118 protein-coding genes and 4 tRNA genes (2 of these 122 cut by a window edge) are annotated in these 115,343 nt (G+C 44.6%); 8 read left to right on the top strand and 114 right to left on the bottom strand.

Features of this window, described 5'->3' with window-relative positions; translation table 11 throughout:
• The 4 genes in view from dnaJ to hrcA are tightly spaced (at most 44 nt apart) and all read right to left on the bottom strand, a layout consistent with a single transcriptional unit that may run on beyond the window.
• On the bottom strand, positions 1–493 hold the beginning of the coding sequence (gene dnaJ, locus K360_RS0103585) for a molecular chaperone DnaJ (protein WP_024821821.1). 650 nt of this gene lie to the left of the window's left edge; only the first 493 of its 1,143 coding nucleotides appear in the window; it begins with the start codon at positions 491–493; its stop codon lies beyond the left edge, outside the window.
• A gap of 13 nt (positions 494–506) precedes the next feature.
• Positions 507–2,336: a molecular chaperone DnaK gene (gene dnaK / locus K360_RS0103580; protein WP_024821820.1), complete on the bottom strand. Its 1,830-nt coding sequence runs from the start codon at positions 2,334–2,336 to the stop codon at positions 507–509.
• Positions 2,337–2,380: 44 nt separating this feature from the next.
• On the bottom strand, positions 2,381–3,031 hold the full coding sequence (locus tag K360_RS10450; protein WP_024821819.1) for a nucleotide exchange factor GrpE: 651 nt from the start codon (positions 3,029–3,031) through the stop codon (positions 2,381–2,383).
• A 19-nt stretch (positions 3,032–3,050) separates the two neighbouring features.
• Positions 3,051–4,067 (bottom strand): heat-inducible transcriptional repressor HrcA, encoded by a 1,017-nt coding sequence (hrcA, locus tag K360_RS0103570; RefSeq protein WP_024821818.1) that lies wholly within the window; start codon positions 4,065–4,067, stop codon positions 3,051–3,053.
• A 190-nt stretch (positions 4,068–4,257) separates the two neighbouring features.
• Here hrcA and K360_RS0103565 point away from each other — a divergent pair, with 190 nt between their 5' ends.
• The 4 genes from K360_RS0103565 (at position 4,258) to K360_RS0103550 (ending at position 7,484) form a co-directional block, all read left to right on the top strand.
• Positions 4,258–4,908 carry a histidine phosphatase family protein gene (locus K360_RS0103565; RefSeq protein WP_024821817.1) on the top strand — a complete coding sequence of 217 codons (651 nt, stop codon included), beginning with the start codon at positions 4,258–4,260 and terminating at the stop codon, positions 4,906–4,908.
• Between the two features lie 88 nt (positions 4,909–4,996).
• On the top strand, positions 4,997–6,214 hold the full coding sequence (gene folP / locus K360_RS0103560; RefSeq protein ID WP_024821816.1) for a dihydropteroate synthase: 1,218 nt from the start codon (positions 4,997–4,999) through the stop codon (positions 6,212–6,214).
• The gene (folK, locus tag K360_RS0103555) at positions 6,214–6,705 is read left to right on the top strand and encodes a 2-amino-4-hydroxy-6-hydroxymethyldihydropteridine diphosphokinase (RefSeq protein WP_034326244.1); all 492 of its coding nucleotides are present in this window, start codon (positions 6,214–6,216) and stop codon (positions 6,703–6,705) included. The genes folP and folK overlap by 1 nt, the downstream gene beginning before the upstream one ends.
• 23 nt (positions 6,706–6,728) lie before the next feature.
• Complete coding sequence (locus K360_RS0103550) at positions 6,729–7,484, top strand: hypothetical protein (protein WP_024821814.1); 756 nt, start codon at positions 6,729–6,731, stop codon at positions 7,482–7,484.
• Positions 7,485–7,516: 32 nt separating this feature from the next.
• Here the strand turns inward: K360_RS0103550 and K360_RS10445 are convergent, their stop codons facing one another.
• From K360_RS10445 to K360_RS0103535, 3 genes are read right to left on the bottom strand one after another with little or no spacing between them, the layout of a single operon-like run.
• The gene (locus tag K360_RS10445) at positions 7,517–8,095 is read right to left on the bottom strand and encodes a redoxin domain-containing protein (protein ID WP_051461097.1); all 579 of its coding nucleotides are present in this window, start codon (positions 8,093–8,095) and stop codon (positions 7,517–7,519) included.
• 30 nt (positions 8,096–8,125) lie between these two features.
• Entirely contained in the window at positions 8,126–8,986 is an 861-nt protein-coding gene (locus K360_RS0103540; protein WP_024821812.1) for a thiamine pyrophosphate-dependent enzyme, read from the bottom strand.
• The gene (locus tag K360_RS0103535; RefSeq protein WP_024821811.1) at positions 8,986–10,725 is read right to left on the bottom strand and encodes a 2-oxoacid:acceptor oxidoreductase subunit alpha; all 1,740 of its coding nucleotides are present in this window, start codon (positions 10,723–10,725) and stop codon (positions 8,986–8,988) included. The genes K360_RS0103540 and K360_RS0103535 overlap by 1 nt, the downstream gene beginning before the upstream one ends.
• A gap of 136 nt (positions 10,726–10,861) precedes the next feature.
• On the opposite strand from K360_RS0103535, the gene K360_RS0103530 reads away from it, so the two are divergent.
• Positions 10,862–11,035: a TFIIB-type zinc ribbon-containing protein gene (locus tag K360_RS0103530; RefSeq protein WP_024821810.1), complete on the top strand. Its 174-nt coding sequence runs from the start codon at positions 10,862–10,864 to the stop codon at positions 11,033–11,035.
• A 65-nt stretch (positions 11,036–11,100) separates the two neighbouring features.
• On the opposite strand, the gene K360_RS0103525 is transcribed toward K360_RS0103530, so the two are convergent.
• Both K360_RS0103525 and K360_RS0103520 read right to left on the bottom strand, forming a co-directional pair.
• Complete coding sequence (locus K360_RS0103525) at positions 11,101–12,726, bottom strand: carbon starvation CstA family protein (RefSeq protein WP_024821809.1); 1,626 nt, start codon at positions 12,724–12,726, stop codon at positions 11,101–11,103.
• 71 nt (positions 12,727–12,797) lie between these two features.
• On the bottom strand, positions 12,798–13,241 hold the full coding sequence (locus tag K360_RS0103520; protein WP_024821808.1) for a hypothetical protein: 444 nt from the start codon (positions 13,239–13,241) through the stop codon (positions 12,798–12,800).
• 108 nt (positions 13,242–13,349) lie between these two features.
• On the opposite strand from K360_RS0103520, the gene K360_RS0103515 reads away from it, so the two are divergent.
• Positions 13,350–13,424: transfer RNA gene (locus K360_RS0103515), tRNA-Val, on the top strand.
• A gap of 217 nt (positions 13,425–13,641) precedes the next feature.
• Here the strand turns inward: K360_RS0103515 and K360_RS0103505 are convergent.
• From K360_RS0103505 to K360_RS0103435, 15 genes are all read right to left on the bottom strand, one after another.
• Entirely contained in the window at positions 13,642–14,091 is a 450-nt protein-coding gene (locus K360_RS0103505; protein WP_024821807.1) for a GNAT family N-acetyltransferase, read from the bottom strand.
• A gap of 18 nt (positions 14,092–14,109) precedes the next feature.
• On the bottom strand, positions 14,110–15,396 hold the full coding sequence (locus K360_RS0103500) for an adenylosuccinate synthase (protein ID WP_024821806.1): 1,287 nt from the start codon (positions 15,394–15,396) through the stop codon (positions 14,110–14,112).
• Between the two features lie 13 nt (positions 15,397–15,409).
• Positions 15,410–16,309, bottom strand: a complete 900-nt coding sequence (locus K360_RS10440) for a divergent polysaccharide deacetylase family protein (protein ID WP_024821805.1) — start codon at positions 16,307–16,309, stop codon at positions 15,410–15,412.
• A 13-nt stretch (positions 16,310–16,322) separates the two neighbouring features.
• The gene (locus K360_RS0103490) at positions 16,323–17,531 is read right to left on the bottom strand and encodes a S41 family peptidase (RefSeq protein ID WP_024821804.1); all 1,209 of its coding nucleotides are present in this window, start codon (positions 17,529–17,531) and stop codon (positions 16,323–16,325) included.
• A 39-nt stretch (positions 17,532–17,570) separates the two neighbouring features.
• Positions 17,571–18,797: a murein hydrolase activator EnvC family protein gene (locus K360_RS0103485; RefSeq protein WP_024821803.1), complete on the bottom strand. Its 1,227-nt coding sequence runs from the start codon at positions 18,795–18,797 to the stop codon at positions 17,571–17,573.
• Positions 18,798–18,896: 99 nt separating this feature from the next.
• Complete coding sequence (locus tag K360_RS0103480) at positions 18,897–19,781, bottom strand: cell division protein FtsX (RefSeq protein ID WP_024821802.1); 885 nt, start codon at positions 19,779–19,781, stop codon at positions 18,897–18,899.
• Positions 19,768–20,463, bottom strand: coding sequence for a cell division ATP-binding protein FtsE (locus K360_RS0103475; protein ID WP_024821801.1), 696 nt, complete (start codon positions 20,461–20,463; stop codon positions 19,768–19,770). Before K360_RS0103475 ends, K360_RS0103480 begins: the two co-directional genes overlap by 14 nt.
• 2 nt (positions 20,464–20,465) lie before the next feature.
• Positions 20,466–21,419, bottom strand: coding sequence for a transketolase family protein (locus tag K360_RS0103470; protein ID WP_034326235.1), 954 nt, complete (start codon positions 21,417–21,419; stop codon positions 20,466–20,468).
• Positions 21,416–22,258, bottom strand: a complete 843-nt coding sequence (locus K360_RS0103465; protein ID WP_024821799.1) for a transketolase — start codon at positions 22,256–22,258, stop codon at positions 21,416–21,418. Before K360_RS0103465 ends, K360_RS0103470 begins: the two co-directional genes overlap by 4 nt.
• The gene (gene csaB, locus K360_RS0103460; protein ID WP_024821798.1) at positions 22,242–23,261 is read right to left on the bottom strand and encodes a polysaccharide pyruvyl transferase CsaB; all 1,020 of its coding nucleotides are present in this window, start codon (positions 23,259–23,261) and stop codon (positions 22,242–22,244) included. The genes K360_RS0103465 and csaB overlap by 17 nt, the downstream gene beginning before the upstream one ends.
• Positions 23,258–25,177 carry a DUF5693 family protein gene (locus tag K360_RS11315; RefSeq protein WP_024821797.1) on the bottom strand — a complete coding sequence of 640 codons (1,920 nt, stop codon included), beginning with the start codon at positions 25,175–25,177 and terminating at the stop codon, positions 23,258–23,260. Before K360_RS11315 ends, csaB begins: the two co-directional genes overlap by 4 nt.
• Positions 25,174–25,779 carry a Maf family protein gene (locus K360_RS0103450; protein ID WP_024821796.1) on the bottom strand — a complete coding sequence of 202 codons (606 nt, stop codon included), beginning with the start codon at positions 25,777–25,779 and terminating at the stop codon, positions 25,174–25,176. The genes K360_RS11315 and K360_RS0103450 overlap by 4 nt, the downstream gene beginning before the upstream one ends.
• On the bottom strand, positions 25,764–26,012 hold the full coding sequence (locus K360_RS0103445; RefSeq protein ID WP_024821795.1) for a hypothetical protein: 249 nt from the start codon (positions 26,010–26,012) through the stop codon (positions 25,764–25,766). Before K360_RS0103445 ends, K360_RS0103450 begins: the two co-directional genes overlap by 16 nt.
• A gap of 6 nt (positions 26,013–26,018) precedes the next feature.
• Complete coding sequence (locus K360_RS0103440) at positions 26,019–26,822, bottom strand: undecaprenyl-diphosphate phosphatase (protein WP_024821794.1); 804 nt, start codon at positions 26,820–26,822, stop codon at positions 26,019–26,021.
• Positions 26,812–28,551, bottom strand: coding sequence for a ribonuclease J (locus K360_RS0103435; protein ID WP_024821793.1), 1,740 nt, complete (start codon positions 28,549–28,551; stop codon positions 26,812–26,814). The genes K360_RS0103440 and K360_RS0103435 overlap by 11 nt, the downstream gene beginning before the upstream one ends.
• 180 nt (positions 28,552–28,731) lie before the next feature.
• Here K360_RS0103435 and greA point away from each other — a divergent pair, with 180 nt between their 5' ends.
• The gene (greA, locus tag K360_RS0103430) at positions 28,732–29,193 is read left to right on the top strand and encodes a transcription elongation factor GreA (protein ID WP_051461124.1); all 462 of its coding nucleotides are present in this window, start codon (positions 28,732–28,734) and stop codon (positions 29,191–29,193) included.
• A 26-nt stretch (positions 29,194–29,219) separates the two neighbouring features.
• Here greA and K360_RS0103425 read toward each other — a convergent pair whose 3' ends face one another.
• From K360_RS0103425 to K360_RS10950, 11 genes are all read right to left on the bottom strand, one after another.
• Positions 29,220–30,176, bottom strand: a complete 957-nt coding sequence (locus K360_RS0103425) for a D-alanine--D-alanine ligase family protein (protein ID WP_051461095.1) — start codon at positions 30,174–30,176, stop codon at positions 29,220–29,222.
• Between the two features lie 51 nt (positions 30,177–30,227).
• A complete protein-coding gene (locus K360_RS0103420; protein WP_024821790.1) occupies positions 30,228–31,904 on the bottom strand; it encodes an LPS-assembly protein LptD in 1,677 nt (558 codons plus the stop codon).
• Positions 31,892–32,449, bottom strand: coding sequence for a hypothetical protein (locus K360_RS0103415; protein ID WP_024821789.1), 558 nt, complete (start codon positions 32,447–32,449; stop codon positions 31,892–31,894). Before K360_RS0103415 ends, K360_RS0103420 begins: the two co-directional genes overlap by 13 nt.
• Positions 32,427–33,599, bottom strand: a complete 1,173-nt coding sequence (locus K360_RS0103410) for a hypothetical protein (RefSeq protein WP_024821788.1) — start codon at positions 33,597–33,599, stop codon at positions 32,427–32,429. The genes K360_RS0103415 and K360_RS0103410 overlap by 23 nt, the downstream gene beginning before the upstream one ends.
• A 25-nt stretch (positions 33,600–33,624) precedes the next feature.
• On the bottom strand, positions 33,625–34,059 hold the full coding sequence (locus K360_RS0103405) for a hypothetical protein (RefSeq protein WP_024821787.1): 435 nt from the start codon (positions 34,057–34,059) through the stop codon (positions 33,625–33,627).
• 58 nt (positions 34,060–34,117) lie between these two features.
• Complete coding sequence (locus tag K360_RS0103400; RefSeq protein ID WP_051461094.1) at positions 34,118–35,233, bottom strand: hypothetical protein; 1,116 nt, start codon at positions 35,231–35,233, stop codon at positions 34,118–34,120.
• 33 nt (positions 35,234–35,266) lie between these two features.
• Entirely contained in the window at positions 35,267–36,868 is a 1,602-nt protein-coding gene (locus K360_RS0103395) for a CTP synthase (protein WP_024821785.1), read from the bottom strand.
• Positions 36,869–36,980: 112 nt separating this feature from the next.
• Positions 36,981–38,414 carry a LysM peptidoglycan-binding domain-containing M23 family metallopeptidase gene (locus K360_RS0103390; RefSeq protein ID WP_084043857.1) on the bottom strand — a complete coding sequence of 478 codons (1,434 nt, stop codon included), beginning with the start codon at positions 38,412–38,414 and terminating at the stop codon, positions 36,981–36,983.
• A 31-nt stretch (positions 38,415–38,445) separates the two neighbouring features.
• On the bottom strand, positions 38,446–39,735 hold the full coding sequence (gene rho, locus K360_RS0103385; RefSeq protein WP_156923368.1) for a transcription termination factor Rho: 1,290 nt from the start codon (positions 39,733–39,735) through the stop codon (positions 38,446–38,448).
• An 85-nt stretch (positions 39,736–39,820) separates the two neighbouring features.
• Entirely contained in the window at positions 39,821–40,480 is a 660-nt protein-coding gene (gene fsa, locus K360_RS0103380; RefSeq protein ID WP_024821782.1) for a fructose-6-phosphate aldolase, read from the bottom strand.
• Between the two features lie 32 nt (positions 40,481–40,512).
• A complete protein-coding gene (locus tag K360_RS10950; protein WP_024821781.1) occupies positions 40,513–40,968 on the bottom strand; it encodes a hypothetical protein in 456 nt (151 codons plus the stop codon).
• A 157-nt stretch (positions 40,969–41,125) separates the two neighbouring features.
• Between K360_RS10950 and K360_RS0103370 the strand changes: the two genes are divergently transcribed.
• Entirely contained in the window at positions 41,126–41,617 is a 492-nt protein-coding gene (locus K360_RS0103370; protein WP_024821780.1) for an ECF transporter S component, read from the top strand.
• On the opposite strand, the gene K360_RS0103365 is transcribed toward K360_RS0103370, so the two are convergent.
• The 79 genes from K360_RS0103365 to hslU all read right to left on the bottom strand — a co-directional run.
• The gene (locus K360_RS0103365; RefSeq protein WP_024821779.1) at positions 41,577–42,458 is read right to left on the bottom strand and encodes a DUF4392 domain-containing protein; all 882 of its coding nucleotides are present in this window, start codon (positions 42,456–42,458) and stop codon (positions 41,577–41,579) included. The genes K360_RS0103370 and K360_RS0103365 overlap by 41 nt on opposite strands.
• Entirely contained in the window at positions 42,455–43,414 is a 960-nt protein-coding gene (pfkA, locus tag K360_RS0103360; RefSeq protein WP_024821778.1) for a 6-phosphofructokinase, read from the bottom strand. The genes K360_RS0103365 and pfkA overlap by 4 nt, the downstream gene beginning before the upstream one ends.
• Before the next feature lie 67 nt (positions 43,415–43,481).
• Entirely contained in the window at positions 43,482–44,228 is a 747-nt protein-coding gene (locus tag K360_RS0103355) for a coiled-coil domain-containing protein (protein ID WP_024821777.1), read from the bottom strand.
• A 120-nt stretch (positions 44,229–44,348) separates the two neighbouring features.
• The gene (locus tag K360_RS0103350) at positions 44,349–45,797 is read right to left on the bottom strand and encodes an S-layer homology domain-containing protein (protein WP_024821776.1); all 1,449 of its coding nucleotides are present in this window, start codon (positions 45,795–45,797) and stop codon (positions 44,349–44,351) included.
• 301 nt (positions 45,798–46,098) lie between these two features.
• Entirely contained in the window at positions 46,099–47,310 is a 1,212-nt protein-coding gene (locus tag K360_RS0103345) for an O-antigen ligase family protein (protein WP_024821775.1), read from the bottom strand.
• Positions 47,311–47,389: 79 nt separating this feature from the next.
• Entirely contained in the window at positions 47,390–48,355 is a 966-nt protein-coding gene (locus K360_RS0103340) for a glycosyltransferase family 9 protein (protein ID WP_024821774.1), read from the bottom strand.
• Positions 48,345–49,349, bottom strand: coding sequence for a glycosyltransferase family 9 protein (locus K360_RS0103335; RefSeq protein ID WP_024821773.1), 1,005 nt, complete (start codon positions 49,347–49,349; stop codon positions 48,345–48,347). The genes K360_RS0103340 and K360_RS0103335 overlap by 11 nt, the downstream gene beginning before the upstream one ends.
• Before the next feature lie 168 nt (positions 49,350–49,517).
• Positions 49,518–50,594 (bottom strand): glycosyltransferase, encoded by a 1,077-nt coding sequence (locus K360_RS0103330; RefSeq protein ID WP_024821772.1) that lies wholly within the window; start codon positions 50,592–50,594, stop codon positions 49,518–49,520.
• A gap of 14 nt (positions 50,595–50,608) precedes the next feature.
• Positions 50,609–51,640 (bottom strand): glycosyltransferase, encoded by a 1,032-nt coding sequence (locus tag K360_RS0103325; RefSeq protein ID WP_024821771.1) that lies wholly within the window; start codon positions 51,638–51,640, stop codon positions 50,609–50,611.
• Positions 51,637–52,764, bottom strand: coding sequence for a mitochondrial fission ELM1 family protein (locus K360_RS0103320; protein WP_024821770.1), 1,128 nt, complete (start codon positions 52,762–52,764; stop codon positions 51,637–51,639). The genes K360_RS0103325 and K360_RS0103320 overlap by 4 nt, the downstream gene beginning before the upstream one ends.
• 12 nt (positions 52,765–52,776) lie before the next feature.
• Positions 52,777–53,514, bottom strand: coding sequence for a 3-deoxy-manno-octulosonate cytidylyltransferase (gene kdsB, locus K360_RS0103315; RefSeq protein ID WP_024821769.1), 738 nt, complete (start codon positions 53,512–53,514; stop codon positions 52,777–52,779).
• Positions 53,515–53,516: 2 nt separating this feature from the next.
• Entirely contained in the window at positions 53,517–54,722 is a 1,206-nt protein-coding gene (locus K360_RS0103310; protein ID WP_024821768.1) for a hypothetical protein, read from the bottom strand.
• Complete coding sequence (locus tag K360_RS0103305; protein ID WP_024821767.1) at positions 54,719–55,957, bottom strand: 3-deoxy-D-manno-octulosonic acid transferase; 1,239 nt, start codon at positions 55,955–55,957, stop codon at positions 54,719–54,721. Before K360_RS0103305 ends, K360_RS0103310 begins: the two co-directional genes overlap by 4 nt.
• 13 nt (positions 55,958–55,970) lie before the next feature.
• The gene (locus tag K360_RS0103300) at positions 55,971–56,978 is read right to left on the bottom strand and encodes a KpsF/GutQ family sugar-phosphate isomerase (RefSeq protein ID WP_024821766.1); all 1,008 of its coding nucleotides are present in this window, start codon (positions 56,976–56,978) and stop codon (positions 55,971–55,973) included.
• 2 nt (positions 56,979–56,980) lie between these two features.
• Positions 56,981–57,838 carry a 3-deoxy-8-phosphooctulonate synthase gene (gene kdsA / locus K360_RS0103295; RefSeq protein ID WP_024821765.1) on the bottom strand — a complete coding sequence of 286 codons (858 nt, stop codon included), beginning with the start codon at positions 57,836–57,838 and terminating at the stop codon, positions 56,981–56,983.
• A 17-nt stretch (positions 57,839–57,855) separates the two neighbouring features.
• Positions 57,856–60,120 (bottom strand): lipid-A-disaccharide synthase-related protein, encoded by a 2,265-nt coding sequence (locus tag K360_RS0103290; RefSeq protein WP_024821764.1) that lies wholly within the window; start codon positions 60,118–60,120, stop codon positions 57,856–57,858.
• Entirely contained in the window at positions 60,104–61,864 is a 1,761-nt protein-coding gene (locus tag K360_RS0103285) for an ABC transporter ATP-binding protein (RefSeq protein WP_024821763.1), read from the bottom strand. Before K360_RS0103285 ends, K360_RS0103290 begins: the two co-directional genes overlap by 17 nt.
• Complete coding sequence (locus K360_RS0103280; protein WP_024821762.1) at positions 61,861–62,967, bottom strand: glycosyltransferase family protein; 1,107 nt, start codon at positions 62,965–62,967, stop codon at positions 61,861–61,863. Before K360_RS0103280 ends, K360_RS0103285 begins: the two co-directional genes overlap by 4 nt.
• Complete coding sequence (gene lpxB / locus K360_RS0103275) at positions 62,964–64,061, bottom strand: lipid-A-disaccharide synthase (protein ID WP_024821761.1); 1,098 nt, start codon at positions 64,059–64,061, stop codon at positions 62,964–62,966. The genes K360_RS0103280 and lpxB overlap by 4 nt, the downstream gene beginning before the upstream one ends.
• The gene (locus K360_RS0103270) at positions 64,046–64,861 is read right to left on the bottom strand and encodes an LpxI family protein (protein WP_024821760.1); all 816 of its coding nucleotides are present in this window, start codon (positions 64,859–64,861) and stop codon (positions 64,046–64,048) included. The genes lpxB and K360_RS0103270 overlap by 16 nt, the downstream gene beginning before the upstream one ends.
• 1 nt (position 64,862) lies before the next feature.
• The gene (locus K360_RS0103265) at positions 64,863–65,975 is read right to left on the bottom strand and encodes an LptF/LptG family permease (protein WP_024821759.1); all 1,113 of its coding nucleotides are present in this window, start codon (positions 65,973–65,975) and stop codon (positions 64,863–64,865) included.
• Positions 65,959–66,456, bottom strand: a complete 498-nt coding sequence (locus K360_RS0103260) for a KdsC family phosphatase (protein WP_024821758.1) — start codon at positions 66,454–66,456, stop codon at positions 65,959–65,961. The genes K360_RS0103265 and K360_RS0103260 overlap by 17 nt, the downstream gene beginning before the upstream one ends.
• The gene (gene lpxA / locus K360_RS0103255; protein ID WP_024821757.1) at positions 66,446–67,252 is read right to left on the bottom strand and encodes an acyl-ACP--UDP-N-acetylglucosamine O-acyltransferase; all 807 of its coding nucleotides are present in this window, start codon (positions 67,250–67,252) and stop codon (positions 66,446–66,448) included. Before lpxA ends, K360_RS0103260 begins: the two co-directional genes overlap by 11 nt.
• A gap of 7 nt (positions 67,253–67,259) precedes the next feature.
• Positions 67,260–67,709, bottom strand: coding sequence for a 3-hydroxyacyl-ACP dehydratase FabZ (gene fabZ, locus K360_RS0103250; RefSeq protein WP_024821756.1), 450 nt, complete (start codon positions 67,707–67,709; stop codon positions 67,260–67,262).
• An 18-nt stretch (positions 67,710–67,727) separates the two neighbouring features.
• Complete coding sequence (gene lpxC / locus K360_RS0103245; RefSeq protein WP_024821755.1) at positions 67,728–68,564, bottom strand: UDP-3-O-acyl-N-acetylglucosamine deacetylase; 837 nt, start codon at positions 68,562–68,564, stop codon at positions 67,728–67,730.
• Positions 68,561–69,610: a UDP-3-O-(3-hydroxymyristoyl)glucosamine N-acyltransferase gene (gene lpxD / locus K360_RS0103240; protein WP_024821754.1), complete on the bottom strand. Its 1,050-nt coding sequence runs from the start codon at positions 69,608–69,610 to the stop codon at positions 68,561–68,563. Before lpxD ends, lpxC begins: the two co-directional genes overlap by 4 nt.
• A gap of 14 nt (positions 69,611–69,624) precedes the next feature.
• A complete protein-coding gene (locus tag K360_RS0103235) occupies positions 69,625–70,869 on the bottom strand; it encodes a hypothetical protein (RefSeq protein ID WP_024821753.1) in 1,245 nt (414 codons plus the stop codon).
• An 18-nt stretch (positions 70,870–70,887) separates the two neighbouring features.
• The gene (locus K360_RS0103230) at positions 70,888–72,624 is read right to left on the bottom strand and encodes a BamA/OMP85 family outer membrane protein (protein WP_024821752.1); all 1,737 of its coding nucleotides are present in this window, start codon (positions 72,622–72,624) and stop codon (positions 70,888–70,890) included.
• Positions 72,625–72,659: 35 nt separating this feature from the next.
• Positions 72,660–73,289 (bottom strand): hypothetical protein, encoded by a 630-nt coding sequence (locus K360_RS0103225; protein ID WP_024821751.1) that lies wholly within the window; start codon positions 73,287–73,289, stop codon positions 72,660–72,662.
• Between the two features lie 49 nt (positions 73,290–73,338).
• Positions 73,339–73,929 (bottom strand): sigma-70 family RNA polymerase sigma factor, encoded by a 591-nt coding sequence (locus K360_RS0103220; protein WP_024821750.1) that lies wholly within the window; start codon positions 73,927–73,929, stop codon positions 73,339–73,341.
• A gap of 82 nt (positions 73,930–74,011) precedes the next feature.
• Positions 74,012–74,662: an alpha-ribazole phosphatase gene (gene cobC, locus K360_RS0103215; protein ID WP_024821749.1), complete on the bottom strand. Its 651-nt coding sequence runs from the start codon at positions 74,660–74,662 to the stop codon at positions 74,012–74,014.
• Positions 74,663–74,697: 35 nt separating this feature from the next.
• On the bottom strand, positions 74,698–75,705 hold the full coding sequence (locus tag K360_RS0103210; protein WP_024821748.1) for a phosphotransferase: 1,008 nt from the start codon (positions 75,703–75,705) through the stop codon (positions 74,698–74,700).
• A 205-nt stretch (positions 75,706–75,910) separates the two neighbouring features.
• Positions 75,911–75,986, bottom strand: a tRNA-Thr gene (locus K360_RS0103205).
• Positions 75,987–76,002: 16 nt separating this feature from the next.
• Positions 76,003–76,078: transfer RNA gene (locus tag K360_RS0103200), tRNA-Glu, on the bottom strand.
• A gap of 4 nt (positions 76,079–76,082) precedes the next feature.
• A tRNA-Lys gene (locus K360_RS0103195) sits at positions 76,083–76,158 on the bottom strand.
• 84 nt (positions 76,159–76,242) lie between these two features.
• Complete coding sequence (gene argH, locus K360_RS0103190) at positions 76,243–77,640, bottom strand: argininosuccinate lyase (protein ID WP_024821747.1); 1,398 nt, start codon at positions 77,638–77,640, stop codon at positions 76,243–76,245.
• A gap of 17 nt (positions 77,641–77,657) precedes the next feature.
• Positions 77,658–78,164, bottom strand: coding sequence for a DUF501 domain-containing protein (locus tag K360_RS0103185; protein WP_169728658.1), 507 nt, complete (start codon positions 78,162–78,164; stop codon positions 77,658–77,660).
• An 86-nt stretch (positions 78,165–78,250) separates the two neighbouring features.
• Complete coding sequence (locus tag K360_RS0103180) at positions 78,251–78,667, bottom strand: S1 RNA-binding domain-containing protein (protein ID WP_024821745.1); 417 nt, start codon at positions 78,665–78,667, stop codon at positions 78,251–78,253.
• A gap of 105 nt (positions 78,668–78,772) precedes the next feature.
• On the bottom strand, positions 78,773–79,057 hold the full coding sequence (locus K360_RS11310) for a gluconate 2-dehydrogenase subunit 3 family protein (RefSeq protein ID WP_156923330.1): 285 nt from the start codon (positions 79,055–79,057) through the stop codon (positions 78,773–78,775).
• Between the two features lie 319 nt (positions 79,058–79,376).
• Positions 79,377–79,937: a hypothetical protein gene (locus K360_RS0103170; protein ID WP_024821743.1), complete on the bottom strand. Its 561-nt coding sequence runs from the start codon at positions 79,935–79,937 to the stop codon at positions 79,377–79,379.
• A gap of 35 nt (positions 79,938–79,972) precedes the next feature.
• Positions 79,973–80,281, bottom strand: a complete 309-nt coding sequence (locus K360_RS0103165) for a hypothetical protein (RefSeq protein WP_024821742.1) — start codon at positions 80,279–80,281, stop codon at positions 79,973–79,975.
• Positions 80,282–80,328: 47 nt separating this feature from the next.
• A complete protein-coding gene (locus K360_RS0103160) occupies positions 80,329–81,924 on the bottom strand; it encodes a DUF342 domain-containing protein (protein ID WP_024821741.1) in 1,596 nt (531 codons plus the stop codon).
• A gap of 13 nt (positions 81,925–81,937) precedes the next feature.
• On the bottom strand, positions 81,938–82,681 hold the full coding sequence (locus K360_RS0103155; RefSeq protein WP_024821740.1) for a sigma-70 family RNA polymerase sigma factor: 744 nt from the start codon (positions 82,679–82,681) through the stop codon (positions 81,938–81,940).
• A gap of 19 nt (positions 82,682–82,700) precedes the next feature.
• A complete protein-coding gene (locus K360_RS0103150) occupies positions 82,701–83,822 on the bottom strand; it encodes a hypothetical protein (RefSeq protein WP_024821739.1) in 1,122 nt (373 codons plus the stop codon).
• 15 nt (positions 83,823–83,837) lie between these two features.
• On the bottom strand, positions 83,838–84,332 hold the full coding sequence (locus K360_RS0103145; protein ID WP_024821738.1) for a chemotaxis protein CheD: 495 nt from the start codon (positions 84,330–84,332) through the stop codon (positions 83,838–83,840).
• 3 nt (positions 84,333–84,335) lie between these two features.
• Positions 84,336–84,965: a chemotaxis protein CheC gene (locus K360_RS0103140; RefSeq protein WP_024821737.1), complete on the bottom strand. Its 630-nt coding sequence runs from the start codon at positions 84,963–84,965 to the stop codon at positions 84,336–84,338.
• A gap of 20 nt (positions 84,966–84,985) precedes the next feature.
• Positions 84,986–87,010: a chemotaxis protein CheA gene (locus tag K360_RS0103135; protein ID WP_034326222.1), complete on the bottom strand. Its 2,025-nt coding sequence runs from the start codon at positions 87,008–87,010 to the stop codon at positions 84,986–84,988.
• A gap of 57 nt (positions 87,011–87,067) precedes the next feature.
• A complete protein-coding gene (locus tag K360_RS0103130) occupies positions 87,068–88,135 on the bottom strand; it encodes a protein-glutamate methylesterase/protein-glutamine glutaminase (RefSeq protein WP_034326220.1) in 1,068 nt (355 codons plus the stop codon).
• Positions 88,136–88,147: 12 nt separating this feature from the next.
• Complete coding sequence (locus K360_RS0103125; protein WP_024821734.1) at positions 88,148–88,816, bottom strand: flagellar brake protein; 669 nt, start codon at positions 88,814–88,816, stop codon at positions 88,148–88,150.
• 3 nt (positions 88,817–88,819) lie between these two features.
• On the bottom strand, positions 88,820–89,740 hold the full coding sequence (locus tag K360_RS0103120) for a MinD/ParA family protein (RefSeq protein WP_024821733.1): 921 nt from the start codon (positions 89,738–89,740) through the stop codon (positions 88,820–88,822).
• Positions 89,733–91,004 (bottom strand): flagellar biosynthesis GTPase FlhF, encoded by a 1,272-nt coding sequence (gene flhF / locus K360_RS0103115; RefSeq protein ID WP_024821732.1) that lies wholly within the window; start codon positions 91,002–91,004, stop codon positions 89,733–89,735. Before flhF ends, K360_RS0103120 begins: the two co-directional genes overlap by 8 nt.
• 3 nt (positions 91,005–91,007) lie before the next feature.
• Positions 91,008–93,062, bottom strand: a complete 2,055-nt coding sequence (gene flhA / locus K360_RS0103110) for a flagellar biosynthesis protein FlhA (RefSeq protein WP_420804785.1) — start codon at positions 93,060–93,062, stop codon at positions 91,008–91,010.
• Positions 93,063–93,160: 98 nt separating this feature from the next.
• A complete protein-coding gene (gene flhB, locus K360_RS0103105; RefSeq protein WP_024821730.1) occupies positions 93,161–94,267 on the bottom strand; it encodes a flagellar biosynthesis protein FlhB in 1,107 nt (368 codons plus the stop codon).
• Positions 94,246–95,040, bottom strand: a complete 795-nt coding sequence (locus K360_RS0103100; protein WP_024821729.1) for a flagellar biosynthetic protein FliR — start codon at positions 95,038–95,040, stop codon at positions 94,246–94,248. The genes flhB and K360_RS0103100 overlap by 22 nt, the downstream gene beginning before the upstream one ends.
• On the bottom strand, positions 95,037–95,306 hold the full coding sequence (gene fliQ, locus K360_RS0103095; RefSeq protein WP_024821728.1) for a flagellar biosynthesis protein FliQ: 270 nt from the start codon (positions 95,304–95,306) through the stop codon (positions 95,037–95,039). Before fliQ ends, K360_RS0103100 begins: the two co-directional genes overlap by 4 nt.
• A 19-nt stretch (positions 95,307–95,325) precedes the next feature.
• The gene (gene fliP / locus K360_RS0103090; RefSeq protein WP_024821727.1) at positions 95,326–96,105 is read right to left on the bottom strand and encodes a flagellar type III secretion system pore protein FliP; all 780 of its coding nucleotides are present in this window, start codon (positions 96,103–96,105) and stop codon (positions 95,326–95,328) included.
• On the bottom strand, positions 96,086–96,475 hold the full coding sequence (locus tag K360_RS0103085) for a hypothetical protein (RefSeq protein WP_024821726.1): 390 nt from the start codon (positions 96,473–96,475) through the stop codon (positions 96,086–96,088). The genes fliP and K360_RS0103085 overlap by 20 nt, the downstream gene beginning before the upstream one ends.
• 37 nt (positions 96,476–96,512) lie before the next feature.
• Entirely contained in the window at positions 96,513–96,875 is a 363-nt protein-coding gene (locus K360_RS0103080) for a response regulator (protein WP_024821725.1), read from the bottom strand.
• A gap of 35 nt (positions 96,876–96,910) precedes the next feature.
• A complete protein-coding gene (gene fliY, locus K360_RS10430; protein ID WP_034326217.1) occupies positions 96,911–98,044 on the bottom strand; it encodes a flagellar motor switch phosphatase FliY in 1,134 nt (377 codons plus the stop codon).
• A complete protein-coding gene (gene fliM, locus K360_RS0103070) occupies positions 98,034–99,059 on the bottom strand; it encodes a flagellar motor switch protein FliM (RefSeq protein WP_024821724.1) in 1,026 nt (341 codons plus the stop codon). The genes fliY and fliM overlap by 11 nt, the downstream gene beginning before the upstream one ends.
• Before the next feature lie 38 nt (positions 99,060–99,097).
• The gene (locus K360_RS0103065; RefSeq protein ID WP_024821723.1) at positions 99,098–99,553 is read right to left on the bottom strand and encodes a flagellar basal body-associated FliL family protein; all 456 of its coding nucleotides are present in this window, start codon (positions 99,551–99,553) and stop codon (positions 99,098–99,100) included.
• Positions 99,554–99,584: 31 nt separating this feature from the next.
• Positions 99,585–100,301, bottom strand: coding sequence for an OmpA/MotB family protein (locus tag K360_RS0103060; protein ID WP_024821722.1), 717 nt, complete (start codon positions 100,299–100,301; stop codon positions 99,585–99,587).
• A 2-nt stretch (positions 100,302–100,303) separates the two neighbouring features.
• Positions 100,304–101,098 carry a motility protein A gene (locus K360_RS0103055; RefSeq protein WP_024821721.1) on the bottom strand — a complete coding sequence of 265 codons (795 nt, stop codon included), beginning with the start codon at positions 101,096–101,098 and terminating at the stop codon, positions 100,304–100,306.
• A 42-nt stretch (positions 101,099–101,140) separates the two neighbouring features.
• Positions 101,141–101,368: a flagellar FlbD family protein gene (locus tag K360_RS0103050; RefSeq protein ID WP_024821720.1), complete on the bottom strand. Its 228-nt coding sequence runs from the start codon at positions 101,366–101,368 to the stop codon at positions 101,141–101,143.
• 15 nt (positions 101,369–101,383) lie between these two features.
• A complete protein-coding gene (locus tag K360_RS0103045) occupies positions 101,384–103,303 on the bottom strand; it encodes a flagellar hook protein FlgE (RefSeq protein ID WP_024821719.1) in 1,920 nt (639 codons plus the stop codon).
• 132 nt (positions 103,304–103,435) lie between these two features.
• The gene (locus K360_RS0103040) at positions 103,436–103,915 is read right to left on the bottom strand and encodes a flagellar hook capping FlgD N-terminal domain-containing protein (protein WP_024821718.1); all 480 of its coding nucleotides are present in this window, start codon (positions 103,913–103,915) and stop codon (positions 103,436–103,438) included.
• A gap of 13 nt (positions 103,916–103,928) precedes the next feature.
• Positions 103,929–105,317 carry a flagellar hook-length control protein FliK gene (locus K360_RS0103035; RefSeq protein WP_024821717.1) on the bottom strand — a complete coding sequence of 463 codons (1,389 nt, stop codon included), beginning with the start codon at positions 105,315–105,317 and terminating at the stop codon, positions 103,929–103,931.
• A gap of 7 nt (positions 105,318–105,324) precedes the next feature.
• Entirely contained in the window at positions 105,325–106,002 is a 678-nt protein-coding gene (locus tag K360_RS0103030) for a MotE family protein (protein ID WP_024821716.1), read from the bottom strand.
• A 3-nt stretch (positions 106,003–106,005) separates the two neighbouring features.
• Complete coding sequence (locus K360_RS0103025) at positions 106,006–106,593, bottom strand: lytic transglycosylase domain-containing protein (RefSeq protein ID WP_024821715.1); 588 nt, start codon at positions 106,591–106,593, stop codon at positions 106,006–106,008.
• 4 nt (positions 106,594–106,597) lie between these two features.
• A complete protein-coding gene (locus K360_RS0103020; protein WP_024821714.1) occupies positions 106,598–107,047 on the bottom strand; it encodes a flagellar export protein FliJ in 450 nt (149 codons plus the stop codon).
• Positions 107,048–107,082: 35 nt separating this feature from the next.
• Positions 107,083–108,426, bottom strand: coding sequence for a flagellar protein export ATPase FliI (gene fliI, locus K360_RS0103015; RefSeq protein WP_024821713.1), 1,344 nt, complete (start codon positions 108,424–108,426; stop codon positions 107,083–107,085).
• Positions 108,407–109,297, bottom strand: a complete 891-nt coding sequence (locus K360_RS0103010; RefSeq protein ID WP_024821712.1) for a FliH/SctL family protein — start codon at positions 109,295–109,297, stop codon at positions 108,407–108,409. The genes fliI and K360_RS0103010 overlap by 20 nt, the downstream gene beginning before the upstream one ends.
• Entirely contained in the window at positions 109,290–110,309 is a 1,020-nt protein-coding gene (fliG, locus tag K360_RS0103005) for a flagellar motor switch protein FliG (protein ID WP_034326214.1), read from the bottom strand. The genes K360_RS0103010 and fliG overlap by 8 nt, the downstream gene beginning before the upstream one ends.
• A gap of 23 nt (positions 110,310–110,332) precedes the next feature.
• Positions 110,333–111,916: a flagellar basal-body MS-ring/collar protein FliF gene (gene fliF / locus K360_RS0103000; RefSeq protein ID WP_024821710.1), complete on the bottom strand. Its 1,584-nt coding sequence runs from the start codon at positions 111,914–111,916 to the stop codon at positions 110,333–110,335.
• 31 nt (positions 111,917–111,947) lie between these two features.
• Positions 111,948–112,259: a flagellar hook-basal body complex protein FliE gene (fliE, locus tag K360_RS0102995; RefSeq protein ID WP_024821709.1), complete on the bottom strand. Its 312-nt coding sequence runs from the start codon at positions 112,257–112,259 to the stop codon at positions 111,948–111,950.
• 162 nt (positions 112,260–112,421) lie between these two features.
• Positions 112,422–112,838, bottom strand: coding sequence for a flagellar basal body rod protein FlgC (flgC, locus tag K360_RS0102990; protein WP_024821708.1), 417 nt, complete (start codon positions 112,836–112,838; stop codon positions 112,422–112,424).
• Positions 112,838–113,239: a flagellar basal body rod protein FlgB gene (flgB, locus tag K360_RS0102985; RefSeq protein WP_156923326.1), complete on the bottom strand. Its 402-nt coding sequence runs from the start codon at positions 113,237–113,239 to the stop codon at positions 112,838–112,840. The genes flgC and flgB overlap by 1 nt, the downstream gene beginning before the upstream one ends.
• A 48-nt stretch (positions 113,240–113,287) precedes the next feature.
• Entirely contained in the window at positions 113,288–114,130 is an 843-nt protein-coding gene (gene codY / locus K360_RS0102980) for a GTP-sensing pleiotropic transcriptional regulator CodY (protein ID WP_034326212.1), read from the bottom strand.
• 21 nt (positions 114,131–114,151) lie between these two features.
• A protein-coding gene (gene hslU, locus K360_RS0102975; RefSeq protein WP_024821705.1) for an ATP-dependent protease ATPase subunit HslU crosses the window boundary here: on the bottom strand, positions 114,152–115,343 show its 3' portion. The gene runs 224 nt beyond the window's last position; only the last 1,192 of its 1,416 coding nucleotides appear in the window; its start codon lies beyond the right edge, outside the window; its stop codon occupies positions 114,152–114,154.

Below are 115,343 nucleotides of genomic sequence, written 5' to 3'. Positions count from 1 at the left end.
GAGTTGTTCCAGGTTCTGCTCCAGAGCCGCCACAACGGCTACAATTCTCCCATCGAGGTATTTCCACTTCCGGCTCGATGCCGCGAGCTGCATCTTCCAAAGAAATGGAAAGAGCCATTTCAAGATCTGCACCACGGCGAGGGGCTCGAGGGTCAGCCCTTCGCCGCCCCATTCCCCCACCAAAGATATTCTCAAAAATATCCCCAAACATATCGCCCATCCCGCCGAAGCCCTCAAAGGGACCCCCGCCTGGAGGCATGTCTCCTACTGTTCCAAACTGATCGTACTGTGCCCGCTTTTGCGAGTCACTCAACACTTCATAGGCCGCATTAATTTTCTTGAACTTTTCTTCGGCCTCCATATTCCCAGGGTTCGCATCGGGATGGTACTTACGAACAAGCCGCCGATAGGCCTTTTTTATATCAGCTGCAGAGGCATCCCGGGGAACGCCAAGTATCTCGTAAAAATCTTCCTGCGCGCCGGGAGATGGCACCTCAGATCACTCCTTACGCCTGACCATGATCGCTGAATTCAGCGTCAACTGTTTCCCCTGTTTCTTGGCTATGAGAATTTTCACTCTGCTGCCCACTCGTTGAATCAGCAGATTCGGCCTGGCTATAAAGTCGTGCCGAAAATTCCTGAACTTCTTTGAGGAGAGCATCTTTGGCGGCTTTCATTTTCTCTGTATCGTCACCTTCAATAGCTTTCTTTAAATTATCAACGGCAGAGTTGATTGTTCCCTTTTCCTCAGCTGACATTTTATCTCCATGGTCTTTCATCAGCTTTTCAGCCTGATAGACAACACCATCGGATTCGTTCTTCACTTCAGCCGCATCTCTACGCTGAAGATCGTCTTTCTCGTGCTCTTCAGCCTGTTTTTTCATTTTTTCAATCTCATCATCAGAGAGCCTGGACGACTGAATCGTAACCTTCTGCTCTTTCCCTGTACCCTTATCTTTAGCGGAAACATTTAAAATTCCATTAACGTCTATATTAAACGTAACTTCAATCTGGGGAATACCGCGAGGTGCTGGCGGAATTCCATCAAGCGTAAAGCTGCCTAACTTCACGTTATCTGCGGCCATAGGCCGCTCTCCCTGTAAAACTACTATTTCCACCTGGTTCTGATTATCAGAGGCAGTAGAGAAAACCTGGCTTCGAGAAACAGGAATAGCCGTATTTCTCTCTATTATTTTTGTAAAGACACCACCTAAAGTCTCAATTCCAAGAGATAGGGGAGTTACATCCACTAGAACAATATCTTTATGATCTCCAGAAAGAATTGCTCCCTGCAGAGCTGCTCCAGCAGCTACACATTCATCAGGATTGATCCCCTTAGAAGGCTCTTTCCCCAGAAGCTCCTGAATTTTTTTCTGAACCATAGGCATACGGGATGAGCCACCGACCAACAACACCTTGTTAATTTCGTTCGTAGAAAGCCCCGAATCACTTAATGCGCGTTTTACAGGCCCTTCTACGCGAGTCATTAGATCTCTTGTCAGCTCTTCAAACTTAGCCCGTGACAAGGACATTTCCAAATGTTTAGGTCCAGTTTCATTAGCTGTGATGAATGGAAGAGAGATAGTGGTTTCCGGCATAGATGTCAATTCAATCTTCGCCTTCTCTGCCGCTTCACGTAAACGCTGCAAAGCCATCCGATCATTATTGAGATCAATACCTTCAGTCTTTTTAAACTCTGCTACCATCCATTCCACTATGCGATTATCCCAATCATCACCGCCAAGGCGGTTATCACCAGAAGTAGCGAGAACTTCGTATACTCCTTCGCCTACGTCAAGAATGGAAACATCAAAAGTTCCCCCGCCAAGGTCAAAAACAAGAATTTTACTCTCTCCCTGTTTATTATCACCATAGGCTAAACACGCTGCAGTAGGCTCATTAATAATACGAAGAACTTCAAGACCAGCAATAGTTCCTGCATCTTTCGTAGCTTGACGCTGAGCATCGGTAAAGTAGGCGGGCACGGTAATAACTGCTTTTGTTACTGGCTCGCCTAAATAATCTTCTGCGTCTCTTTTAAGTTTCTGTAGAACCATGGCCGATATTTCTTGGGGTGTATATGCTTTACCGTCAATTTTTACTGTTTCCTCAGACCCCATATCTCTTTTGATAGACATAATCGTATGGTCAGCATTAACTATGGCTTGTCGTTTCGCAAGCTGTCCTACAAGACGCTCTCCATCTTTTGTAAAAGCCACGACAGAAGGAGTCGTCCGAGCTCCCTCCGCATTGGGAATAATAGTTACGTTATCTCCCTCTTTAACAGCTATACAGCTATTTGTTGTTCCGAGGTCTATACCAACTACCTTTGACATTCCTATCACCTCTATAAAATAAAAAGAATCAATTTAAGATATTTCTATGCCTTAGACTGATCGTCTTCGTTTACAATATCTTTTTCACACTCTTGAGCTTTTTGGGGTTCTACGTATTTTCCAACCTTTACTCGAGATGGGCGAATAACCTTATCTGCCATTTTATAGCCCCGTTGTAGTTCAAAAACCACGATGCCATCTTTTTCCGGTTCTTCCACTGGCTCTATACCTACTGCTTCATGAAAACTTGGAGAAAAAGGCTCTCCTTCAGCCAGTATTTCTGAGACTCCCACTTTCTCTAACACCGACAAAAACTGCCGCCGGACCATAGATACTCCTTCTCGAATATTCTGTTCTTCTGTATTGTCAGGTTGTGCCAAAGCTCTGTCGAGATTATCTAGAACTGGTAGCAGCTGCATTACCAAATCTTCTTCCGCGAGGCGGATATACCTTTCACGTTCTCGTTCCACTCTATTTTTATAGTTATAAAAATCTGCACGAGCAGATGCAGCAGCGGTACGAAGGATCTCGTTTTCTTTTTTTACTTCTTCTATAACCTTTTCCAATTCCTTTTTTTCCTGAATCAGCACCTCAAGAACCTCCTGCCCTGCTTCCTCCATTTTTCCCTCAGGTGGAGCTTCCTGTCCCTGCTGACAGTTCGTTTCACGACACATTTCCTGTTCTTCTCGGGCCATGGAATCGAACCTCCTTATATTAATCGACGTTTTCTTCTTCCAGATCTGCCATCATGGCTTCGAGAATGGAAATCGTTTTTTCATAATCCATTCTCATCGGTCCAATTACACCTAAAACTGTTCTTCGACCGCGCTTTCTTGAAGGAACCATCAATATGGAACACTCTTGCATTTCCTCTTCCGGGTTTTCATCTCCAATGGAAATATTAACGCCGCGTTCAAGAGAACAACGATCTACAACCTCTGCCAGAGAAGATTCCTCTTCCAGCAGAGAGAGAACAGCCTGAAGTTTACTTATATCTTGAAAATCAGGGAGGTTGAGGATATGCTGCGCCCCCCCTGTAAATAGCCTATAGTTATACTTCTGCAACATCCCGTCTATTTGTATAATGGCTTCTGAACACGCATCAGAAAATCTTTCAAGGCCCTCTATAACATAAGAATAGAGGACTTCCCGCACTTCTGACCACGGATGTCCAACACATATCATATTGATACGACGAGCCAACTCCTCAAGGGAATCCTGAGATAAATCACATGGCAAAGCCACTATATTATGGTGAACAAGGCCACCTTTAAGTACCATAATTACAAGAACCGTATTTCCGCCAAGACGAACAAAATCCACATGTTGAATTTCCACTTCATGAAGGGAGGATATAGCAGCAACACCCACATAGTTTGTTACCCGCCCCAGAAGTTGGGAGACATAGGATAAAAGAGATTCGATGCCTTGCTTCTGTTCTCGAATGCCATCTTTCCAATACTCAAATCCAACCGGAGGGACTCTTCTTCGATGTAGAATAGAATCGACATAAAGTCGGTAAGCCCTTGATGTGGGAAGGCGTCCTGCCGATGTGTGAGGTTGATAGAAATAGCCCATCAGCTCAAGATCGTACATTTCATTACGTATCGTAGCCGCACTGCAACCTTTTAAATACTTACGGGCAATAGTACGAGATCCTGCCGGTTCCCCAGTCTGAATATATTCATACACAACGGCTAAAACGATCTCTAGTTGCCGTTCGGTAAGCACGAACCTCCCCTCCTTTTTTCAATGTATTAGCACTCTCTCTTGTTGAGTGCTAATCTATCCATTTACAGAAGGTAGATTATCAATCCTTAGAATTATTGTCAAGACTGGTCAATCTTTTTATTTCATTATTTCTCTGATATATAATGATAACATTCATTAATATGATACAAGAGAAAGAAGAGTGAGAATCATGGCTACTGATCGAGAACACACGACTATAATTTTAGCTAGACACGGTGAATGTCAAGGTAATCGAGAAGAGAGATTTCGCGGCCGTGTGGACTATCCTCTCAACGAAAGGGGGCTGGAACAGGCAGAAGATTTAGGCAAAGCCATCGCCCCCATGGTTCCCGACTTTATTTATACAAGCCCTCTGCTACGAGCCAAACAAACGGCTACAGCCATCGCCAGAGCATGTAGCCATAAACATCTTTTTGAATGCGAAGGCCTAAACAATATTAATTTCAGTTTTTGGGAAGGGCGCCTTAAAAAAGAAATCGCTCTAGAGTACCCGAGTGACTGGGAAACATGGCTCACCTATCCAGAAAAGTTGCGCCTTTTCGGAGCAGAAACCTTACAAGAAGTGCAAGGCAGGGCATTACGTGCTCTTAAAGAACTGGTTGAAAAACATTACGGAGACACTATAGTCGTTGTCTCTCATCGTACTGTGCTGAAACCCCTTATAGCCGGCTGTCTCAATATTCCTGAACCCTACTTCTGGAAAACCCATATGGACACCGCATCCTATAGCATCTTGACATATGACTATCAAAGAGGATACGGCCTCTTCTCTCTGAACCAAACTGCTCACTTGAAAAAAGTCTCCACTGAATGGATTTAGTCTCTTTCTTGACCTCCTCACAGAGAGGTCTTATTATCTTTGTGCTCTTATATCATTTCATTAGGTATCTAAGAAAGGGATAATACAAGTGACTATATATTCTGTGCACGTTCATTCCAATAGCGAGCTCATATCTCTCATACATAAAATTGGAGCAGATCCCCGCTCGGCTGCATATTTTTTGCCAAAGCGAGAAATTTTGCCCATTTGGGTTTCCCAAGTAGATTTTCGGGCAGCAGCCTATGTAAAGCAGGAACTCTTGGCTCGTGGCGGTGATGCTATCGTCCATAAAAATGTTATTGACGGGCGAACCGAAAAAAGCGATGTGCTTCTTCTGGGGACAGAGGGCCAATATAAAGCGCTGCTTCTGAAACTGAAAGCCCTCTCTTGCTGGGGCCTTGACCAATTACGTGAAGAACTCAGCAACACATTCAAAGCTATGGCACAACGCTCTTGGAATCTCTCCTTGCCTCGTCATCGAACCCTGTCTCTTGGCGGTGGTGAAACAAAAGTAATGGGGATTCTCAACATCACCCCCGATTCTTTTTATAGCGAAAGTCGACTTTCTACAGCAGATGAAGCTGTAAAACGAGCCCGTCAAATGCTAGAGGCAGGAGCTGATATTCTCGACATAGGAGCGGAATCCACCCGCCCCGGCTCAGATCCCATTTCTGCCACGGAAGAGCAAGATCGTCTTATACCCGCCCTCTCCGCCGTTAGGAAGGAGTTTCAAGACGCTGTTATTTCTGTCGATACATATAGAGGGGAGACAGCCCGAATAGCGTCGGATTGTGGCGCTGATATAATAAATGATGTGTCTGGTTTTACACTTGACCAAGATATGTTCTCAGCAACTGTTCAAACCGATCTTGTCTATGTGCTCTCCCATATACAAGGAATACCTAAAACCATGCAAAACAACCCTGTATACTGCGATGTAATTGGAGAGTCTATCGACTATTTTCACCAGCGCCTTCATATGCTAGCAGAAGCAGGAGTCGCTCCTGACAGAATTATTATTGATCCAGGGATCGGTTTTGGAAAAAGGCTCGAAGATAATATGCGGGTATTAAAGTTTATCCAATCATATAGGAGTCTTGGGCGTCCTATTTTGGTCGGTCATTCCAGAAAAGGCTTTATACGAACTCTACTTGAAACAGAAGACACGACGTCCCGTCTCTATGGAACTTTAGCCGTTTCTGCTTATTGCGCCAAAGAAGCAGTGGAACTTGTACGAGTTCACGACGTAAAAGCAACTCACGATGTGATTACCATCATTAAGGCTATAAGGGAGGCAGGGATGTGATGCGTGTTGCACTGGCTCTTGGTAGTAATGTGGGGGACCGCATGAATAATCTGCGGAAAGCCGTGCAAATTTTAGATAGTAAAGGTGTCCACGTCGTTGCGAAAAGTGACATTTTTGAAACAGCTCCTTTAGGGGAGGTTGAACAAACTCGTTTCCTTAATGCCTGCATTCTCGTAGAAACTTCTATGGACGCTTTTGCTCTTCTCAACCTCGTTAAACAGATAGAAAAAGACATGGGAAGGATTGAAAGGTGGCGATGGGGGCCTCGGGAAATCGACATCGATTTGTTGTTGCTGGAAAATGGTGAGTGCATTGATGATAAAAGACTTCGTATTCCTCATCCTGAAATGCACCGCAGATCTTTCGTTTTAGTTCCACTGAACCAAATAGCTGCAAATTGGGTTCACCCACAGCTTAGGGTAACTATAAGCTCTTTAGTAGAAACTCTAAAAGATAAGGATAAAACGTTAATAAAAATATCCAGCTTGTAAAATCATAGGAGGTGATGGACCTTATGACGCTGAAGAAGATCCGCAGTTTCATAATAGTTTTCGTCGCAATTGCAGCAATACTTCCTGCCCCCTTGCAGGGAGCCATAGGCTCTCTTCAGGTTTATGCCGTGCCAGGACATCCACTTACCTTGACTACTCAGAGCAATGATGGAGTTATAAAAGAAGCTTGGCTGCGTTCTCCAGCCGGTCTTCACCCGCTAAAAGTATTAGAGGGGAAGCGTATTACAGAAAATACGTGGCATTTACCATTTGCCGATAAAGATTTAAGGCCAGATCTCATATGGCGACTTTCTTTTAATGATCCAGAAACCACAAAAAAGTATTATCTCTGGGTTACAGCGCTCACAGAAACTCCTCGTGCCTGGCTAGCCGTAACGCCGGCTGGACCATCTCAATGGGATACTCTGCCTCTAAATATATCACCCCCCCCTGATGTTTTCCTGTATGTGTCTCCAAATCTCCCTGCCTATATAGATATAAGCAGCACCAAAAGAGAACCAGAGTCCCTTCTTTCCTTTATTTATACGGTGGGACTCACTATGGATGGTCCTAACTTTGTCCTTATACCTGAGGTATATCGCCAGTTACAACCTGTTGCGGAATTAGTTCAAAAGGCAGAAGAAGACGAGACTATAAAGAACGCCTATGGAAAACTTCAGGAAGATTTCGATAAAATGGGGAAGGGACAAGCTCCCTCTCGAGAAGCCATTATCAATTTCTGTTGGAAGAAAATTTTAAATATCAACTGGCAAGACTAATCCCCAAAATAACTTACGGGGGATTAGCCTTTTTAATTAGTGGCGTTTATACCTTTCGCCCGACTGTCTTCCATGCAAACAGTACGCCCTGCCGCATCTTTGAGACAACGTTGTATTTCTATCTCCAAGTTGGGGATTTCTGATTTTGTATAGTCTCTTAGGATAAAAATAACTTCTCGAAGTTCTGGAATCTGGTCGAGCTCATATTCTTTAGCGAAAATAACTTCCAATTTTTCATTTAAAAGAATATTTGCTCGGGATGCAAAACCATCTTTTTCGCGAAAAACCCCATACTGACGAGCAATAGAACCATGAGGCCAAAAGTCGGAAAGAAGCTGGAGCTTTTTAATTCCAATAGCTTCGCCCCATGCTCTCTTCGTTGCGGCAGAATCTACGCTAATAGCAAGAGGAATTGTATTAAGTCGCTCAAAAAGATCTAGATGAGCGTCAATGGTGTTAACCTGTGCCTGACAAATATGAGTCCACGCCAGCGGATGGAAAGAAAGCAATACATTATGCCCCTTTAACGTGGAGAGTGTAACGGAATTTCCCTTTTGATCCTTCAAACAGAAATCAGGCCCTTCATACCCTAATTGAATAAGCCCTCCCATCACATCCCCCCCCCATAACAAGATAACCTATTATGTCATAGATACAATACAAGTTTCAATATCTTGAATTTTTCGTTTTCTTTTATAAAGGGGGGTTTTATCGTAGCGATAGGCTCCTAGTGTTTCCTCGAAAGTAGGTCGACTCTCTGTTTTATAGAGCACTCCCAAAGGGAATCTTTCTGTTTTCAAAGCTAGGGCAATAGCAGCTGTTCGATCTTCTGGATTATAGTTTTCATCGAGATAATACGTATTTTCTTTATACCATTTATACGTGTTAACACGATTGAAAGACACACACGGCTGAAAAATATCTACAAGGGCATACCCTTTATGAAGGATTGCCTGTTTTATGAGATTCGCAGTTTTTTCAACATCCCCGGAAAAAGCTCTAGCTACAAAAGTAGCTCCAAAAACAATAGCAGCCGCCAGTGGCGGGAAAGGCTCAGACATCACCCCGTCAACGTGAACTGAAGTTCTAAACCCCCTAAAGCTCGTAGGTGACGCTTGCCCTTTGGTAAGACCATACACCATATTGTTATAGACCAAATTAGTAATATCTGGATTACGCCTGATCGTATGGATAAAATGGTTTCCACCTTCTCCATACATATCTCCATCTCCCCCTATCGCTACTACATTGAGAGAAGGATTTGCGGCTTTTATGCCTGTGGCATTGGAAAGAGCTCGACCATGAAGTCCATTAAAAAAATGACACTTCATAAAATGAGGAGTTTTAGCTGCCTGCCCTATACCAGACACCACGACTACATCTAGAGGGGTCCATCCTAGTTCCTCCAAAGCTCTCTTCAATGCTTCAAGAATTTGAAAATCGCCACAACCGGGACACCAAGCCAAATCAGCGTTTGCTAGATCAAATATTCCAGAATTCATCAATATACCCCCTCATTAAGGCAAGCAACTAATTCTCTCACTATCTGCTCTACTGAAAATTGAAGGCCATTGTAATTAGTAATAATAGAGTCCACTTTCCTGCCTGTTTCTTGCCTGAGTAAATGAGCAAACTGTCCGGTTTTATTCCCTTCCACTACTATAATATTCTGTGCCTGTTCTAAGCGCTCACTCAAAGAGGCGGGCAAGGGATACAGTTGTTGGAAATGCATTAATGCTACTTGGGAATGCCCTATAAATTCCAACGCTTCCTCAAGTATGTGGAATGTAGAACCCCAGCCAATAATAAGGATCCTATAGTCTTGCGCCCCGACAAATAAAGGTTCTTCAGCTTCACATCTCATTAACGCAAGTTTTCTGAAACGTTTATCAACCATACATTTACGAAGGTCAAAGTCTTCATACACATGACCTTCTTCGTCATGTTCATGACTGTCGGCCCCTATAAGCCCTTTCCCATTGCCAGGAACACTGCGAGGAGAGATTCCGTTGGAAGAAAATTTATATCGACAATAATCTTTTTCTGATTTAACAATCATGGAAGGGAAAGAGAGAGACTCTAGATCAGGAATAGCCATGTCATAATAAGAGTTAAGGAAGTATTGATCTGTCAAGATAATAACTGGAATGTGGTATTTTTCCGCAATATAAAAAGATTTTGCTCCAATGCGAACGGCTTCTTCCAGCGTAGCCGGAGCGAAAACAGCGCGAGGAAATTCCCCATGACCTCCATATAGAGCCACATGTAAATCTCCCTGCTCTGTACGTGTGGCCATTCCAGTAGCTGGACCAGGTCGCTGCCCCACGTGGATTACTACAGGAACTTCCATAATACCAGCAAGACTTACCCCTTCTGTCATGAGATCAAAACCACCACCAGAGGTTGTAACCATCGCACGCGCTCCAGCGTAACCAGCTCCAAGTGCCATATTAATGGCAGCAAGCTCATCTTCTGTCTGCTCTACCACTACTCCTAGCTGAGAAGCGCATTGGGCCATAAAAGATAAAACTCCTGTAGCAGGGGACATGGGGTACGCTGCAATAAACGTACATCCTCCAGCCAAAGCTCCTAAAGATAGAGCTTCTGTTCCACTCAAAACACTGCGGTGAAGGGTCCGACCTTTACTATCCCCAGATATAAAGGGCAATGTACCTTCTGTAAGAGTCTGTCCAATCTTAAATCCTCTATCTAGGGCCTCTTTATTTTTATCGACTATTATTTGCCCCTTAGGGGCAAATTTTTCGTTGCAAAAGGAATATCCTATCTCCAGTCCTCCGCCTATCATACCCAGAAGCATCCCTGCTGCAACAAAGTTAGCAAAAACAACTCCGCCTATCTCACTCGCTATATTTAAAAACTCTACGTTAAAGTAACGTCCTCCCAACTCTTCTCCTTCGGTGCGAAGGACATTTCTGTCACCGATAATAAGAGTTTGAGAAGAGATCCTCCTTCTTACATTCTCTCGAATTCCCTCGCTTAAAGGCACGAGGACATCGATACGATCAACAAAAGCTCGAACCGGCCAGGGGGAAAAACGTATCTCAGTGGAATTGTTTCCGCCACGGACTCTAGACATATATTCACGGCTTGCAAAAACGCTATAGCCAACATGACGAATAGCCTTCACAAGCAATTCTTCTACTGTTTGAACACCTTGTCCAGCTGCTCCACAAAGAACCAAGGAGACATCCTTTCCAGATACACGCAACAGGGAAGACATGCAATTCCTCCTTTCACTCTTTGCTTTTTTATTTTATTATACAAAGCGTTTTTTTAAAACAAATAGGACATAAAAATAAAAAATATATTATAATAGTAAATGCCATCATGATATATCTAGACGGAGGTGTATATGCGTGGCTACGTTTCAGTGTATTGAGTGTAAAAAGGAGTTTGAACTGGAGGTAAAAGATATTATTCTACGATGTCCTTTTTGCGGAAGTCGTTACCTCTCTAAAATTGAAGGCGAGCTTAAAAGAGGGAAATCGTGGAATAGCAAATCCTTCAGTGTCGGAGGACCTCAATCTTAAAAAGAAAGGCCGGAGAAAAAATGCTCCGGCCTTCTTGCTAAAGAGTCAACATCTACAAACATAAACTATTTATATTCCTCTTCAGTTTTTACTTTCAAGGCGTGGAAAGACTCCTTCACCATCAACAGTGCAAAGAGAAGAAGGACAATAGAGATACCAACCAACAGATAGTTAGGAACTCCCGTAAGTTTTTCTTTGATCATAAAGAGTAGGGCTGCTACTGTAGTAGCCAACATAAACCACATGGGGGCCATAAGGAATTTGTTGTTCTTCTTAAGTCCCTTCGTAACCCAAACCCCCACTGCCAAAAGGGCCAACGCCGCAACAAGCTGGTTTGCAGCACCAAACATAGGCCAAATCGCAGCCCATGCCGGAACGGGTTTGCCGTCAGGTCCAACTGTTTTTACAAGAAGCAAAGCCATAGCTGCCGCTATAGTTATAATGGTAGCAGTATACTTGTCTACCTTCATGTTCGTAATTTCCTGAATTTGGTAGCGGGTCAGACGGGTAGCTGTATCTAAGGATGTGAGAAGGAAGGTATTAATTGCCAAACCGCCAAGGGAAGCCCCAAGTTTTGGATCGATCCCGAGAAGCCCGGCAAATTGCCCAAATCCCTGAGCATATGTTACAACTGGCCCCCCAGGAAGGATTTTTCCGCTAATCATAATGGTGCCAATGGCAATAACCGCAACCACACCCTCCAGAAGCATGGAGCCATACCCAACAAGGGTACTATCTGTCTCTCGTCGAAGCTGCTTTGATGTCGTTCCGCTTCCTACAAGTGAGTGGAATCCAGAAATGGCACCACATGCCACAATAACAAAAAGCATAGGCCATAAAAACTGGTCTCCTGCAACAAACCCCTTAAAAGCCGGAAGCTGTACTTCGAACTTACCGCCGAGTATCATGCCAATAGCACCAACAATAACTGCAAAATAAAGAAAGTAGGACGCTAGATAGTCTCTCGGTTGCAGCAACAACCATACCGGCAAGACAGAAGCAAAGAGAATATAAATTGCCAAGAGCCATCGCCACGTAGGCATAGAGTATGAAAAATATTGGATGACCCAGTCTGCATAGTTCCCATACCAGCAAGCACCAATGACGATAGGAACCATAATAACTGTCATGAGCCAAAGAGGCGTGTTATATTTATAAACCAGCACTCCAAAGATAACGGCAAGAAATATATAAAGAGTACTTGAAAATGCCACTGCCGTGTCAGCTTCAAAAGTATTCGCTGATAATTGAAGGAAAACCGCTACGACTAAAATTAAAGTCAGGATGGTAAACATGAGAAAAAAAAGCTTTCCACGCCTTCCTACCCAGTGGTCTACCACCTCTCCAACAGACTTGCCATCGTGTCGCATAGATGCCACAAGAGCTCCCATATCATGTGGACCACCCAAAAAAGAAGAGCCGAGAAGACACCAAAGATACGCAGGCAACCAACCAAACATACTCGCCGCAGCAATAGGGCCTACAATGGGACCGGCTCCAGCGATGGAAGCAAAATGGTGCCCTAAGAGTACTGCTGGATGGGCAGGACAATAGTCTATTCCGTCATACATAGTTTCAGCGGGGGTCGGGTTACTATCATCAAGGGCATAAATACGAGCCATATAGCGGCCATGAACGCGATAGACTATTGCAAAAAAGACTATTGCAACAAGGAACAACATTGCCAACATTTCTTTCACCTCCTATTAAAATATGACTCTCCTATAGATCCAATAGATATATAAAAGCTGGGAAAACTATTTTATTTTTTAATATCATCACCCCCTTGGCACAAAGAACCCTCTAACTCTTGAGCTTTATTCACCAGAGGAGCGAGGTCTTTGATTTTAGAATTCCAAGGAGCAAGCGGAGTATAAGAATAAAGCTCCAAATACCCCTTAAAACCCCAAAAAAAAGTTTTGATTTTTTTATCAAAGGAGGGGAAAGGTTCTAAGAAGACAAAACGTTGTGTCATAACATCGGGGAGAGGTTCCCAATTTGCGAAGATATATTCAGCATCGGTGCAACCATTATGAATCCAAATAATAAAGTCATAAGCATAATAACGGCCTATTTCGCCAAGAATGCTATCCTTAACGAAAGCAACCCGGCGTGATACTCCTTGCATATGGTCGAAGGACCAGCTTTCAAAACCCCAATAGGTCCATAAATCTGAAGCTTTGCCTATAATAGACAGGTCAACCATACAATATCACCCCTGTGTAAAATATTATACAACACACATTACACATTAGAAAAGGAATTTCACAGGGTTGAAATAATTCTTTGGGAAAGCTATAATACCCCTTGTTATGGGTGACTAGCTCAGTGGAAGAGCGCTTCCTTCACACGGAAGAGGTCACAGGTTCGAACCCTGTGTCGCCCACCAAGTGATGGTTACTGGCTTTCAGGGCTCTTCCCTGAAAGCCTTTTTGTTATTGGGAAGGAGTCATAAAACGCTCTTTTTTCATAGCCTAAAGGCTGGCATTTGTCCTCTTGAATGTAAAAAAAGAGGGCATTTTTATGAATAACGTCACCAAGGTACCCTCCATAATTCATATTAAAATTATAACTCTAATCTTTTCTCATAAGAAAACTATAACTTTTTAAGACGAGGTGAGAAATGGCAGGCGTTTTTCCATATAGAAAGCTGTGCCCGTATCTTCGTAATAATTTTTTATTGTTCCTATAAGGGAAAAACCTAAATTTTCATAGAGTCTACGTGCTGGTCCATTATCTTCTCGAACATGAAGTCTTAAACAATTATATCCTTCATGAACACAAAACTCGCCAGATGAAAGAATAAGCTGAGAAGCTATTCCCTTTCGCCGGAAAGAGGTAGCCACATAGAGGTTGGTAAGTACAAAAAAATTCTTTTCCCGCGAGAGGACAAGAAACGCAACCATAAGACTTTTCCAGCGAGCCGCCATATATACAGACAGCCCGCTGGAAAGATCTTCATATATTATATTTTGAGGCCAAAAAGGTCCGCCTTTTTTTCTTTCAAGCTCATATATTTCATCACAATCATTAACGGAGCAAAAATGTATATCCACGAGAAGTGTGGACAGCGCTTACAACCCCCTAATTATTGTCTGATCTCTGTCAGGACCTACTCCTATAAGCTGCACTGGAACCTGAGCCTCTTTCTCTATATACTCTACGTATTTCTGGGCAGCCACAGGAAGTTCATCAAAAGACCTGCACTTAGAAATATCTTCTTTCCAGCCATCCATGAGAGTGTACACTGGTTCAGCCTTCTCGAGTAACGCGGTATTGGTCATGAAATGTTCGTATTTTTTACCTTCTATCTCATACTCTGTGCAGACTTTAATTTTGTCGAATCCTGTAAGAACATCAAGCTTCGTTAAAGCTATAGCTCCCATGCCATTGACTCTTGCTGCATATCTCAGTGCTACCATATCGAGCCAACCACATCGTCTCGGGCGTCCGGTAGTAGCACCAAACTCTCCTCCTCGCTCTCTCAGCCGAGTCCCATCATCACCTAAATCTTCCGTAGTAAAGGGGCCTTCTCCAACTCGAGTACAATAAGCTTTTACTACCCCAATAACTCGGTCCACATCTGACGGACCAACACCAAGGCCTACACATCCGCCAGCAGCAATGGGAGAGGAGCTCGTTACAAAAGGATACGTCCCATGATCCACATCCAGAAGGGTTCCCTGAGCCCCTTCCAGCAAAACACCCTTCCCCGATGTAATAGCTTCATGCAGAGCTAAAGAGACATCTGCTACATAAGGAGCTAAACTCTGCCCCCACGCTAAAGCTTTGCTATAGACTTCATCAAAAGCTACTGGTTCAGTTCCATAAACTTTCGTTAGCAAGAGGTTTTTAGCATCAAGGTTGAAAGAGAGCTTGTCTCGAAGAACATCAGCGTTTAGAAGATCTTCTATACGAATACCACATCTATTAAATTTATCTACATAACAAGGGCCGATACCCCTACCTGTGGTACCAATTTTTTTACCTTTTCCACGGAACTGTTCCTCAGCTTTATCGAGAATTTTATGATAAGGCATAACAACATGAGCAGACCCGCTAATAATAAGTCGAGCCCTGTCTTTTCCTTGCTCCTGGAGAGTGGAAAGCTCCTGTAGAAGCTGTTCTGGATCAACAACCACGCCGTTTCCTATGGCACAAAGCTTACAGGGATAAAGCATTCCGGAAGGCAAGAGATGGAAGACATATTTCTCTCCCTCAACTATAACTGTATGCCCAGCGTTGGCACCACCTTGATATCGGGCAAAAACTTCAACCCGATTCCCAAGGGCATCTACCACTCTTCCTTTCCCTTCGTCCCCCCATTGGGCTCCTATAATAATCTCTACTCGTCCTTTCACTTTCAAGGCCTCCTCATCGTGCCGTTTGAACACCAAGTAACTCTGGAACGGTCACAAATTTTACATCGTTTATTTCAGAATCGTGAAGCTCTTGTAAAAAAGGGATAGTATCAGGTCTATTATGACAAATAGCCACAACCCATCCCCTTCGTTTCGCTATAGTTACTGCTCGATTGAACTGCTCTCTCATAAACCTTATATCTTTTTCATGATCGAGAAAAACCGAGTTGTAGGCTGTTGGAACCTGAAATTTTAAAGCAGTCTTATATGCAACAGACGCCGCTGATGTTCGACTATCTATAAAGACTTTTCCTAAAGGCACTAAGGCTTCCATTACAGCTTCCATAACATGTGGGTCACTAGTAGCTTTAGATCCTCTATGGTTATTCATCCCCACAGCTTCAGGGAAAGCTTGGAAAACATCCTGCACTGCCTTTTTAACCGCAGGAGCCGACATAGACACTCCTATGAGAAAATCCCCTTTCCCCTTATCTATAATAGCTTCCATAGGCATGTGTACAAGATAAGGAACCCCTCTGGATACAGCAAGCTTCACTGTCTCCTGACTATGGGGCCGATAGGGAATTATAGCCCATGTTACAGGCAAATCAATAGCAGCTACTTTTTGAGCTAAAGAGTAAGAATAACCAAAGTCATCAATGACAATGGCTAAAAGGGGACATGACTCAACTTGGGGCTCAGGCTCAGGTTGAGTTGTATGGTGGGGAGGAGTACTTCGATCCTTTTGTTTCTCACAGACTATTTCAGGGTATGGCTCTCGAGAAACCTCCACATGTTCCTGTTGTGGAGTGCTCCTCCCCACCATCGCTAAAATAGCAACACTCAACGCTATCCCACCGAACAGGAGTAAGAAGAGCCCCTTGGGCCTCCTCTTTACTCTCTTTTTAGTCATACTGGCCTCCAAATCATTTCAAAAAAGAAGATGTTCCTTTTTCAATTTTAGCAAGCTCTTCTATAGCTCGTTTTAACTGAGGATCTTTTTTACGATCAGGGTTATACTCCCCCTCCACAGTAAGTTGCGGAGTTAATCCTACATGATCTATAGTAACACCCGATGGAGTATGATATCTAGCGATAGTCACGTAGAGACCAGACCCATCTGAGAGATTAAAGAGCGTTTGCACTGATCCCTTTCCAAAACTCTTTTTCCCTACGAGAATAGCTCTTTGCCGATCCATTAAGGCTCCAGCCACAATTTCGGAGGCACTGGCACTCCCCTCATTTATCAACACTACGAGGGGAAGGGTTGTTTGTTGCCCCGGCTTTGCATAAAGTTTGTCATTCGCACGATCTACCCGCCCTTCCATGCTGACTACGAGCCCTCCGTCCAAGAAGAGGTCACTCACATCGACAGCCGCACTTAAAAGGCCTCCGCCATTATTGCGCAAATCCACTATAAGTCCCTTTGCGCCCTTCTGCTCTAGATCAATAATGGCGTTTTTTACTTCCTCTCCAGTTTTCTGCTTGAACTGAGAGATACGGATATAGCCTGTATCTTTATCGATCATCTCAGAACGAACAGAAAAAAGCTTTATATTCTCTCTTTGAATATCGAAGCGCAAAAGTTTATCTTCTTTATCTCGGCGTACCCAAATAGTTACTGACGTTCCCGCCGGTCCTCTCAATTTTTTAACAACCTGCTGTGATTCCCAACCTATAATCACTTCATCGCCAATTTTAACGATCTCATCTCCAGGCTTAAGACCGACACGATCAGCTGGTGTTCCCTCTATAGGGCTGATAACAAGAGTTTTACCGTCTCTGTGACCTAGATAGATACCCAATCCACCATACTCGCCTTCCATTTCTATTTCTTCTTCTTTGAGTTCTTCTGGGTCAACAAAACGAGTATATGGATCTCCATACGCTTGTACAAAACCTTTCATAGCCCCATAGACGAGCTTCGTCTCTTCCACAGGTTTCTCTCCGCTATCCACCTGATAGGTTTCTATAATGGCCCTTGCCTGCTTCATGAGCCACAGGTTCTCCAATTTAAATGGGACAAAACGAACAATATCCTCTATTTCTGAGGCACCACCAGCCCCCAGAAATGCACCTGTTAAAACAACTCCTAGTATTAGCCCAAACAGAACGCCCCTTGATTTTTTCCACATGCTCAAACCTGTGCTCCTTTTCCCTTCGCCATGTCTTTTTTACCGCAAATAACGCATAGGATCCCGCGCATCTCCGTTAACTCGTACTTCAAAATGAAGATGATACCCTGTAGTAACGCCAGTATTTCCTACATGCCCTATCACCTGACCACGAGAAACCCCTTGTCCCTCTTCTACTGTCGCATTAGCAAGATGTGCATAGACAGTGCTGAGTAAGTTTCCATGATCGATAATAACAACCTGTCCATATCCCCTAAGCCACCCTACATACAAAATCTCTCCTGGCCCAGCTGCTTGGACCGGGGTCCCTCCTGGAGCTCGAATATCTATACCTGTATGCATACTCGTAGTTTTAAAAACAGGATGTACTCGTTTCCCAAAAGGTTCAGAAATCTCTCCTCGTACCGGCCATCCTAACCGCCCTCCTGAGGGCATGTACGTTATATTGCCAAAATGAGATTTATTTTTATCTCGATTTTCTCTTTCACGAGCAATAATTTCCTGTTTCTTTCTCATAAGATTTTTAATGGTGTTCCCTATCTCTTCCTGAGCTTGTTGCAATTCCCGAGCAGCTTTTTCATGAAGAGCCTTTTCTTTTCGTAATGAAGCTAACAGGTCGTTCCGTTTTTTTATTTCTGCCTTGTACTTTTCTCGCTCAGACCGGAGTTTCTTTTCCTGGGCTACTAAAAGAGCTCTCTGTTCTTCTAATTCTTTTTTCGCAGCTTCCAGTTTTTCTCTACTCTCCGAAAGAGAGTCAACCATGCGCTCATCTTCACGAGCTATTTTCCCTAGTAATAAGGACGTGGCCATTGCTTCATGCGCCGTAGAAGCAGTGAGGAGAAGGTCTAGCTCTGCCATGCCACCATATTTATAAATAGCGACAAAACGATCCCTAAGATACCCTTTTATTTCCTCTATTTGGGCATCAGTCTTTTTAATATTTCCTTGTAATTCCTTAATTCTATTCTGAGCCCTGGCTTGTTTGAGTTCCAAAAGCTTTATTTCTCGTTCAGCTTTCTGTTTTTGCTGGTCATACTGGGTAATTTGAGATAAAACCCCTTGTTCCCTTTGCCCAGTTTTTTTAATAAGCTGCTCATAGTGAGCTGTTTGACGCTCTATTATTTTTATGCGATTCTCTTCGGCCGCAATCTGCTGGTCTAACTCCGCAACATCTGGAGCCGACCATGCACACAAAGAAGGGAAGGAGAAAAAACAGGAAACCGCTAGAAGGATACCTAATAAGCACCTTTTTGTGAAGCTCCTCAATTGTACATCCTCCCTTCCGATCTCTCCATTTAAAGGGGTTTCCCTGCCAAGCAACCAGCTGTAATCGCACCCCCTGTCGAAGCTTCTAATCCCTCCAGACTAAAGAGGTTTCCCAGCCTCCCGAACGAAACGACTGACTGCAAACCAACTGCAAATCCACCCAAGAGTTGTTCCAATCCCGACGAGCAGGAGATAAAAACGCAACAAAAAATCATGGTTAGAAACCAGGTGGATAAAGGGAAGGGTTGTCAATATTGCCTCCTGAGCAGAAAAATAGGAACCAGCGACAGCAAGCACTGCCAGCAAGGCTCCCATAGAACCAAGAATCATCCCCTGTAACACAAATGGAAGAGAAATATAGGTTCTCGTGGCTCCTACTAAAAGCATCACTTGTATTTCTTCTTTTCGAGAATATAAAGATATACGAATGGTGTTATAAACCACTAAAGCACTAATAACAAGAGCCAATCCCAGAACGACAACGGAAATTTTCGAAACTAAAAAAGAAATCCGAGAAAGTTTTTCAGCCAGTTTCCCAGCATAAACAAGCTCATCCACTTCTGGCATAGACGTGATCTCCCTTACCAAAGGAGCCACATCCCCCGCTCGTTTAACCTTGATCTCTATACTCCAAGGGAGAGGGTTTTCGCCAAGCAACGTAACAGCTCGCGCCTTAGTGCCTAGTTTGGCTCGCAATCTTTCTAGCGCCTCGTCAGGAGACACAGAAACCACATGAGCTGCATAAGGGATTTTTTTTATCTGATTCACCGTTTCCTGGATTTTACTGTCCTCTTTTAAGTACGCCTGAACAACGAGTTCGCTTTCAACACGGGAAACCATGGCCCTTACATTAAGAGAGAAAAGGCTGGACATGCCGAGGAGATATATGACAGCAGAAGCGGTAATAAGAGTAAGAAGGCTCAATCCCCAATGGCGGAAAATCAACCTGAAGGTATCACGTAAGGTATATTTAAAGCTCGCCATCGATGAGATACCCTCCTTTTTCTTCGTCTCGAACTATCCTGCCCTCATGGAGCTCTATAACCCTCTGTCGATAGGCATCTACCAGATATTGATCGTGGGTAGCCATAATAACAGTGGCTCCTGCAGCATTCAGAGATAGAAGGAGGCGCATAATGTCTTCCGCCGTATGTAAATCGAGATTTCCAGTCGGCTCGTCAGCTATAAAAATAGAGGGCGAATTAGCCATGGCACGTGCAATAGCTACCCGTTGCTGTTCTCCCCCTGAAAGCTGAGGGGGGTACAGAAAACGTCGTCTCCACAACCCCACCTGATCTATAACTTCATCGGTACGACCTTTTACCATACGGGAAGGCATACCCATAGATTCGAGCACAAAAGCAACATTCTCCCATGCCGTCAAATTAGGAAGGAGTTTGAAATCTTGAAAGACTACCCCTATATTTCTCCGGAAATAAGGGAGCTGAGAGTTGCGAATTTTTCGCAAGTTCTTATCCCCTACTGTGATCTGTCCTCTACTTGGGATAAGCTCGCGGGTAATGAGACGCATTAGCGTTGTTTTCCCCGAGCCAGTAGTTCCTACAAAGTAGACAAACTCCCCTTGTGCTATGGAAAGATAAGCATCTTCCAAGGCTACAATGTCGGGATGAAAGTATTTAGAGACTCCTGCCAGGCGTATATCCATTGCTACCTCCTGCGCATCGTCCACACCTGCACGGCTGCACTGACAATCTGACTTGACGTAAGGCCATAATATTCCTGTAGCTCTTCAGACGTCCCACTCTGTCCGAATTTGTCATCTACAGCTACAAACTTTACAGGAACAGGGTAGCTGCGACACACAAGTCCAGCTATAGCCTCACCCAATCCACCATGAGCCAGATGTTCTTCCGCCACTACACAGCAACCAGTACGATGTATAGATTCTAGAATCTGTTGAGCAGGTAAGGGACTGATGCTGTAACAATCTATGACTTCTGCGCAAAGGTCCTGTTGGGCCAAAATGCGCGCGGCTTTAAGAGCTTCGTGCACCATAATACCACAAGCACAGATGGTTACTTCAGTCCCCTCTTTTAAAACCCTACCGCCACCCAACGAAAAATCCACGTCATCTTCCTTATACAGCAACGGTAACTTTGAACGCCCTAAACGAATATATATAGGGCGTTTAACCTCTGCCGCCATCTTAATGATAGCCCGAGCCGAATAAAAATCCGCAGGAGCAAGAACTCCTAAACCAGGCAATACCCTCATAAGTGCTATATCCTCAAGCATTTGATGAGTAGCCCCATCTTCTCCAACGGTAACTCCGCTATGAGTAGCAATAAGTTTTACAGGCAGTCCCGGGATAGCAATAGTCTCTCGTATCTCGTCGTAAGCTCGCCCTACCAGAAAAGAAGCAAGAGATGAGACATATACTCTAAAACCAGCCAACGCAAGACCTGCTGCCGTAAGGACCATATCCTGCTCTGCAATCCCCACATCCACATATCGTTTGGGGTTTGCTTTTTTAAAAGAAGCACTTCGTGTGGACGACCCTACATCCCCATCCACAACTACAAGATCATTATATATAGTATTGAGTTCGATTAAAGCTTCCCCATAGGCATCGCGCGTGCTTTTCATTGTTATATTATTCATAGCAAGAGAGCCCCTCCTGAATCTAATTCTCTCAGAGCTTTATCTACTAGATCTCGAGTCAGAACCATAGAGGCTTTATATCTTTGTCCTTCTAGAAAAGAAACCCCCTTACCTATAACAGTCCGTGCAATAATAGCCAAGGGTTTTTCTGCATTTTTCTTTACGAAGGCTCTTTCCAGACTTTGAAAATCATGACCGTCAGCCTCTGCTACCTGCCAACCAAAAGCAATGAACTTGTCTTTCAGAGGTTCAATAGACATTACCTGATCTACAGAGCCTTCCATCTGGGTATTATTTCGGTCTACAATAACTGTGAGCTGACTGAGTTTATAATGAGTTGAGGTCATGGCTGACTCCCATATGGCTCCTTCTTGCAATTCCCCATCGCCTGTAATGCAAAAAACTCGGCTATCCAGACCTCTCATTCTCAACCCAAGAGCTATTCCATTAGCTACTCCGAGCCCCATGCCAAGAGATCCACTGGATGCGTCAATCCCTGGCGTTCGGTTTACTAAAGGATGACCCTGCAACATAGTTCCTAACCGTCTATAATTCCATAATTCCTCGCGGTCAAAGAAACCACGATTCGCCAAAGCCGCATAAAGAGCAGGACATCCATGCCCTTTACTCAAAACCAGACGATCTCTTTCCGCCCACATAGGATCTTCTGGTTTCACATTAAGGATATGCCAGTATAACCACGCCATAATCTCAACTATAGAAAGAGAAGATGCCAGATGACCGGAACGGGCGACTCCTATCATACGCACCACATCTTTACGGATAGAAGCAGCAGCTTCTTTGAGCAACGTCTCTTCATGTTCAGATAGAACTGGCACTACGCTTCAACTCCTCCCAAGCTTTTTCTACTGATTGACAACTCTCTTTTGTCGCTGCTTCAACAGAATGACGATCCACAACAGGCCATGGAAAAGAAGGGATGTCTTCTCCATTAAAAATAGCCATTCCCCATTGAGAAGCAAAAGCTTCCACTTTAGGGTCATAAGGAACAGCTAAAGTAGAGCAACCGAAAAGAAGCGACAACATACAGAAATGGAGACGCATACCTATAGCTATATTACCAAGGCTCCAAACCTTCTGCACATCTTGCCATGAACGTACTAAATGCACTTCTTTACACGACAATATTCCTCGCGAAACAAAAGAGTTTATTACGTTCAAGTCCTCAGGCGCCAAAGCCACGCCTATCACTGGAAGATTATTCTCTGCTGCCCAGCGAGCGGCAACCTGAACTGTCTTTTCTGGTAAAAGCCCAGGCCATGGGCGGATATTGACGAGCAAAGCATCAGTTTTTTCTCTCTCAAAAGACACTGAAAGCCCCATAACAGGATCAGGAACAAGTTGAGCAGTAAGCCTCCAGTCTTGAAGAATCTCTAAGGATCTCTTATCACGAACAGTACGCATAGAACACCCGGCTATGGCATTATGAGCCAGCCATTGTCCAACTCGCGTACGGAAAGGGCCTATAGATTGGGCAAAAACTCCTGTTCGACATTTTGCTAACCGAGCTAACTTCAGAAGGCCCCAATAATAAAAACAGGAACGAAGGCTTGTGGAATCCTGGAATAGCCCTCCCCCTCCAAAAACCAAGGAATAACTTTTACGAAACACATTAAAAACATCTAAAATATCCCAACGATTTACAGACGGGACACAAAGCATAGCAGAGGTATTCTCTGGATCTGCCGATAGAACAACGATACGCTCTCTAGCAATGCCTATATTTTCGAGATGAGCAACCATAGACGCAGCTAAAAGCTCGTCTCCAAGGTTCCCAAATCCATAATATCCAGCTAATGCTACAGCGTATTGCCGACTCAATCCATAATCACTCCTCGCCAACGCTTCCAGAAGGGGATGCACACCCAATGAAAGAGCGCAAGTAAAATAGCTCCAAGGAGAATGCCAGTCCACCATCCATTAAATTGACGCCATAAAATAAAATAAAGTGGCGTATGGAAATGACAAAAACTGTTTACAAGGGAACAAAAAGCCAAGGTAGCCCCAAGCCTGAAAATCTCCCGATATCGCTCCCATAAATTACGACGTTTAAAATAATACCAGAACAAAAGGGCTGGATACCCTGCAAAGAGCTCCTTGTTTCTTGGGCGAGCTACAAGAAGGCGCTCAAGAGTGTCTCGCAATGTCACTTCCCACCCAGGAACAAATTGAGCATTTCCACTTCGCAAAAGGGTCACTGCTGCCCCTACAAGCAAAACACCTATTAAGAAGAGCTCGCCCCATAGAGGAGGCCTTGCCAGTACTTGTCCTAAAGATTCGGGATGCACTCTTCTTCTTAAATCATAGAGCAAGACAATGAGAGGCGGCAAAAAAAGAGTAGCCTTCACTCCAGAAAAGGCCCGTAACCGCAGCATAAAGACAGGGAAACTGAAAAGAGCCGCTAAAGCAAGACCTCCTATGACAGCAACGATAAATCCTCCCAATATCCCGCGAAGGGGCTTCTTCCATTCTTCCAAAGCAATAAGAGTAGCTTCCGCAGCTAAAAAGGCAGCAGTTAAGGCACCTACCAAGCGTGCAGCAAAGGATATTTTCCACATCCCTACGCCAAGAAAGGCCCCGATAACTATAAAAGCAACGATTTGCACACTACCTAAGAAAGAGAGGTTTAGCAAGAGAAAACGATCTGCTAAACGAGCGACAAGAAGAAGGAATATCAAAGCACATCCAACGGCTCCTAGAAACGACATATTCCAACCTGAAAATGTTTCCGGCCATTGGACAACTATCCCCCGCTCGGAAAGCCCCTGAGAGAGGCTTTGTACTTCTTCCTCAAAATCGCCTAATGGATCGGAAGAAGCTTCATAGAGGGTCGGCCTCATGAGAAGCAATCGAACCCCCCGCTCCTTAGCTGCCCGAACCATCCGTTCATACAGCGTGTTTCGAGAAATATTCCTGCTGATCATCTCTTCTGTTGTTACGCTATGGAGAGGTAAAAGATCCGGATACAGGAGCCAGTTTAACTGTTGGGCCCCAAGTTGCCGAGAAAACTCCACCATAGCCACAGGAATCCCTGCCTCCTTCAATACATTCGCTAAAGGACGCATATCTGGATATCCAGCAGCAAAAAGACCCGAAGGAGATACACAACGAATTACCGAAGGGAAATCATCGAGAAGAGCCTCAAGCAAAGCCATCTCGTTTTCAGTATCACTCACAGCAACCGGCGCTACGCGGTACATAACAGGAATCCCTGCGGAGAGAGCAAAGAGGAGTCCCGCAAAATCAGGCACAACACCAGTCTCCAGCAACTCGTCTATAGTATGAGGGAGAACATAAAGAATGCCATTTTCTTTCTGATATCGTCGGCTATCTGGGAAACGAGTTTGAAGGGCCGTATCGTACCACTCTATCCCCTTCATACCTTTAGCAAGCCAAATAGTTGCCGAACCATACGGCTCATCCAGTCCCTCTCCTAAAGAGTCAGGGAGATCCGCCACTGTTCCGTAATAAAGAGGAACAAGTCCTGCAGACAGATCTTTACCTGTCATTTCCGCCACTATTAAGCCAGACACTCCCGCATTAGTTAAGCGATTAAAAACTGCCTCCGGGGTCTGGCGACCTTTAGAAGCCAAAGAAAGAACATCTCGATATTCCAAAATAATGCCGCTGTTTCGATTTTCTTTCTCTACTTTCCATCGAGGCGTAAGAGCCACAATAGAGAGGATAAAAGCTACAACTAACATAAATGCTGTAAAAGTTCTTTTTGAAAAACTCATTTCTCGCTCAGCCTCCATTGCATTGTCAGAGGGAAACCAGCCTCTTCAAGAAGACAGCTTAAACGGAAAAGAGGAAGTCCCACTACATTGTAATAGCATCCGCAAATTGAACGAACGAGAAGAGCCCCTCTTCCCTGTATTGCATAAGAACCAGCTTTATCGAGCCCCTCGCCGCTCTTTGCATAGTTCTGAAGATCTTCTTCTTTCATAGATCTAAACGTAACTTCTGTACATTCCACGTCAGATAGAGTCTTTTGATCATAACAAAGAGCTACCCCAGAATAAACACGATGGGTTCGGCCGTTGAGAAGACAAAGCATTTTGAGAGATTCTTCCTGGTCGACTGGCTTTCCTAAAACACGCCCATCTATAGCTACCACCGTATCAGATCCTATAACATAACTATGAGGGAACTGGCTGGCAACTGATTGGGCTTTTAGAGTTGCAAGACGACGAGCCATAGCCTCGGGCTTTTCATCACCCAGAGGCGCTTCGTCAACATCAGATACTACAACTTTAAACGGCCAGCCTAGAGAAGCTAAAAGTTCCCGCCGTCTGGGGCTAGCTGAGGCCAGAACTAATTGTTTTACCGAGCGATCCACAGTCCTACAATACCTCCGATCAAAGTTCCAACATTGCAATGAAGATAAAACTTCAAACCAAAATCCATAATAGCAAGCCGTACATCGTGGAGATCAAAACCTATGGAGATTATATTGCGGAAATAAGGAGCTGTCAGAGTAAATTTCTGCAAATAAAACCCCAACAGAGTCCCAATTATTATGCAAATTATCAACATCCACCAGCGTACATTTCCACTTCGTCCTAAGGCCACTATTCTCTACCTCCATATACTCATCACTAAGCTTATTCCGGCGGGAACAAGACAATACAACGCAAAGATCCGCCAGCGTCCGAGGGTCACCATCTTTCTAAACCATACTAAAGCTCCATATCCCGTCACAAAAGCTGCAATAATACCGCCATACCAAAAATCAGGCAAACTATCAACAAAACCGCCTGCTCTCACGAGGTCCATCACTTGAAGCAATGTGGCTCCTAGAATAGCTGGCAAAGAGAGAAGGAAGGAGAAACGAAAAGCTTCTTCTGGGGAGAGACCTCTTTTCAGACCTGTTACAATTGTCGCCCCTGATCGGGAAATTCCAGGTATAACTGCCAATCCTTGCGCTACCCCAATAACAATTCCAGACAGTAATGAAAGTTTATTTGATCTCTGAGGCAAAGAAGAAGCATACCATAAGAGTAACGATGTTATTAAAAGGGCGCATCCAATAAGAGCAGGAGATACCATCCATCTCTCTACCACCGGCTTGAGAGGGAATCCAATAGCTCCTGTAACGATAGTCCCGCAAATAACGGCCCATCCAAGGCGCCACCCTTCTGTTTCTCGACCAGACGGGGAAAACAGCCCCTTAAACCACTCTATTGCCAAAGAGTAGATATCTCTCGAAAAGAAGACGACCGTAGCTATCATCGTACTAAAATGGAGCAGCACATCATAGGTAAGGCTATCCTCTGCGATGCCCCATAGATTCTGTAACAAAGCTAAATGTCCGGAACTACTAATTGGAAGAAACTCTGCAAGGCCTTGTACGATGCCAAGAATTAACGTTTCAGCTTTCATGAATTTCCGTCCCCTCGATCTTTGTAATAATGGGTAAAATCATAGGCTTTGCATTTGCATACCGACGCCGTATCACATCTTTTACACGGCTCTTCATACGGAGAGCCAACATCGTAACTTCCACTTCTTTTTTCTTTTGAGCAAAATGGTCGAACACTCTCTTGACTGTGGAGAGAAGCTCTTCATGTAAAGTAGACGCATCCTCCATATGAATGAATCCGCGACTTTCGATACGAGGCTCAGATACGAGATGTAAGCCTCCATCGACTACAACGGAAATAACCACAAGGCCATCCTCTGCCAGCTCATGGCGCTCTTTCATAATGCTGCCTTCCAGCTCCCCCATAGCCACACCATCTACCATAATGCGACCAGATGGGATACGCCCCTTCACCTGAGCTCTTTTGTCCGTCACTAAAAGAACGTCGCCATTTTGCATTACAAAGGTATTTTTAGTGGGAACCCCTATCTCCTGCGCCAGTTGAGCATGACGAACTAGGTGTCGATACTCACCATGGACTGGCACAAAATAACGCGGCTTTACAAGATTTAACATGAGGCGCAGCTCATCTCGTGCCGCATGCCCAGACACATGTATTTCTTTTTCACCCTCATAAATAACATCGCATCCGCAAGCAAACAATCGATTGATAGTATTGCTAACCAACTTTTCATTCCCAGGGATAGGGCTGGCAAAAATTGCCACTACATCCTTTTCCCCCAGCTGGATCTGTCGATGCTCCCCCTTGCTCATAAGAACAAGCCCAGAAAACGGTTCGCCTTGACTTCCTGTCGTCATGACTACAACCTGGTTAGGGGCGTATTTATAAACATCAGTTGCAGGAATCAACATTTTGTCATCGGCTGAAAGATAGTTTAAGTCTCGCGCCAATTCCACATTAGTAACCATGCTCCTCCCCACAAAGGCAACCTTACGGTTAAAACGTCCTGCAGCATCTACAACCTGTTGTACACGATGCAAGTTACTTGCAAAAGTTGCTATGACAATGCGTTTATTTCTATGAAGGCGGAAAATACGATCAAGGGTCCCCCCTATAAGGAATTCCGACGGGGTAAATCCCTTTCTTTCCGCATTTGTAGAATCAGAGAGCATAAGAAGCACCCCATCACGGCCAGCCTCTGCAAAAGCAGCGTAATCGGTTAACCGTCCGTCTATTGGGGTAGGATCCAGTTTGAAATCGCCTGTATGCACAATAAGTCCGAGGGGCGTAGATATCACCAGCCCCACCGCGTCGGGAATGGAATGACAAACAGCAACAAAACGAATAGAAAAAACTCCTAGTTGAACTTCATTCCCAGCCTTAATCTCTACAAAATTTCCGTTGTAATCGGGGACTGTTTCTTTTAGCTTATTTTGAACCAACCCTAAGGTTAGCCGAGTTCCATATACGGGCACATCAAGTTTAGGTAACACAAAAGGAAGAGCCCCTATATGGTCTTCGTGTCCATGAGTAAGGAGAATGCCACGAATTCGCTGGCGATTTTCCACTAAATATGAAATATCAGGAATAACAAAATCTATGCCTAACATTTCTTCGTCGGGGAACATAAGTCCGCTGTCTACTACAATAATATCTTCCCCAAATTCAAATACATACATATTTTTCCCGATTTCCCCTAGACCACCTAGGGCAAAGAACTTTAATTTTTTTACAGCATTAGATTTTCTTGGGCGACGCCTGGTTCGCTTTAAAGGTTTTTCAGGCATGTATCCACCTCCAGTAATACAAAAATGCATTATAACGCAGCTCTCTCGCCACCGCTATGTATCCCAATCCTCATTGCTTCTTCAATATTTTTTTGGTACAATTCGTTGTTACTGTAGAGAAAGCCCCTCTAAAGGAGGTAGGAATCATTGAATCATTCAAGTATTGATTTAGCACCAGTAATGACACGAAGCGGGTACGAAAAACTTACCGCTGAGTTAGTCGATCTTAGAAGCAACGGGCGAGCAGAAATATCCCGACAGCTAGAGGAAGCCAGGGCATTTGGTGACTTAAGCGAAAACGCAGAGTATGCTGCTGCAAAAGATGAGCAAGCTAAGTTGGAAGCCCGCATTTCATGGCTTGAGTTTCAGTTGAGCAAGGCCAAGGTTATTGACGCCTCAGATGTAGACACAAGCCGGGTTACTCTTGGAACAACTGTAACGATAGAAGACACAACCAACAAAAAAGTGTTCACCTATACTATCGTGGGATCAGAAGAAGCAGATCCAAAGCTAAGCCACATCTCATCCTCAAGCCCCGTCGGAAAATCTCTTCTCGGCAAATCCATAGGAGACGAAGTTCACGTTAAAGTCCCCCGAGGTATCAGGAATCTAAAAATAGTTAGTATCGCTCTTATGCCTTAATAGTAAAAAAGACATGCGCCTGCTCATTATTTGCAGGCGCTTTTCTTTTCAAAAGACAATTGAACCAGTTCTGAGAGAAAGAGAGGGAAATCGTACCCCGCAGCAGCTGCCGCCTTGGGAACAAGGCTTGTACTTGTCATCCCTGGCACAGTATTCACTTCCAGCACCCATGGGGTTCCGTCTTCCTCTACACGGAAATCAACTCTAGCGTACCCCTCACATCCTAAAACCTGAAAAGCCTGACATGCCAAATGAGCAAGATGTTCTGATACTTTCGGCTCGTAGGGGGCTGGGGTAATATATTCCGTCATTCCTGGCGTATATTTCGAGTCATAATCGTAAAAACCCTGTTTAGGACGAATCATTACCGCCGGCAGAGCTTCAGGACTTCCTTTTCTTTCCCACACTGCAACTGTTACATCAACTCCTGAAATAAACTCTTCCAAAACAGCACGATCATCATATCTCCATGCCTCTTCAAAAGCTTGCTCAAGCGAAGACGCATCCTTGACTACAGATACACCAATAGTGCTTCCTCCATTACAAGGTTTGAGAATAGCCATTTTGTGAGTAGCTATAAAATGACGGCTCTCTTCTATAGAAAAAGAAGAATTTTTCAAAACCAGCAGTCCAGCGGGGGTTGGAATGCCGTAAAGGTTCAAAAGCCCCTTAGCTGCTGCTTTGTCCATAGAAAGAGAGCACGCCAAAGGCCCCGGCCCTGTATAGGGAAAATTCATGGCTTCAAGAGCTGCTTGAACTCTCCCATCTTCTCCCCAACCTCCATGGAGGGCAACAAAAACAGAAGCAAGCCCCTGAACGTTGCGAAGCTGAAAAACATCTGCCAGGGAGTGGACCTTAAAAGGTACTACTTTATATCCACACTCCTCTAACCCCTTGCTTACAGCTTCTCCGCTTTTCAGAGAAACCTCTTTTTCTGGTCCATCTCCACCATATAAAACAGCTACTACCATCTTTTTATCCACGTCGTCATCCTCGTTTCATAGCTCGTTGTCTGCCCTTTCCCTTCTTTTACATTAAAAGGGGAAAGGACTGGAAAGTTTTTTATCTCCAAAGGCCAAAGGTTTATCGGGGAAAGCGTTAATGACAAGACGCACACTTACCCAATCGTCATCTTCTTTTAAATCATCTCTATAGATAAGCTGCCATTGTAAACAGCACCTAGGATCGTACGTTAAGATATAAGCACGTTCAAACCATTCGGTAGTTTTAACGTTGTAAGCGCTACGAACAGCCAATGAAATATCTTTTCCTACAGGGAAAGCAAATTGCTGATAAAATTCTTCTAAATCACTATATCGATCCCACACCATAGGAGAATGTCCGTCTACCCATCGCCGCCGATAGGCCGTTCTGGCATCGATAGGTCCAAGTTTATATCCAGCCCCTACAGACAGCCATAAAATCTTCTGCTCGTCATCGCCACCATCATATCGAAAATGCCAATAACTCGAAGCCCAAAAGGGGCGAATGGGAGCGGGATTTCCAATTCCGGAGAGAGTGATGCCAAGTCCCATTCTGTCAGACTCATAGGCTTTACGACCTCGTCGCTCTTCGTAGCTTCCAAAAGAACCAGCCACGCTCCATCTCGTGTTCATCCACGACATAAGAGGCCACGAAGGACTGGAAAAAGTAAATTCGGGGTCGCGATAGAGTAAGTTTTTATAACTCTCACCGCCGCCCTTCTCTATATCAAGCGCCTCACGCTGAGACCACCAAAGCCTCGCCCTCCATCCATTCCACTCACCACGGAACCCCCAAGATGGACGGAAAGCTTCCTGGTCTGTCGTTTCTTCCCAAGAATATTCTAGATTTCCAAACAGGGTTACGCCTGTCAATCCTATATTCTGAAGATTTTGAGAAGCAGAAACACTGCCTTCCAACCCCTTCTTAGACCACATCATAAAGCCCAAACGGGCCCCTCCATCGTCCCATACGATAGGCCCGCTGTATCCAGCTCCAAATCCTTTATCTGAAGTATAAAGAATCGTGGGCATCAGTTCGGAGTCAAGAAAACCTTTTTCCTTATTCAGGGCAACTACATAATCAAAGGGGTAGGTAAATAAATAAGAACCACCTATATAAACCTTGGGATTTTTGGCGACGATGCTCTTCCCTGGAATGATAGTAAGTTTCTTAGTTGTTACATTATAGTGGGGATGTTCTTGAGGACACGTAGTTAAACTCGTATTGCGCCACTTTCCTATAGTGGTCTTCTCTTTTATTCTTTTCGCCGATTTTTGGCTAATCCAACCTTTTTGAGCAGCTCTCTCTACTGGAGCAAAATCAAGCTGCTTCCCTCGCACAAAGAGGGTCCCTTGTCCTGCTGGCATTTCGCCCTTTGCACCATCGAGGACACCTTCCTCTGTCTCAAGATGGTAGACAAGACGTTGCCCGGAAAGCTTATTAGCACCATAAAAAATAGTAACACTCTTCCCTGGCAGCGCTTCGGCCAAGGCTTCCTGAGTTGCTACATCGTACTCCATATAGTCAGAATAAATACGGATAATACCGTAGTTAAGGACGGCACTCCCCTTTGCGGTGGCTACAGTGCCCCTTTCGTCATAGGCTACAACCTCTGCTTCCAAGGTCACTTCTTTCGCTTCTTCCGCCCTTAAAGGATTCTGCAAAAAAAGCAACACCATAAATACCATAAAAAAACGGAGGAAAAATTTCTCCCCTATTCTTTCCACGTTAAGGTGGCTCCCTTCTCCACGTAAAAAATCCCTTCTTCTGTAATACGGCCAAATGCCCCTGCAAGGGTCCCTTTATCATGCTCAGCATAGATTCCTTTTGGGAACGTCCATTCAGCATTTGTGCTGTTCCAAATGGCTTCTGGCGCTTTCCAATCTACAGTAAAATCCTGCCCCTTGGTAACCCCTTTTGGCTCATACAAAACACCTCCAGAAGAAGACTCTTCAAAGGTCCCTGAAGGAGCTTTCACATCCCACTGCTTCCCATCAGAGGAAACGCCTTCCATTGTAATCTGTGAAGCCTTAATCTGACCAGATTTACGTTCTGTGCGCTCTGCGTGAATAGCCCAAAGACCTCCAGAAATCTCTTTTTCTACAGAAAGGCTCTCTACTACAATCGCTGGCCCTTCCTTCACCGCTTTTTTTACTGCGTCCGGATCAAGATGAAGGTCTTGCCAAGCCGACCAAAGATAGAACGCAAATAAAAGAGCAACTCCTATAATTAAAAGAGGAATTTTAAACTTACCACTGAACATGCCAGCCATGGTCTTCCTCCACCATTTTTATGGTCACCTTACGTAACGTGCGGACAAATAACATTTTTTGCACTGCTGAAACTCGAGCTCTATTCCCTTCCCACTCTACAACATAACTTTCATTCAATGGCACCCGCATATTTGCCTTCTCTACATCCTTTTGAAAAGCTTTCTGCCCCCACAGCTTTTTCGATGACGGAGAAAGAAAGGTGTACATAGCATCATAGTCCCCACGTTTCCAATAGGACAAAAATCTTTCTAACACTTCCTCGCGACTTTCCTTGTCTGAAGGAGTAGAGGCAGTTGCCTTTTGAGATTCCTCCCTCTCGTCCCCCTTTTCTGGAACAGATATGGGTTTTAACCCTGAGAGATCCACTTTCGCTGTCGGAGGCACGGCAGGAGCTACTGGAGGAAGGGGGACAGGCATTTCGGCCTCGCTCGCTTCAACAAAAGCACTTTCATTTTCCTGCTTTTCTGCCCGCTTTGCTTTCGTTTTTTCACGCTCTAACACTTCTTTTTCTTTGGAGCTTTCTTCTATCGGAGGAAGGTCCAATACAATTTGATCTTTTTTCCTATTGCTCTGTCCTGGAACAGTAGCTACTTCCTGTTGTCTGTCATTAGAAGAAGCTCCTGCAAAATTAAACATCTTTTCATCTTCTATTCCCAGTCCTTTTATCGCTACAGAAAAAGAAGAGGCATTTTGATATGGGAAAAAGACGAGACCCTGTACTACTCCGCTAATGGGTTCATCAAATTTTCTCTCGTAAGATGTGGGCTTCACTCGGCTTCCATCACGTAACACAAGGGAAACATTCTCCGAAAAAGGGCTGAGAGATAAAGAACGAGCACCAAAAGAATAAAAAGTAATTAGGAATGGCTCCGATTCTCCTATACGAAGTTGTTCCATAAATGCTTTTTTATACGCATCTCTTTCTCCAGGAGATAAAGCAGCCCGGGTCGATTCCGCATCGACCCAAGGCTCCACTAACTCTTCAGGATAGTGAACAATCCAAACCAGACAATCTCTTCCCCAATGGAAAACTGTCCACTTTTCCAAAATATCTGTAGCTCGCGCCAAAGGTTCCAGACCCCAGGAAGGAGAGACGAGACAAAACACTCCCCAAAACACCAGGCAAAACAACGTACACCGTCGTTTCATCGCAATGCCGCGAGCCTCCTTTTCTCTAAAGCCTAAAATCAATAATAGCAGAAACGCCAACTCCCTGAACCCGCTTAAATTGTTTAATAGGGTTTTCTGAGTCGATAGGTATGAGTACTTTTACTCGAAGACGGTCTCTGAACGTAACTTCCAATTGAGCCACCGCTTTTGTTTTTTGTATAGCTTCTCCTCGGGGTCCAGCTACCTGAGCTGCCCCAATACGCGTACCTGTACCTAAAGAAACAATAGGAACGACTTTCGTATGTCCCTCTACTTTCGCTCCTTTATTGAACGTAACCTTGTTAATAAAATCATTAAGAGGCCCTGCTACTTGAGTGACCAAGAAACCGCCACCCACCACTCCTACAATATCCCCTAGATTAACAGCCCAAGCAATGCCTCCTAAAGAAAAGACGAGAGCCATCACCAAAACTGCTATTCTTTTTTTTGCTCCTTTCATGAAAAACCACTCCTTCTCTACTCGTTGCAAAAGACTATTCCAAATTTACATGATGATGTTAATTAATAGGTGTTAAAGTATCGTCCGTTGTTTCCGTCGTATCTGTATTTATCGTATCGGCAGAAGTGCTTTTAGCGCCTGTGTTTGGTGCGTTATCACTGCTGGCTTCTGCTGCATTCTCTCCACTTTGAGTTGCACCTGCCCCTCGAAGCATCCCCTGTAAACCAGCAGGAACAGCGTAGGCCGACACCCGAGCAGTCTCTGCTGTCTCTATAAAAAGCTCTGTTCCCGCAGGAATTTCTTTAGCATCTCCACGAACTAGAAAACCACCTGCCAACCCTACAGGACCAAACAGAATGGCACCAATAAAGCTCGTACCAGCAGCTGCTATCTGAGCATTTTCTGCTTTCGCAGCCTTTTTAGACTCCTCGCCTATAGCTACTGGAACGGCTTCCGGTCCCAAAGGCTTTAAAGTATCGACACCTATTTTTATCTCTGCCGGACGCCCAAAACTTCGAGGCTTTGTAACTGACTGGACATGAGCAATAACACGACTTCCTGCCGGAGCTAGAAGAAGGGCCTCTGAAACAAGATCTTCTGCTAACTCTAAATCCACGGGATCACCGGCTTTTACGCCACTCGGGGTAAGGGTTTTCGTAAACTTTACCTTCATAACCCGCGCTGCTGGTATCTCCGCATCCTGCCATTGAACCTGTTCGGAAAGAATAAGACCTAATATTCTCTCTAACCGCATGGCAACTGGTTTATCTGGGTGAGCTGTCCCTTCGAGCATAGATTCAAGCGAATCGACTCTGCGAGTTACAGGACCATACCCATCAATCCGTTGAGAAACAGCCCATTCAGCAATTCCTAATTTAAAAAGCATGGAAGGTTGACCGGAAGTTCCCTTTTCGATGAAATCCAGAATAGCTGTCTGTCGTTCGGCAATACTTCCAGGGAGCTCTCGTCCGAAAAGATCTTTTTCAATATTGCTTAGACGTTCAATCAAGCCACCAGATTTTTCTCGCCCGTAGAGGATATCTTCAACATGATTGAGCGTCTGCAAAGTAGAAGAACTTTCGTCTTCCTGAGCCCCCAAAGGCATACTCCAAGCCCCAAGAAAGAGCACTGTCAAAACTATAAGCGACGCTGATATCTTCTGCAACTTCCTCATAGTGTTCCCTCCTTTTACACCATTGTCGGTACGCTACTTTTCCACCATATTTACCGCAGCCTGTATAAAACCAACAAAAAGCGGATGTGGTTTTACCGGCCGTGACCGAAACTCTGGATGGAACTGAACTGCGATAAACCACGGATGATCTGATATTTCCACGATCTCTACTAAGTCTTTTTTCTTGTACACTCCCGCTACTTTAAGCCCTGCCTTCTCTACGAGATCGCGATATTCGTTGTTAAACTCGTAGCGATGGCGATGCCTCTCATAAACAACTTCTTCATGGTAAGCTTCAAAAGATTTCGTTCCAGGAACGAGAGCGCAAGGATACGCCCCCAACCTCATAGTTCCACCTAAATCAGCCACATCGCGCTGCTCTTCCATTAAGTGTATAATAAGGTTTTTGCCATCTTCCTGCACTTCCGCCGTATTGGCATCTGAAATGCCACATACATGCCGAGCAAAATCAATCACCGCTACCTGCATACCTAAACAAAGTCCCAAATAAGGTATTTTTTTCTCTCGAGCATAACGAGCTGCTTCTATTTTTCCCTCAAGGCCTCGAGCCCCAAATCCCCCTGGTACCAGGACACCATGGACACCCGCAAGCACTTTTTCAGCTCCCTGTTCCTCTATAGCTTCAGCTTCCACTGAGCGGATACGAATTCGTACTTTGTGATAAACTCCTGCATGGTTCAACGCCTCTACAACGCTCAAATAAGCATCTTTATGGTTTATATATTTTCCAACCATAGCTATCTCTACTTCGCCATCAGGATTGCAAAAACTCTGAACAACTTTTCGCCAGTCTTCAAGATCTGGCTCTACCTCGCTTTTTACAGATAAACGATCCATCACTAATGTATCGAAATGCTGATCGTACAAGCTTAAAGGAACTTTATAAATTGTAGGTTCATCAAGAGCTTCTATTACAGCTTCCTTCGGCACATTGCAGAAGAGGGCTATTTTCTCTTTCATCTCATCACATATAGTATAGTGGGAACGACAGACGATGATATCGGGAAGAATGCCTATTCTCCGTAATTCCTGCACACTATGTTGCGTCGGTTTTGTTTTTAGCTCTCTGGCTGCTTCCAAATAAGGCACAAGGGTTACATGACAATATAGTACATTTTCTCTCCCTACACGCGTAGCCATCTGACGAATAGCCTCAAGGAACGGCTGACCCTCTATGTCTCCTACTGTTCCACCTATCTCTGCTATGACAATATCATTATCGTCAGCAGCTTTGAGAATACGTTCCTGAATCTCATTCGTAATGTGGGGAATAACCTGAACCGTTCCGCCGAGATAACAGCCATGGCGTTCTTTCGATATGACAGTAGAATAGATTTTCCCCGTAGTCACGTTGTTATCAGCGGAAAGAGACTCGTCAATAAAACGCTCATAATGCCCCAGGTCTAAATCTGTTTCAGCTCCGTCATTTGTCACAAAAACTTCCCCATGCTGAAAGGGATTCATTGTTCCCGCATCCACATTCAGATAAGGGTCTAGCTTGATAATTGAGACTCTAAAACCTCTTTTCTTGAGAAGCACACCCAGCGACGCTGCTGTAATGCCTTTCCCAAGAGAAGAAACTACTCCGCCCGTAACAAAAATAAACTTTGTCATGGATTGATCCTCCATCCAGGAATAGAAATATCAAAAAAGATGGACCAGGGCCTCAAAAAACTCCCTGGTCCAGTTTAACGAAATAATACTCCCATGTCATGGGGCCATACGCCTATCGAAGAACCTTCAAAGGGTTTATAGGCCTATTATTCATACGTACTTCGAAGTGGAGATGCGGACCTGTAGCTCTCCCTGTAGAACCTACATAAGCTATAACCTGCCCCTGGGATATTTTTTGCCCATTACGTACAGCCAATTTAGAACAATGGGCATATAAAGTCGAATACCCGCCTCCATGGCTCAATACCACAACCCGCCCATATCCACCCATCCAGCCGGAATAAACTACATGTCCCTCTTTGGCCGCCCGAATACGGTATCCACGGGAAGCTTTAATATCGATACCAGTATGGAAACTTTTCCTTCTCGTCACTGGATGCCGACGCCAACCAAAAGGGCTATTAATGCGACCAACTACAGGCCAGCGGAAAGAGCGAGAGTATGTTGCGCCACCAGATTTAGAAGAAGATTTACTTCCTCCGTTATCAGCGTTAAGAACTGAAACTTCAGGACGGGCTTCCGGAAGGAATATTTCCTCCCCTGCCTTCAAGCTGTTTAAATCCATATTCCCATTAACTTCTAAAGTTTTCTCTTTCGATATTTGAAATTTTTTAACAATACCGCCAAGAGTATCGCCTTTTTTCACCGTATAAAAAATACCATCCTGATTAGGGATACGAAGTTCTATTCCAGGTTTTAAAACATTAGGGTCTTTCAAATCATTGCTTCCGAAAAGAGTATCAATTTCGAGACTGAAGGTGTTTGAAATAGACCAAAGGCTATCGCCATTCGCTACTTTATACTTTGTAACATCAAGAGGTTTCACTTTCTCTCGTTTGGCAGCTACTCTAGCCTTTCGAGTTCGTACTTCCTCCAAGACAACATCTACGGCTTCACTGGAAACAGGAATAAGAAGCTGCTGATTTAATGTCAATTTATTAGGATTTTTTAACTCATTAGCACGAGCTATCTCGTCAGCCGACACATTATAACGGCTGGCGATATCTCCGAGAGTTTCTCCTGATTTTACCGTATATTCTTCCCACCGGGGCTTTACTTCAGAAAGAAGAGTGGATTCCGAGTCTCCTTCTTCTCCAGACTCACTTTGATCCTGCCCAGAAGAGTCAGTTTCTGTAACATCTGCACTCTCCCCTTCGCCTGCCATAAGCACTGGCTCTTCTGAATAAGCCGACTCATCAGCAGGAAGAGGTCCAATGCCGCCCTCCTCTTCACTCGCAGCTTCTGGTTCGCTTGCTACCGCTCCTGACATATCGATAACTACAAAACCCGCCGGCACGTGGGTATCTTCTTCATTTTTATCATCGCTATCGTTCTGCTGAAGATTTCCCCAGGCTACCCCTGCGGAACGGTTACTCGCACAAACAGTGAGAAAAACAGCTGTACTGAACATGAGCAGCATAACGATCATAAAACCCATGCGGCCCGATTTAGAATGATTTCCTTTACCTGGAGAATCGTTCATCATCGTCCCCCCTTAACACTCTCAATACTTTATACTACGCCATCTTAATGGTCAACAGGAAATCTTTATTTGTCTGGCTTTTTTTCAGCTTGTCGATAATGAGAGATAAAGCCCCAGCTTCATCAACGTTTACCATCCGACGGCGCAAGAGCCATACTCGGCTCAAGTCATCTTCTGGCATCAGGAGTTCTTCTCGGCGTGTCCCAGATTTCGTAATATCCACAGCCGGGAAAATCCGCTGTTCTGCCAGCTTACGGGAGAGATGAAGTTCCATGTTTCCGGTACCCTTAAACTCTTCATAAATAACATCATCCATACGGCTTCCAGTATCTATCAGTGCCGTTCCCACTATGGTAAGACTTCCTCCTTCCTCTATATTCCGAGCCGCACCAAAAAATCGCTTCGGGAAATAGAGAGCTGCTGGATCCATACCACCAGAAAGCGTCCTCCCAGATGGGGGGACAACAAGATTTGAAGCTCGTGCCAAACGCGTAATAGAATCAAGGAGTAACACTACATCTTTTCCAGTCTCTACCAAACGTTTTGCTTTTTCTAAAGTTAAATTGGCCACTCGCAAATGTTCTTCTGCCGGCCGGTCAAATGTAGAGGCAATAATTTCTCCGTCTACAGACCGAGCCATATCTGTTACCTCTTCAGGACGTTCGTCTATAAGAAGAACCATGAGGATAATATCAGGATGATTGACAGTAACTGCATTCGCTATTTTTTTGAGTACTGTAGTTTTTCCTGCTTTAGGTGGAGAAACCAAGAGAGCCCGCTGACCTTTGCCAATAGGGGCAAAAAGATCAATAAGCCGTGTGGATATTTCATTTTGATCTGTTTCCAGCGTTAATTTGGAGTTCGGGAAGATAGGCGTTAAAGCGCCAAAATGTGGTCTTTTTCTTGCAGCTTCCGGATCGGCAAAATTCACCATTTCCACTCGTAACAACGCTTCATAATGCTCCTGATCTTTAGGGGGACGAACCATTCCCCAGATTACATCGCCATTTCTCAAGCCAAAGCGGCGGATCTGCGAAGCCGAAACATAGATATCATGATCGCTTGGCAGCAGCCCTTTCGGACGAAGAAACCCGTACCCCTCATTCAGAGTCTCAAGGGTCCCACCACCGAACCGATAGTTAAGCTGTTGAGCCTGAGTGCTTAAAATAGCGATGATGAGGTCGTCTTTACGGAGAGCGGAAAAACCTGTAACACCCATGTCTTTAGCAATTCGACGAAGCTCCGTAATTACTTGAGAAGCCAGTTTAGCGTAGGTGTAGCGAGGTTTAGGAACACTTCTTACCTCCACTTCTGTCTCGTTCATCTCGGCCTCTTCCTCTGGTTCATTTTCTGGCTCCTGGGCGCTATTTCCCGACACTGCGTCCACAACCCCATTATCTATAAACTGATTATCTGTCATGGCTTTTGCGATACCCCTCCCAATCAGAAATAAATTGCCGCAACCCCTTCTCTGTCAATGGATGCAGGAAGAGTTGCGTCAAAACTTTAAATGGTACTGTCGCTATATGGGCTCCAGCCAAAGCAACTGCCGTCACATGGGCTGGATGGCGAATACTCGCCGCAATAATTTGTGTATTGATACCCTGCACCTGGAAAATATCCGCTATATCTTGAACAAGGCCAGCCCCATCTTCACCTATATCATCAAGGCGTCCTACAAATGGGCTGACATATGAAGCCCCGGCATTTGCAGCCAAAAGAGCTTGCTGTGGAGAAAACACAAGAGTTACATTCGTAGGAATCTTTTCTTGTGAAAGGACCTTCACCGCACCCATACCTTCTGGCGTCATAGGGATCTTCACCACTATGTTGGGGGAGAGAGAGGCAAGAGACCGACCTTCTGAAATCATGCCTTCCGTATCAAGAGCTATAACCTCTGCACTAACAGGACCATCAACTATACCAGTAATAAGCTGAATAAGATGGTGGAAGTCTGAAGCCCCTTCCTTTGCCACTAGAGATGGGTTTGTTGTCACACCGGAAATCACACCCCAAGAAGCAGCCTGTTTCAGCTCATCAAGATTGGCTGTATCCAAAAAAAACCGCAAGTATATCCCCTCTTTACATTATTATTCATTATTTATAGTTTTGACTCAGTATCGGAAATTTCAAAAGCAAGGCTGGAATAGACGGTTCCATCATAACAAACTTGCACATTATACATTCCCATAGGCAAAGGGGACCCATCTTCCCGAAGAAGGCAAAAGACCTTCACTCCCCTCCCTGGAGAAAGCAAGAGAACCTCGGAGTATATAAGATGGTCACCATAATACCACTTAATGCGTATATTGCTTCTTTTGCTATCCAAAGAGTAGTCAAAAGACAGGCACAGCTGGCGAACTCCAAAAACAAACTGGGAACCAGTATGGAGAGGTCGCATTTTCTCGTCCACTTCATCGCATAAAACTACGTTTTCAAGCTGGAAGGAAGAGTCTGCCGTTCGTCGATTATGTTTTACGGCCCAAAAAGATAAGCCGAGAAGAAGTACTATACAAGAAGCAACCAATAGGAGGAATAATCTCCCATTCCTAGACATTATAACCATCGCCCCTCAATTATGACAAGCTCAGAACGGAAAAAACCTTTTCAGGTCCAGAAAAGCCAAATAGATTATACAACTGGTTCTACAACCAGCAACATGCCTCATATAAAATATAATCAAAGATTCCAGATGGGACGGAGTTGATTTCGTTATGAATAAAAGCTCTCTGGCTTCCAGTATCTCTTTCGGAGCCATTATGGCTGCGTGTGTCACTATTGCAACGTTACTAAGTATTCCAATGCCTGGATTTCGGATCTATTTTAACATGGGAGAAGGAGCTATTTATACCATTGCGCTCCTGTTTGGCCCACGATATGGAGCTCTTTGCGGGGGGATAGGGGCTTCTCTAGCTGATCTTATTTTAGGCTACCCCCTCTGGGCTCCATTTACTCTTATCATCAAAGGATTAGAAGGATATGCAACCGGTAAGCTCCGAAAGAAAAATCGTCTCCTTGCTGTTATAGGAGGAGCCATTATTATGGTTATTGGATACACAAGCATGGCTACCATACTCTATGGCATCCAAGCCGCTCCTATAGAATTTGGGACAGACCTGGCACAAACCGGAATAGGTGCTACCGCAGCTTCCATATTGACTCCTATTATAGAAAAACGCCTGAAGCCTTTTTTTCTGTCGAATTAAAAGCCTTTTTCCATAAAAGGAATAAGTCTTGAACCACATGTTGATGCATGGAAAGAGGGAACCCGTCCACAGAAAGTCCTCTTTTCTTCGTCACGCCATCTACAGCTCCCGCTTTGAAAAGAGCGTGTGCGATACACTCTTCCTCTTCAGGCGAGTGCCCAAGCCATCGCCCCTCCATAAAAGAAAGCAACGTTGCTAATCCGTATCCTCCCCAATTCGATACATCTACAGGGAGAGCCATATCCGCTTCTGTTATAGAAAGAGCATTTTTAAAATCTGGAAGTATATGACATAAAGAAGGGAAGAAATATCCCATACCTGCTTCGTTCCCACCATCGCCTACTGCCAAAACCGGAATTGATTTCTTATGGGCAAGGGCAATAGCATCATCAAGGGGGGCCGTCCATGGCGAAACATCTTCCATGCGCATATTACAATAACCGCCACTAGAATTCTTTCCCAATCGCTCTATATAAATGAGAAGATCAAAAGGAGCGAGAGATAGAAGCTCTTCTCCAGTGGACGCCCCTTTGACAGGCGCCCCTTGCAGACGTGCAGAGGCTTCACAAAGCACTGGCATACATAAAGGATCAGTAACCAAGGAAACACGCCGCCCCGCACGGGACAGAGCGCGCCCCAACACAACAGCCCCTCCTGGCCCATCCGTTTCAGGGGCTCCAGCCTCCGGCACATAAAAACCAGTTATAACAGCAACAGAAGAAGTTCGTTCCAGCATCTTCATAGCATGCTGCCACAAAGAAGGGGTACAAAGCAAAGAAGCTCCGCGTCCCCCTCTATTCGTGCTCACTAAAGCACAAATATCCTGAAAAAAAGTCATCATATGCTCAACTTCTCTACAAGTTCCAGTTTTTCTGGACTGAGTCTTTTCTTTGTCTGCCATGACTCTGCCAAAGGAGTGAGGGCCATTTGATGTGCCATGGTTCCTACCATAACACCATGTTTCCCTTCTATAAGAGATTCTACAGCGAACGCTCCCATCCGAGATGCTAAAACAGCATCGAAAGAAGTGGGGCTGCCGCCTCTCTGAATATATCCCAAAACCGTTACACGAGCATCATACCCCGCCGTATCCTGTAGTTGAGCCCGAAGGGCCGATGCAGACATGGCACCTTCAGCTACAATAATGAGTGAGTGGGTTTTGCCCCTCGCTCTTGTATCGTGAAGCTTATCACATAATTTACCTAAACTAAAGGGAAGTTCTGGAACCACTAGATATTCAGCCCCGCTAGCCACTGCCACTTCGAGGGCGATAAAACCTGCTTCTCTTCCCATGACTTCCACTATAAAAAGCCGATCGTGGCTACTCGCCGTATCACGAAGTTTCTTTACCGCTTCAAGAGCAGTGTTAACTGCTGTATCAAAGCCGATAGTTTCATCTGTACCAGCTACATCATTATCAATAGTTCCTGGAATGCCAATCACAGGGAATCCCTTCTCGTACAACTTTTGAGCTCCACGAAAAGAACCATCCCCTCCAATGATGGCAAGCCCATCAATTCCAGCATTTTTAAGTTGAAAAAAAGCGCGATTGACGCCTTCCTCTGTTTTAAAACGCTCGCTTCGGGCTGTTTTCAAAATAGTTCCGCCTCTATGGATAATACCACCTACCGATGACCGGGTTAGTGGCACAAATTCTCCATCAATAAGCCCTTCAAAGCCTTTCATCACACCTACAGCCTCAAGACGACGATAGATGGAGGTACGCACAACAGCTCGAATAGCGGCATTCATACCAGGGGCATCTCCTCCGCTCGTTAAAACAGCAACCCGTTTCACGTAGTACCGCCCTCCTTTAACAAAAGAGGACGGCACAAAACATGCCGTCCTCTTATCTTCTTCATCATTATTGACGCTGCAACTCGTCTACACGTTTCTGAATCTCTTGCAGTTCTGCATTAACCTTATCAAGTTCGCCCTCAAGATTCTTCTTCTCCTCGTTGAGTTTATCGAGGCGTTTGATCAAACGATCTAGTTCAAGACGAGCGGCAGCTTTACCTGCGTAGAGCTTTTCTGGGTGGTCATCAGCTACATCCCAGATATATTCAATAGACTTACCCATAGTTACCGGACTAATGCCTCCATTTATCGTAAGGCGTACAGACTTTACTCCCTCAAGAATAGGCTTCCCTTTTTCATCATACCGAGGGAAGTACACAAACCCTTCACGCTTACCCTGCAACTTAAAGTTAAAACGCTTGTCGTAATCAACAGGCTGTAGTTTTTTCTTTCCTACCCACAAAGTAAGTTGATCATTAAAAGGCGCCATGTGCAAAGATGGGCCACGATTATCGAAAGCGATAAAAATAGGAATGTACTCGCTCAAATTCAGTGTCTTCAAAAGTTCATACTTATACTGCTCAGACTCGTCAGCTGTCCACAAATTCTTTTGCGCCTCGCTCTGCACTAAGGCCTCTACATATTCAGAGGCATAATAAGACGCCGTCACCCACAGTTCACTGCCTATGTCGTTTTCGTAATGATTGGTCTTCGACCAACGACTCAATATTTTCTCGTCTGCCAAGCCGGGGAAAGCAGATCCCAGCAGGAATAACACGGTACAAGCTCCTATAAGGAATCGTCTCAGCTTCACGCACTGTCCCTCCTCAAGTTCAACACAAACTGGGAGTATTATACACTGCAATAGCCTATGAAAAAAGGGGAACCCAATTTGGGTTCCCCTTTTAGCTACTTAATTAACAACTCAACCAGCTTAGAATACCACGTGGGTACGAAGTCTGATTACGTTATCGTCAGCACCCTTTTCTGTCTGGCTGTTCTCAATCTTATCATAGAGCAACTCGAAAGAAAGAGCTGGGGTGTAGTAGTACTTCACACCAACAGTCCAGTTAGTGGTGTCGTCAACGTTAATACCGTCATAACGAGCGCTTCCGCTCAAATAGCGCTGGAAAGTGCTCCACTTGTCGCTCCACTTCTGGTTCAACTTCACGAACAGAACATTGTCGTAAAGCCCAAGATATTCTCCAGTGACCTTCGCTCCGTAATTATCCCAAGGACCATCGGTCCAAGCACGGAAGTTCTCATCAATGTCCATGTACTCAGCCCAAACAGAGGTAAAGCCAAGAGCTTCCTGTTTGACATCAAGGATAACCTGCCACGCTGCTGGATCATCCTTCGTAGAATTGAAGTCTACTTTTTCACCAGCCTTGTTTTTAATAGTATAAGAAAGAGCGGCAGTGCCAAGATCCATCTGATAGTAAGCCCCTCTGACAGCCCAATTCTCATTGAAGTTTACGCCAAGAGCTGCCCACCAAACAGACTCATCTTCGTTAAGGTCGATATCTTTTTTAATGTAGTTACCAGACATCCAGAACTTCTCGTTAAAGTTAAACTTCGCACGAGCACCAAACTCATAAAAGTCTTTTGCATCTTCTTTGTCATCTACTCTGCTTACATATGCCGCAAAGTTGCCCATGCTGAAAGCCTTATCAAAGTAGAAACCTTTCTGACCTCTGTCTGTAAAGCGAGCATCGTTATCGGTATACAGAGCATCGTCATCTTCCCAGTCAAATATATACTGACCGGCTGTCATAGAAATGTCCCAAGGCATAGCTACATCAATGTAGTAACGCTGCCAAGCTACATTACCATCACTATTGCCCAGACGAGCTGTGAAGGTCACTTTATCGTCAACCTTCTTGCGCATCCAGATACGGTAACGGTTCAGGTCAAAATCGGTGTCGCTACCAGTGGTATAAAGTCCACCTTTGCCTGCTTCTTCATCGGCGAACTTAGCATCGAAACGGAACTCGCCCCAGAATTTCCAGCCGCCAAGGTTCTCTTCAAGAACGGCTACTCTGCTGTCAAGTTTGTCAACCTTCACGCCAAGAGCGTCAAGCTCGTCTTTGAACTCAACAACGAGTTTCTTCAGCATCTCAACATCCTGCTTGCTGGCTTTGTTCATGTCAACAACAGCCAGTGCGCGGGCAACGAGAGAAGCCATTTCATAACGGGTCATGGGCTGGTTCCCTTTGTAGGAGCCATCAGGATAGCCGGAAACTACACCACGAGAAGCAAGCTGGCCTACTGCATCATAGGCCCAATGGTTCATAGGTACATCCATAAACGGATTGGCAGCAAATGCTGGTGCGGCAAACGCAACCAGAACTGCTACTGCAACAAGTGCAAGAATCTTTTTCATATTTGTGCAACCCCCTTGGTTGTCTTTTTTTGTATTTGCGGGATCACACATTCTTTTTGAAGACCTTAGAGAAGTATCCTCGTTTCCTTCTTTTGTCTTCGCAACAGAACTGTGTTTTCTCCGCCCTCAACATCCGCTCCCTCTTTATGGCCGGGGGTTGTCGGCACCTCCTTTCCTGCCTTCAGAGATACTTACGGATGAATGAAGCAATATAATGAACCAAGTTAAATTATCAAAGAACTCAGCAATTTCGCTGGTTATACTACCGTGAAAGTTACTTTATGAAAATAGGACTTCTGTATCATTTCACATAATCCTTCATGCTAACTATGCCTATTAAAGTCCAATATAGTATAGCACCTTTAAAACGGAATGAAAACATGTCGCCAGCCAAACTGTAAATAAGTTGACTTGTTATAGAGGCAAAAATAGCATAATAAATGTATTTACCTTTCTCGTTGCAATTCCCTTTCTGAAAAGCAAGCCAGGCTCCCCGGAGGTGTATGGCAATAACGAGAAGCAATGTAGGAATACCTCCAAAAATAGCAATGTTAAGATACATGCTATGTGCGTCATCCCGATATACGCTCAGTTTTGTTATTTCAGGATTCCACCAGGAAGCATTTACCTGAGCAAAGGCCTGAGAGAAATCACCCCATCCCCACCCTATAAGAGGTTTTTCTTTTATTAGATTCCATGCACCTTTCCAAATATAAATTCGATGAGTAGAAAAGTTATCTATGTCATTTATAGAAAGGATTTGTTGTACTTCTCGCTGAAAATAGGAAGCAAAGGCCACTCCTTTTTCTGGAAGCCATATTGTTAAGACTAAAAACGTTACGACACTACAGGCAAGAAAGGATAAAACAAGAATTTTGATCTCTTTCGAAGATATTCGACTTACCCAAAGTTGCAGAAGAAGGGCAATGCCCCCCGCTATCCATGCTGCTGAGCTAAAACTGACAATAAGAGCAAGAATACTCCCCCAAAAGAGCAGGGCATACCCCCAAGCGAGAAGTCTATTCTCGCTCTCGAAGAAAAGAGCTAAAACAAAGGGTACAATAATACATGCATAAATACCAATCGTATTGATATTAGAAAAAAGCTCTCGCGTGAGAAGAAGCAACTCTCCCCCAATGAGGTGGACAAGAGATAAGGCTATACCTAACGTCCATACATGTTTCCATCGCCTCAAAGCACCTTGCTCTTGAAAAACATAAGCGGCAAGCCATATGGCAAAAGAAAACTCTAATGCTAAAGAGATCCCTTTCCCCCATGAATAAAGATCATGTTTGAATAACGAAGTGGAAACCACAGCCCAAGAAAGGAAAAGCAAGAGAGCCCTCGATATAAAAGGGTCAAGAACGCCTCTGAAAGATTTACCCTTTCGTAAATCCATCCCCAATCCTACGAAAGCAAAAAGCCAACCTAAATAACGTAAAACAGGCCCCCAAGGAGCCATGAAAATAGCAAACAAAAAACCAAATTCAGCCCAAAATATTTGACGCTTCATCTTTATATAAAGCCCCTTTATTCGTGATATGAGAGCACCTGAATGGCAGCGTTAAAGACTATCTCTTGTCTTGTGACCATCACGCCAGCAAAGAAAGCGTTGCATTCAATACTTTTTGTGGAGTAATGGTCTCCATACATGGGAATGAGCATCTCCAGTTTTGACACCCCACATGCGTACATTCAGCTAATAAAGCTACTATATTTTTATAGCCAGCCTCATGAGGCTCAGTGGGGCCAAATAAACCAATAAGGGGAACCCCCAGCTCCTCAGCAAAATGAGAAGGCCCCGTATCACCACCGATTACAAGAGACGCTCGCGCTATCATAGCACCCATTTCCAAGAAAGATAACTGGCCTGTTGCATTGCAGACTTTGTTGTTTCGGGTTTCATGACATAACTGTTCAGATAATCTTTCTTCTGTTGTGCCATGCCCTATAATGCAGATATTCGCGTCGTACCCAGCAAGCATATCCAAGAAACGCACCCAATGGCCGATCGGCCAGCACTTTTCAGGTTTGCTCGCTCCAACAACACAAACGATAAGGGGAGCTTTATCAAATTTGAATTGCTTTCTTATGGTTTCTTTCAATTCATCGGGAATAAAGATATGCGGGCCCTTTTCTCTATGAACATCTATGTTCAGGAAACTCCATGGATCATAGGTAAAATAATTATGAAAAAAAGGGATTCGAGCGTGCCAGCCAATGCACACAGGAGCGCGAGAAAACAGTGTCATGAGTAACGAACGGTCTGTTCCCTTTAAGTCAAGAACTACATCGAAATGCCTCTTCCTTATGTTATTGAGAAGTTTTAAAAAACCTCGGTTCCCTAAAGAACGATCCCAGGAGAGAACATCGTTTACAAAAGGTTGAACTTCCACAAGTTGTTTATAAGGAGAACATGATAACCATGTAACAGAGAGGTCCGGATAACATTTTTTAAGCGCTTTAACACCGGCCATTTTTTGCACAATATCGCCAAAAGCACTATAAGCTATTACAAGGACACGTCCACGAAGAGGTGGTAACTCTTTAATAGCCATGGAATTCCTCCAGTACTCCTCTGCAGGCCTCAAAAACTTTATCTACACTAAGAGCCGCGAGACAACTTCCCACTCCCCGGGTACAATTTTTTCCTTGTAGACACGGTGCGCATGGTACCGGAGGGATGACTGCGCGGTGTACTGTTCCCCACGGCCCATTGATTTGTGGCAGGGACGGGCCATAGATACCGACAACTGGAGTAGAGAGAGCAGCAGCCATGTGTAGAGGGCCAGTATCATTCGACACAACCAAATCTGCTGCTGCAAGCCACGCAGCCAGAGTAGGAAGGGAAAGACGTCCTGAAAGATCAAGCCCTGCGTCTTTTAGTTTTGAAAGAACTCTAGCAGCAAGTTCTTGTTCATAATCGCTATATCCAATGACACCGATCAGCGCACCATATTTTTTCGCCAAGAGACATGCAAGTTCGCCATAAGATTCTACAGGCCAACGTTTGCTAGAATCTGCTCCAGGGTTCAATATAAAAAAAGGTCTCCCTTTTCGAAGAGGGCTCAACTTTTTTTCTACTTCATACTTATTCTGAGGGGATATATAAAGCCTCATATTACGATTCCATATTGGTACTCCCATGGACGATAAAAAATAAAGCCATTTTTCTACTTCATGAATCCTCTTGGGGAAGAAAATTTCTTTCACCGCTAGCAAAGGAGCGTAGAGAGCCCCGCTAACTATGGGCATTAAGGTTTCTCGTAAATCCAGTACGAGATCAAATTGACCTTCTCTCATTTTCTTTATAGCCTTTAAACGCCCAGATATCCCGGAAAAGACTTTCTTACGGTCGTAAAGATCAACATTATCCCACATAGGATCATCCACGAACATGTCGATAACACGTGGAGGAGCCCAAAGCGTGAAATGAGCATCAGGCAATAAACAGCGCAAATTTCTAAGAGCCGCCGTTGCAAAGAGCATATCTCCAATACAAGAAAGGCCTATAACAAGCACTCGAGAAACACGAGATTTTTCTATATTCATATTATTCCTCTGATGATGTTGAAAATAAAAACTTCTATATTCCATTATGTATTTGGATTTAAGCGTTGAGATTCGTCTTTAAGTAACATCTCAAACATTGAGCAACCACAACACATTAGGTAGGCATATGATACGAAGTGGGGGAAACAAGAATTTCCCAATATTTCTCTATTTCCCTAGCTCCGTTTTGTTCTGTACTAAAAATCTATATAAATCCTCGTGCTGACACGCTATGGGTTCCACCCGAAAACGGGCTGCACTTTGAGAGGCACGAAGACCAACCTCGGTGAGATCAGCTTGATCTAAAGCAAAAGAAAGGGCACGACACAAACCATCAACATCACCTGGCTTTACGAGCCAGCCATTTGAACCTTCTTCTAAAATATCAAGGGTTCCACCAATATTTGTAGCAATAGCAGGGAGTCCAGACGCCATGGCTTCCAACAACATGAGACTAAAACCTTCTGGACCACCTGAAGGCTGGACAAAAATATCCGATGCCCAAAGATGCGGGCGAATATCTGAGGCGAATCCCCAAAACGTGGTTCGGTCTTGAAGACAATATTCTTCCACAAGCCTTTCAAGATGTTTTCTTTCTGATCCGTCTCCTACAAGCCAAAGAACCCAATTTTTACTAGATTCAATTTTTGCTGCCGCTTTTATAAGAACGTCAAAAGCTTTCCACTTTACAAAACGCCCCGCACCTAGAACTACTATCTGGCCTTCTTCAATCCCTGCTTTTTCGCGAAGCTCTAACCTCTTCTCTTCATTTCTTATGTAACGCTCAAAGAGTACAGGGTTATGAATAGTAGAGACTTTTTTCTCAGGAATTCCCTGGTCTATCATGTGCTTTGAAACCGCCCGTGAACACCCAACGAGGTGTGTAACATGGGTATAATATTTTGTTTTAGGGTACTTATCGAGAGTCGCCACTACAGGAATACCCAATTTATATCCCCAATAACCGCCAAGAGCCGCTGCCGAGGAAAGGCGGGTATGAATCAGATCAGGTTTTACGCTCTTTACAGTCTTCCCCACTTCCAAGCAAAGAGCCGGAGCCCACGGGAAGGGGGCTTTACAGGTTCGTACCTCAAAATTATGCTCCCGAGCTATAGAGGCTAATGTTCCATACTCCGGACACATAACTACATTACATATTCCCTTTGTTCGCAGAGCATCAAGGAGTTGCATCCAGGGCTGGACCCATGCTAAATTTCCCTCATTTACGTAGTGAAGAACTTTCAATAAATGTCTCCCCCTCACACTGTATATGTCATCAATGCCTTCCTATAAATAGTCTCAACTGTATCAGTCATTTGGTCGAGAGTTGGAATGATGTCAGGGTCAAATTTACAAATTGTTTTTTTTGTATTGATGAAAAACTGCAAAGCATTACTCCAAGCATGAAGATTGCCTGGCGGTAACAACCCTTCATCAGATTTTGCAAGCTCCCGAACCGGCAATATATTTGATGCTATAACTGGAACTTTCATCTGGATAGCCCTGGCCAGAGTAAGGGGCATCCCCTCCCCATACGATGGGAAAAGGAGGCATGAGCAACGCTGCATCCAATAATCGGGATCGTCACGGAAACCATAAAAAGTCACGCGATCTTCCAGATCAAGATCTTTTACACGGTTTTTAAGCTCTTCCATAATAGGTCCGTCACCTAATACATCTAAAGACCAGGAACCTTGCAAACGAGGCAGTACTTCAATTATATCTTGAATTCCTTTTACCTTGGAAAGACGTCCCACGAAAAGGAAACGTGTTGTAACATCTTCGGAGTCCGGCCCCTTCCAATAAAAAGGAGGTTCGGTTAATCCATTGTGTATAACTTGAGTATTTCCAGAAAAACAAGATACCATGCCATCTTCTACAGCATGACTAACGCATATGACTTTAAACGCTTTGCGATAGGGGTAATAGATCCACGGAGATTTATTCCCGAAGAGAACATGGCCTGTCACTATGTACGGTATATTGGCTTTTTTTGAAGCCCACATGGCTATCCACGCAGGGACTCTGGAATGTGCATGGAGAATATTCCATCCCTCTAGTTTCGCTCGATCGGCTATTTTTTGAGCACAAGACCATGCGGTTAAGGGGTTCTTTTTATGGACAGGGAGAATCCATTGCTTCACTTGAGAGTGAAATAGGGAGGTCATTTTCCCTCCTGCCGAAATAATTAACACTTCGTGGCCACGCTCTACTAGCTTTTCAGTCATCCAGAGTAGATGGCGTTCCACGCCCCCTTCCTGAAGTTCTGGGACTAGTTCAATGATTTTCATTCTTTCCACCTCTCTATAATCCACAAAGCGGCACGTCGAGCTTCGTTAAAATCAGTAACAGAGCTCTGATAATCACCATCAAGCTCATCAAGACAATGTGCGGAATACTCTACTAAACACCTTTTTTCTTTCAATGCATCAAAGAGGGTATTGAAACGTGAAATACCCCACGAATAAAAAGGTTTCATACATGTTTGAAGCACCTTTTTTATTCCCTGTCGATGCTCCACTCGCATTAATATAACACGATGCCCTGCCGTTACAGCCTCTGAAACCATGGAGACAGAATCTTCCGTACAAAATACCCTATTGCAGAGCCCCATCATGCCAGGAACAGGATTCATAGGATCTTGGGACGCAAGAAGAAGCATTTTTACCTGAGGGCTTTCTCCCGCCACTTCAATAAGAGCCTGCTCCGCTTCTGCTGATGTTCGTCGTGACGTAGTAATGTAAAGATCTATATTTTTTTCTTGAGCTGCCCTGATAATAGGTGAAATATTTTTGTGCATCCATATGGAGCTTATACAATAATTAGCATCATCGCCACCAATAAGAAGAGCCCAACGACGATGAGATTCTGGAGGATATATGGAAGACAGTTCTTTCGACGCTTCACATAATTTTTCCGGAAAGATCGAGTTAGGGGCACCAAGAGTCGACAAAACGTTTGCTTCTCCTTTCGGCTTATCATGAAGAGGCACTACTGCAAAATCAAAAGGATCCGTACCTATGAAGGACGGAGTCATAAGGGCACAGCTTTTTGACCCCAAATATTTAGAAAGAGCTACGTTAAAAGCCGCTGCACCGCTTCCTGCCGAAATAAAAAGAACGCGTCTCGAATCAACTTTATTTTTTTGAAGATGGAGCTGACATTCTCCCACGAGGGAATGCCCCCCCGATTTTGCAAACCAACAATGCAGCTCTTCTTTGTTCATAGAAGGAAGGCGTCGTCCTTGCAATTTCAAAAGGTAAAATTTCATAAATCCTGAGATTTTAGGGACTTGAAATTCAACAATCTCCGCACCTGTATATTTGGCAAGCCACCCGGCAATCCCTCGGCTTTGAAAAAGATGGCCGCGAATTCCGTCACTGAGGATAATGACCATCTCAGGGGATTGAGACATATACGTTCCTCCTTACAGAGTTATTTTACCCATAATGCGACGAACAGCCTCTAGATCCTCTGGTGTGTCCACGCTCGGACCGCGATGCGTTACTTTCGTCTCTAGTACCTTCATACTGTAGCCATTCTCCAGAATTTTAAGCTGTTCAAGAGACTCTACAGTAGAGAGGGGGGTATTCTCAAGCTCTACATATTTCATGAGAAAATCTTTTCTGTAGCCATATATTCCAATATGCTCATACACAGGAAGAGATGCTTGAACTCTGAAATAAGGAATAGGTGACCGGCTAAAATACAAGGCAAAACCCCTTCTATCCCGTACAACCTTCACCACATTCGGATCAGAGAGAGCCTGCTCGTCTGTAATAGGTGCACACAGGGTGGCAGATACTACCGTTTCATCTTCCATAAGAGCTCCGGCCACCTCATCAATCATCTGAGGGTCAAGCAAGGGCTCATCTCCCTGAATGTTGATCACGAGATCTACATTCATATTTCTAGCCACTTCCGCCACTCGGCTCGTCCCGTTAGGGTGATCTGCCCCAGTAAGTACTGCATTGCCGTTAAAGGCCTGTACAGCCTCCACAATTCTCTCATCATCAGTAGCCACAATAAGAGCACCTATAAGCGATGCGCGGGAAGCCTGTTCATAAACATGCTGAATCAAAGGTTTTCCGCAAATATCAGCGAGAGGTTTCCCTGGCAAACGGGTTGAACCGTAACGTGCTGGAATCACTCCAAGAATATTCATGGTTATAGTCGATACTCCTTTGCTTTCTGGAGAAGCTTTCCCCTATTGAGGAACTTCACTTCATTCACAATCCACTCGCGCATGGCTTTCCCTTCCTCTGTCTCCTGAGAATAGCTCATGAAATCGAGGGATATATTGAGAGCCTCGGCAACTCGCCACGCCATAAGAGGCCATACTTGCCCTATATCACCGATAATGGGAATGCTCCCTTCATGTCGGGCAAAAGCAGACATTTCCATACGGAAAGGAATTCTTGATATTTTAGTTTTAGGAAGCCCCTTATTGATGGCCTCCTGAATCATGGCACTTTGTTTCTGCAGATCCTGAGCTTTTCTCAAGTTTTCGTCGAGGTCAATCCGGATCAATGTCTTATCTCGAAGGCTATAGGTTTGAAGGCCTTTCCACCACGACCAAATGCCGTGACCTGTATAACATTCAAAGGGGCCGTCATGAATTTCCTGGGTCAGGGCTACTGCCGACTCTATAATGATATCGGCATCTCCCAACATATGAGCGATACGCATGGAACGCTCGCAGATAGAAATGCTGTCTCCAATAGCCATCCCGACATGGCCACTTCCAATCATCTGAGGGATACTTACAAGTACTGGAAGTCCTTTTTCCGCTCCAATACCGATCATGGTGTGATGATCGGCCCCCCACCCAGCTACAACTTCAAAGGGGAGACCGTACGCTCGGCATATGGTTAAAATTTCTCCCGCTATCGTTTCATTTCGAAGCCCCATCGGATATGCCATATTACCAGCAGCTTTAAGAACTATATGGCCGTCAACTTTATTCCCCTGTTCAAGGAGCTGTTCATCAAGCACCATTTCTTGACGAATTTGTTGTAGCGCATCGGCCGTAAGCTGCGTGAATTCAAAAACATTGCCACGCGGCATAAAACGTTCTTCGAAGCCGAGGTCTGCTGCATTGCACATTTTGACTTTATCGAGGGCCCCTGCCATTTCATGTCCTACCACAGCAGAACTGGTAGTCACTCCATCGATAATGCCTTTATCCATAAGTTCAGCGATAAGAGTAGTTACCCCCTCGTGGATATTAGGGCCACTACCAGTAGCAACAACAATTTTGCCATTTTGCTTCTTGACCGCAATCATCTTCTCTACCGCTTCATCTAAACTCTCTTGAGAGCGCGAATCAAGATTATTGTAGAATTTTTTTAACAGATCCTTGTTCAGATTCATATGCTCATCTCCTCTCGGATCTCTTTCCACGACGCTCGGGCGGCGCCTCCCACCTGTTCAAAATAAAGGCGCGAGCCTTTTTGAACAGTTTCTCTAAGAGATGGCGAGAGGCTTCCCATCCATCGCTTCGCCATTTCATCTGCACTCCTGACAACTACAGATACATTAAGATCACCCAGCGCTTCTGCCGCTTCAGGGAAATCTTCCATATGAGGGCCATGACACACCGGCACTCGAAAGGCAGCAGCCTCCATAAGGTTCTGTCCACCTTTAGGGACGAGGCTTCCTCCTATAAATGCACTATCAACAACACCATATAATTCAAAAAGAACTCCTATTTTATCTACTATTAAGATAGACCAGCCTTCGGACAAAGAAGAAAGCCGGCAGGTACGAGCAACATTCCCAGCTAATCGCTCTACATCAGCAGCTCTTTCGGGATGACGGGGGACAATAATAAGCCGAGCCTTTGGGAAACGTTCGCGAACAATGCGAAACGCCTTGAGCACTATTTCATCCTCACCAGTGTGGGTACTCCCTGCCAAAAAAAGCGGACGTTCTGTGCCAAGAGTGCTCTGCCAAAAAGAAAGATCTACATCTTTATGGCGCAAACGAAGAGCATCTACTTTGCAATCTCCCGTTACAACTATCTTATGGGCAGATACTCCTAGAGAGAGAAGGTGGTCAGCATCTTTATCAGAACGAACCATAAGGCGGGTAAAACAAGAATAAATATCTCTCCAAAAATGAGCGCTTTTTTTAGCTCTCGCAGAGGTAGACACAGAGAATCTTCCATTAACGAGAAAAGCCGGAATACGCCTCTTCTCAAGTTCCTTCAATAGATTAGGCCATATTTCAGTTTCTATTACCGCATAGGCGCGAGGGTTCATATTATCAAGAGCCCTTTTAATAATCCAAGGGATGTCCCAAGGATAGTATATATGGGTGTTAAAGAGATGGGGAGTCAGTTGATACGCCATAGCACGACCGGTAGGCGTCGTTGTCGAAAGCACTACCGGAATGGAAACCGGATCGGTATGAACCTCTTCTAAAAGAGGCCACGCCGATTGGACCTCTCCCACTGAAACAGCATGAACCCATAAAGGTCTTTCCGAAAACACCCTTTGTTTTTCTGGAGCGTACAGAGCTTTTCTTTCAGACAGCCCTATCTGGTATCTCTTCGCCAACCAAGGGTACACTGCGAGGTAGGCAGCAGACACTAGGGCTCGGTACATACTATAGTTCAGCTTATGCCACCCCCGCCTTTAAAATTTCATGAAGGTGAACTATCCCTATAGGCTTATCATCCTTAACCACAACTATTACAGAAATTTCTTTTTCCTCCATAATACGAACAGCTTCGGCAGCTAGCCGATCAGGCCCTATAGTAATAGGATTTCGCGTCATAGCCCCAGCTACAACATCTGTAAGGCACTCTACCCCTCGCCGAGCTATGAGACGTCTGAGGTCTCCATCCGTAAATATCCCCTCTAATTTTCCATTCTCATTCACAATAATAGTGGCACCATACCCCTTGCTCGTCATTTCGAAAAGGGCGTCACTTACTTTTACGTGGTTTCTGACGACAGGTAATTTTTCTCCCGCTCCCATAACGTCCTCTATTTTTGTAAGAAGCCGGCGCCCCAAGGCTCCGCCAGGATGGAAGAGGGCGAAATCGTCTTCGCCGAGACCGCGAAGCTCCGTAACCATACCAGCCAATGCATCTCCAATGGCTAGCTGTAACGTGGTGCTGCTCGTTGGAGCCAAGTTCAAAGGGTCTGCCTCCCTCTCCACGCTTGAATCAAGAACTATATCCGAGTTTTTCGCTAAAGGAGAAGAGAGCCCCCCTGTGATGGAAACCACTGGAGCGCCAAGACGACGGAAAAAAGGAAGCAACGCCACAACTTCATGGGTACAGCCACTATTGCTGATGAAGAGCCCCACATCTTCTCTGCAAACCATGCCCAGATCGCCATGTGATCCCTCTGCTGCGTGGAGAAAGAAGGAAGGGGTTCCAAGAGAAGCAAGAGTTGCAGCTATTTTCCGCCCAATGAGACCTGACTTACCCATCCCTATAACAACGAGACGTCCTTTACAATCATGTATCAGCCTTGCTGCTTTTACGAGCTCGCTTCCCAGACGCCCAGCTGCCTTGTTTAATTCCTGGGCTTCTTGTTGCAGTACCTTACGCCCGATTTGCAAGAGACATGCATCGTCAAGATCTATACCGGCTCGCTCACGAGGAAGACACACCATGGCTACGCCTCCTCTGCCCAATCTATATCTGTTTTTCCCATTCCCTGTTCTACGGTATACCATAGTTCGCTAATCTGTTGCAAAAAATACTCCAGCTTATGGAGAGGGACCATGTTCGGACCATCACTCTTTGCTTGAGCGGGGTTAGGATGAGTTTCAATGAAAAGACCGTCTATGCCTATCGCAGCAGCAGCTCTGGCCAAAGGAAGGGCAAAACGGCGGTCACCACCACTGGAAGAACCTTTCCCCCCAGGCATTTGCACACTATGAGTCGCGTCAAAAACAACTGCGCAGCCTAGGCTGCGCATGAGTACAAGGGATCGCATATCCACTACTAATTGATTGTATCCCATGGTTGTTCCCCGCTCGCAAAGGATAATGTGAGGATTGTTCGCTTCACGACACTTCTCCACTACTTGTGCCATATCCTGGGGAGCAAGGAACTGAGCTTTTTTTATATGAAGAGGATGCCCCGTTTCAGCGGCCGCCACGAGCAAATCTGTCTGACGGCAAAGAAAGGCTGGAATCTGTAAAATATCTGCCACCTCCGCCACTGGTTCTGCTTGCCACGACTCGTGAATATCGGTGAGAATGGGAACACCTAAACGACGTTTTATCTCAGCCAATTGTTCAAGCCCTTCCTCCATACCAGGTCCGCGGTAACTATGGATTGAGGTACGATTGGCCTTATCGAAAGAAGCCTTGAAGATATAATTCAAATGGAGTTTATCGCATACCTCTTTAGCTTTTGTCCCTACTTCCAACCCTAATTCGAGACTCTCAAGGGAACATGGTCCGGCAATAATGACGAGGGAGTCGCCCCCGACCGTAAAATTTCCAACAGGTACTTTTTGTATCATTCTTCTATCCCCTGCCTTTAATCCTCAATCGTCCCATCTGAATGGGAAACGCCAAAGCAAAACACTTTTTCATATATTCGGCAACGCAAATCCCAACCTAATTCTTTTGCAACGTAGTTCACTACATTATCAAGGGCACCAGGGCCACCGAGACGCCGACGCCCCTCTTCCGCCATCGCTTGTCGTAATTCCTTATCCGTAAGGATAGCGTAAGCAGCATCTGCCAAAGCTTTCGGTTCAGGCGCCACAAGGACTTCAGAGTTCCCCAATAGTTTTTTCTGTACGAGTTTCCCCTTCTCTCGAATAGAAACCACTGGAACTCCCAGGCCTGCACATACCTGATTAGCGGTTCCACCGAGGCCTATAAGGATATGGGCGTTATTAGCCACTGAAACAAGGGAGCCGAAATGGAAAAACACCTGTATTCCATCTCTTTCTATGCCTGCGCCATTTTGAATAACTTTCCAGCCAGGAGCTCCCTGCACAAGCTCTCTCACATCCAAAGAAGGAGCTATAACGGCCACAAAAGAACATGGAGTGTTTGCCTGAAGGAGCAACGCTGCGTCAAGAAGCATTTTCATATCCTGATAGGCACGTTGCCGGCTTCCAGGTAAAAGAAGGACCTTCACTCCTTTATGTTCTGGCCATTGGAAGGATCCACTATTATTATCACAGGTAAGATCCATTATTGGATTCCCTGCAAAAACTGCATTGGCTCGGGAACGGGATAACTCTTTAGCTGTCTCTGCGTCCCGAGTCCATACTCGTCTACATCGATGTTTTATGAGAAAACGCTCAAGTCGCCAATGTCCACTAAGGTAAACTGTTTTTGCTGTGGCAACAAGCAAGGGAAGCTGTCCCTGCCCCCATAAAGTGTGAAGTAGGAGATAGACATCTCCTACACAAAGAGGTGTCCGAACAGTACCTCTCAACCGCCGCCAAGCCTTAAATTGAGAAAAAATATGCCGTACCAACCCAGAGCGCAGATCTCGCCATAAATCAGAAAGATGATATTTTATGACACCGCCAGAAGGAGATTCAGACGGAGAAGAATCCACTATAAAACCAGCATTACGATATTGCTCGCCCTTCCCTACTATAGGAAAAGAAGAGATGAGAGCACCAGGGAAACGATTGCGGATCTTTTCTGCGAGCAACGCTCCCATCGCATCCTCCCCATACCCGTTGGAAGCCACCACCAGGCGAGGTTGCAGCGTTTGGGCTATAATACGCCAAAATCGAGGCTCCTCATCTATCACTGTAGAAATAATAGGTACGAGCAACGGACAGTCTCCATCCCATTCAGGCAAATTATATACGTCTTTTTCTGTGCACACGAGGTAGGCAGCTCCCAATTCTTTGCGCAGAGAACCTAACCTATTCATGTCTCTTTCATCAAAACGATGATGATCTTTAAAGCGAAGTTCTTTTAATACGTTAAGCCCTGCTTGCTCCAAGGTCCTTCTAAAGCTTGCTGGACTTCCTATAGCTGAAAAGGCGACTATGGGTAAATCTCGAGCTTCAAACCCAGAAATATCTTTCCAGCTCCCTTGCCAAAAAGACCATGTTTTAAGTTCAAGACGCGATGTAAACAAACGAGAAGCCGGGACATATTTCAAAAGTTTTTCTCGCACAGCGCGAAGTTCTTCACTCGATACCTGATCTGCTTTGGTAATAACTACGATATGGGCTCGCTTTAAAGCTTTGGGAGGCTCTCTCAATATACCGGCAGGAATAAGGCGCCCATTTCCAAAAGGACAACACGCATCCACCAGAACAATATCCACATCCCTGCCCAACCGACGGTGCTGAAAGGCATCATCTGCCACAATAAGCTCTACATTATGTTTTTTTAGAGCTTCCACGTCTTTGAGACGATCTCGAGAAACAGCTACTGGTACATTTGAAAGCCGGGAAGCCAAAAGGAGCGGTTCATCTCCTACTATATCTCGATTAGCAGAAAAACCCTGGACAATTACAGGTTCATCGTTGGTTCGCCCTCCATATCCACGACTTACAATACCCACCCGGATCCCCATTCCCAAGAAATGGCGAGAGAGCATCTCCACAAAAGGAGTTTTATTGGTACCCCCAAGGGTAATATTACCCACACTCACAACAGGAATAGAAGGCTCGTAGCTCGCCAAAAGACCGTGGTCAAAGGCGTAGTTACGAGCTGCTACCAGGCTGTGAGAAATGCCAGCAAAGGGGATGAGGAGAGACCACGGACTTACTCGGCGATCCCCTCGCGCCCAATCAAGATAACTACGGAGTACTTTCATAACCTGTTTCTCCACCACCAAACTGAAGATCGTAGAGATGACGATACAATCCACCTCTTACAAGCAGTTCTTCGTGAGAACCACTCTCTGAAATTTTCCCCTCATTCAAGACAAGAATGGTATCGGCATTGCGAATAGTGGAAAGACGATGAGCGATCACAAAAGATGTTCTGCCTTCCATTGCCTTTTCCATAGCTTCCTGTACCTGGCTTTCCACCGCTACATCCAAAGAAGAAGTAGCTTCATCTAGAATGAGAATGCGGGGGTTACGAATAATGGCACGAGCGATAGCCACACGCTGACGCTGTCCACCGCTAAGGGTTACTCCTCTCTCTCCCACTTCCGTTTCATACCCTTCAGGGAGAGATTGGATAAAGTCATGAATGCCCGCAATATGAGCAGCTCGAATAATATCTTCCATTGTGGCATCTGGGAAACCATAGGCGATATTGAAAGCCAAGCTCCCTTTCATCAAAACAGGATCCTGAGGAACAATACCTATCTGTTTCCGAAGCTCTACGAGATCAAGGCTTTTCACATTGTGTCCATCAAGAGAAACAGATCCTCGCTGAGGATCATAAAATCGAGGAATGAGGTCCATAAGAGTAGATTTCCCTCCACCAGTAGAACCTACAATAGCAACCCGTTCCCCAGGTTTAGCCTCAAGAGACACTCCTTTCAAAACCCACTGTTCGTCTACATATGCAAACCAAACATCGTCCATTGTCACTGCCCCTTTCAACGTGCCGAGAGGGACAGGGTTTTTGGGCGAATGGATCTCACAAGGAGTGTCGAGAATTGCAAATATACGTTCTGACGCGGCAAGGCCAAGCTGCATATTGCTTACAACTCTGGTAAAGACGCGAATAGGTTGAACTAAAAAACCAAGATAGCCTAAAAAAGCAATAAGCTCGCCAGGGGTCAAGGCTCCATAAATTACATCGCGGCCTCCAAGCCACAAAATCAAGGCTAGAGCGGCAATAAGTATAACTTCAATAATACCTGAAAGAGCAGATTGCACCTGAACTCCATGCATTAATGCTTTAAAATTAGCCTTGTTTTGATCTTTAAATCTATTGGATTCCAAATCTTCTGTTACAAAAGACCTGACGATGCGAATGGCAGATAAAGCCTCCTGTACAGTGGCAGAGAGCCGGGCCAGTTCCTCCTGGATATTATGCCCCACAATACGAAGTTTTTTAGAGGCATGGTCAAGAATCCATACAGTTACAGGGAGAACAGCGAAGGTAACCAGTGTAAGACGCCAGTTAATATAAATAAGGAACCCTAACATTCCTAAAAAAGTAATACCTTGCACTACCAAGTCTACTATTACAGTCGTCACCATATTCTGGAGTACATTCACATCGTTGGTAATACGCGACATAAGTTCTCCAATGCGTTTCCCATATATATATCGTAAAGACATTCTCTGCATATGATCATAAAGACGCACACGCAAATCCATAACAATACGCTGCCCCACCCAATTCATGAGGTACTGGTGGCCATAAGAGGCTATCCCCTTGCCAATAAAGAGGAATACGAGCCCTATGGAAAGCACATTCAAGACCATCATTTTTTTAGCGATAAGCACATCATCTACTACGTTTTTCAGAAGCCATGGAGGTATCACTGTAAAGACGGAAGACAGCACCATACAGCCCAGAGCCGCCAAAAGTCTCCCAAAATAAGGCTTCGTATAACCTAGCAAACGAAAATAGATGTGTTTTTTACTCTTCATGAACAAACACACAGCCTTTCCACAATGCTACAGATTACTTGAGATGGGTTTTTCGGAGCAAGGTTCGCCCAATGATGAAGCAACATTCGCTGGGCTTCATAACTTTCTCTGTCTTCATAGAGAGACACAAGCTGCAACGCCACCTCATTTGGAGTAAGCTCCCCTACAGTTTCCTTCATGATCTGTCGGTGGGCCAATCGGTTAGGCCAAGCTACATAATATGTTCGCCGACGTGCCATGGAACGTAAAACTTTTTCTTTCAACACAGGCCCCACTACAGGCAAAGCTGCCGTAAGTCCCACCAGCCCGGAGAGAGGGATCACCTGCAAGAAGGCGAAAGGAACTGCAACAAGAGTTGGAATTCCCATATACATCAACTCTAAGGTATTGGTCCCTGGTTGCGTAAGGGCCAGATCTGCTTCCCGAAGGGCCACAGCCGTTCCAGTACATGTAGGATTTAATCCTTGTTTTTTCCATGCGTTAAGCTCTTCGACGTGTGCAAAGGGAGAAAGAAGTGTCGCGACCTGGAGATTTTTAATTCTTTTGCTAAGGAAAGACCTGACCTCTGAGAGAAACGGAAGCGCCCTTGAGCGAATAGCCGGTCGACTGCCAGGGAAAAACGCTATTTTGACCCCATCTTTTCTTTGCCAGGGAGAAAGGCCCGAATCCATGGCCAACCCCTCTTGTACCAAATCTCCTACTACTACCGTTTTTTGTGGCAGTGTATCGGCCATAGCCCGAAAAGCTGTAAGGACACTATCGCAACGCTGAAGCCCTTTCTTTCCACCATAGGTATAACATAAAAGAGGCGATTTATTCTGCCGGGCGAGGATGCGGCCAAAAACCAAATCCCCGCCAAGCTGTATAACTATATCTGTATTATGATGATGGAATGCCGCTAACGTGGCTCCTGCAGAAAGAGGTCCCACAACAACATCAGCCCCTAAACGAAGAGCTACCTCCATTTCTCTGCCAGTGGAAAACTGACAGGGTAAAAGCCAAATGGTAACTTGATAGGCCATCTGCTTCAGAGACTTCGTAAGAGGGCGACACCATCCCCAAAGTTCTCCCGGGCCATTTACAAGAAGGGTCACCTGTTTCATTGCACTTCGCCTCGAAGGATTGTTTCTGCCCAGAGGGCTACAGCTCCCGACTCCCCCATTCCAGAGCGAGCCCTGGCCAGATCTGCATGTTTCCTCGCAGCTACAAGGGGATCAGAAAGATAAGCAAGGGCTTCCTCCATTACTCGGTGGGAGGATGCTTTTTTCTGTAAAAGTTCGGGATATACTTGCTCCCCTGCCATAATATTAGGCAAGGATACCCATGGAGTTTTCACCATCATTTTATAGATAAACCACGACATGAAGGAACCTTTATACATAACCACCATAAAACGATTGACCATCATCGCTTCTAGAGCTGCCGTACCACTGGCCCCTATAACAAGACAACTTTTTTTCATAAGCTCTATGCCTTTCCCTTCAAAAATATCCCAAGATATCAATTTTCCCTTTAGGTCTTCTCGATACTTTGAGGAGAAACTAGGAGCAATCGAAAAAACAGGATTATACCCTTTTTCTTTAAAAAGAGCAGCACATTCCAAAAGGACAGGGAGAAGTCTCTTTACCTCCCCTTTTCGACTTCCGGGCAAAAGAGCTATGGTACGACTTGAAGGTTCTGTGACAGAATCTGCCCCATATTCATCCAGGAAAGGATGCCCTTTCCATACAGAAGGGACACCATGCCGAATCATAAAGAGATGCTCGAATCTTAGAAGAGGAAATACAGCTGTACAATATCGACGCAACGATTGAATTCGTCGCGAGCGCCAAGCCCATACGGTAGGGGGGGCAATGTAAAAGATAGGTTTCTTGTACCCTTTTTTACGAAGGCTTCGAATAAGGGGAATGTGGAAATCTGGACTATCTATGACGACAATTCTCTCTGGTCGTTTTTGGAGTACATAATCGACCATGGTCTTTTTCAATGAAAGAAGTCGTGGTATGGCAGAGATAATATCAGATGTTCCCATAAGGCTTAACTGATCTATAGACCAAAGGGCCTCTCCTCCAGCTTGTTGTCCTTCTTTCCCCAGCATTCCGAAGATAGGGCGAGACGTTATTTTCCGAAGGGAACCAATCAATAAGGCTGCATAGTGATCCCCTGACGGTTCTCCACAACTTATAAAGACTGACAAGATTCAACCCCCACTACAGAAATATTCGCAGATTCTGCAAGCTGAAGGAATTGTTCCTTTTCTAAAATAAGGGTGCGTCCTGCCTCTAAGGCGAGACATGTCTGGCCCGCAGTTTTCATCCCCTCAAGAGTAAGAGGACCCACCACTGGGATATCGAAACGTTCATCCTGATCGGCACGCATCATCTTTACGACACTGCCGCCGCGTACAAGTTCTCCGGCTCGTTTCAACATGGCGTCTGTCCCTTCCATAGCCTCAATCGCTACAACCGAACCGTCACAAACAACCACGCTCTGTCCGAAAGAAAGGGATAACGTGTGGGAGAGAATATATCGACCATATTCTATGTCTCTTTTTTCTTGTTCTGTAGGTTGGCGTCCCGCTATAAAATCCATTTCAGCCAGAAGTTCCGGGACAATAGACCTGTATCCAGCCACTCGAAGTCCTGATCTCTCAATAGTTTGCACAATACGCCCCAACAAAGCATGATCATCGTTCGTGCCGCCATTGCATAGAGATAAACGCAATAATTCGTCAAGAGCTGCTCGATTGTACATAAGGCTTTTAGGAACTCGGCCTGCAAGAATAACAGTGTCCACCTTTTTTATTAACATCTTTTCTAAGAGAACCTGAAGGTTAAGTGAAGTTACTGGAATAATTTCTGTCACATACGGCGACAGCGAGCGAACATCATCTGCAAGGGGAAAAAGATATACAGGAATCCCCTCTCGATGAAGTTTAGAACATATGGCCTCTGGGAGGGCCCCATCCCCCGCTATAATTGCAACAATATTATTCATTTTAATCATTCGCCTTCCGAGCAAAGAAACTCCCTACGAGAAGGAAGAGCACATTCGGTAACCATGCCGCTATAAAAGGCATCATATGCTCTGTTTCTCCCAAGGCTTTACAAAAAGACATGACCACGTAATAAACAAAAACAATAACAACGCTCAAACCAAATCCGACTCCAGATCCTGTCCGATGAGAACGAACTCCAAGGCTGGCGCCTAATATAGCTAACACAACACTGGCCCAAGGGACAGCTAATTTAAGATGGAACATAACCCAAAGAGGAGCAAGCCTAGCCCCCTGAGCTTTGAGAAGTCGGATGTGGACTAAAAGCTCTGTGGCGCTCATCTCCTTAGGTTTCCGTGACGCCTGTTCTACTTGCTGAGGAGAGAGATCTAATTCAAAATGCTGGCGATCAAAATGAAAAAGAAGCTCAACTTTGCCCGTCTCTCCAACCTGATAGACTTCCCCATCATTAAGCCACCATTTCCCATCTTTCCATAGTCCCGTTTTTCCTACAGTTATTCTTCGAAGTTTGCCCTTTTCAAATTCTTGAACCAAGATGTTACTCATGGTTCCTTTTCGGGGCTGGAGCTTTTCGATGTAAATAACTCGATTCAACTCTCCCTGGCTCTCGTCTCGCAAAAAAACCTGCTCCTGCAAAAGAGAAGGCTTCTCTCGCATTACCTCATAGCGCATAAGGTTTTCAGCAGCACGATTTGAAAAAGGAACGACAGTTTCATTTAAAATCAATGCAGCAAAACCTACAATAATCGCCCCCCAAATGACAGGGCGTAAAATCCTCTGGAAAGCAATTCCTGACGCCTTTAACGCTACTAGTTCACTGTTCGCCGAAAGCTTGCCGAATGTCAACAACGAAGAGAGCAAGCAAGCCATGGGAAGGGTAAGAATAATAACCTCTGGTAAGCGATAGAGGAAAAGTCTAACCACGACACCGAGAGAGATTCCTTTCTCAATAATCAAACTGGCGATCTGAAAAAGAAGATCCCCCGCAACAAAAACCATGGTAAAAGACATTACACCGAAGATAAAAGGCCCTGCCATCTCTTTTAAAATGAAACGATCGAGAATACCTCTACCGTGTCTACGCACCAGAGCCACACCCTGTTTCCTCTATTTTGTTGTTTCTTAATATATATTCTGCTATTTCTCTTACAGCCCCGCGCCCCCCTGATGCAGCGGTAACAAAATCTGCTGCTTTTTTAGCTTCTTCTACTCCATTAGCCACAGCACAGCCTAGACCTGCCCAGGTAATGCATTCAACATCATTTACATCATCTCCGGCATAGGCTATTTCTGAGGGGAGAAGATCCAGCATTTTCGCTACGGCAAGAAGAGTTTCATATTTATTGGGGACTCCGTTATAAATGAGATCGATACCAAGCTCTCGGGCACGGCCTTCTGTAGCAGAAGAATAACGGCCACTAATAATAGCTATATGGACACCGCTTTTACGCAACCTCGCAATTCCCATGCCGTCCTGGATATCAAAGCGTTTAAACTCGCTGCCTCGCCCATCGAGATAGACGCCACCATCAGTAAGCGTACCATCTACATCCAGAGCAAGAAGCTTAATGGTCATCGTCTTCTCTCCTTATTTCTCTGGGCCAGGGACTGATACCTCTTTTGGCCTGACGAATAAAAGCAACAACTTCTGCGGCGTTAGGGTTGTTTTCTGTTTCTATGTTTTCCGCAGCAGATCTGAAGGGAAGGCCTGAATGATACAGATTATGATAAAGACGTTTTATTTCCATTCGATCATGAGAAGAAAAACCCGCCCTTTTTAATCCTACTTGATTGATACCATGCACAGAGGCAGGATGCCCATCGACAAGAAGAAAAGGAGGCACATCCTTGACAATTTTGGAAAGTCCTCCGATCATGCAGTAGCGTCCAACCCGAACAAACTGATGTATGCCTGCTATGCCGCCAATAACTGTTCCATCATCTATAGAAACATACCCAGCCAGCCCAGCTTTGTTCGCTATGGTGACACCTTTCCCTATGTGCACATTATGCCCTAAATGAACACCTTCCATAATAAAACAGCCGTCCCCCACCGACGTCACCGCCCCTTCTCCGCTGGCTCGGTGAATTGTAACATTTTCTCTTAATGTAACGCTGTTTCCTATGCGCACCCACGATTCTTCCCCTTTAAAACCATGATCCTGGGGTTCTCTGCCAAGAATCGCATTTTCAAAAACATGACATTCTGCGCCGAGTTCAACGTAATCTAAAATACGTACGTATGCTTCGAGAACTGTTTCCCTACCTATGTGAACACGATCTCCAACTATGCAATAAGGTCCAATAACAACTCCATCTTCCACTTCAGCCTGAGGAGACACAAGAGCTGTTGAATGAATAGTTACGCTCATATTATTCTTAATCCTCCGTTGTCTTTCCAGATAGCCGCTCCGCCATTATAAAACTATATTCTGCCTCCGCCGCTAATTCTCCATCTACTTCCGCTTTGGCCCACACCTTCCCTACACGGCCTCGAACTTTTTTTATTTCAGCAGTGGTAATAAGTTGATCGCCAGGGCGAACTGGCCGACGGAATCGCGCTTTATCAACGCCGGTGAGATATGTAATCATATCTCCCATATTGGGACGACAGATAATCATCATAGCTGCTACTTGCCCCATAGCCTCAAGGATCAGGACTCCCGGCATTACAGGCTCTCCAGGGAAGTGGCCTTGAAAGAAAGGTTCGTTAATAGAGACATTTTTAAGCCCCACAACTCTCTCTTCTTCTACCTCCAATATCCTATCTACAAGAAGGAAGGGGTAGCGATGAGGAAGTGCTTCCATTATCCTATCGATATTGATCATTTTTACGTTCTCCTTTCACTAGCAGCGGCTCTCCAACGCTCTGAGCCGGCGAACCAGCCGAAGATGCATTTCATGCCCTGTCCTAATAGCCACAATATGAGCATGGAGAGGGCGCCCAAGCAACGTAAGGTCTCCAATTATATCGAGGACTTTGTGACGAACAAATTCGTTAGGAAAACGAAGACCTCCCTCAGTTTCTGCTTTTTTTCCTGTTACTAGAATAGCATTGCTAAGAGTTCCGCCTTTTGCAAGACCCCGACCTATCAGGTCATCCATTTCTTCATCTAGAGCAAAGGTACGCGTAGGAGCTATTTGGGTTAAAAAACCTTCCGGTGTTACTCGAAAGTCAAATATCTCCGTACCGATTACCGGATTCGAATATTCGATAATATACGTTATAGAGAGGCAATCCTCTGGGAAAGCCATGAGGATCCGATTCCCTGTCTCGTCTTTCTCCACTAAAGGAACGAGCAGTTTTAAAGGTTCGCTCAAAACTCCTGTTGTCGCTCGTCCTGCTTCCTGTATTCCCTTCGCAAAAGAAAAAGAACCCCCATCTAGTATAGGAATTTCCGGACCAATTACAGCAACCACAACCTGACCAATTTCCATAGCCCCTAAAGCTGCTAAAAGGTGCTCCACTGTCCTTACTCTTCTGCCACCAGGGAAAAGAAGCTCTGTTCCTCGACCATCCCCAGAGAATTCCGCACTATTCAAGGGGAAGTATTCACCATTGATTTTGAACAGAATACCCCGATCCTCTGTGGAAGGTTTCAACTCCACAGAGCATGGAGCGCCTGAGTGAAGCCCCACCCCTCTAAAAATTATTGGGGAAGCCAGCGTATAAAGAGGGGTCATTCTTTCTCCTCTTCTAGACTTTTTATTTTTTTCTCAAGCTCCCTCAACCTGGAGAATATTTCAGGCAATCGCAGATAAAGAGCTTGAGCTTTGAAATGTTCCTTGTGGTCCCTCGCAGGAAACCCTGACACCACTACTCCAGGTGCTACGTCTTTAACAGCTCCACTCATGGCCGCAACTTGGGCACGATCTCCTATTTTTACGTGGTCTTTAGCTCCGCTACGGGCTGCCATTATAACGCCTTCCCCAAGCTCAGTACTTCCCGCTAACCCCGTCATGGCGACAAGAATACAATTCTCGCCTATCCGCACATTGTGCGCTACATGAACATGATCGTCAATTTTCACTCCAGCTCCTATATACGTATTATCGAGAGTACCACGATCGATGGTGGAACAGGCTCCCACCTCCACATCGTCCCCTATTACCACACCACCTACCTGAGGTATTTTGACAGGCCGCTCCTTGGGGCAACGAGAAGGGATAATTCCAAACCCATCACAACCTATAACAGCACCGCTATGAATAAGAGTTCTTTCCCCTACCAAAACATCGGAAAATAAGACAGCCATGGGCTCTATAACAGAGTGAGCACCCACTTCACAATTTGCCCCTATATAAACATGAGCTTCAAGTACAACGTGATCGTGAATAACGCTGTTATCCTCTACCACGCAAAAAGGTCCTATGAAAGCAGAAGGTGAGATGCGAGCTGTTTCAGCTACTAGTGCCGTGGGATGAACACCCTTTCCCCTCTTGTTTGGACTTTTGAAAAGAAAAAGAAGCTTGACAAAAGCCTCTCTAGGATCTGAGACCAGAACTCCCTCTCTCTGGCCATTAAAAAAAGATGGAGGCCCCACAAGAAACCCTTCACCCCCCATTTTCCCTAGTTCTCGTTCTTCCCAAATAACAGAAACTGTATTTTTTGCACTTTTTTCAGGAGAAACTACAGCATGAACCTCATGCTCAGGATCCCCCACCACTGTCCCGCCAATATAATCCGCGATTTGACGGAGCGTCACGGAAACGTCAGGCACTTTTTTCACTCTCGCCGTCCCCCTTACAAATTTCCTACAGCGCGAATGCTCCATTGGTCATCATCGCGCTCGTCATAATGCAATTCTATAGATAAAAACTCATTCAACCGATACCCCACTCCCATGTTCTTTTCGCTGTTTTCGCTAAAACGAACCCAGAAATACGGCTGTTTTACTTTTCCTGTCAACCAAAAACGCCACCATATTTCTTCTCCCGGATATGCCAATTCCACTCCGAACAACAAGCGAGGGAAGTACCGCCAGCGAGCTCCCCAACGGCTTTCAAGCCCCCAGTCATTGGTCGAAAGGATCCATTCCCCATAAAGCTCTACATCCCAACCGCTTAGAGGAAGAGCCTTTCTTCCTACATGAAGCCCCAGTTCCGGGTATCTATCATCTGTCCCCCCATAAGCAGCTGCCCAAGCTTGAATTGTAAAACGGGGGCTTTCTACCACTGCATCAGCTTTCGCTATCTGCGATGGTTTAAAGGCGACATCTACCTGGGCTTTGGAATTTTCCACTATATTACGACCTGCAAGAGATTGTCTTGCCAGCTCTTCTACTTCTTTTTTATGAACGTCCACCCATTGAACAGGAAGCCCAATGACCGGGAAAAGACCTGACTGGAGATTATCTTTCAGATCTGACTGAAAAGCAACCGGAAGCGAAGATGATTGAACAGTAGGTGTAATAGCAAGAACCAATGGTTGTTGTGGTAAAAACGCCACATTAAGAGTGGCACCACCACCCTCACTATCGATCTGGACCTGCAAAGATACGTCCCAACCAGGCAAACGAGGCCCTGATAGGGCTTCTATTTCCTGTTTCAAAGCCATATCAGCCCACCCCAAGGCTTCTACAGGCACTTGATCTAAAGCTTTTAACAGCTGCGACTGTAGATCTTTCGTATCTTCATAAAACCACTGGTCTGTGGGGTAAGGTAAAACAGGTTGAATAACATGTACCTGCCATAAAATAGGGTTCGTAGATGAAACTGGCAAAAGTACATCAGTCCCACTCCATTGGGGGGTCTTAATGGAGTATCCCAGGAAAAGGCGCTCTGCTACGAGAGTTAACATGGAGAGGCGATCTGCAAGAGGAACTGTGGACTCCATTTCCTGCCACACAGCATTGAGACTTTTCTCTGCGCTACCTTGCATCCAAGGCTGCATTCCTTTGATTTTAACAGCCCCGTAGAGAGGACTGCCAACAAAAAGAAGGGCCGCAGCCAAAAACGCAGCGGCTACAGCCCCGCACCTTTTCACCATAACAGATGGTCTCACTCCTTAGAAGAGTTCTCCGAAACCAAAGTGGGTTTTATTCTCGTCTTCTCCTTGAGCGTAATCAAGCCGAAGGTTCCCGAGAGGGGTTTTCACCCGCACGCCCACTCCCCAAGAATCATGGAGATCGGAAAGGCTAAAATTATCTTGGCCTCTCCAAGCATTTCCAGTATCGTAAAAGAGTACAAAACCAAAAGCTTTTTCTATGGGCAACCGGAATTCTAAATTAGCCAGGAACATTTCGTCCCCTTCAAACTGACCTCCATCATAGCCGCGAAGAGTATTTGTACCACCAACAGAGTAACGCTCAGCAGAAGGAATAGTTCCTGAAGAGAAGCCTATTCGAGTTCTCGCCGCAAAAATTGGAGGGTTATCTTCTGTTCCAATGTTAAGGTCGAAGAAATTTTTGAATCCTGTTAATGGGGCATAAAAACGTCCCTGGAGCCAGTACTTTGTATACGTCCAGTCAGCCCCGAAAAAATCCATAGCATGCTCTACGTTGAGATCTATAATATTCCCTTTCGAGTAACTCAAATATTCATCTAAAGTGTTTCTTGTCAAGGTTCCAAGAACTGCGAAGGTCGTGCCCTTCGTTAAATCTTCTTTATCCGCTTCTGTAGCAGAATTTTTCTCTCGAATATTGGAGACATCCACATCATGCCAGTCGAGGGTGAGATACCAGCTCAGGAAAGGATCATGAGAGAACTTTTTCCCGGCGCCAATATAGGCCCCTGTCCGTTCTTCATCGTATTCGAGCCGTTCTATATTGTCTCGATAGTACCCTCGATCTTCCCACATTCTCTTGTAAGCTCCGACTTTCCACGAATAATGGATTTCATCCATATAAGGCTCTGTGTAAGAGACCCAGTACTGCTCATTATCTCCCGTTTCAAAACCTATTTCCGCTTTATGCCCTTTTCCCTTCCAGTTCACATCCGTATACGAGAGACCGCCAGACCAACCGCTCTCCGTTCCGTGGCTAATGGAAAGCCCCACTGAGGCAGTTTTCTTCTCCTCTACCGTTACAATAACATTTGTAGCCATAGGAGAATCGCCTGGCTCAAAACCTACACTTACATCTTCAAAATATCCCAACATCTGAATTTTATTAATGGAATGACGCAAAACAGTTGCGTTAAATATGTCGCCTTTTTTTACTTTAATCTGCCGTTCAATGACATAGGTTTTCGTCTTTGTGTTCCCCTGGATGATAATATCACCCACCACAGGCTCTAAAATCTGGACATTAATAATGCCGCCTTCAATCTGCACGTCTGCTATGCGCATCATGACATAACCATCTTTTTGATACTTTTCTTGGATACGCTCAAGATCATGCCTAAAAAAGACCCTATTAAAGACCGTCCCTGGTGTAGTAAAAACAAGTTTCAGTAACTCTTCATCGCTGTAAACAGTATTTCCGGAAAGCTCTATTTTTTCGACGACAGGATTCTCCTTAACTACGTACGCAACAGCAACTCCTCCCTCTGCAGCCGAAAGATCTACATCAACAAAAGAGAAAAATCCCAATTCATAAATGGCTTCCACGTCTTTCTGAAGCTGTTCTTTATTGAGAGGTTCCCCTGCTTTGGTGCCAACCGCAGAAAGAATATGTTCTGCTACCACATGTTCGTTGCCACGAACACTAAGAGAAGCCACGTTCGCCTCTTGAGCCCCAACCCCATTACAGAGAAGCCCCACTAACGCAACACATACGAAAAAAACACATATTGATCGCTTCACACACGATCTCTCCTTCCGGAAAAGGTGCTTAAAGATTACTGCCGATTAACAACGATTGCTGGTCCCTGATCGCGAAGGGCTTTTTGCCCCACTTGCACAAGAGTCAAAATCCGATCGAGGGATATATTTTTTTCGTTTTCCTTGCCTTCTATATTCCGTTGTCCTTCTGTCTCCACAATAGTAGATTTTTCACTTCTCAGCGCTACTGCTGTCGGCCCCCTATCCAGACGAGGGAGCTGATACGGTTTCCCCTCCTCCTCTTCCCCTTTTTGTCGCATAGCTTCTATATTGCTTTCGCTAAGATTGCGACGTAAAGCCGTTAACAACGCCTGTTCATCAATGGTAAGCCATTCAAGAACCGGTTCCTGGGAACGATCTGCTACTAAAACCCTGTGGGCATTCTGCATGGGGACAGAGAGAGGTGCGGAGATTGCACAAAGGAAAAGAAAGGCAAGGCCCAGGGATTTCACGACAAAACCCAGAGTCGTTTTCCCGTGTACTGCCTTTTCTTCACAAGCAGCAAGTCGCCACAACTCCTGTCGTGCTTCTTCCAGTTCTGCTCTGGCACATTCCATTTCAGATAAAGCATTGTGCCACGCCTTCCTTCTTGATGCGTAAAGACACCGTTCCAGCCATCGCATAACCCTTAAGATACGTTTTTCCATACTTCCACCACTCCCGGAATAATGAGCCTTCTCTTTTCATTATCACCAGTCATATCTCTTTAGTGGCATGGTCTGGCAAGAGCCAGCTACGAAGCCTCGCTAGAGCATTCCGCTTCAGGCGATATACGTGGCTTACATCGATATGATGCTCCTGAGCAACTTCCTTTGCATCATGCCCTTTAAAAAACATATCCGCAACAATTTCTGCTTCTCTCTGAGGCAATTTTTTGACCTCATGAGAAAGAGTGAGGGAAAGATCATAAAGATCCGGAGAAAAGCTGTCCATTGCCACCAATTCCTCTTCCACATCTACAGGAACAGGAGCTTTTGCCTCAGACCTCTGTAGAAAGTTAACCATTTGCCCCTTAATGCGATAGAACGCATACGTCGTGAACTTTAATTGTCGCTCTGGCTCAAAATTATCCACAGCTTTAATAAGAGCCAGCATTCCCTCCTGAACCAGGTCAGGATAAGAAGATGGGGCTACCTGAAACTTTTGCGCTAACCAAAAAACAAGCGGACGATAAGATATAATGAGTTCCTCTCTCGCTTCGTCATCTTTATGACATCGAATCCAGAGGTGAGCCTCTCGTTCTGGAGAAAGGCGCGTAGATCGATTATCATCAAATGTTTCGCCCAACAGTCTTCCCCCTCCTCGCCGCATCATAGAGCGATTACGAAAATTCTACCAGTTCATAGCTTCCTTGTCTAAGTGAAGTTACCTACAACAAAATAGGAAGATCTCTTACAAGTTCACTCTCGACATAAAGATGGGTAGCATCGTTCAAGAATGAAAGCATAGAGAGACCTCGATAAGCCTGAATACAGGAAATAGAACAATTATCTAACCTCATTCGCCACACAAGTGATGAACTTACTCCTAATAAGCTTACTAATGCCGTTCGAATAGTTCCACCATGAGCAACAACAAGAATTCGTTCTTCCTCGCGTGTCATAATCTCCTTAAGGACATTGTCCACACGCTGCTGAACACTACTAAAAGACTCTCCACCTCCAGGGACCGTTGAAGAAGGATCCTGACGCCAACGACGATGCTCCTCAGGGAAACATGCCTCTACCTCTGTGACAGTCAACCCTTCCCATTCTCCAAAACCTATTTCCTCCAGCCCCTTCCGGAGAAGGATCGAGGTGGAAACTTGATGTTCAGCTATAATAGCGGCAGTTTGAGCGGCTCGCTGCAAAGGACTGGAAACAATAAGCTCTGCTTGAAAGGACGCGAGACGCAACGAAACTCTCCTCGCCTGATCAAGTCCCTCTTCATTAAGCGGAACATCACTATGCCCCTGATATCTTTGTTCGTTATTCCAATCGGTACGTCCATGTCTTACAAAAAGAATCTGTTTAAGTGCCAATTCTTATTCTCCTTCATACAATCAACTTCGAGTTATTATACCCCGTTCTCCGATCTCTCTAGAAAAAAGATAGCATTATAAAGAGATTTTTGAAAAAATATATCCCCCTTCGAGGAACTTTTTTCTCTCAGAGAAGCAGCTTCTTTTAAAATCTTTCTGTATATCTCCGCATTTTTACCGCCCTTTATTTCTATCTCAAAAAGGAAGCTAGCTCCATAAACAAGCAAATTCCAGAAATTCCATCCCGCTAAAATAGTGTTATGAGGGATAAAATAAATGCTCTCGATTAAATATCGCGGGATATGCCATGGGGTTTTCCTGAATGTAAAATAGACAGTTTTAAAAATATCGTACTCGAACCCAACTCCTCTTCGCAGGTTTTCATTATCAATAGAGTAAATGGAACCGTCTTTACTTTTTACTAGATTATATGTGCGAATATCCGAATGACGAATGCCCTTTGCAAGGGACACTGGGGCCTCTTCCCTTAAAAGAGAGTATAAAATATCTACATCTGTTTTACTCATGCCTGAAAGCCACACAGACCTCTTTTTTTGGAATAAAGAAAGAATCCTCTGGACATATAGAGAGCTATCTATTGGAGAGTCTACACTAGCTCCATGGAAACGAGACTGGTAACGAGCCATAGCTTTCGCGTATCTAAAAGGAAGTTGTTTCCGCAGCGGAACGCCCTCTATCCATTGAGAAAGAATGTATGGCCCAATCTGTCTATAAACTTTAGGGATGGGAACTTTCTTCGCTTCCAAAAGAGACGTTATTTCTACTATATTTCTGGCAGCCTCCCGAGTCCGAGTCCAATAAAGTTTCATTTTCTCTTTTGTCTTCCGGTCAAATATAAGAAGTGGCTTGGAACCACATCCTTGCCGTAAACGAACAACAAATTCCGGAACATACCCCAGGGCTTTATATAAAATTTCAGCACAAGATTCTCCGCCTGGGAGGCGGAATGTTCGGGCGTCTATAATATACCCTCGCTCTGAATGATGCGTAGAAATTTCATCGAAAAAACGCGATAACAACACTGAGCATAGGCCTCCTTTGTGTTTTGAGAAGAATGTAACTTTATTATAATTAAATCTTCTATGATTAATTAAATATCTAGATATATTATATATAGCAGTATTTTCATGGAAAGACAAAACTTCTCTACGGAGGGGGAAACACAAAAAAAGCTTTGCGCCCTTTGCTTTCCCAGCAACAAGACACAAAGCCTATTTTTCTATGATATGGAGCCGGCGGGCGGACTCGAACCGCCGACCTGCGCATTACGAGTGCGCTGCTCTACCAACTGAGCTACACCGGCAGTATGGACTAAAAAATGGCGGTCCCAACGGGATTTGAACCCGTGTCGCAGCCTTGAAAGGGCTGTGTCCTAGACCACTGGACGATGGGACCGCTTTGGTGAGCCGTGTGGGAGTCGAACCCACGACGCCCGGATTAAAAGTCCGGTGCTCTACCTACTGAGCTAACGGCTCATTGCTCTCAGCTCGTAACCGCCGTTACGCAAGGGTTTATTCTACAGAAAAAAGGCAGCAAGTCAAGCCCCTCTTTAAAAAATCTCAGGATTTCGCCTTGTTTGCTATTATTTTTATACTTTTTATCCAGTTCCACCCATGATCTATTTGGCGATTTACTTCAGAAAAAGAGGTCCCACCATAGGTCTGGCGACGAGATACACTTGTCTTAAGATCCAAGAGTGGAAGAAGATCCTCTTCCACTTCTGGGACGAGATCTTGCCATTCAGAGAGGGAAAGTTGAAATAGGGAACAGTTATGGTCTAAACAGTAACGTACAACCTGTCCTGCCTTCCAATGAGCCTCTCGGAAAGGGATTCCTTTGCCGACAAGATATTCCGCTACATCCGTAGCTAATGTTAATCCATTTTGAAATCCTAAAATCGCCCGGTCCTGATCTGCCTCTACTTGAGACAGGAAAGGAGGAAAGATAGAAAGTATAGCTTCCACTGCGGTAAGAGAAGCCAGAAGCCCTCTTTTATCTTCCTGAAGATCTCTATTATACGTCATGGGTAATCCTTTTAAAGAAATAATCAAATCGAGAAGATGCCCTATTATTTGCCCTGTTCGCCCACGAGTTAATTCGAGAACGTCAGGATTTTTCTTCTGCGGCATCATACTCGAGCCAGTACAAAAAGCATCTGGAAGATTAATCCAGCCAAATTCCTGAGAGTTATAAATAACCAGGTCTTCAGAGAGACGACTACAATGGATGGCAAATCCCGTAGCGAAATAGTGATAGTCGAGAAGATAATCTCGCTGCGCAACAGAATCCAAGCTGTTTTCTGAAGGGGACTGGAAACCAAGGGCCTCAGATGTGAAAAAGCGATCTAAGGGCAATGTAGAGCCCGCAAGAGCGCCAGATCCAAGAGGGCACTCTTGCATGCCATCTAAAGCTGCCTGAAGGCGTGTATAGTCTCGCCGAAACGCCTGGAAATGAGCCATCCAATAGTGACCTAAACTAATAGGTTGAGCTTGTTGCAAATGAGTATACCCCGGCACTACCACATAAAGATGCGCCTTGGCTCTCCCAAGCAAAACTTCAAGAAGGGCTCTCATCTTTTCTTGAAAATCTGCGAGTTTATCTCGAAGGAAAAGGCGAACCGTCGTTGCTATTTGATCGTTACGGCTTCTTCCTGTGTGGAGCTTTTCTCCAAGAGAGCCGAGAATCTCTGTAAGTCGATGTTCAATGTTCATATGTACGTCCTCCAGTTCAATGGAGGGCTTGAATTTGTCCTCTTCAATTTCGCGCAATATCTGTTTGAGCCCTTGTTCCATCCGCAATCCTTCGTCAGGTGTCAAAAGACCTACAGAAACAAGCATCTGAGCGTGGGCCAAACTTCCTTGTATATCAAAAGGGGCTAGGCACCAATCTACGTCTAGAGACTGGGAATAATTCAGAACTATATCAGCGGTATTCTCACTAAATCGCCCTTTCCACATAATATTAATAGCCTCCCTTACATTAAACATCCTTGTTGCATAGGAGTGGAACAATCTATCTCATGGAAACGACGTGCCAGCCATGTTCCTGCGGGATGATATCCAAGACCTAACCAAGAAGCCATCTGAAGATGAAGACACTTTACATTGAAGGAGTTAATATTCTGAATGCCGCCTATCCCACCACTTTGCAAGGCCGCCCAGAGACATCTTCGACGTTTACGAAAAAAAATTTTAGTTCCTAAAGACAGCAAACTTAGCTTTATCATTCGATGTGCTAAATGATACTGCACCCACTTTTGGAGTGGGACTCCAGAGGAAAGAAAGGATTCCATGTCTTTTACTCCTTGTTGGGATTCTAGCTCCCCGCATTTTTGAACAAGGAAAGGACAACTTAACCAAAATATGGTAGGGAAAGGTTCTTGCCTCTTTATTGGGTTACAAATGAGCGTCTGTGGATACCCCCATTTACAACGAGAAGCCACTCCTAATACTATTCGATCGTCAAATTTTCGTCGAGACATTTGGCGCCTTATAACGTCCATATCCAGTAAGGAGATGTAAGGATAAAAAGCAGGGGAGCCTTGGCTCCCCCATCTATTTCTTCCTGTCATTTACTTTTACGACTCCGGCGTTTTGCGGCTTTCGCATTGTTGAGCTTGCTATTCAAATCAGCTATCTTTTGGTCGCTTATTTTGAGGAAATTAGAAAGTTTCTTTTCAAAACTATCCTCGGTTTCTTTAGGAGCAGAGGGAAGGGGGGGTCGTTCTTCCATTTTTTTAAGCGAAAGATCAATCCTGTTCTTTTCATCAATCTTAATAACTTTCGCCTTCACCTTTTGCCCTATGGCAAGAACATCCTCTACTTTCTTGACATAATTATACGAGAGCTCAGAGATATGAATCATAGCCCTCTGTCCCGTGGAGAGGCGCACAAATGCTCCATAAGGCATGATCTGCTCCACTTCACATTCGACCGTGTCTCCTACCTGTACCGGAGCCTGGTCACTCCTCTTTTCTTCTACCATCAGCTTTTCTACCCTCCAAAAAAATGAATGTGAAAGGCCTTTTTCAGGCACACTTAGTGATTGTCTGAATAATATCCTTTGCGTACATCACCCCCACGGGACAACTCAATGATTTACATCATGAATTTCGCCGGGCAGTTCTATCCACTTCCAGACCAATCCACCCTTCCCTCCTATAGGGCTAAAAAGCGCCAACCCCTGAGAGAAAAAAGACCTACTCTGGGAATTATACCAAATCAAAAGAGTTCCAGTCTCTTTATTTAAAATACTTTTCAATACGGCTTTTTGAATAACAGGAGAAAAATATGCAAGAAAAATCAAACCGTCTTCTCCAAGCTTTTCTCTAATGTACGAAGAGCGATTTTGCCGAGTTTGGGGTAACAAAAACATTTTATCTCTCCCGTCGTAAATATGGGGGAGAGACAGCAAAGCACTATAACAAGCAACGTGGCAACCTGTTCCGCAAAAGGAGATCTTATAAGAAGAGCACTTTTTATGTAAAATAACTCCTCCTTGAGGGGAAAGATTTCGGGGTTCAATTTTGCTTAACAATGATAAAGACGAAATATGCACTTCAGGGAGTACTCGGTGGATATCCACAATACAGCGCAAAGTTGCCACCCTGACACATCTCGGCCCCTTACTCAGAGAATACACTGCTATTCGCCCTAAGAAAAGACGCGCCAACGTCTGTCTTAATTTAAGGAAATTAAGCCTGGGAGTTTTCTCGCTCATCTTCTATTGCACGGAGAGCTTTTTCTATACGCGTGAAAGGCTCCAATAGTTCCATGGTACGAGCAGCTTCTACAAGAATGGCAGAAATATCATTAGCCTCTCCTTCCCTCTCAGATTCAACGCAGAGACGAAGGGGAGAGCTCACCGGATCTACCTGGAGAAGAAATACTCCTTTTTCTATTTGAGGCTCCATGTTTCCTGTCTGTTTTAAAAAGGAACGGGCTGTATCGGAAAGGGTAACCACTTTTCCTCTAGAAACCTTCCGCAAGGGTGCTAAAAAAGAATCTTCACGACATATCCATAAGACAGGCTTCATTTCTACCGAGGAAACGAGACTTTGAAGGATCAATTCCTCTCGGAGATAGACATCCAAAGCGTTACCATATAAAACTCTCTCGATGCGAGTAGGAGAAACGGGGTCAGTATATCTAAAATCCATAGGAATACCACGAAAATCTGTTATCAGCACTGCCCCTCGGTAGGTATTGTTATTCTCCTCAATTAACAAATACCCAAGCTGCTTATTTGTTGTCATATAAGCTGTCCTTTCTTGAATTAAAAAATTAGCTGCTACGCATAGAGGTCAAAACCATCTTTGCCTTCTGCACATTTTTCTTTTTTTTCTTCTCGGCGTGCATGAAGGCCGTTCTCTCTTTCCCTTTTTTTCTTACCCCTATCGTTCTTTTTCTTCAAATCTGCCTTCTGGCCTCTGGCAGATTCTTCTCCACCCTGCACCGTCTGTTCTTTCTGTAAAGAACTTGCCACAATTTCTCCTTGTTGTCCGGCTAAGGATGCAGGGGAGTTTTGTTCTCGAACATTCTGCGCATTTTGCTCTACATTCCAATGAGAAAGCTGTAAGTGCAAAGGATTTACAACCATTCGACTCTCTCCTCACATAGCCCCTTTCATTTTACTGAGGGGACGATTTAAAAATCAAAAGGCTTCACACGAACCTCTCCAGCCTCATAGATAAAGGTGGCAAAACGCTGTTCCTCTCGAACTATATATGTAACTCCTCGAATTGTCACAGAAACGCCAGGGTAACAGACCCCCTTAACTCGAACTCGGCCTTTGGAGCGACTTGTCTCTATTCTCGCTTCAATGGATTGCAACTCATCCTCATGTTTGATAAGCTGCGCTTGTATTTGGAATTTGTTTTTGGTGAGAGAAATTAGAAGCTCTCGCTTCCCATCATCAATCTCTCCAGCAGATTCAAGTTTTTTCAGAAAGGAAAGATTCGCTTCCACCTTATCTGCCTTATCTTTTAACGCAGTTATAAGCGTTTGCAATTCCTTTTTTCTCTCGTTATATTCTGGCAAAACCCCTACTATTACTTCTGTTTTAGTTCCCATTTCGCTTCCTAAAGTTTGGCAAAGCACCTCTACCCCGGCCTGTACCCGACCTCCGGCGATCTGCGATTTAGCTCCTCCTAAAACAACAACAGATTGATTAGCTGAAACATCGCTATGGAGAATAGCATTCTTTATCTGAACCGTCCCGTTACTCGCTACGAGGCATTGGTCCACAAAAGCTGCCTCTATATTACCAACAGCTTCTATTCGGGCTTTCCCCATACCTCGCACCCCGCCAGAAAGAGCGATATTCCCTTTACTCGACAAATGAGCCCCTTCAACAACTCCACGTATCTGAATATCTCCAGAAGAAACAACTTCAAAGCCTTCTCGAACAGATCCTTTAATATCCACGGTACCTATAAAGTTAATATTTCCCACACTATAATCAAGGTCTCCATCTACAGTAAAGACAGGTATTACATTGAGCTTCCCCTGGGAAAGAGTCAAATGCCCATCTGTAGAGGCAAGCAAAGAAAGGCCGTCTTCCGCAATATAAGTTCCCTTGCCCACAGGGAGGTTATAATCTCGTCCCAACTTTGCCGCAACAGGAATACCCCTTACTGTCATTCCGCTATGACCTTCAGTGGGTACCGTTTTTGTGGCAAGAAGCTGGTTTTTTAACACGATGGTAATAGTATTCATATTGCGATAATCTACTTTCCCACCATCTTCTGTAACCTTAGGTTTGCTTTCCCCGAATTGAACAGAAAAATCAATTTGTGCATCTTTGCCATCTTGTGGCAACTGTCCTGAGGCAACATGAACCCACTCATTAATAATGCGCTCCTGAACAATTCTCCCTAAAGCATGAGTATCTACCCCGAAAACAACACCCTTTTCCGCAAGACTTTTTTGCAGGAAATCTACAGTCGGCCAAGGTTTATCTCCAGTAGGAGGTGATATCCGCAGGTCTGCGCTCATACCATCAGCGTTTATTTGCACCTCCACAACAGCATCCCGTTCATTGGCCGGATCTCGTTCCGCGATCTTGAAAGGTTCTTCTTGCTTTTCTTTAAGAAAAGCAACAATCGCATCTCCATCGTAGTTTTCTACGCCCTTTTGTTTCAGTAAGTCAACAACATCACTCAAGTCTGGCATGCCTTCCGCCAGTGAAACGAGATAGATACCATCCTCCTTGAATTCTAAACGCAAAGACGCCTCTCCCATACTGAAGCCCCCCTTACTTGGCCTGGAGCATTCTTCTTAAGGCTACTAAAGCTTTGCCATGGAGTTGAGACACTCTTGATTCTGTTACCCCAAGAACACTTCCAATCTCCTTTAAGGTCAAACCTTCATAATAATAAAGGGATATGACAAATCTTTCTCGTTCAGGAAGTTTTTCGAGAGCAGAAACAACCTTTTCCACTTCTTCAGACTCTTCCAAGACCTCCAGAGCTGAAGACGCATCGTCAGCAAGAACGCCCTCTCGTACAACTTCTCCATCATCTAAAGCTAAAACTTCATCGAGAGAAACGATATAGCTGCGGCTAGCTATTTCCAAAGTCTCTCTATATGTTTTTTCGTCCATTTCAAGCTCATTCATGAGCACTGCATCATTAACAACGCCCTGATCTTGCAAGACTTTGTCTACAGCACGATTGAGCTTTTGTATCTTCTCCCTTCCTGTTCGGGAAATCCAATCATACTTACGAAGCTCATCTAAAACTGCGCCTCGAATTCGCGGAACAGCAAAGGTCTGAAAGGCTGCTCCTTTTTCGAGGTCAAAGCGATCTATTGCATCAAGAAGACCAAACACTCCAAAACTCAAGAGGTCATCATAATCAAGCCCAGAAGGGGGGGAGACAGCCATTCTACCTACCACATACTTCACTAAGGGGAGGTATCGGCAAACAACTTCCTCCTTCGCGGCTTCTGAGCGATCTCTAAAATAACGAGTCCAGAGTTCCTGATCTCTCTCTTTCATTCCTGCGCGCCACAACCTCTCATCGTAATAGCAAATAGAAGAGCCAGAAGATAAATAGAGCTAAAGGAATCATCAACATAATTTTCCTGGAAAAAAGATTCTTCCGTATGCGAATCCCACTTTCTTCTACTTTTACTTTAATATCACCAGATAACCGTATTTGTCCGTAAATACCCTCAGATATACTTACTCTCACCAATACAAGTCCACTCGGAAGCTTTTCAACACTTTGGACAGGAAAAACAGACAGCTCACCAGTCTGTTGAAGAGTTCTTTTTATAAAACCGGAAAGACCGGTATCATCAAAAGAAACCCATATCCTATCCCCGGCAGTAAGTTCTGAGGCAGCCTCTCCTCGTACTGGATCGACAATGGAGGAGCAAGGAATAAAAATTCCACGCTCTTTAATGTACTCTGTGGATAAAGAATTATCTTCCTTTTGAGGGACACGTTCATCTCCTTCAGACAGCCCAGAAAGCTCAAGACGAGCTTTGTTAAATCGCTCAAAAACAACTACAAAATCTAGGTCTGTACGAAAAACTTCTTTTAACTTTTCTTGAAGCTTCTCTATTACCTGTGCTCCAGGAGATTCGGAAGAAAAAAGAAGATTGACCTGTGTAGGACTTAAAATATCACGCACAGCTCCTCGTAATTTATTCCAGAGAACTTTCTCGAAATGAGCCCGCAAATCGGGGCCTCGCAAATCAATAATTGCTTTCCGAACTGACTCCCAACTAGCATTAATTTCAAATCCTTCAGGAATTCCTTTGCTTGAAGCCCAATATGTTTCATCGAAAATTTCACCTGAAGTTCCTCTACAAAGAAGGCAAAAAGCACCGCCCGCCTCGCCTCGTTTGTGAGAATCAAAACGAACCTTAATAGCAACGTACGAGGGGGAAAGGGATTTTAAAAGCGTTAAAAGTTCCTTGGGGTTCTCATGAACAGTGGAAAGTACTGCTCGCAAAGACCCAGGAGTACAATGAAAGAGAGAACAGAGTTCTTCCTCTACTTCTGGTGGAAGAGGTTGCATTTCCTGGACTTCGACTTCGGCTTCGCCATCTTCTTTTACAACTGTTGGTTGATTTTCTTCTACTTCTACTTCTATCCCTTCTGCTAGATTCTGCTGGCTATTATCCACCACAGTCCTCTCCCCTCCTTATATCTCGTTGTTCCCCTGACCAAGCGTTTTTATGGAAAGCATCCACGTCTCTGTAGAGAACTCTACGCTTCGCCCTCTATTACCGCCAGTATCTGTTGTTACTATCTTAATCTTATATTTATTAAGCCATTCTGATGTCTGTCGCACATTTCTACTTCCAACTGCTAAAAAATCAGTTTGGGCTCCTGGGATGGAAAACATCTGGGCCCCTCCTGCAAATTTTGCTTTTAAACGGGACCGTAAAGCCCCTCTCTTGCAAACTGCATCTATTAATGCCGGGACCGCTGTATCAGCGAATTTGCCAGGCTTATCTATCGTGCTTTCTTTTCCTCCCCTGCTTTCTGGAAGCATAATATGAGCCATCCCTGCCACTTTTGCCACAGAATCATAAATGACGAGACCTATACACGATCCCAAGCCTAGTGTGACAAGAACATCTGGAGCCGTGACGACAACTAAATCTGCCATTCCAACGTGAAAGGTATTTGCCATCGTTTACTGTACCCCCAGCTTCTCTAGCAGTCCTTCCAGAGAACCGGGATCTGGAATCATAACCACATTTCCTTGAACAGAGAGACTTGACTCACCTAATCTCAAAGTTGTGTTTACTACCAGAGCAGTATCTCCCGTCTGCCCAAAAATAGAGATAACGACATCAAGGACAGCAGCCAACATATCGTGGGCTACACCTGGGACAGATATGGAATAGGTGCTGCCTACAAACATATTAATAGAGTTCAAAAACGAGCTAAGAATAATATTCCCTACTTCCGACAAAGCACTGTCCCGTAATTCCTGGGGGAGAGAGGATATATCGATTCCTTCGCCAAATTGTTTCAATATAAGTAAATCCACCAAGGACTGGGCATTTTCCTCTTTTTGTATAAAAATAAGGCTGCATGGGAACTCTCCCTGAGAGCGCACAAAAACAGCAGCAACAAGGCTAAGTGCCGGACCGTAATGGCTACCCAAATCATAAATAGACACGAGCTCTGCTTTAGGAACATCCATGTCCACAGGTTTCCCAAGTAGTTTAGATAGAGCTGTCGCTGCATTACCTGCTCCTATATTGCCCACTTCTCGGATGGCATCAAGCTGTAAATGGCTGAAATCTTTAAGATCCATGGCCCCCTGACTCCTTCGCTCTACTTGGTGCAGAGAGACGCAACATCAAGGATAAGGGCTACATTCCCATCTCCAAGAATTGTCGCTCCAGCAATTCCTTTAATTTTAGAGAGGAACTTTCCAAGAGATTTAATAACAATTTCCTGCTGTCCTATCAATTCACTTACAATAAAACCAACCTTGTTTCGCCCAGCTTTTACCACAACAACAGGATATTCATCCTGTTGATATGTCTCCAAATGAGTCCCCAGCAAAGAGGCGAGATTTGAAAGTGCCAACACATCGCCGCGCAAAAGAGTGGCAGGAGTTCCGTGCATTGTTTTAATGTCCTCTTTACGAACAAGAATTGTTTCCTCTACATTTTCCAAAGAAATAGCATATATCTCGTCACCAACTTTAACGAGCAACGCCAACACAATGGCCAGCGTAAGGGGAAGACGTATTAAAACACGAGTCCCTTTTCCACGCATACTTTCTATTTCAAATTGGCCGCTAAGAGCTTCTACTTTCGTCTTGACCGCGTCCATACCAACGCCTCGTCCAGAAATATCCGTTACAGCATCAGAAGTACTAAAGCCTGGCAAAAGAACAAGTTGAATCAGTTCTTCCTCAGTCATGCCGTAGCTTTCTTCTTCAGTGATAAACCCTTTTTCTACAGCTTTTTCACGGACTCGATCTGAGTTTATTCCTTTCCCATCGTCGTCCACTTCTATAATGACACCGCTACCTTCCTGGTAAGCAGAAATCTTAATGACGCCTGTATCTGTTTTACCAGTTTTAACTCTGTCTTCAGGCTTTTCTATGCCATGATCAATGGAATTCCGAATAAGATGAACAAGAGGGTCTCCAATTTCATCGATCACTGTTCGATCAAGCTCTGTATCTTGTCCTTCTATTTGCAGATTAATTTTCTTTTCCATAGATTTGGAGAGATCTCGTACAAGACGAGGGAAACGATCGAATATAAAAGAAACTGGAACCATCCGTAACTTCGTCACCAACTCTTGAATATCTCCAGATATACGCCCTAACTGAGAGAGAGGCTCATCAAAGTCACGCAGCCGAGCTTCCTGAACAAGGCGCTCAATTCTGGCTCTCCCGATCACAAGTTCTCCCACGAGGTTCATCAATTTATCGAGACGGCCAATGTCGACACGTACAGTCTGCCCCGCTCTTTTTGATGCGTTATGACGAGAGGGGCCGTTCTGAGTAATTGACTCTGCGCTACTTCGTGCTACAACTTCTTTCTCTGGGGAAGAAGAAACATCCTTAGTGCCTACTTTTTCCTGTTCCTTTTCTCTCCAAGAAGGAGACCCTGCTTTCTCTATGGAAACCTTTTCAAGTTCGCTGATTCTGGATAATGCTTCCTGTAGAGATTCTTCAGAATCATGAGTTGCTATATATATTTCAAAAGAGCGATCAAATTTTTCATTTTCTAGATCCTCAACTGGAGGGGCCGTTTTAATAATATCTCCCATCTCATCTAATCGATTAACAACCATATACGCACGAGCAGCTTTAAGCATACACTCCTTGGAAAGACGTACATCTACTTTAAAGACATCCATTCCAAGACTATTTGCCTCATGAATCCATTGTTCCTCGTGGTCTGAGAGAACTTCATGTATCGTATTTTCTTCTTGTCTTTCATCTTTTTGAGGAACAGTCTGATGAAGGGCTTCTATAAGATCGTCTATAGAGATAGAGGTGTCTTTATCACCATTTCGAATAGCTTCGACCATGGTCTGCAGAGTATCAAGAGAGCGGAAAAGCAAATCTATGTCGCCACTCTGCAATTGGGCTTCTCCACGACGTACTTTATCGAGCCTGTCTTCTATAGAATGGGTAAGAGTTGACATCCGATCAAACCCCATCGTGGCAGACATTCCCTTCAACGTATGAGCTGAACGAAAGATTTCGTTAATGACCTCCATATTGCCTTGGTCCTTCTCTATTTCAAGAAGGAGATCATCAAGATGTAAGAGATTATCAGTAGCTTCATCCAAAAAAGCACCTAGATATTGATTCAAATCTATTCCTGTCATTGGGCATCATCTCCAACCACAATTTTCACTCGTAAAATGGACTCAAAAAAATCTATTCTAGCTATTTTCAATATATCTCGTTATCACAGTAGGGATGTTATAAAGAGGCGCTATCTCATCGACAATCCCAGCCTCCACAGCCGAGCGTGGCATTCCATACACCACACATGTTTCTTTCGACTCAGCAACAATATAAGCTCCTTTGCTATGCAATAATGCCGCCCCATCAGCACCATCTCGACCCATTCCAGTTAATATAACGCCCAAGACTCTTCCACCAACTTCGTTAGCAAGGCTCGTAAAGAGCATATTTGCTGACGGTTTTACTGAAAGGAGGGGCGGTAAATCCGAAAGCTCACATATTAATTTCCCGTCAACAGTACGGCGTACCAAGAGATGGGAACCTCCTGGGGCGATCACCGCCATTCCAGGCCTTAAGGGCGCCTTAGGGTACCCCTCTATTACCGTAAGTTTTGATACGGCATCAAGACGTTTTGCAAAAGATGGGGTAAAATCCTGAGGCATATGTTGAACCACAACTATAGGTAAAGGGAAATCCCCCGGAAGTTCGGAAAGGACATACTGCAACGCCCGAGGGCCACCAGTTGAAGCTGCTATAGCCACTATTTCAGGGGGCTGCTTCTTTATCTCGTTTCCCCCTTTAGGAATATAAACAGAGTGCTCATGTAAAAGATCCTGCTTTGACAGCATGGCAGTGCTCGCTGCCAAAACTTTAGCTATCAGCTCCTCTCCCACATCCTTCATATTGAGAGATATGTGCCCGGAAGGTTTCGCCACAAAATCTACCGCTCCTGTGGCAAGGGCCTGAAAAGTAGCCTGAGCCCCTTCTTGAGTTACGCTACTTACCATGATAACAGGTCTTGGATAATCTTTCATAATCATTTTAAGAGTCTGAAGTCCATCAAGCTTTGGCATTTCCATATCGAGAGTCAAAACATGGGGATCCAATATCTTTATCTTCCTTAATGCATCTTCCCCATCTCTCGCTGTACCTACCACTTCTATATGTGGATCTGAGCTAAGAATATCGCTAATTATTCTTCTCATGAAGGAAGAATCATCTACCACCAAAACCTTTACTTTAGACGTTATTGTTTCTGTCATTTCCACCCATTCCTATCTATTGGTCAGTTCCTGTTGACGAATAAAAGCACCAAGGCTTCTTTCTGCGGCAAGAGGTAATTCTTCAAAAGATACCCCCACTTCAGCATCTTCTGTTTTTTCGAGAACTCTGGCCACTGAAGCAAAAACCAGAAAAACTACATCAGCGGAAGAAAGTCGACAAAGACAACGGCGACCTTTTTCAAAAAAAGTTCTCTGAGTCAAATTCACTCGTAAAGCACATCCCCCCAGACTGATATCTTTCGCCATCATTGAAAACCATTTTGGGGGAGAAAACACAGTATGCCCTATTTCATCCAGGAAGCAAAGATCTAATTTAAATATACAAGGGACACGAACAAAACGCCGTCTCTGTAGCCGTATAACATCCCCCATCGGTTCAAGCCAAAGAAGAGGGACACGGTCTGTTATGGAACTGCGTAAAATAGACGCCTGAGTCTCATAAAGAGCCCCTTCTATTTCAATGGAAAGAGCCAGTTCTAGATTCTTATGGGTCGGCAACAACGCTCCTTTCAACATCGGGTGGGCCACTGCGAGATAGGGACATCGCATATCTTCCAGCCGAGAAGGATAATGTCCCTTATAAAGACCTGCTCGAATGTCCAGCAAGACTTTTGATCCGATATGTTCTTTTAACATGGGAGAGAACTGAGTAAAATCCATCTGTTACAACTCCATCCTTTGTACGCCTCGAACTAATCGCAAGAAAAAAGTTTTTAATCCCCGGCTAGGAGGCAAAATCTTTTGTTCTTTATTCCCCATAAAGCCAAGGGCAAGTGATCTGAAGGAGGCAGAAGCCAAAGAGTAAGGATACTCACGTAACACTGGCCGTTGCAAACGTATAGCTTGTCGTACCTTATCATCAGCAGGGATAAAACCATCATAAGTAACGTCAAGGCTCAAAAACCGATGCGCCACTTTTCGAATTCTCTCTGCTGTCTCATCGGCCTCTCTCTTTCCATGAGCCATATTTACAACAAGATGAACATCTGCTTTGCTTTTAGACTCAAGAGCCAAAACTTTCATGAGCCCGTAAGCATCCCGAATTGATGGGGGTTCTGGTGTTGTAACTACCATTACCGAATCTGATGCTAAGGCAAAAGTTAAAACATCTTTATGAATACCCGCTCCTGTATCAATAATAAGAAAATCTGCCTTTTTTTCCAGAGAGGTCAGCTTTTCAAAAAGCCTTAAAAACGTATCCTCATCGGCATCTGCCATCTCCTGCATACCGCTTCCCCCTGGTATAATCGCCACTCGGGCATCGACGTCTATCATTACCTCATCAAAATCTCGAGAACCACGAACTACATGTGCAAGAGAGTAGCGGGGAGCAAGGCCCAAAAGAAGGTCTATATTGGCCATCCCCATATCTGCATCCATAAGGATAACTGATGCGCCAAGATCCGACAAAGCTAAGGATATATTTACAGAAAAGCTGCTCTTTCCTACTCCACCCTTGCCACTTACTATAGCTAGCGATCGTGTAGGTTTTAAAAAAACATTTTCTTTATCTTTCTTTTTCTCCACTAAAAGTCGAAGCTCGCCCGCTTGATCTAAAGTAGATTTTCTCTCCTCTTCATGCACCGAGAGTCTCTCCTTCTCCAAGGAAAAGATCGATCATCTTGCGAGAGTTCGCCACTTCTATATCATTCGGCACATTTTGTCCTGTTGCCAAAAAAGAAACCGGGATATTGTTTGTCAATAAAATATTTAATAGACAACCATAATTTGTAGTCTCATCAAGTTTAGTAAAAAGAATATGGGAGAGAGGGAGGCATCCCATTCGACTCACCACATCCCTCATATCCTCATTCTTCATATTTGAGGCAAGTACAAGATGAAGAGCATCAGGTTGAAAAACTTTATACAGTTTTTGCAGCTCCTCAAAACGTTCTGTATCTTTCTGGCTTCTTCCAGCTGTATCTAACAAGATTAAATCTGCTGTCTTATATTTATGCAATATACCTTCTATGTCTTCTGCATCGAATATAACTTCAATAGGAACTCCTAAAATTTTTGCATACGTTCGAAGCTGTTCTACTGCTGCAATACGGTAGGTATCAGATGTAAGCAAGAGCACCTTTTTATGCTCCCACAGGGCATGGATTGCGGCTATTTTGGCAATAGTCGTCGTTTTCCCCACCCCTGTAGGGCCAATAAACATGACGCGCTGTCCTCCTATTGCCTCTACGGGCGTAGTAGCTGCTGTCTGAATTTGAGCAGCTAGCCACTCAGGGAAAAGATCTTGCGACAATTGTTCCCTTTTAAAACGATTTCCCAGGGATTGCGCTAATTCTGAATCCATCCCTTTTTCAGTCAACATATACACAAGTTCTGGAACTTTCTCCTCAGATACAACGGGGTGTGAATAATCGTCGAGTCGCTCTAGCACTCGATCAAGTTTTTCATAAATACGAGTTACTTCCATATGAAGTTTCTCTTGAGGTTCCGCAGTTTTTCCCTCTTTTTTTATGCTTGCGGCTTCCGCCTCTTTCGTGTTCTCTCCATGATGAGCCAAAGCCAAGCCTTCCGAAGAAAAAGCGATTTTATCCTTTACTTCCGGAGATTGTGTGCCCCCTGATGAAGACGACGGAGATTGATGTGATTCAATAAGGCGCTGAAAAGCAACAAGGCGTTCTCGAGTAGCTTCAAGTTCTTCCCGCTTCTCCTCCTCAAACACCCCTGCCGTTACAATCAAGACTTTCCTTTTAAAAAAGCCTAAAAAACCGCCTACTTTTGCCGGCCTTGTGGATAAAATAACAGCATCTCTTCCCAATCGCTCACCGGCAATTCGTATGGCATCTGCATCATTTTTCGCCTCAAAAGAAATTTGCCGCACTATACGCATCAATCATTCCACCATCCCTGCGGATTTTAATTGGACACCTTGGGATATTTCATTATAGGATACAACATAAACTCCCGGCAATGTCCCTTCAAGAAGACGACGAACTATAAGCCGCACTTCAGGGTGAGTTAAAAAGACAGGAAGATGCCCCCCCATAGCCATTTTTTCTGCCATTTTCGATGCCGCAGACATAAGCTCCTGAATACTTTCCGGATCCATATTAAGTTGCCACCCCTGAATTAAGTCCCCCTGTAAACTTTCCTTGATTTTCTGCTCCCATTGAGGCGAGAGGGTTGCCACAGTAATGAAACCATCGTCTCCCTGGATTTTAAGGGAAATAATCCTCGATAAGGCTTCCCTTACACGCTCTGTAAGGTAATCTACACTGCGAGTTACCCGTCCATGATCTGCTAAAGATTCAAAAATAGAGACGAGGTCTCGGATGGGGATCTGCTCTTTAACTAAATTCTGCAATACCTTCTGTACTTCTCCAAGAGATAACACGCCTAACATCTCTTCTATTACAGCTGGGGAACTTTCTTTTACTAGATCCGTAAGTTTCTGAACCTCTTGTCTCGTAAGGAGCTCCGATCCATAGCGTTTAATCGTCTCTGAAAGGTGCGTCGCCAATACAGAAGGAGCATCGACCACTGTATACCCCATAGATTCTGCTTTATCCCGCAATTCAGGAGAAATCCATGTAGCCTGAAGTCCAAAAGCCGGTTCTACAGTAGGAACTCCCACTATGTCTTCTTCTACATTACCTGTATTCATTGCCAGGTAATGATCTGGAAGCAATTCGCCGCGCCCTGTCTCGGCTCCTCGTACTCGAATAATATATTCCGAAGGTTTAAGCTGAATGTTGTCGCGAATCCTGATAGGAGGGACTACAAGGCCAAATTCAAGAGCCATCTGTTTACGAATCGTCCCAATCCTATCGAGCATATCCCCTCCTTGAGAGGGATCTACAAGAGGGATGATTGCATATCCAATCTCTATTTCCATGGGATCTACAGTTAAAAGGCGCATCACATCTTCAGGAGAAGCTGGTGCTGGAGCAACAGGAGCACCTTGAGCACTGGGACCTGAGCTTTGCCCTCCTTTGACCTCTTTGGATGAACGAGAAGGAGCTGTTTGTGCCTCCGTCTGTTGTATTTCCCCCTCTCGATAAACCCAGTACCCCATAAGAGCGAGAAATATACCGAGAATAAGGAAGGGCACTGTAGGAAGTCCTGGGACAAAAGCCAGAGCGAATAGCAAGACAGCGCCGATAAAAAGAGGCCTTGGATATGACATAAGAGATGCAAAAATATCGCGACCAAGGTTCCCTTCACCAGCAGCCCGTGTAACGATAACACCAGTAGCGGTAGAAAAAAGCAGAGCTGGAATTTGAGAAACCAAGCCGTCTCCCACCGTGAGAAGACTATAAACGGACCCAGCCTGCCCCAATGTCATGCCTCGCTGAAGAACTCCTATAGACAAACCACCAATAATATTGATAAGGGTGATAATAAGTCCAGCTATGGCATCTCCTTTTACAAACTTAGAGGCTCCGTCCATCGCTCCATAAAAATCCGCTTCACGCTGGATCTCTCGACGTCGATTTCGGGCCGTATCTTCATCAATAAGTCCCGCATTTAAGTCAGCATCAATGGCCATCTGCTTTCCTGGCATAGCATCAAGAGTAAATCGAGCAGCTACCTCAGCTACTCGTTCAGAGCCTTTCGTAATAACAACAAACTGAATAATAACGAGGATGAGAAAAACGACACCGCCGACTACATAGTTTCCCCCAACAACAAAATTACCGAAAGCACTAATCACTTTCCCTGCATCGGCACGAAGAAGAATAAGCCGTGTAGTAGAAACATTTAGCGCCAATCGGAAGAGGGTAACAAGAAGAAGCATAGTAGGAAAAGAAGCAAGCTCCAGAGCCCTCTGTACATAAAAAGTTGAGAGGAGAACCACAACTCCCAAGGTAATATTAGTGGCAAGAAGAATATCAAGAAACCATGTAGGGACTGGAATAATCATCATGGCTACAATCATCATAACCATGATAGCTAGTCCTATGTCGGAATACAAAAGGAACCGTTTTATAAAAGAATTCTGAGATGTAAGTTCAGCCACTCAGGCTCCATCCTCTCTCTTTTAAGTTAATGACCATAAGCATCTTTCTTTTTAAGCTTATAAACGAAGGCTAATACTTCTGCCACAGCTTTATATAAGGCATGAGGAATTTCATCGCCTATATCCGCAGAATCGTAAAGAGCCCATGCTAAAGGTTTATTTTCTACTATGGGAACCTTATGGTCCTCTGCTATTTCACGAATTCTTTGAGCTACAAATCCTTTTCCCATGGCCACGACAACAGGTGCCTCCATAAGGCTTTTGTCATACTCTAGGGCAATAGCAAGAGTAGTGGGGTTTGTTATAACTACATCAGCATCTGGCACAGAAGCCATCATACGACTTCTAGCCAGTTCCCGTTGTTTTTGGCGTATTTTGCTTCGTAACATGGGGTCCCCTTCCATCTGTTTATACTCTTCTTTAATTTCTTGCCGACTCATTCGAATGGATCGTTCGAACTCCCACTTTTGGTACAAATAATCGAAAAGAGCAATAGAAAGTAAAAGAAACGCCAATTTCATAGAAAGTTTCCATATCTTATGGAAGACCAAGGCTAATCCACCTTCAAGAGGCAATTGCAACGCCCCTACAAGTTCCTTCACTTCTTTTCGAAGGGCAGAATAAATCACAATACAAAACAACGCTGCCTTGATAAGCCCTTTAAAAAGCTCAACAAGAGAGCGCAGAGAAATGATCTTCTTGAGACCGGATACAAGATTAAAACGGTCTAGTTTCGGTACGAGAGGCTTACTGGTTATTACAAAACCAACCTGTGCCACTGTTACCCCCAAAGCAGCCAAAGCTGCCGCTCCCCCAAGAGGAAGCCAAACAAATACCAACATTCGTAATCCATTAATCCACAAAGAATGTTGCCATCCTGCCTTACCCAGTTCTGTCTGCCCCATTAGTGCAATCGTATTTTGGAGGTAAGTAACTAGTTCCTGCCAAAAAAAACCACCTAAAAGCGAAAGCCCCAAAAGGCCCACTATAATTACGATAGAGGCTCCTAGATCCTGACTTTTCGCTACTCGGCCCTCTTCACGCTCACGACGACGCTTTCGAGGTGAAGCCGGCTCTGTTCGTTCCTCCGCAAAGAACTGAAGATTCCACGTTATAGAAGAGCATGTTTCCATATCATGGCATTTTTCAATGCCATCTCTATATACTCCCTCATATTGGCAGAAATAAGGTCTACAGTTAAAGGTAAAACCACCATCAAAAGAAAAAGCCCTAGTGCTATTTTGAGAGGGAGCCCCAATACAAAAATATTCATCTGCGGAACTGTCCGAGCTAAAAAACCAAGCCCTATATCGGCTAGAAGAAGAGCTCCATAGAACGGCAGCACCATTCTCACTGCTAGAACAAACAACTTCTGAAGCCACAGCCCTACCCCCATATCCGCAGGAATGAAAAGGGAAATCTTCCCTATCGGAATTAATTTTAAACTCTCTACTACGGATTGTACCAGAAGCAGATGGCCGTTCCAGTGGAAAAAGAACCATAATCCTATCAAAAAGTATAACTGCCCAATAATAGAACTTTGCTCCTCACTTAAAGGGTCTAGAAGACTCACCATGGCTAGGCCCATAACATTTCCTATCAGTTCTCCAGCTACCTGAAGAGCATAGAGGGGAAGGGCCGACAAAAAGCCCAAAGCAGTTCCAATAAAAAATTCTCGCGTTCCACAAAGAATAATAGAGATCCAGTTTGAGAAAATTGCAGTGGGAATCGAAAGATCGGCACTCCCAACTGCCGCAATAGATATGAGAACAGCTGCCCAGAAGCGAGCCGGAAGGGGTAGAGATGGCGCTACAAAAACAGGGGAAGTAAAAAACATTCCAATAAAGCGCAAGCCAACTATAAGATAAACAATTAAACCTTGAGAAATCTGGAAAGGCTCTGTCATTGTATGAATTTTTCAAGCTGTCCTAAAAGAAAACGTGTCAAATCCCCAACCTGTCCAAAAATCCAGGGGCCAAAAAGCACAAGGGCAGCTAGCACCGCCACTATTTTAGGGATGAAAATAAGAGTTTGTTCCTGAATAGAAGTAGCTGTTTGAAGTATGCCAATTACTAACCCTACAATCATAGCTACCAATAAAATAGGAAGAGATGTAAGTAACATAACCCACACCGAGTGGCTTAAAACATCGTACATACTGAAAGAGTTCATCGCTTCTCCACCAGCCTTTCTACGAGAAGCTCTTGAAAAGACTCATTATCACTAAATCCCATCCATCTGCCATCACGAACAAAAGGATTTTAAAAGGAAGTGAAATCATCATAGGCGGTAACATAATCATCCCCATGCTCATAAGGACACTTGCTACAATCATATCTACTACAATAAAAGGGATAAAAATGACCACTCCCATTTGAAAAGACGTTTTAAGTTCACTTAACATGAACGCCGGAAGGAGAAGACGCGTAGGGACATCGTCCACGTTCTTAGGTCGTTCAACACCCGCCATCCTTACCATAAGAGAAAGCTCTTCCTCTCGAGTGTAACGAAACATAAATTGCCTCATAGGCACTACAGTTTTCTCCCAGGCCTGAGAAGCGTTAATAGATCCTGAAAGATAGGGAGCGAGAGCTTGATCATATACTTGTGTCCATGTGGGGGTCATTATAAAAAAGGTCATAAATAAAGCTAATGTTACAAGAACTTGGTTGGGAGGTGTTTGTTGCAACCCTAAAGCACGACGAACAAAACCAAGAACCACAAGAATCCGTGTAAAACTGGTGAGCATGAGCATAATGGCTGGAGCAAGGCTCAAAACTGTAAGCAAAGCCAATATTTGAAGGGTTAAAGCTACATCTTGTGGAGACTCTGCTGCACGAACCCCAAACTCAAGTGCTGGCAAAGGAACTGCTGGGATGTTACTCTCTGCACAAAATCCCGCTGCCCTAATTCCAAGGCTCCATATTAGTACTCCCATAAAAACGAGGAAGCTAACAATCTTTCTTTTCACTATGTCCTTCTCCTTGTAGCCACTCTTCATATCCCCATTTCCCCACCACTTTCGAATTACTCCCGACAAGTAGAGCCAAAACATCTGGTCCGCACTTTACGATATAGAGAACTTCTCGCCCTAATCGTAGAGTAGAGAGCACCTGTAGCCTGGAGTCTTGTTTAAAGGCCTTTCCTGGACGAACATAATGGACAAGAATCCAAGATGCTCCTCCTAAAATAGACAAAGCGATAACAACTCTGATGAGATACGTAGTCATACTGGGAAAAGATGCCGCCCCATAAGCAGTTCCCCCCGTAAATAAAAAGAAAAACCCAGCCAGTAACGCTATAAAGCGACCGCCTGGGATAATTTTTTTCATAATTTTCACACCGCAACTCTCTCAAAAAAACTTCTTTAAATTCATTTTAACCCAGAGCCTTATTCAAGGCCTCCACAACCCTATCAGGTTGGAAGGGCTTGACAATAAAATCCACTGCCCCAGCCTGTATCGCTTCTATAACCATAGCTTGTTGCCCCATAGCACTGACCATAATAACTTTAGAGGCAGGATCCAAAGCCCTAATTGCTTTCACTGCATCAATGCCATTCATTTCCGGCATAGTAATATCCATAGTCACAATATCTGGATGTAGTTTTTGATAGGCCGCCACTGCCACTTTACCGTTTTCTGCTTCTCCGACAACTTCAAAATCATTTTTTGTGAGGATATCTTTAAGCATCATCCTCATAAAGGCAGCGTCATCGACAATTAACACACTCTTCGCCATACCTGCACCCCTCACTTATTGAACTCTTAAGTTATTTATAGCGTTCGGGATCTACCAGACGTGTTCACTATCTCTGTGATACGAACACCGAAATTTTCATCAATAACAACAACTTCCCCTCTGGCAAGGAGCTTGCTATTGACAAGGATATCCACTGGCTCCCCAGCCATTTTATCCAATTCTATCACGGATCCCGGAGTCATGTTCAATATTTCTGAAATGCTTTTTCGAGTACGCCCCAACTCCACTGTTACCCGCACTGGAATATCTGCAATAAGATCAATATTGCTAGATACCTGTCCACTTTCCACCTTTGAAACAAGGGGCATAAATTCAGCAGGACGAACTTCCACTTGGGAAACCTGCGAAGCAGCTCGCGATCGAGGTGCATTTTCTTGAGCAGGCACATCTCCGCGAGGTAGTGTTGTCCTCCCTGATGGTACAGCCTTTGGCGGAGCTACATTAGATTTTGCCTGCTGAGATTCGGCAGGCGACATAACGGCTAAAGCTTCATCAGCTATATATTTTGCGGCACTGAACGGCGTAAGAATCCATAAGGGGAACTCTCCCACTCCCTCTATCGTCACAGGATACTCTATTGACCAAATATTTTCTTCCGGACCAGAGGCAGAAAAGGGCAACCATTCCCCTTTTTCCAAAGCCGACGTAGCGTTGTCCGGCATCAGACGGCGTCCACCTAAAATACCACTCATATTCGTAAAAGAAGCCCCTACCATCTGACTCAAACCCTCTTGGGCCGCGTTAAGATAAAGCTCGCTGGCGTCATTGGGCAATTCTTTGCCTTCGCCACCCATCATAAGATCTGCCAGAACCAAGGCCCCATGCTCCGCAAGTACCACTACTAGGGGGGTATCATTCAAGCCTTGGCATGTAACACGAAAGCAGAAAGCCCCTTCCCCAGGTTTGAGGACAAAATCCTTCTGGGGAAGAACCTCTTGTTTTTTCTGTGGAACTGTTACACTTCGCCCTGCCAACATACCAAAAACGTTGGTAACAGCCGTAGAGAAAACATCATTTACGCCGTCTAATACTTTTGACTGCTCAGGAGATACATCCGGAAGTGTTCCGCCACTTTCTTCTTGAGTCTTCAGCGTATGTCCTTGGAGAAGGGCATTTATTTCTTCCTGACTCAACAGCTCATCTATCATCTTTGACTCCTCCCTCGTTATCGGGAATCATCTCTTCGTCATAGAGAATGTTTAATACCTCTATTGCATAACAGTCGTCTAGGCTTCCTGGGCGTCCCTGAAACTTTATCATGTTGCCTACACGAATATCAGCGGCACCATCTACCGTCTCATCTAGTTTTACTACATCCCCAGTACGAAGCTGTAAAACATCATCAACACTGAGAATCGTATGCCCCAACTCCACAGCCACAGGAATTCGAACATTCCCGAGATGGCGAACAATAGCCTCTCTCGCCCCTTCTTCTTTCTTTCGCCCAGTGGAAGCGAACCACTGCTGAGAGCTTAATTTGTCCATTAAAGGTTCCATAAGGAAATAGGGAATACAAATACTGATCATCCCTTCCACATCTGCCACTTTCAGTTTTAAAATTACTAACAACACCATATCGGTGCCAGGACAAATTTGGACAAAAAATGGGTTGCTCTCCATGTTTTCAAAACGGAAGCGAACATCTACTACAGTACTCCAGCTTTCTTCGAGAAGTTCGAGCATCCTCATAATAACTCGTTCTATAACCATACGCTCAATATCTGTAAGATCACGAGCTTTCCCCGAAAATTCGCCTTTACCACCTAACATTCGATCAATAATGGCGAATACTAAGTTAGGATTAATCTCAATCAAAGCATTCCCGCTAAAGGGATACATCTCCAATATTCCTATAACTGTCGGCTGAACAAGAGAGCGGACAAATTCATCGTAAGCCAATTGATCTACAGAAGCAACCTCCGCAGATACCATAGAACGGACCATGGTAGAAAGAGTGGTGGTCAGCTGTCTGGCAAAAGATTCATGAATCATCTGTATAGCCCGGAGCTGATCTTTGCTGAATTTATCAGGTCTTCGGAAATCATAAACCTTAATTTTTCTCTCTTCAGAATCAGCACTCATAGAATCTAAATCAAAACTGCCACTCGAGAGAGCATCTAGCAAAGAGTCTATTTCGTTTTGTGAAAGAACGTCTGGGCACATAGCTCCACCACCTCCTCTAGTTGTTATTTAAAGATCCTCTATTGAAGGACAAAACTCTGGAAAAGAACCCTCTTTACGGGAACCTGTCCTTTTACTGGGGGAACCATCACGTTAATACCCTGCTTCACCTCTTCGGCAAGTTCTAGAACTCCTTCAGCACTACGTAATTCAGAAGCCGTCTTACCTTTGGCTACAAGGAGCACTTCATTAGTAATACGCATCTTCCAGCTCTCTTTCTGCAAAGTTTCAAGAGCTTTAGGACTTGAAAGCTCCAAAGCCAAAGTGAAGCTCACCACTCCCCCATCCACACCAGAAAGGTTCGTTATAAACTCTCCTATGTTACACACCGGACCCGGCTCTTCAATGCTGACCCCAGAAGCAGAAGCTACAGAAGCAGGTCGAAGCAAAAATCGACTTGCCAATAATCCGCCTCCAAAACCAACACAAAAAGCAATGACCCCTATCATAATAAACACGAGAAATCTTTTCATCATGTCGTCTTTCCTCCCAGAGGTTTATTGTACATCATTTTGGATACTGGGAAAGAATCACCACATCCACACGCCTATTCAAGGCCCGATGTTCCGGCGTATCGTTGGGAACAATCGGGCGGAAAGCACCATAAGAAACGGCTTGAAGTTTTCGAGGCTCGATACTTCCGCTTTCCTGAAGATAAGACGCTACCGTAGCTGCCCGTAACGCTGCTAGTCCCCAATTATTTTTCAAAGGTCCCCCACGAAGGGGAACACTATCTGTGTGCCCTTCTATAGACATGGCCGGAACTATATTTTTCAGATGTTGAGCTAATTTGTAAAGAATCCGTTTTCCCTCTGGTTTCATATCAGTTTGGCCTGTATCAAAAAGAAGCTGATCAGAAATAGAGACCGTGATTCCACGCTGGTCAACTCGAACAACTGCCTGATGTTCCAACCCTTCCTGTTTTAAAAAAAGCCTCAACCCTTTTGCTATTTCCCGGGTATCAACGGTACTTTTATCTGATTCCCCCGCATCTCGTCCCTCAAATCCGCCATACACACCTCCTCCTTCCTCTAAAGATCTTCCCCCAGGCAAAACACCCAATGCCCCTTTAAAGGAAATGATCATCTTTTGGAATTTTTCGACATCCAAATTAGAGAAGGAAAAGAGAAGAACAAAAAAAGTCAATAACAACGTAACCATGTCGCTATATGTCGTCAGCCAATTTCCGGTTTTCTCTTCATGTTGTCGTCGACGACGAGCCATTATTAGGCTACTCCTTCTTTGGCTTGACGCTCTTCTTCTTCCAACCGCTCCCGCTGTTGTGGTGGAAGGAAAACTTTCAATTTCTCCTCGACTATTCGTGGGTTTTCTCCCGCCTGAATCGCCAAAACACCTTCTACCATAAGTTCCCTCGCCATAACTTCCTCCGAAGACCGCGTTGAAAGCTTTCGGGAGATGGGGAGAGCAAAAATATTGGCGATAAAGGAACCATAAAAAGTAGTAATAAGAGCAACAGCCATGCCTGGCCCCAAAGCATCCGGATCATCCAGGTTCTTTAACATAGCAATAAGTCCGATAAGCGTCCCCAGCATTCCGAAGGCCGGGGCCATCTCTGCCATTGTATCGAACATACTCTTATTAGACACATGTCGTTCTTCCAAAATACCTATCTCTGTATCTAGAATCGCCTTTACGAGTTCTGGATCTGTTCCATCCACAACAAGCTGAATAGATTTCCTTAAAAACTCATTATCAAGCTCTGCAGCATCGCTTTCAAGTGCCAGAAGGCCTTCACGTCGAGCTTTTTCTGCAAAACTTACTATCGTTTGTACCAACGAGACTAGATCCGGACTTTTTGAAAAGAAAGCACGGCCTAATATTTTGCCGATATTTTTAAAACGATCCATAGGGCTCGACATGATAACAACGCCTAAAGTTCCACCAACTGTGATGAGGAGGGATGGAAAATCGAGGAAAGCCCTTGGGTCACCACCGACCACAATGCCTCCTACGACTAATATAAGTGCTATGGAAAGCCCTACCACTGTTGCCAGATCCACAGAATAATCCCTCCCATAATAAAGTAAAACCCTGTTTTAGTTTTACTCCTCCTGTTGTTGAACATTTATGCCTTCTGAATAAGAAGAAGGTCGCCAAATGCGGTTTCGATATGCAACTACGAGATCAACTACGTCCTTTACAGATTCACGAACCACGTACCGATGATTGTTTATCAGTTTTATCACGGTATCTGGTGTGGTCTCCACTGTTTCGATCAGATCGCCGTTGAGAACAAATTGCTCTCCATTAAAACGGGTAAGGGTTATCATCTAATCCCCCTTACTCTAACGTTTCATATTGACGAGTTCTTCCAAAACCTGATCGCTGGTTGTAACAACTCGGGCATTCGCCTGAAACCCTCTCTGAGCAATAATAAGACGAACAAACTCTTCAGAAAGATCCACATTTCCCATCTCCAGAGATCCACCAGAAATCTTTCCGGCCCCACCCTCTAAGGGAGAAACAACCTGCGCTATTCCCGAGTTAGCACTCTCAATAAAAGCAGTATTTCCTACTTTTTCAAGGCCAGATGGGTTCGCAAAAATAGCAAGGCCGAGACGATAAAGGGCTCTACTCTCTCCATTGCTGTAAACCCCTACGACAGTACCATCACTCCCTACAGCAAAATCGTTGAGGACACCCATTTCGTAGCCGTCTCGATAATAAGCTTTTGTAGTAAAAGCCGAACCGTATTGAGTAACCCCTTCTATTTCTTCTTTCCCAAAAGACTGGCCGCTAAAATCAAGCTTAATGGAAGCGTCCTCTGCTCCTAGGGCTCCAAACCCTAAGAACATAGTAGGAGTAGCGGAAGCCGTTTCTATTTTTCCATCGCTTCCGAAAGAAATAATCCCCGTGTTATCTTTTAGGGTAATACCAGATTCGGTAGGTAACCACGCTCTCCAACGCCATTGATTATTGTCAATTTTTTCCCAACTCACTTCAAGGGTATGACTATTTCCCAAGCTATCAAATACATCTAGTTTTGTCACGTGAGTGCTAGGAATTCTTTGATTTATAGTTGTAAGCACATCCCCTGAAGCCGATCCTTGTCGAATCTCCAACCCTTGCCCCTTAGAAGAAGGAACTGCAAAAAGTTCCCCTACAGGAAAAGTAGACCCCAGAGAAAGCCCATTCCCAGACGGATCTACAAAGGTGCCGTCATGAGATGCTGTGACATTTGTACTAAAACGACTTACCGTCGAGGCATTATCAACACCCCATAAAACAAGCTCACGATCCCCACTTTGGCTTCCTAGATCATTAAACTCCACTAAATAATGGTGCTCTGTCCCGTCATTTTCCGCGACGCTGAAGACTTCATAATCCATCATGGCACCCAGCTCGTACTCCCACGCATCATTGGGTTTGCCCGCATCAGCATTTTTCATCTTTAACACACCTGATTCGCTATCGAAGGTTACATTATACGTGTTCCCGTCGAGAGCAAAGGTATTATCAGCTAATTTAGGCCGCTTCGTATTTTGATCTACACCATTAAGCTCCATTTGGATCGTCTGATTTCCCACCTTTATAGTGAGGAAAGAGTTCACGTCGGTGCCTGAACCAAAAGTAATAGCCCTATCAACACCGTTGAGAATCCCCGTAGCCTTTACGCCATTTGTAAGAAAACCCATGGGAAGATAGGCGCCTACCCGGCTATCGAGATTGCAACGAAACCCCGAAAGAGTTGTCGCCTTAGCAGGAAGCTTTTGCCCTACAGGAATGGTCATATCCACAAGCTGGGTCCCCTTTATATAACGAGTCGGATCGTTTGGGTCTGTTTCCAGAGTGTATCCTTTTAGCATATATCCAGTTCCTGACTGAACTATATTGCCACTTGCGTCCAGGATAAAGTTTCCGGCACGAGAGTAGAGAGTTCTCCCCCCATCACTCATAACATAATACCCATCGCCCTGAATGGCCATGTCCGTTCTATTACCTGTATATTGAAGCTGACCTTGAGAATGTATGGTCTCAATAGCTCCAATATTCACGCCAAGTCCCACCTGCATGGGGTTGATTCCACCACGATTATCCTGAGGGGAGGAAGCACCTCTGGATGTCTGGTAAAGAAGATCTTGAAAAATCACTGTAGACTTTTTAAAACCTGCAGTGTTGACATTCGCAATATTATTTCCAACTACATCAAGCAGAGTCTGATGTCCCCTAACTCCACTTACTCCCGTCATCAGGGATCTTAGCATTTCTGTATACCTCCTAACAATGAGAAATGCGCATTCCCTTGCTTCAGATGAGCCTGCCCGTCCGTGGAGGCCTTTTATCTCTATCTCATATACATAATGTCGGAAAGATCAGGAGGAAACTGAAACCCTGTTTTACGCAACAGCAAGAACTTCCCGCATGCCGATTTCAATTTTCTTGCTCGATATGCCCGACAGATCCGACAACACAAGCATAACGCCCTTCTTTTCATCGAAACGAACTGCTTCTACCTTTCCAGCTTGAAGTTGACCCTTTTCATCATAGAAACTGACGTTTCTACCTATGTAGGAAACTGCTGTTCCTTTATTGACAGTAGCCATCTCTTCTACGACTTTAGCAACATTTGCCAGCTGCTCCACTGTGGTGAACTGAGCCATTTGAGCTATGAAGTCCCTGTCTTGAAGAGGATTGAGAGGATCTTGATGGGTAAGTTGCGCAATAAGAATCTTAAAAAACGCATCCTTGCCAAGGCCATCATCTGTTTTTTGGCTCGTCTTTTTAGGACCACTTTGAGAGTCCGTATCTTGAATTCCCGTTGTCTTAGGAAAGGCTTCGCCTCCATAAACCGTATATTCTGTCCCCTGAACGAACATACTCCGTCCCTCCTTATGCCATCCAGAACAGCAGCCCCTGTTCCAGGTCTATTCTAAAAGCCGAGACTGCATCTACATCATCCTCTTGTGTCCCAAAGGAAAACTTCCGCCCTTTGGACCCTTGAGGGTGATGCTGCGAACCTCTTTCATCCCTTACATCTACAGAACAATCGGCTAAAATCAATCCTTGTTGTTGGAAGGAAGATTTTAAAATAGGCAATTGCTCTTGAACTGTCTGTCTAAGCTGCTCGTTTCCAACGCGAAACAGTGCTTCCAGCCCTCGCTGTGTAGACACAAGTTCTACATCAACCCGCCCTAAAGCTGGAGGATCTATAATAACCGTAGCTCTCGTTTCTCCTCGCGTATGAAGAAACCGTAAAACATGAGACAAGCCTGTCTGAAAACATTCTGACGGGTCCCCTCCAAGATAGACACCTCTCTGAAGAGCTACTTGTGTCGCAGAGGGCTCTGGCTGTTTGGTAGATACAGTTCCTGCCAAAAGGGCTCCCTCCTCCTGCACTTTATGACGAGAGACAAAAGGTTCTTTTTCTAAAATTTCAAAAGGCATCATCGCCTCTTTGCGAGAGAAGAGCGTAGAAGAGGCACTCCCCTCATAATCAGGCATCTGTATACGAAAAGCTGATTCCACTTGTGCTTGTCCCGAACTTTTCTCCAATAAGGAGAAATCTCCCGCTTGTTTTATTTTTTTATCGCTCAAATAGAGAGCCTCTTCTTTAGATATATTTTGTCCGTTCACCACAGGTATGTCTGAGGTAATCGCAACCCTTTCCACAACTGCAATAGCAGAATCCATATCATTTTTTATAAGAGAAACTTTACGTGGAGATAAACCTAAAAGCTTCTCAAATTCTTTCTTTTTTGAGGGAAACGGTGAATTTGAAATATTCTCTTCTGTGTCGTCGTTCCCTTTTTCTTCTGGAACCAATAATGATGGAGCATCCTCTGTTCCCTCTGTTTCTTTGTCTAAACGAAGAGAATCAACTTTTTCTTCAGACTTCCATCCTGATCGCAGTTCCGACTTCAACTCTAACACCCCATCTTGTTCGCTTTCAGCTTTAGATGGAGATGAAATCATCGCGCTTGAAGTCCTCAAAGGTGCGCATCCTAGAAGAGAGAGGGACAAATCTGGCATTACGTCTCCCTTGATTTCCTTCTCATCTTTATTCTCTTCTTCTTTTATTTCGTCTGTGCCTGTAATATCTACGAGAGAAACATTTTCTGCTAACAACTCTCTGTTCTCTCCCATCAAGAGAGTCATGAGAAGAGCAAAATCCATATTTTGTAATTCAGCTGCTCCTTGAAACATTGTTTCATTACTTTCTGGCTGACTCTGCCCACAAAAAAAAGACGAAGAGATCAATTGAAAAAGGCTATCGGACATGCATTTCTCACCTGTCTTTCTCTAGAGCAAGCTGCTCTGTCAATCGTGCCGCTCGCGCAGGATCCATACGTGCCAAGATAGCTGCAACTCCATCTTCCGGCATATGAAGCAGGATTTCCACTGCTAAATCTCGTTTTAGCTCTTCCAAAATGGAAGCGGCCTTGCGAGGCGACATCTCCTGAAAGGTCTGGACTAAAGATTGAAATGCTTCTACAGTTTCTGGTTCTTTTTTTATTTCCTGTTTTTGCGAAGCGACAAAAGCAGCCTCTTTCACAGCCAATTTTTTTTCTTTCTCTACTAATTCCGTCATTAATGTATCGATATGAGCCTGAGTTTCATTCATAGCCGCCTCTCGCTCATTGAGACGCGCTGTCCACTCTTCAAGCTCCATACGCCTTCTTTCATCAGCAGAAAGAGGAAGAGATGATGTAAGCCCCAAACGTTCTACCAAGGGGTGTCCTACTACAGGCAACTTATATAAAAAGGAAGACAGCGATGGGCGTAGATCCCAAACTCCTGTTAAGTAAAGACCCGTAATAATGCCAATGACCACAAAAAAAGCAATAAAAAAAAAGCTCCATCTCCGACGTCCCTTTCCCTCTCTCTTGCGAGAAGAAGCAAGCCGAGATGAGCTCTGTTCTTCACCCACTTCCTGTTCTACTTCAGGCCAGAGTTCCTCAGGCATTCTTTAATCGCTCCCCATATTTCTCCTATATTCAGCCAATACATTTCGAACATATTGCTGAGTTTCCGAAAAAGGTGGGATCCCTCCAAAAGAATCGACTCTTGCCGGACCTGCATTATAAGCAGCAAGCACCTTCTCTACGTCCCCATTATATTTATCGGCCAGTAAAGCGAGATATTTTACTCCCCCACGGATGTTTTCTTCTGGGTCGAAAGGATCAGATACTCCTAACATTTGAGCCGTTCCCGGCATAAGTTGCATAAGCCCCATGGCTCCTTTAGGAGAAAGAGCATTTTTATTGCCACCTGACTCCATCTTTATCACAGCCCGTATAAGATCCTCGTTCACACTGTAAGCTCTTCCATATTTTCGAATAGCCTTTTCCGCCGCAGATTGAGGATCTTCTACATGAGATCTTTTTTTAAAGGTCGCATTTCCAAAAAGCTCTTGCCCCCTCTCTGCTTCCTGAAGGACATGGACGAATTGTTCCTTTTTCTCCATCTCTCTTTTAAGGGGAGATACTGGATAAAAACGCTCCTGTATTTGGGAAATGCGATTAAAAACTCTTTCCATTCCCGTCTTACCAGTCATTGTGTCACTCTCCCATCTTTTCCACATGGCGTACAGAAGCTATATCGTCAAGCTCTTCTTGCTCCGCCAACAACAGAAATTCTCGATACTGATATCGAAGCTTCCCTACATATTTTTCCATAATACGTACTTCTTTATGTTTTTCCACTAATCTTTCTTCCGACTGACAAATACTTTCCCTTACTTTTTGAAGGGCCTTATTCGCTTGATGGATTTCTTCTTCTATAACGTCGATAGCCTTACGACGGTACCACATATCCTGAGGAGAAAAGATTTGGCCTTCCTGGTCTTCAAAAATACTTAAAGCTTCCTGCTTTTGCTGTTGAAGCCCTTTTACACAGAGAAGGACACGGTCTTCATGATTTCTAGCCTCACTTAAAAAAAGGCGCTCTTCATCACGAATTTTTTCTCTTGTAGTAAGGATCTTTTGGAAACGCTGAATTTTATTTATCATGCTTCTCTAACGCTCCTCCAATTATGGAACCGTCCTTATTCTTTTTCGGCTTGAGGGGCAAGAGACATAAGCCATTGCGTTGTTTCGTCCAAAGAAAAATGTTCATCTGTTTTCTGACGCAAAAAATTGTGGATTGACTCTATATGTTTCAAAGACCAATCTATTTTGGGGTTGGATCCATCTTTATAGGCCCCTATATTAATAAGGTCTTCAGCTTCACTATATGTAGCCAGGGCTTCTCGAACACGGGCTGCCGCACCGAGATGCTCTCTAGAAACAACGGAAGACATAACTCGACTTACGCTATTGAGGATATCAATGGCGGGATAAAAATTTCTGGAAGCTATCCGCCGTGAAAGAACTACGTGTCCGTCTAGGATACCGCGGACTGTATCGGCAACTGGCTCGTTCATATCGTCTCCCTCAACGAGCACTGTATAAATTCCAGTGATACTTCCCCGCTCTCCTGCTCCAGCCCGTTCAAGAAGTCTCGGGAGCGTTTCAAAGACAGAAGGAGTATATCCTCGCGTAGTGGGAGGCTCTCCTATAGCTAAACCAACTTCTCGTTGAGCTCGCGCCACACGAGTAACAGAGTCCATCATCAAAAGAACATTTTTACCCTGATCCCTAAAATACTCAGCAATGGCCGTTGCCGTCAAAGCCGCCTTCAGGCGAATAAGAGGGGATTGATCCGATGTGGCAATAACAAGAACAGAACGATGCAAACCATCAGGCCCTAAATCATGGTCTATAAATTCTCGAACTTCACGGCCCCGCTCCCCTACGAGGGCAATGACATTTATATCAGCCTCAGTATTGCGGGCCATCATGCCCAGCAGGGTGCTTTTCCCTACTCCGGACCCTGCAAAAATACCAATTCGCTGGCCTGTTCCAAGGGTCGTAAGACCATCTATTGCTTTAACTCCCACAGAAATAGGGGTTCGGATCATCTGCCTGCGAAGGGGGTGAGGGGGATCAGCATAAAGAGGATACAGGTCAGATCCCGCTATAGGCCCTTTATCATCCATAGGTTGCCCGAGACCGTCGAGCACTCTTCCTAAAAGCCCCTTGCCAACATGAACTCCAAGGGGACGTTCCTTAGAAACAACGTCACAACCTGGTCCCACATCTTTAAGGCTTCCTAAAGGCATAAGAAGAACTCTATCCTCTCTAAAACCGACGACTTCTGCGTTAAGTGAACGTAAGCTGTCTCGAAATCGTATTTGACATAAATCTCCCACCCTCACATCAGGGCCTTGAGACTCAACTACAAGGCCAACGACCTGCACAACTCGGCCATTAATTTTAATAAGCTGCGTTTTTGAGAGGCGAGATTCAAGTACATCTAAAAGATGTGCTCTATTCTGGTTGGGCGTCAAGGCTGGAGCCCTCCTCCATAAGCAACGTATCTATTTCTTCGTTAATTTGCTCAAGCTGTGTTCTCCAGCGGGCATCATAAATACCCATATTCGTTTCAACTATGCAACTTCCTGCATCTACATGGTCATCTGCGTGAAATTCCAATATTTTAATCCCCCGTAAGAGATCACTATATGCATTTTTCTGACCCTCTATAAAGTCCAGATCGCAGGGGTGAAGGTATATAACGACTTTCTCCTTATCACTGATCCGATGCAAAATCGCTTCCAATACGCGAACTGCTGTTTGAGAATCTATAGAAACACTTCTCTTAAGCATTCTCGAGAGGAGCGCTTCCCATAATCTTATAAGGCAAGGAAGATGATATTGGGCAAGAGAAGCCCTCTCTTTAGAGAGAGTTTCATGAATTGAATTAAATGACTCAACAAGTCTGGAAAATCGGTGAAAATATTCTTTTTCCACTTCCTTTTGGGCCTTAGATTGACCTTCTGTATACCCTTTTTCTTGCCCCTTTTGGAATCCCTCTTTATGAGCTTGTTTAAAAAGTTTTTCCTTTTGCTCCTCTAAAGCAACTAGCACTTTTTTGTGCTCTTCTTCTAAAACAAGTTTGCGTTGAAGGAAATCTTCCTCCAGCGCTCGATTTCGACTAAGAGCTTCTTTTAATTCCTGTTGGAGACTGGTAACTTCAAGTTTTAATTTATCTATTTCTAAAGCATGGCTATTTATGTCATCGGAAGGGAGGAGACGTTCGTTCTTCGTATCTTCCGGGAAAGACTTTTTCTGCGCTTCTTCAGAGGAAGCGCCAATACGAACTGCTTCCGGCAAAATTCGAACCGCTCGAATAATATTATGGCGGATATATTTAGACAACCAACTCTTCCTCTCCGCCGCGAGAGATAACTATTTCTCCTACATCTTCCAGTGCACGAATTACATTGACAATTTTTTGCTGTGACTCCTCTACGTCTCTTACACGTACAGGCCCCATAAATTCCATGTCTTCTTTCAACATTTCAGCAGCACGTTTCGACATATTCTTGAAAAATTTGCTCCGCAAATCTTCTGTAGCCCCTTTGAGGGCAAGAGCCAGTTCCTTCATCTCTACTTCGCGAAGGACTCTCTGTAAAGAACGATCGTCCATTTTAAGAATATCTTCGAAGACAAAGAGACGGCGTTTAATTTCTTCTGCGAGCTCTGGATCATTCTCTTCCAAGTGCTCCATAATATTTCTTTCTGTTCCTCGATCGGCATTGTTAATAATATTCACAATAGCATCGATGCCACCAGCCAGGGTAAAATCTTGCCCCATAACTGTACTCAGCTTTCTTTCAAGCACACGCTCCACCTCCCGCAAAACTTCAGGAGTAATCCTGTCCATCCGAGCTATTCGTTTAGCTACTTCTGCCTGCATTACAGCAGGAAGCCCGCCAATTACTTGTGCCGATTGCTCTGGCTCAAGATACGACAGAATCAAGGCAATTGTTTGTGGATGCTCACCTTGTATAAAACTCAAAAGTTGTTGAGGATCAGTGTGGCGCATAAAGTCGAAAGGACGAACCTGAAGGCTTGCGGTAATTCGAGCCAGCAAGTTCTGTGCTCGTTCCGGTCCCAACGCTCGTTCTAGAATATCTCTAGCATATTCCACCCCGCCACGAGCCATATATTCTCTGGCCAATAACATTTCCTGTGCGTCTTTAAGCACATCCAGCTTCTGTTCGGGAGTAACTTTCCCGAGATTTGCTATCTCAAGAGTAATGACTTCCATGGTGGCTTCATCAAAATGTTTGTAGATATCAGCTGCTATCTCATTCCCTAACGAAACGAGTAGAATCGCTGCCTTCTCTTTTCCCTGAAAATCCTTACTGCTTGACACACGTGCCATACTGCGTCCTCCTACCCCTCTATCTACATATCTTCAGAAATCCACTCTTGAACCAAGCTCGCGACCTCTTCAGGTTTGCTTTTCGCATATGCGCGCAACTGTTCTTCAAGAACAGCCAGCTCTCCTTGTGATTCTAAGAGCTCTGGCGATGCGAGAAGGTCCTGAATCGAAGGGATAGCGTTCCCACTCTCTACAGAACCTGTCCCCATCCCTTTCTGTTGACGAAGAGCTTTTCTCCTTCGCACCCACCAAAGAGCTCCGAGTACAGACACGAGCAATAGAATCGCCAAGCCCACAAGGAACATAATGAGACGCGCACGGCGTTCTTGTTGCATTTGTTCCTTCAGCGCATCTGCCAAGGTAGTGGAGAACTTCATCCCCTGTATCACTAACTGGTCCCCACGATTTATATCCAGCCCTAAAGCAGGAGCAACAAGACTTCGAAGCTCTTCATTCCTATTTTCATCAAGCTCCGCATCTACAAGAACAGATGCCGTTAATCGCCGGACAGCCCCCGGTGTATCTATTTTCTCGCTCTCTCGCGTAGAAATCTCATAGTTACTCACCACATCTGTCTTATTGTATTCGTTCATACCACTAGAAGGAGCCCCGATAGCGTAGCCCGGTATATTTGTGGTTGTGCCAGGGGCACCTCCCACAGGAGAACCTGTACCAGTGAAACTTTCTTCCATATTCTGCTGGCTACGAAGAACGCCTTTTCCCGTTGATCCTGGGACATAATCTTTTTGCCGACTTTGTTTCTTATCAAAGTCAAGATCTACTTTTACCCGAACAACAACATGGCCCGGCCCATACACTCGCTCAAGCATTTGGCGAACTTTATGTTCCAATTCTTTCTCTTGTTGACGCTCGAGCTCTCGTTGTACGGAAGAAACTGTTTGCCCAACTCCCGACTGTGTATAAACAAAAAGCTCCTGATCCAAGAGATCTGAAAGCACCTTACCGCTCGTATCTACTACTGTAACATACTCTGGAGTCAACCCCTCAACACTATGAGATACAAGATGAACTATGGCTTTTACTTGATTCGGCCCAATTTCCCTGCCAGGCTTCAAACGAACAAGAACAGAAGCCGTAGAAGGTTGCTGCTGTTCAAGGAAAAGATGTTGTTCTGGAATTACAATATTTACCTTTGCATATTCTATAGCTTCTACCTGGCTAATTGTTCGGGCCAACTCCCCTTCAAGAGCCCTGAGGAACGTTACTCGCTGTTGAAATTCATTCATGCCCATCTTAGCTTCATCAAAAAGTTCAAGCCCAACATTGCCTCCCTTGGGCAATCCTTGTTGAGCAAGGGCCAAACGGACCTCATAAACTTGATCTTTAGGAAGCAAGATGGCATTTGCGGCAGGATCTAATCGGTAGGGTACTTTCTGTTCCTTAAGATAGCCCACAATTGAGGCCTCATCGCTTACATCGAGATTGGCAAAAAGGGGCTCATAGACAGGACGCCCTCCCCAGAGAATCAGCAATAAAAGAGCAGCCACAACCAATATGGCAGCTCCTATAATAGACCACTTCTGCCATTGTCTAAGCGAGGACCAAAATGTGAGAAATCTATTCTTTAACTGAATAAGCTCATTCATCTCAATTATCTTATATTATAAGGAATAGAAACTAAACCGGCATGCGGGCGAGCTGCTGGTATGCGTCCAAAAGTTTATTTCGGACCTCGGTAATCATTCGCAACGCCATCTCTGCTCTTTGAACGGAAAGAACCACAGTCGACACGTCATCTACATCACCAACAGCAAGCTTTTGAACCATAACATCTGCATCTTGCTGAAGATCATTAACCTTTACGAGAGATTGGGTAAGAATATCTTCGAAAGAAGGATGCTGCGTGCAGTTGTCATCCACAGTAGACAGAGCGCTTTTCTTTTCAACTTGAGGGCCGAATTTGTTGAGATCAAGCCGAACAAGATCCATAAAAACCCTCCTCACGAGATTTAATAAATAATGTATAAATTATCCTATGAAAGCAACTGTTTAATTTTAGCATATCATTTCACTTCGCAACGACAAAAAAGGGGACACATACTGTGTCCCCAGAAGGAAGTCATGTAGGCCTTATGGTTTAATTTAAAATTCTTAGCCGCGGAGGATATCCAAGGCCCCATTCCACATATTCTTAACTCCATCCGCTACTGCCAAATTCGCCTCGTATGATCGGCTGGCTGTCATCATATCTGCCATTTCTCGAACTACATTTACGTTAGGATAAGCCACATACCCCCGCTCATCTGCATCTGGGTGGTCTGGCTGATAAACCAGACGGGGAGGTTGCGTATCTTCTGCTATATCTACAACTCTCACGCCTCCACCACACTGTCTTTTTTCCTCCGTTGCCAGAATTTCGGCAAAAACAGGAGTTTTGCGAGCATAAAAACCACCTGTTTCTGTTCGAGTCGTATTCACATTTGCCAGATTGGAAGCAATCACATCCATCCATAACCTATGGGCAGTTAAAGAACTCCCGGCTATGTCAATTGTGCGAAATACTCTCATCACCGGCCTCCTATAACAAGACGATACATGGAACTCTTCTTGCCCATCAACCTTGTCATGGCCTGATAAGCAAGGCGGGTTTCCGTCATTTTAGCCATCTCTATTTCCACATCTACATTATTGCTGTCAAGCCGCACTTTCTCGTCATAAACCTGATGATCCAAAGGCTGGACAGCGTTAATATTCAAAGGTCCTGTCGGAATATGTTTATTATGTGTCACCTCAAGAAGCAACGTATCCGGACCAAAAACAACTTTTTTTAGCTGATCTTCAAAAGAAATTTCTTTTCGCCCGTATCCCGGAGTATTGGCGTTAGCCAGATTGCTCCCCACAGCCTGAAAACGTCGAGCTAGACCTTCGAGGTCTTTTTCTGCCACCTTCCACGCTTTATCGACAATCACAGCTAATCACCCCCCTGAAAGTAATATCGGCCTTTTCTTTCTCAGACTTTATGCCTGGGGCAAAAACATTCCCAGCTCCTCTACGAAAAGTGGGCTGAGAATCTTTATAAACGTCCCCTTCATTCCTAAACTGCGGCTCTCTATAATACCGGCACTTTCGAGCTTTCTTAAAGCATTGACGATAACACTTCGGGTTACTCCTACTCTATCTGCGACTTTACTGGCTATTACAACTCCCTCATGAGCCCCAAGTTCCGCAATAATATGCTTTATCGATTCGACTTCAGAGTAAGAGAGAGCCCGCATGGCCATCTGAACAACAAGTCGCTCTCGTGCTCGCTCTTCAATGAGTTTGGTACGGTCATGAAGAATTTCAATACCAACAAGAGTTGCCAGATACTCTGCCAAAATAAGATCTTTCATGTAAAAAGGCTCAAAGAAACGAACCAATAACAACGTTCCCAAACGTTCAGCTGAACCATAAATAGGAACATAAAGAGTGTGTTTCTCTGGAGCATCTTCAGTTGTTACTTCATCATCAAAAAGATAACCATCTGTCTCGCTCAATATAGACTCTCGATGCTGGTTCATCCTTTCAACAAAATTCTCAGGCATATATCCTCTCTCAAGGAAATTGGCTACTGCCTCTGAATGATATTCACTGACCCAAGAATGGCCTAAAATTCGTCCGTCTCTATTAATAATATAGACATTTGCGGTAGAAAATTCGCAAAGAAGCTTTGCCAGTTTGTTATAATCTGGTTTTGTCCCTTCCCGTCTGCTTTGAAGGGCTCTTCCTACCTGTCTCGTCTTTTCAAGCAAATCTTTCATTGCTGGATCTTCGACTATAATAGAGTTTTTATCCACCATTTTCTTCTCACCTTTCACCATTATTAATCCCTCCTGATATTTTTAAAGCAAATATTTCCGCAAGTCTGTATCTTCCATGAGAGGAGAGAGTCTTTCTCGCACAAATTGAGAGTCAATGTGAATAGCCTCTCCCTGTCGCTCCGGTGCCGTAAAGCTAATATCCTCCAAAAGCTGTTCAATCATGGTATGAAGACGACGAGCGCCGATATTTTCCATTTCCGAATTCATTCTTTCAGCCATAATGGCAATTTCCTGGATGGCATCGTCGGAAAATTGTATATCCACATTCTCAGTGCTGATTAAAGCCTGGTATTGTCTTATGAGACTATTTTCCGGCTCTACCAGAATCCTTGCTAATTCCTCTCTACCCAGAGGTTGAAGTTCTACGCGAATGGGGAAACGCCCTTGAAGCTCTGGGACAAGATCCGAAGGTTTAACGCTTGAAAAAGCTCCTGCAGCTATAAAAAGAATATGATCGGTTTTAACTATGCCGTACTTTGTTTGTACAGAAGAACCTTCTACTACAGGGAGAAGATCTCTCTGTACCCCTTCCCTGCTAACATCAGGACCACTCGATGTCCCTTTCGACACGACCTTGTCAAGTTCATCTATAAACACGATGCCTTCTTCTTGTGCCTTCTCTAAAGCGATATTAGCAACACTTTCCATATCAATGAGTTTTTCTGCCTCTTCTGCCTGCAATATTTTACGGGCCTCTGCTACTTTCATACGTCTTTTCTTGGTCTTCTTGGGCAAGAGCCCTCCTAACATCTCACTAATATTCATTCCCATAGAATCCATACCTGCTCCACCAAGAAGGGGGATAGCGGCAGCCATTGCATTTTCGGTAATTTCCAACTCAACCTCTCGCTCATCGAGTTTTCCTGCTTTTAGTAGAGAAAGAACTTTATTACGGGTAGATTCCCGAATCTGATCTTCTTCTGAAGCCGAAACAGTCTCCGGTTCTTCTGCTTTTCCTGAAAAAATTTTCATAAAGTCAGGAACACCTGGTCGACGTTCCGGTTTAGGAATAAGGACATCTACAAGACGCAGCTCGGCCCTCTCCGCTGCCGGAGCTTGAACTTCTTCTATCTTATTTTTCTTAACCATGGCAACAGCAGCTTCTACGAGATCGCGAATCATAGATTCTACATCTCGCCCTACATAGCCTACTTCTGTGAATTTCGTAGCTTCAACTTTCACAAAAGGAGCTTGCGTAAGATCAGCCAGTCTT

The sequence above is a fragment of the Aminobacterium mobile DSM 12262 genome (genome assembly GCF_000526395.1).
Lineage (GTDB): Bacteria > Synergistota > Synergistia > Synergistales > Aminobacteriaceae > Aminobacterium > Aminobacterium mobile.
Note: the sequence above shows the minus strand (reverse complement) of the source record. Positions and strands in the feature narration are given on the sequence as shown.

Bases quoted from the DNA above. Each gene is read 5' to 3' on its own strand.
- dnaK (WP_024821820.1), bottom strand. From the start codon at position 2,336: ATGTCAAAGGTAGTTGGTATAGACCTCGGAACAACAAATAGCTGTATA.
- K360_RS10450 (WP_024821819.1), bottom strand. From the start codon at position 3,031: ATGGCCCGAGAAGAACAGGAAATGTGTCGTGAAACGAACTGTCAGCAG.
- K360_RS0103565 (WP_024821817.1), top strand. From the start codon at position 4,258: ATGGCTACTGATCGAGAACACACGACTATAATTTTAGCTAGACACGGT.
- folK (WP_034326244.1), top strand. From the start codon at position 6,214: ATGCGTGTTGCACTGGCTCTTGGTAGTAATGTGGGGGACCGCATGAAT.
- K360_RS0103550 (WP_024821814.1), top strand. From the start codon at position 6,729: ATGACGCTGAAGAAGATCCGCAGTTTCATAATAGTTTTCGTCGCAATT.
- K360_RS10445 (WP_051461097.1), bottom strand. From the start codon at position 8,095: ATGGGAGGGCTTATTCAATTAGGGTATGAAGGGCCTGATTTCTGTTTG.
- K360_RS0103540 (WP_024821812.1), bottom strand. From the start codon at position 8,986: ATGAATTCTGGAATATTTGATCTAGCAAACGCTGATTTGGCTTGGTGT.
- K360_RS0103535 (WP_024821811.1), bottom strand. From the start codon at position 10,725: ATGTCTTCCCTGTTGCGTGTATCTGGAAAGGATGTCTCCTTGGTTCTT.
- K360_RS0103525 (WP_024821809.1), bottom strand. From the start codon at position 12,726: ATGTTGGCAATGTTGTTCCTTGTTGCAATAGTCTTTTTTGCAATAGTC.
- K360_RS0103520 (WP_024821808.1), bottom strand. From the start codon at position 13,241: ATGGTTGACCTGTCTATTATAGGCAAAGCTTCAGATTTATGGACCTAT.
- K360_RS10440 (WP_024821805.1), bottom strand. From the start codon at position 16,309: ATGACTAAAAAGAGAGTAAAGAGGAGGCCCAAGGGGCTCTTCTTACTC.
- K360_RS0103490 (WP_024821804.1), bottom strand. From the start codon at position 17,531: ATGTGGAAAAAATCAAGGGGCGTTCTGTTTGGGCTAATACTAGGAGTT.
- K360_RS0103480 (WP_024821802.1), bottom strand. From the start codon at position 19,781: ATGGCGAGCTTTAAATATACCTTACGTGATACCTTCAGGTTGATTTTC.
- K360_RS0103475 (WP_024821801.1), bottom strand. From the start codon at position 20,463: ATGGATATACGCCTGGCAGGAGTCTCTAAATACTTTCATCCCGACATT.
- K360_RS0103470 (WP_034326235.1), bottom strand. From the start codon at position 21,419: ATGAATAATATAACAATGAAAAGCACGCGCGATGCCTATGGGGAAGCT.
- K360_RS11315 (WP_024821797.1), bottom strand. From the start codon at position 25,177: ATGAGTTTTTCAAAAAGAACTTTTACAGCATTTATGTTAGTTGTAGCT.
- K360_RS0103440 (WP_024821794.1), bottom strand. From the start codon at position 26,822: ATGAAAGCTGAAACGTTAATTCTTGGCATCGTACAAGGCCTTGCAGAG.
- K360_RS0103435 (WP_024821793.1), bottom strand. From the start codon at position 28,551: ATGCCTGAAAAACCTTTAAAGCGAACCAGGCGTCGCCCAAGAAAATCT.
- greA (WP_051461124.1), top strand. From the start codon at position 28,732: ATGACACGAAGCGGGTACGAAAAACTTACCGCTGAGTTAGTCGATCTT.
- K360_RS0103415 (WP_024821789.1), bottom strand. From the start codon at position 32,449: ATGGCTGGCATGTTCAGTGGTAAGTTTAAAATTCCTCTTTTAATTATA.
- K360_RS0103410 (WP_024821788.1), bottom strand. From the start codon at position 33,599: ATGAAACGACGGTGTACGTTGTTTTGCCTGGTGTTTTGGGGAGTGTTT.
- K360_RS0103405 (WP_024821787.1), bottom strand. From the start codon at position 34,059: ATGAAAGGAGCAAAAAAAAGAATAGCAGTTTTGGTGATGGCTCTCGTC.
- K360_RS0103400 (WP_051461094.1), bottom strand. From the start codon at position 35,233: ATGAGGAAGTTGCAGAAGATATCAGCGTCGCTTATAGTTTTGACAGTG.
- K360_RS0103395 (WP_024821785.1), bottom strand. From the start codon at position 36,868: ATGACAAAGTTTATTTTTGTTACGGGCGGAGTAGTTTCTTCTCTTGGG.
- K360_RS0103390 (WP_084043857.1), bottom strand. From the start codon at position 38,414: ATGATGAACGATTCTCCAGGTAAAGGAAATCATTCTAAATCGGGCCGC.
- rho (WP_156923368.1), bottom strand. From the start codon at position 39,735: ATGAACGAGACAGAAGTGGAGGTAAGAAGTGTTCCTAAACCTCGCTAC.
- K360_RS10950 (WP_024821781.1), bottom strand. From the start codon at position 40,968: ATGTCTAGGAATGGGAGATTATTCCTCCTATTGGTTGCTTCTTGTATA.
- K360_RS0103370 (WP_024821780.1), top strand. From the start codon at position 41,126: ATGAATAAAAGCTCTCTGGCTTCCAGTATCTCTTTCGGAGCCATTATG.
- K360_RS0103365 (WP_024821779.1), bottom strand. From the start codon at position 42,458: ATGATGACTTTTTTTCAGGATATTTGTGCTTTAGTGAGCACGAATAGA.
- K360_RS0103350 (WP_024821776.1), bottom strand. From the start codon at position 45,797: ATGAAAAAGATTCTTGCACTTGTTGCAGTAGCAGTTCTGGTTGCGTTT.
- K360_RS0103345 (WP_024821775.1), bottom strand. From the start codon at position 47,310: ATGAAGCGTCAAATATTTTGGGCTGAATTTGGTTTTTTGTTTGCTATT.
- K360_RS0103340 (WP_024821774.1), bottom strand. From the start codon at position 48,355: ATGGCTATTAAAGAGTTACCACCTCTTCGTGGACGTGTCCTTGTAATA.
- K360_RS0103335 (WP_024821773.1), bottom strand. From the start codon at position 49,349: ATGAATATAGAAAAATCTCGTGTTTCTCGAGTGCTTGTTATAGGCCTT.
- K360_RS0103325 (WP_024821771.1), bottom strand. From the start codon at position 51,640: ATGAAAATCATTGAACTAGTCCCAGAACTTCAGGAAGGGGGCGTGGAA.
- K360_RS0103320 (WP_024821770.1), bottom strand. From the start codon at position 52,764: ATGTCTCAATCCCCTGAGATGGTCATTATCCTCAGTGACGGAATTCGC.
- kdsB (WP_024821769.1), bottom strand. From the start codon at position 53,514: ATGAATATTCTTGGAGTGATTCCAGCACGTTACGGTTCAACCCGTTTG.
- K360_RS0103310 (WP_024821768.1), bottom strand. From the start codon at position 54,722: ATGAATCTGAACAAGGATCTGTTAAAAAAATTCTACAATAATCTTGAT.
- K360_RS0103305 (WP_024821767.1), bottom strand. From the start codon at position 55,957: ATGTACCGAGCCCTAGTGTCTGCTGCCTACCTCGCAGTGTACCCTTGG.
- K360_RS0103300 (WP_024821766.1), bottom strand. From the start codon at position 56,978: ATGGTGTGTCTTCCTCGTGAGCGAGCCGGTATAGATCTTGACGATGCA.
- kdsA (WP_024821765.1), bottom strand. From the start codon at position 57,838: ATGATACAAAAAGTACCTGTTGGAAATTTTACGGTCGGGGGCGACTCC.
- K360_RS0103290 (WP_024821764.1), bottom strand. From the start codon at position 60,120: ATGAAAGTACTCCGTAGTTATCTTGATTGGGCGCGAGGGGATCGCCGA.
- K360_RS0103285 (WP_024821763.1), bottom strand. From the start codon at position 61,864: ATGAAGAGTAAAAAACACATCTATTTTCGTTTGCTAGGTTATACGAAG.
- K360_RS0103280 (WP_024821762.1), bottom strand. From the start codon at position 62,967: ATGAAACAGGTGACCCTTCTTGTAAATGGCCCGGGAGAACTTTGGGGA.
- K360_RS0103270 (WP_024821760.1), bottom strand. From the start codon at position 64,861: ATGAATAATATTGTTGCAATTATAGCGGGGGATGGGGCCCTCCCAGAG.
- K360_RS0103260 (WP_024821758.1), bottom strand. From the start codon at position 66,456: ATGACCATTAAGCTTCTTGCTCTGGATGTAGATGGTACGCTTACTGAT.
- lpxA (WP_024821757.1), bottom strand. From the start codon at position 67,252: ATGAGCGTAACTATTCATTCAACAGCTCTTGTGTCTCCTCAGGCTGAA.
- fabZ (WP_024821756.1), bottom strand. From the start codon at position 67,709: ATGATCAATATCGATAGGATAATGGAAGCACTTCCTCATCGCTACCCC.
- lpxC (WP_024821755.1), bottom strand. From the start codon at position 68,564: ATGACCCCTCTTTATACGCTGGCTTCCCCAATAATTTTTAGAGGGGTG.
- K360_RS0103235 (WP_024821753.1), bottom strand. From the start codon at position 70,869: ATGGTGAAAAGGTGCGGGGCTGTAGCCGCTGCGTTTTTGGCTGCGGCC.
- K360_RS0103225 (WP_024821751.1), bottom strand. From the start codon at position 73,289: ATGGAAAAACGTATCTTAAGGGTTATGCGATGGCTGGAACGGTGTCTT.
- argH (WP_024821747.1), bottom strand. From the start codon at position 77,640: ATGTGGAAAGGGCGATTTAGTGAGAATACCGCTGATATAGTTCTGAAT.
- K360_RS0103185 (WP_169728658.1), bottom strand. From the start codon at position 78,164: ATGTCTCGACGAAAATTTGACGATCGAATAGTATTAGGAGTGGCTTCT.
- K360_RS0103180 (WP_024821745.1), bottom strand. From the start codon at position 78,667: ATGGTAGAAGAAAAGAGGAGTGACCAGGCTCCGGTACAGGTAGGAGAC.
- K360_RS11310 (WP_156923330.1), bottom strand. From the start codon at position 79,057: ATGTTTTTGTTACCCCAAACTCGGCAAAATCGCTCTTCGTACATTAGA.
- K360_RS0103170 (WP_024821743.1), bottom strand. From the start codon at position 79,937: ATGACAACAAATAAGCAGCTTGGGTATTTGTTAATTGAGGAGAATAAC.
- K360_RS0103165 (WP_024821742.1), bottom strand. From the start codon at position 80,281: ATGGTTGTAAATCCTTTGCACTTACAGCTTTCTCATTGGAATGTAGAG.
- K360_RS0103160 (WP_024821741.1), bottom strand. From the start codon at position 81,924: ATGGGAGAGGCGTCTTTGCGTTTAGAATTCAAGGAGGATGGTATCTAT.
- K360_RS0103155 (WP_024821740.1), bottom strand. From the start codon at position 82,681: ATGAAAGAGAGAGATCAGGAACTCTGGACTCGTTATTTTAGAGATCGC.
- K360_RS0103145 (WP_024821738.1), bottom strand. From the start codon at position 84,332: ATGGCAAATACCTTTCACGTTGGAATGGCAGATTTAGTTGTCGTCACG.
- K360_RS0103140 (WP_024821737.1), bottom strand. From the start codon at position 84,965: ATGGATCTTAAAGATTTCAGCCATTTACAGCTTGATGCCATCCGAGAA.
- K360_RS0103135 (WP_034326222.1), bottom strand. From the start codon at position 87,010: ATGACAGGAATAGATTTGAATCAATATCTAGGTGCTTTTTTGGATGAA.
- K360_RS0103130 (WP_034326220.1), bottom strand. From the start codon at position 88,135: ATGACAGAAACAATAACGTCTAAAGTAAAGGTTTTGGTGGTAGATGAT.
- K360_RS0103125 (WP_024821734.1), bottom strand. From the start codon at position 88,816: ATGGATTTTACTCAGTTCTCTCCCATGTTAAAAGAACATATCGGATCA.
- flhF (WP_024821732.1), bottom strand. From the start codon at position 91,004: ATGCGTATAGTGCGGCAAATTTCTTTTGAGGCGAAAAATGATGCAGAT.
- flhA (WP_420804785.1), bottom strand. From the start codon at position 93,062: ATGGTTATGATGATTGTAGCCATGATGATTATTCCAGTCCCTACATGG.
- flhB (WP_024821730.1), bottom strand. From the start codon at position 94,267: ATGGAAACATGCTCTTCTATAACGTGGAATCTTCAGTTCTTTGCGGAG.
- K360_RS0103100 (WP_024821729.1), bottom strand. From the start codon at position 95,040: ATGACAGAGCCTTTCCAGATTTCTCAAGGTTTAATTGTTTATCTTATA.
- fliQ (WP_024821728.1), bottom strand. From the start codon at position 95,306: ATGAACTCTTTCAGTATGTACGATGTTTTAAGCCACTCGGTGTGGGTT.
- K360_RS0103080 (WP_024821725.1), bottom strand. From the start codon at position 96,875: ATGGCGAAGAGTGTGTTAATTGTCGATGACGCTGCCTTTATGAGGATG.
- fliY (WP_034326217.1), bottom strand. From the start codon at position 98,044: ATGATAGATGAGCTGTTGAGTCAGGAAGAAATAAATGCCCTTCTCCAA.
- fliM (WP_024821724.1), bottom strand. From the start codon at position 99,059: ATGTGCCCAGACGTTCTTTCACAAAACGAAATAGACTCTTTGCTAGAT.
- K360_RS0103065 (WP_024821723.1), bottom strand. From the start codon at position 99,553: ATGATGAAAAGATTTCTCGTGTTTATTATGATAGGGGTCATTGCTTTT.
- K360_RS0103060 (WP_024821722.1), bottom strand. From the start codon at position 100,301: ATGGCTCGTCGTCGACGACAACATGAAGAGAAAACCGGAAATTGGCTG.
- K360_RS0103050 (WP_024821720.1), bottom strand. From the start codon at position 101,368: ATGATAACCCTTACCCGTTTTAATGGAGAGCAATTTGTTCTCAACGGC.
- K360_RS0103045 (WP_024821719.1), bottom strand. From the start codon at position 103,303: ATGCTAAGATCCCTGATGACGGGAGTAAGTGGAGTTAGGGGACATCAG.
- K360_RS0103040 (WP_024821718.1), bottom strand. From the start codon at position 103,915: ATGTTCGTTCAGGGGACAGAATATACGGTTTATGGAGGCGAAGCCTTT.
- K360_RS0103035 (WP_024821717.1), bottom strand. From the start codon at position 105,317: ATGTCCGATAGCCTTTTTCAATTGATCTCTTCGTCTTTTTTTTGTGGG.
- K360_RS0103030 (WP_024821716.1), bottom strand. From the start codon at position 106,002: ATGCCTGAGGAACTCTGGCCTGAAGTAGAACAGGAAGTGGGTGAAGAA.
- K360_RS0103025 (WP_024821715.1), bottom strand. From the start codon at position 106,593: ATGACTGGTAAGACGGGAATGGAAAGAGTTTTTAATCGCATTTCCCAA.
- K360_RS0103020 (WP_024821714.1), bottom strand. From the start codon at position 107,047: ATGATAAATAAAATTCAGCGTTTCCAAAAGATCCTTACTACAAGAGAA.
- fliG (WP_034326214.1), bottom strand. From the start codon at position 110,309: ATGGCACGTGTGTCAAGCAGTAAGGATTTTCAGGGAAAAGAGAAGGCA.
- fliF (WP_024821710.1), bottom strand. From the start codon at position 111,916: ATGAATGAGCTTATTCAGTTAAAGAATAGATTTCTCACATTTTGGTCC.
- fliE (WP_024821709.1), bottom strand. From the start codon at position 112,259: ATGGATCTTGTTCGGCTTGATCTCAACAAATTCGGCCCTCAAGTTGAA.
- flgC (WP_024821708.1), bottom strand. From the start codon at position 112,838: ATGAGAGTATTTCGCACAATTGACATAGCCGGGAGTTCTTTAACTGCC.
- codY (WP_034326212.1), bottom strand. From the start codon at position 114,130: ATGGTGAAAGGTGAGAAGAAAATGGTGGATAAAAACTCTATTATAGTC.